General features: G+C 47.7%; 74 protein-coding genes, 2 tRNA genes and 1 other RNA gene. 50 read left to right on the forward strand and 27 right to left on the reverse strand.

The genetic code is table 11. The features are described 5' to 3' along the window. Window positions 1-77: transfer RNA gene (locus tag PY479_RS10880), tRNA-Arg, on the forward strand. Window positions 78-83: 6 nt separating this feature from the next. Continuing rightward, a tRNA-Ser gene (locus tag PY479_RS10885) sits at window positions 84-175 on the forward strand. Between the two features lie 75 nt (window positions 176-250). Here the strand turns inward: PY479_RS10885 and PY479_RS10890 are convergent. The 3 genes from PY479_RS10890 to PY479_RS10900 form a co-directional block, all read right to left on the reverse strand. After that, window positions 251-436 carry a hypothetical protein gene (locus PY479_RS10890; RefSeq protein ID WP_275483771.1) on the reverse strand — a complete coding sequence of 62 codons (186 nt, stop codon included), beginning with the start codon at window positions 434-436 and terminating at the stop codon, window positions 251-253. A gap of 281 nt (window positions 437-717) precedes the next feature. Next, entirely contained in the window at window positions 718-885 is a 168-nt protein-coding gene (locus PY479_RS10895) for a hypothetical protein (RefSeq protein ID WP_212593874.1), read from the reverse strand. Window positions 886-990: 105 nt separating this feature from the next. Next, window positions 991-2235: a dicarboxylate/amino acid:cation symporter gene (locus tag PY479_RS10900; RefSeq protein ID WP_212593873.1), complete on the reverse strand. Its 1245-nt coding sequence runs from the start codon at window positions 2233-2235 to the stop codon at window positions 991-993. A 436-nt stretch (window positions 2236-2671) separates the two neighbouring features. Here PY479_RS10900 and PY479_RS10905 point away from each other — a divergent pair, with 436 nt between their 5' ends. The 4 genes from PY479_RS10905 to PY479_RS10920 all read left to right on the forward strand — a co-directional run bounded on the left by PY479_RS10905 (window position 2672) and on the right by PY479_RS10920 (window position 8551). Then, window positions 2672-5533, forward strand: a complete 2862-nt coding sequence (locus tag PY479_RS10905; RefSeq protein ID WP_275483772.1) for a pitrilysin family protein — start codon at window positions 2672-2674, stop codon at window positions 5531-5533. Window positions 5534-5794: 261 nt separating this feature from the next. Beyond that, on the forward strand, window positions 5795-7387 hold the full coding sequence (gshA, locus tag PY479_RS10910) for a glutamate--cysteine ligase (protein WP_275483773.1): 1593 nt from the start codon (window positions 5795-5797) through the stop codon (window positions 7385-7387). Between the two features lie 29 nt (window positions 7388-7416). Beyond that, entirely contained in the window at window positions 7417-7812 is a 396-nt protein-coding gene (locus PY479_RS10915) for a hypothetical protein (RefSeq protein WP_212593870.1), read from the forward strand. Between the two features lie 91 nt (window positions 7813-7903). Then, a complete protein-coding gene (locus PY479_RS10920) occupies window positions 7904-8551 on the forward strand; it encodes a hypothetical protein (RefSeq protein ID WP_275483774.1) in 648 nt (215 codons plus the stop codon). 9 nt (window positions 8552-8560) lie between these two features. On the opposite strand, the gene PY479_RS10925 is transcribed toward PY479_RS10920, so the two are convergent. From PY479_RS10925 to dauA, 4 genes are all read right to left on the reverse strand, one after another. Beyond that, entirely contained in the window at window positions 8561-9724 is a 1164-nt protein-coding gene (locus PY479_RS10925) for a sensor domain-containing diguanylate cyclase (protein WP_275483775.1), read from the reverse strand. A gap of 30 nt (window positions 9725-9754) precedes the next feature. Continuing rightward, the gene (purK, locus tag PY479_RS10930) at window positions 9755-10837 is read right to left on the reverse strand and encodes a 5-(carboxyamino)imidazole ribonucleotide synthase (RefSeq protein WP_275483776.1); all 1083 of its coding nucleotides are present in this window, start codon (window positions 10835-10837) and stop codon (window positions 9755-9757) included. Beyond that, on the reverse strand, window positions 10837-11328 hold the full coding sequence (purE, locus tag PY479_RS10935; RefSeq protein ID WP_212596624.1) for a 5-(carboxyamino)imidazole ribonucleotide mutase: 492 nt from the start codon (window positions 11326-11328) through the stop codon (window positions 10837-10839). The genes purK and purE overlap by 1 nt, the downstream gene beginning before the upstream one ends. Window positions 11329-11584: 256 nt before the next feature. After that, window positions 11585-13327 carry a C4-dicarboxylic acid transporter DauA gene (dauA, locus tag PY479_RS10940; protein WP_212593867.1) on the reverse strand — a complete coding sequence of 581 codons (1743 nt, stop codon included), beginning with the start codon at window positions 13325-13327 and terminating at the stop codon, window positions 11585-11587. Window positions 13328-13599: 272 nt separating this feature from the next. Here dauA and PY479_RS10945 point away from each other — a divergent pair, with 272 nt between their 5' ends. Further along, the gene (locus PY479_RS10945; RefSeq protein WP_275483777.1) at window positions 13600-16872 is read left to right on the forward strand and encodes a S41 family peptidase; all 3273 of its coding nucleotides are present in this window, start codon (window positions 13600-13602) and stop codon (window positions 16870-16872) included. A 94-nt stretch (window positions 16873-16966) separates the two neighbouring features. Here PY479_RS10945 and PY479_RS10950 read toward each other — a convergent pair whose 3' ends face one another. After that, window positions 16967-17410 carry an OsmC family protein gene (locus PY479_RS10950; protein WP_212593865.1) on the reverse strand — a complete coding sequence of 148 codons (444 nt, stop codon included), beginning with the start codon at window positions 17408-17410 and terminating at the stop codon, window positions 16967-16969. Between the two features lie 277 nt (window positions 17411-17687). On the opposite strand from PY479_RS10950, the gene PY479_RS10955 reads away from it, so the two are divergent. The 3 genes from PY479_RS10955 (at window position 17688) to raiA (ending at window position 21614) form a co-directional block, all read left to right on the forward strand. Beyond that, window positions 17688-19241 (forward strand): S8 family serine peptidase, encoded by a 1554-nt coding sequence (locus tag PY479_RS10955; RefSeq protein WP_275483778.1) that lies wholly within the window; start codon window positions 17688-17690, stop codon window positions 19239-19241. Between the two features lie 310 nt (window positions 19242-19551). Next, window positions 19552-21123 carry a PAS domain-containing methyl-accepting chemotaxis protein gene (locus tag PY479_RS10960; RefSeq protein ID WP_275483779.1) on the forward strand — a complete coding sequence of 524 codons (1572 nt, stop codon included), beginning with the start codon at window positions 19552-19554 and terminating at the stop codon, window positions 21121-21123. A 131-nt stretch (window positions 21124-21254) separates the two neighbouring features. Continuing rightward, on the forward strand, window positions 21255-21614 hold the full coding sequence (raiA, locus tag PY479_RS10965; protein WP_212593862.1) for a ribosome-associated translation inhibitor RaiA: 360 nt from the start codon (window positions 21255-21257) through the stop codon (window positions 21612-21614). Between the two features lie 245 nt (window positions 21615-21859). Here the strand turns inward: raiA and PY479_RS10970 are convergent, their stop codons facing one another. After that, window positions 21860-22438: a TetR/AcrR family transcriptional regulator gene (locus PY479_RS10970; RefSeq protein WP_212593861.1), complete on the reverse strand. Its 579-nt coding sequence runs from the start codon at window positions 22436-22438 to the stop codon at window positions 21860-21862. Window positions 22439-22606: 168 nt separating this feature from the next. On the opposite strand from PY479_RS10970, the gene PY479_RS10975 reads away from it, so the two are divergent. Continuing rightward, on the forward strand, window positions 22607-23650 hold the full coding sequence (locus tag PY479_RS10975; protein WP_275483780.1) for an alkene reductase: 1044 nt from the start codon (window positions 22607-22609) through the stop codon (window positions 23648-23650). On the opposite strand, the gene PY479_RS10980 is transcribed toward PY479_RS10975, so the two are convergent. The 3 genes from PY479_RS10980 to PY479_RS10990 all read right to left on the reverse strand — a co-directional run bounded on the left by PY479_RS10980 (window position 23610) and on the right by PY479_RS10990 (window position 27407). Continuing rightward, the gene (locus tag PY479_RS10980) at window positions 23610-24485 is read right to left on the reverse strand and encodes a transporter substrate-binding domain-containing protein (protein ID WP_275483781.1); all 876 of its coding nucleotides are present in this window, start codon (window positions 24483-24485) and stop codon (window positions 23610-23612) included. The two genes, PY479_RS10975 and PY479_RS10980, sit on opposite strands and share 41 nt — an antisense overlap. A gap of 3 nt (window positions 24486-24488) precedes the next feature. After that, the gene (locus PY479_RS10985) at window positions 24489-26867 is read right to left on the reverse strand and encodes an ATP-binding protein (protein ID WP_212593858.1); all 2379 of its coding nucleotides are present in this window, start codon (window positions 26865-26867) and stop codon (window positions 24489-24491) included. A 123-nt stretch (window positions 26868-26990) separates the two neighbouring features. Further along, entirely contained in the window at window positions 26991-27407 is a 417-nt protein-coding gene (locus tag PY479_RS10990) for a helix-turn-helix domain-containing protein (RefSeq protein ID WP_212593857.1), read from the reverse strand. A 133-nt stretch (window positions 27408-27540) separates the two neighbouring features. Between PY479_RS10990 and PY479_RS10995 the strand changes: the two genes are divergently transcribed. Next, a complete protein-coding gene (locus PY479_RS10995; protein WP_275483782.1) occupies window positions 27541-28389 on the forward strand; it encodes an SDR family oxidoreductase in 849 nt (282 codons plus the stop codon). A gap of 194 nt (window positions 28390-28583) precedes the next feature. Then, window positions 28584-29093, forward strand: coding sequence for a TIGR00645 family protein (locus tag PY479_RS11000; RefSeq protein ID WP_228730321.1), 510 nt, complete (start codon window positions 28584-28586; stop codon window positions 29091-29093). A gap of 35 nt (window positions 29094-29128) precedes the next feature. On the opposite strand, the gene gss is transcribed toward PY479_RS11000, so the two are convergent. The 3 genes from gss to PY479_RS11015 form a co-directional block, all read right to left on the reverse strand. After that, entirely contained in the window at window positions 29129-31027 is a 1899-nt protein-coding gene (gene gss / locus PY479_RS11005; RefSeq protein ID WP_275483783.1) for a bifunctional glutathionylspermidine amidase/synthase, read from the reverse strand. A gap of 176 nt (window positions 31028-31203) precedes the next feature. Then, window positions 31204-31785 carry a YceI family protein gene (locus tag PY479_RS11010; protein ID WP_228730319.1) on the reverse strand — a complete coding sequence of 194 codons (582 nt, stop codon included), beginning with the start codon at window positions 31783-31785 and terminating at the stop codon, window positions 31204-31206. 283 nt (window positions 31786-32068) lie between these two features. Further along, complete coding sequence (locus PY479_RS11015) at window positions 32069-33664, reverse strand: diguanylate cyclase (protein ID WP_275483784.1); 1596 nt, start codon at window positions 33662-33664, stop codon at window positions 32069-32071. Between the two features lie 347 nt (window positions 33665-34011). Here PY479_RS11015 and PY479_RS11020 point away from each other — a divergent pair, with 347 nt between their 5' ends. The 5 genes from PY479_RS11020 to PY479_RS11040 all read left to right on the forward strand — a co-directional run bounded on the left by PY479_RS11020 (window position 34012) and on the right by PY479_RS11040 (window position 38556). Continuing rightward, entirely contained in the window at window positions 34012-34935 is a 924-nt protein-coding gene (locus tag PY479_RS11020; protein WP_275483785.1) for a C-GCAxxG-C-C family (seleno)protein, read from the forward strand. Between the two features lie 9 nt (window positions 34936-34944). Continuing rightward, window positions 34945-35451: a hypothetical protein gene (locus PY479_RS11025; RefSeq protein WP_212593852.1), complete on the forward strand. Its 507-nt coding sequence runs from the start codon at window positions 34945-34947 to the stop codon at window positions 35449-35451. A 122-nt stretch (window positions 35452-35573) separates the two neighbouring features. Beyond that, window positions 35574-36731: a hypothetical protein gene (locus PY479_RS11030; protein ID WP_275483786.1), complete on the forward strand. Its 1158-nt coding sequence runs from the start codon at window positions 35574-35576 to the stop codon at window positions 36729-36731. A gap of 63 nt (window positions 36732-36794) precedes the next feature. Beyond that, window positions 36795-37418, forward strand: coding sequence for a class I SAM-dependent methyltransferase (locus PY479_RS11035; RefSeq protein WP_275483787.1), 624 nt, complete (start codon window positions 36795-36797; stop codon window positions 37416-37418). A 13-nt stretch (window positions 37419-37431) separates the two neighbouring features. Continuing rightward, window positions 37432-38556, forward strand: a complete 1125-nt coding sequence (locus PY479_RS11040; protein ID WP_275483788.1) for an HNH endonuclease — start codon at window positions 37432-37434, stop codon at window positions 38554-38556. 116 nt (window positions 38557-38672) lie between these two features. On the opposite strand, the gene ssrA is transcribed toward PY479_RS11040, so the two are convergent. After that, window positions 38673-39027, reverse strand: a transfer-messenger RNA (tmRNA) gene (ssrA, locus tag PY479_RS11045). Window positions 39028-39133: 106 nt separating this feature from the next. Then, window positions 39134-39616 (reverse strand): SsrA-binding protein SmpB, encoded by a 483-nt coding sequence (gene smpB, locus PY479_RS11050; protein WP_212593827.1) that lies wholly within the window; start codon window positions 39614-39616, stop codon window positions 39134-39136. A 200-nt stretch (window positions 39617-39816) separates the two neighbouring features. Here smpB and PY479_RS11055 point away from each other — a divergent pair, with 200 nt between their 5' ends. Together PY479_RS11055 and PY479_RS11060 are read left to right on the forward strand one after the other, a co-directional pair. Next, a complete protein-coding gene (locus PY479_RS11055; protein ID WP_212593826.1) occupies window positions 39817-40254 on the forward strand; it encodes an SRPBCC family protein in 438 nt (145 codons plus the stop codon). After that, on the forward strand, window positions 40244-40576 hold the full coding sequence (locus tag PY479_RS11060) for an RnfH family protein (protein ID WP_275483805.1): 333 nt from the start codon (window positions 40244-40246) through the stop codon (window positions 40574-40576). Before PY479_RS11055 ends, PY479_RS11060 begins: the two co-directional genes overlap by 11 nt. Before the next feature lie 42 nt (window positions 40577-40618). On the opposite strand, the gene bamE is transcribed toward PY479_RS11060, so the two are convergent. After that, the gene (gene bamE / locus PY479_RS11065; RefSeq protein WP_275483789.1) at window positions 40619-41134 is read right to left on the reverse strand and encodes an outer membrane protein assembly factor BamE; all 516 of its coding nucleotides are present in this window, start codon (window positions 41132-41134) and stop codon (window positions 40619-40621) included. Window positions 41135-41417: 283 nt separating this feature from the next. Here bamE and PY479_RS11070 point away from each other — a divergent pair, with 283 nt between their 5' ends. The 7 genes from PY479_RS11070 (at window position 41418) to PY479_RS11100 (ending at window position 51457) form a co-directional block, all read left to right on the forward strand. Next, entirely contained in the window at window positions 41418-42215 is a 798-nt protein-coding gene (locus tag PY479_RS11070) for an SAM-dependent methyltransferase (RefSeq protein WP_275483790.1), read from the forward strand. 19 nt (window positions 42216-42234) lie between these two features. After that, complete coding sequence (locus tag PY479_RS11075; RefSeq protein ID WP_275483791.1) at window positions 42235-42447, forward strand: hypothetical protein; 213 nt, start codon at window positions 42235-42237, stop codon at window positions 42445-42447. A gap of 37 nt (window positions 42448-42484) precedes the next feature. Further along, window positions 42485-44227: a GGDEF domain-containing protein gene (locus PY479_RS11080; RefSeq protein WP_212593822.1), complete on the forward strand. Its 1743-nt coding sequence runs from the start codon at window positions 42485-42487 to the stop codon at window positions 44225-44227. A 227-nt stretch (window positions 44228-44454) separates the two neighbouring features. Further along, window positions 44455-46227 carry a monovalent cation:proton antiporter-2 (CPA2) family protein gene (locus PY479_RS11085; RefSeq protein WP_212593821.1) on the forward strand — a complete coding sequence of 591 codons (1773 nt, stop codon included), beginning with the start codon at window positions 44455-44457 and terminating at the stop codon, window positions 46225-46227. A gap of 577 nt (window positions 46228-46804) precedes the next feature. Continuing rightward, window positions 46805-48430 carry a malate synthase A gene (aceB, locus tag PY479_RS11090; protein WP_275483792.1) on the forward strand — a complete coding sequence of 542 codons (1626 nt, stop codon included), beginning with the start codon at window positions 46805-46807 and terminating at the stop codon, window positions 48428-48430. 78 nt (window positions 48431-48508) lie between these two features. Next, window positions 48509-49831: an isocitrate lyase gene (gene aceA, locus PY479_RS11095; protein ID WP_212593819.1), complete on the forward strand. Its 1323-nt coding sequence runs from the start codon at window positions 48509-48511 to the stop codon at window positions 49829-49831. A 231-nt stretch (window positions 49832-50062) separates the two neighbouring features. Beyond that, complete coding sequence (locus PY479_RS11100; protein WP_275483806.1) at window positions 50063-51457, forward strand: HDOD domain-containing protein; 1395 nt, start codon at window positions 50063-50065, stop codon at window positions 51455-51457. Here the strand turns inward: PY479_RS11100 and PY479_RS11105 are convergent. From PY479_RS11105 to PY479_RS11115, 3 genes are all read right to left on the reverse strand, one after another. After that, window positions 51444-51932 (reverse strand): nuclear transport factor 2 family protein, encoded by a 489-nt coding sequence (locus PY479_RS11105; RefSeq protein ID WP_212593818.1) that lies wholly within the window; start codon window positions 51930-51932, stop codon window positions 51444-51446. The two genes, PY479_RS11100 and PY479_RS11105, sit on opposite strands and share 14 nt — an antisense overlap. A gap of 225 nt (window positions 51933-52157) precedes the next feature. Next, window positions 52158-52562 (reverse strand): hypothetical protein, encoded by a 405-nt coding sequence (locus PY479_RS11110; RefSeq protein ID WP_212593817.1) that lies wholly within the window; start codon window positions 52560-52562, stop codon window positions 52158-52160. Then, window positions 52522-53265, reverse strand: coding sequence for an AAA family ATPase (locus PY479_RS11115; RefSeq protein WP_212593816.1), 744 nt, complete (start codon window positions 53263-53265; stop codon window positions 52522-52524). The genes PY479_RS11110 and PY479_RS11115 overlap by 41 nt, the downstream gene beginning before the upstream one ends. A 474-nt stretch (window positions 53266-53739) precedes the next feature. Here PY479_RS11115 and PY479_RS11120 point away from each other — a divergent pair, with 474 nt between their 5' ends. The 6 genes from PY479_RS11120 to PY479_RS11145 all read left to right on the forward strand — a co-directional run bounded on the left by PY479_RS11120 (window position 53740) and on the right by PY479_RS11145 (window position 59430). Beyond that, window positions 53740-53949 carry a DUF3820 family protein gene (locus tag PY479_RS11120; protein WP_212593815.1) on the forward strand — a complete coding sequence of 70 codons (210 nt, stop codon included), beginning with the start codon at window positions 53740-53742 and terminating at the stop codon, window positions 53947-53949. A 95-nt stretch (window positions 53950-54044) separates the two neighbouring features. After that, entirely contained in the window at window positions 54045-54347 is a 303-nt protein-coding gene (locus tag PY479_RS11125) for an NrfJ (RefSeq protein ID WP_212593814.1), read from the forward strand. 612 nt (window positions 54348-54959) lie between these two features. Continuing rightward, the gene (locus PY479_RS11130) at window positions 54960-55664 is read left to right on the forward strand and encodes a gluconate 2-dehydrogenase subunit 3 family protein (RefSeq protein WP_275483793.1); all 705 of its coding nucleotides are present in this window, start codon (window positions 54960-54962) and stop codon (window positions 55662-55664) included. A 3-nt stretch (window positions 55665-55667) separates the two neighbouring features. Continuing rightward, window positions 55668-57440: a GMC family oxidoreductase gene (locus tag PY479_RS11135; RefSeq protein WP_275483794.1), complete on the forward strand. Its 1773-nt coding sequence runs from the start codon at window positions 55668-55670 to the stop codon at window positions 57438-57440. A 10-nt stretch (window positions 57441-57450) separates the two neighbouring features. Further along, the gene (locus PY479_RS11140) at window positions 57451-58740 is read left to right on the forward strand and encodes a cytochrome c (RefSeq protein WP_212593811.1); all 1290 of its coding nucleotides are present in this window, start codon (window positions 57451-57453) and stop codon (window positions 58738-58740) included. 156 nt (window positions 58741-58896) lie between these two features. Further along, on the forward strand, window positions 58897-59430 hold the full coding sequence (locus PY479_RS11145) for a GNAT family N-acetyltransferase (RefSeq protein ID WP_212593810.1): 534 nt from the start codon (window positions 58897-58899) through the stop codon (window positions 59428-59430). A gap of 52 nt (window positions 59431-59482) precedes the next feature. On the opposite strand, the gene PY479_RS11150 is transcribed toward PY479_RS11145, so the two are convergent. Both PY479_RS11150 and PY479_RS11155 read right to left on the reverse strand, forming a co-directional pair. Beyond that, window positions 59483-60172 carry a pirin family protein gene (locus PY479_RS11150; RefSeq protein ID WP_212593809.1) on the reverse strand — a complete coding sequence of 230 codons (690 nt, stop codon included), beginning with the start codon at window positions 60170-60172 and terminating at the stop codon, window positions 59483-59485. Between the two features lie 16 nt (window positions 60173-60188). After that, complete coding sequence (locus PY479_RS11155; RefSeq protein ID WP_212593808.1) at window positions 60189-60629, reverse strand: DoxX family protein; 441 nt, start codon at window positions 60627-60629, stop codon at window positions 60189-60191. 148 nt (window positions 60630-60777) lie between these two features. Between PY479_RS11155 and PY479_RS11160 the strand changes: the two genes are divergently transcribed. After that, window positions 60778-61674 carry a LysR substrate-binding domain-containing protein gene (locus PY479_RS11160; RefSeq protein ID WP_212593807.1) on the forward strand — a complete coding sequence of 299 codons (897 nt, stop codon included), beginning with the start codon at window positions 60778-60780 and terminating at the stop codon, window positions 61672-61674. Here PY479_RS11160 and PY479_RS11165 read toward each other — a convergent pair. Together PY479_RS11165 and PY479_RS11170 are read right to left on the reverse strand one after the other, a co-directional pair. After that, the gene (locus PY479_RS11165; protein WP_212593806.1) at window positions 61664-63418 is read right to left on the reverse strand and encodes a bifunctional metallophosphatase/5'-nucleotidase; all 1755 of its coding nucleotides are present in this window, start codon (window positions 63416-63418) and stop codon (window positions 61664-61666) included. The genes PY479_RS11160 and PY479_RS11165 overlap by 11 nt on opposite strands. A gap of 96 nt (window positions 63419-63514) precedes the next feature. Beyond that, complete coding sequence (locus PY479_RS11170) at window positions 63515-64588, reverse strand: CNNM domain-containing protein (protein ID WP_212593805.1); 1074 nt, start codon at window positions 64586-64588, stop codon at window positions 63515-63517. Window positions 64589-64793: 205 nt separating this feature from the next. Between PY479_RS11170 and PY479_RS11175 the strand changes: the two genes are divergently transcribed. The 8 genes from PY479_RS11175 (at window position 64794) to der (ending at window position 73648) form a co-directional block, all read left to right on the forward strand. Next, complete coding sequence (locus tag PY479_RS11175; protein WP_212593804.1) at window positions 64794-65915, forward strand: bifunctional tRNA (adenosine(37)-C2)-methyltransferase TrmG/ribosomal RNA large subunit methyltransferase RlmN; 1122 nt, start codon at window positions 64794-64796, stop codon at window positions 65913-65915. A 32-nt stretch (window positions 65916-65947) separates the two neighbouring features. Beyond that, complete coding sequence (gene pilW, locus PY479_RS11180) at window positions 65948-66733, forward strand: type IV pilus biogenesis/stability protein PilW (RefSeq protein ID WP_212593803.1); 786 nt, start codon at window positions 65948-65950, stop codon at window positions 66731-66733. Then, entirely contained in the window at window positions 66733-67701 is a 969-nt protein-coding gene (locus PY479_RS11185; RefSeq protein WP_275483795.1) for a RodZ domain-containing protein, read from the forward strand. The genes pilW and PY479_RS11185 overlap by 1 nt, the downstream gene beginning before the upstream one ends. 60 nt (window positions 67702-67761) lie before the next feature. Then, window positions 67762-68874 carry a flavodoxin-dependent (E)-4-hydroxy-3-methylbut-2-enyl-diphosphate synthase gene (gene ispG / locus PY479_RS11190; protein WP_275483796.1) on the forward strand — a complete coding sequence of 371 codons (1113 nt, stop codon included), beginning with the start codon at window positions 67762-67764 and terminating at the stop codon, window positions 68872-68874. A 107-nt stretch (window positions 68875-68981) separates the two neighbouring features. After that, entirely contained in the window at window positions 68982-70262 is a 1281-nt protein-coding gene (hisS, locus tag PY479_RS11195; protein ID WP_212593800.1) for a histidine--tRNA ligase, read from the forward strand. 15 nt (window positions 70263-70277) lie between these two features. Beyond that, on the forward strand, window positions 70278-70898 hold the full coding sequence (locus PY479_RS11200) for a tetratricopeptide repeat protein (RefSeq protein WP_212593799.1): 621 nt from the start codon (window positions 70278-70280) through the stop codon (window positions 70896-70898). Window positions 70899-70909: 11 nt separating this feature from the next. Further along, a complete protein-coding gene (bamB, locus tag PY479_RS11205) occupies window positions 70910-72097 on the forward strand; it encodes an outer membrane protein assembly factor BamB (protein WP_275483797.1) in 1188 nt (395 codons plus the stop codon). Window positions 72098-72178: 81 nt separating this feature from the next. Further along, complete coding sequence (gene der / locus PY479_RS11210; protein ID WP_275483798.1) at window positions 72179-73648, forward strand: ribosome biogenesis GTPase Der; 1470 nt, start codon at window positions 72179-72181, stop codon at window positions 73646-73648. A gap of 85 nt (window positions 73649-73733) precedes the next feature. Here der and xseA read toward each other — a convergent pair whose 3' ends face one another. Beyond that, window positions 73734-75074, reverse strand: coding sequence for an exodeoxyribonuclease VII large subunit (gene xseA, locus PY479_RS11215; protein ID WP_275483799.1), 1341 nt, complete (start codon window positions 75072-75074; stop codon window positions 73734-73736). Between the two features lie 127 nt (window positions 75075-75201). On the opposite strand from xseA, the gene guaB reads away from it, so the two are divergent. From guaB to tadA, 3 genes are all read left to right on the forward strand, one after another. After that, entirely contained in the window at window positions 75202-76668 is a 1467-nt protein-coding gene (gene guaB / locus PY479_RS11220) for an IMP dehydrogenase (protein WP_212593795.1), read from the forward strand. A gap of 89 nt (window positions 76669-76757) precedes the next feature. Then, complete coding sequence (gene guaA, locus PY479_RS11225; protein ID WP_275483800.1) at window positions 76758-78335, forward strand: glutamine-hydrolyzing GMP synthase; 1578 nt, start codon at window positions 76758-76760, stop codon at window positions 78333-78335. Between the two features lie 85 nt (window positions 78336-78420). Further along, on the forward strand, window positions 78421-78927 hold the full coding sequence (gene tadA / locus PY479_RS11230; protein WP_275483801.1) for a tRNA adenosine(34) deaminase TadA: 507 nt from the start codon (window positions 78421-78423) through the stop codon (window positions 78925-78927). A gap of 200 nt (window positions 78928-79127) precedes the next feature. Here the strand turns inward: tadA and mltF are convergent, their stop codons facing one another. Further along, window positions 79128-80573 (reverse strand): membrane-bound lytic murein transglycosylase MltF, encoded by a 1446-nt coding sequence (gene mltF / locus PY479_RS11235; protein ID WP_275483802.1) that lies wholly within the window; start codon window positions 80571-80573, stop codon window positions 79128-79130. A gap of 294 nt (window positions 80574-80867) precedes the next feature. Between mltF and purL the strand changes: the two genes are divergently transcribed. The 5 genes from purL (at window position 80868) to ompW (ending at window position 89953) form a co-directional block, all read left to right on the forward strand. After that, entirely contained in the window at window positions 80868-84749 is a 3882-nt protein-coding gene (gene purL / locus PY479_RS11240) for a phosphoribosylformylglycinamidine synthase (RefSeq protein ID WP_275483807.1), read from the forward strand. 1189 nt (window positions 84750-85938) lie between these two features. Further along, a complete protein-coding gene (locus tag PY479_RS11245) occupies window positions 85939-87513 on the forward strand; it encodes a cytochrome ubiquinol oxidase subunit I (RefSeq protein ID WP_212593791.1) in 1575 nt (524 codons plus the stop codon). Window positions 87514-87529: 16 nt separating this feature from the next. After that, window positions 87530-88690, forward strand: coding sequence for a cytochrome d ubiquinol oxidase subunit II (gene cydB, locus PY479_RS11250; RefSeq protein WP_275483803.1), 1161 nt, complete (start codon window positions 87530-87532; stop codon window positions 88688-88690). Window positions 88691-88702: 12 nt separating this feature from the next. Next, window positions 88703-88816: a cytochrome bd-I oxidase subunit CydX gene (cydX, locus tag PY479_RS11255; protein WP_212593789.1), complete on the forward strand. Its 114-nt coding sequence runs from the start codon at window positions 88703-88705 to the stop codon at window positions 88814-88816. 495 nt (window positions 88817-89311) lie between these two features. Continuing rightward, a complete protein-coding gene (gene ompW / locus PY479_RS11260) occupies window positions 89312-89953 on the forward strand; it encodes an outer membrane protein OmpW (RefSeq protein ID WP_275483804.1) in 642 nt (213 codons plus the stop codon). Window positions 89954-90090 lie beyond the last annotated feature (137 nt).

A 90090-nucleotide genomic window follows, 5' to 3' on the forward strand; every position in this document is an offset into this window, starting at 1 on the left:
GCGCATGTAGCTCAGCTGGATAGAGTACCTGGCTACGAACCAGGTGGTCGGAGGTTCGACTCCTTCCATGCGCACCAATTTGCGGAGAGGTGGCCGAGTGGCCGAAGGCGCTCCCCTGCTAAGGGAGTATGGGCTTTATCTCCCATCGAGGGTTCGAATCCCTCCTTCTCCGCCATTTTATTCCTTGAGTGGCACTGGACTGTAGTGTCCACTATTTCCCGACTGTTTGTTAAATCGTTTTTCCATAGGGTCAGGTGTGTATGTCTCCGGCGGATTCATAGCCGAGCGAGCTCTTGCGCATCATCCCATCATGCGTCACTGATTCCGTTGGGTGGATAGCCAGTAACTGAGTTAGCATGGCGATGACATTTCCCTTACTAGTCAAGGTCAAACTCATGTTACTGCATTTCGCTGGAATAGTAATAGCAGCGGTCATGCGGGGTAGCCGGCAGATATGGGTAATGTTTGCAGTGGAAATTTCCCTATCTGCTCTGCCATATAGCAGCCCTCGGATACGGCCAGCCATAATATCAGCGGGGAATTCCCTTCTGACTTCTGTCGGATGCCGGCAGCCTCCCGATCTAGGATGAGCATCCGGCGGTCATTCAGAACGCTTTAGCGTGGATGTCGTTCGCCGTTTAGCCATTTTCAGTCCGCCATTCATACTCCTGCCAGTTAACATCATCTAAGAGTCAAAACGGCGGTATTGTTTACAAGCTAAGCGGTTAGCCAGATGGCTAATGCAAGCATGCAGATGATGATAGCACTAACCCCAATGATCCATACAAAGCCTCGGGCTCCCTGAGATATCGGAATGCCGTTGTAGCGTAAAAATGCCAGCCACAATAAACATAAAATGAGCGGTAAAAAAAGAAAACGCCCCATAGACAAAGGTTCCTTTCAATTGCTTGGCATTATGATAGCAGTGGTTATTTCAGATAAGCAAAAGGCCGCTATAACGCGGCCTTAATAGTATGTTACCTAGCCTTGTTAGGCGGCTTCTGCTTGATTCTCGGCGCGGTAAAACTGCGCTTGGTCAAACTCATTTTCTGACTTGCCGACCACAACAGCCGTCATCATGTCACCAGTGATATTGGTACAAGTGCGGATCATATCTATTACCCTGTCTATTGCAGCGATAAATCCTATCCCTTCCAGTGGTAGACCGATCACACCTAATGTTACGGTTAACATCACCATAGCACTGCCTGGAACGCCGGCAGTACCTACGGACGCGACCGTAGCGGTAATGGCAATCAGCATATAATCCGTCATATCCAATGGAATGCCATAAATCTGAGCGATAAAAATAGAGGCAATGGCCGGGTAGATGCCGCCACAGCCATCCATATTCATGGTGGCACCAAGCGGTAGTACAAAGGCGCTGTAACGTTCCGATACGCCCATCGACTGCGTGCAACGCGTAGTGACAGGCAAAGTGCCATAGCTGGATGCGGTGCTGAAAGCAACCAGCTGGGCAGGCATTGCTTTACGGAAGAATTGCAAGGGGCTGAGGCCTGCAGCAAATTTCACTAAGCCGCCATAGACACAAATGATGTGTAGCAGTGCGGCGATATAAATCGCCAAGATAAATTTAGCTAAAGGCGCTAGCGTTGAAAGACCATATTTACCGACTACCCAGGCCATCAACCCAAAGACACCAATTGGAGTTAATTTAAGTACCAGCCGTGTCAGTTGGAACATCACCTCAGCACCGGAGTGGATGGCGTCTTTGAGTGGTTTTGCTTTTTCGCCCACCATATTGATGGAAATTCCGACCAATGCTGCAAACACTATAATCTGTAAGACCTTACCTTGCGCAAGCGACTGGAATGGATTCAGCGGGATCATATCCAGTAACACTTGTGCGAAGCCTGGCACATTGCGTTCGCGCACCTCAGTAGCCGCCAGATTCATGGTGCCCCCCATATCGATAACACTACCTACGGCCAAACCGATAAGGGAGGCAATTGTGCCGGTGAGCATAAACATGCCCAGGGTTTTGGCACTCAGGCGTTTAAGCCCAACTTCGCTGCCTAATGCAGTGATACTGGAAACGATGGCACAAAATACTAGAGGTGCGACCAGCATGGTGATGGCTTTAATGAACAGATCACCTAGTGGTTTTAATATTGTGGCCTTATCGCCAAGGATCACACCTAACAGTGCGCCCAGGACAAAGCCGGTGATAACTTTTTGCCAAAATGGAATACGTTGATAAGTTTGCCAAATCATGTGAAATCCAGGGTTTATTGGTCGTTATCGACCTGTTGTGATTATGGTGTCGGCCATGAGGAAGTAATATTGAGTCATAGTCGCGAATAGGAATTGTAATCCTTTGCTATTAGCCCCAGATAAAACCTTTTCTTATAGCTTATAGTCATAATAAAATTTGTCTTAATTGTTTTAAAGTTTAAATTGATGTTAACCATAACGGTTGCGACTATTTCGTTGGGGTAACTTTTCGCCGCTTTGTTTTAGCGATGAATCAGTGTTTTAGCGCGGTTAAGCCGTTCTGCTCTCAACCTCCAGCAGTGCAGTTAATCGGGCGAAACTTCCGTTTACAAATTACAGCCTTAAGCTTTATCACCGACACCGGTTAGTCTTAACAAAGGTGTAAATTAACCATTTATAATCCAGACGGGTTCAATGAAATGTTAAGGAGTAACAGATGACACGATGGTTATTGGTAGCAGCAGTATCTGCGGCATTAGCAGGATGCGCCGCAGTGCAGTTGCCGCAACAGGCCGGGGCTACTGCTGCAGCTCAACTGCCAGCTGGCGTGACATTGGTAGAAACCTACACGCCAAAAGCTGGGGAAATCGGTATTCCCTATCGGAAATATCGCTTAGCGAATGGATTGACGGTATTGTTACATGAGGATCATTCTGATCCACTGGTCAAAGTTGATATAACTTATCATGTCGGTTCAGACCGTGAACTGCCGGGAAGAACCGGATTTGCCCATCTGTTTGAACACATGATGTTTCAAGGTTCTGAGCACGTCGCCGATGAGCAGCATTTTAAAGTGGTCACTGAAGCGGGTGGTGAACTGAATGGTACGACCAATAGTGATCGTACTAACTATTTTGAAACTGTTCCCAGCAATCAATTGGAAAAAATGCTGTGGCTCGAATCCGATCGTATGGGGTATTTGCTTCCTGCATTGACGGAGCAAAAATTTGAGGTTCAGCGCGCTACCGTAAAAAACGAGCGAGCACAGCGAATAGATAATCGCCCTTATGGGCGGATGAATGAACGGTTTGAGCAGGCCTTTTATCCGGTGGGACATCCTTACAGTTGGCCAGTGATTGGCTGGCCCGAAGATTTAGATCGTACCACTGCTCAGGATGTAAAAGACTTTTTCCGTCGTTGGTATGGCCCTAACAACGCGACCTTAACCATTGGCGGCGATATCGACGTTAATCAAACACTTACATGGGTCAATAAGTACTTCAGTGACATTCCTCGCGGACCAGACGTTACACCGTTAGCTAAACCCTTGGTCACTTTGGACAAGACCCGTTACGTGTCGATGGAAGATAATATCCATTTGCCGCTGATCCAGATCGGTTTCCCAACGGTATACGCCCGCCATAAAGATGAGGCTCCGCTAGATTTACTGGCCAATATTTTAGGCGGTGGCAAGACATCGATCCTCTATAAAAACCTGGTGAAAGATGGTTATGCCGTACAGGCTGGCGCCAGTCATCCTTGTCAGGAATTATCTTGCAAACTGACAGTTTACGCACTGGCGAATCCAGCTAAAGGCAGCGCCCTGGCTCCCATCGAAAAGCTGATCCGTCAATCTATCGATGAATTTGAGACCCGGGGTGTGACAGATGAGGATTTGCAGAAGGTAAAAATTCAGTTTCGGGCGCACTCTATTTTCTCGTTGCAAAGTGTTTCTGGCAAAGTTTCTTCATTAGCTGCAAACCAGACCTTTACCGGTAATCCCAATCAGATTGGCAACGATCTGGCGCGTTATGATGCCGTAACTAAAGATGATGTTATGCGCGTGTTCCGTGAATACGTCAGAGGTAAACCCTCCGTTGTCATCAGTGTGGTCCCTAAGGGCGGCGAAGCCTTAGTCGCAGCCGCAGATAATTTTACCCCGACCAAGCCCGCTATTGCCGATAAGGCTGTGATGGGCTTGTCCGCCGCCGCGCTACCGGAGCACAGCAGCTTTGATCGCAATGTCATGCCGCTAGCGGCCAAAGCCCCAGTGCTGAAGGTTCCTGAACTTTGGGATGCGAAGTTGACGGATCACATCGCAATCATGGGAACGCAAAGCACTGAAACTCCAACCACCGAACTGATCGTGTACCTGAATGGTGGTCATCGTCTGGAGCCTTTGAATAAATCCGGACTGGCCGCACTCACTGCCGATATGCTTAATGAATCCAGTGCGAAACGTAGTAGTGAAGATCTGGCCCAGGCCCTGGAATTACTGGGATCAAGTGTCAGCTTCAGTGCCAGCGACTACCAGAGCGTGATCCGCGTGACATCACTGACAGAAAATCTGGATAAGACGATAGCCATTGTCAAAGAACGTTTGCTAGAACCAGGGTTCAAAGACACGGACTTCAACCGTGTCAAACAGCAAACGTTACAGACACTGCAGCATATGGCATCGGATCCTAACTATCTGGCCAATGAAGGGTTCTCCAAACTGTTATTTGGTAGTGACAACAGTCTCGGAATCAGTAGCGGCGGCACGTTGCAAACCGTTGCCGGTATCACGTTAGCTGATGTTAAGGCCTTTTATGCCGAGCAATATCGTGCAGGTAATGCCCAGATGGTTACTGTCACCGATTTGCCTGAAGCACAATTGCTGGCAAAACTGCAGCCTTTGACTGCGTGGCAAGGGACGGCCATGTCATTACCTGCAGCAGGCTCATTACCGGAAAGTCATCCAGGTGTGGTTTTCCTGATTGATAAACCCGGGGCCGCACAATCCGTGATCAGCATTGGTAAAAGGGCTTTACCCTATGATGCCACTGGTGATTTCTTTAAAACCTATCTGATGAATTACCCGCTCGGTGGCGCCTTTAACAGCCGTATCAATCTGAATCTTCGTGAGGATAAAGGTTACACCTATGGCGCTCGTAGCTTCTTTGCCGGCGGCAGTGAGCTGGGGTATTTCGAAGCCACCGCCAGCGTGAGAACGGATGTCACCGATAAGGCGCTGGCGGAATTTATGAAAGAAATCAGTCATTACTACGCGAATGGTATGACGCCTGATGAGCAAGCATTTATGCGGGCATCCATCAGCCAAGGGAAAGCTCTGGATTATGAAACGCCCTATCAGAAAGCTGGTTTTATCCGCATGATCCAGAAATACCAGTTGCCGCATGATTTTACCGCAGAGCAGGATAAAATTATTGCACAGATAAGCATAGAACAGCTGAACCAACTGGCTAAACAGTGGCTGGATCCTGCATCAATGCAGATGTTGGTGGTGGGGGATAAGTCTAAAATTGAGGCGGGGTTGCAAGCGTTAGGTTATAAGGTAGTAAACCTGCCCTTGTAATACCGAATTTCAACCCCCATATCTAGAAGATCACCCCCAAAAGGTGGTCAGATAATTAACAGAGCGGTGATGGTTAGTAACTGTCATCGCTCTGTGTCCGAATAAATTGCACTTGCCTGACAGCCCTCTTAGGCCTTATGTTGGGCAGCATCTTACAAGCAGCACCGGAATGTCCGTCGCGACCAGAGCACGATTCTCTGGGGACTCGGGTGTCTCGACTGTAATGGAATTTATGCAGTCGCCGGAAAAGAGATAATCAATTTGAAGCCATTTAGCGAAACATTAGCACAGCTCTCCAATGCTGAAGGCCGCGCAGCCCTGTTGGGGATGCAGCGAGGGATCGAACGGGAAACGTTGCGGATCGATGCTGATAATCAGCTTGCGATGGATCCTCATCCAGCCGCATTGGGCGCCGCCCTGACCAATTCCCGCATTACCACCGATTACAGTGAAGCCTTGCTGGAATTTATTACTCCGGTTTGCGGTGATATTGATGAAATGCTTAAAGGCCTGACAGAAACGCATGCATTTGCGTTACGTCACCTCAATGGCCAGAAGTTGTGGCCCGTGAGTATGCCTTGTTATGTGGGGGATGAGCGAAACATACCCATTGCTTATTATGGCACCTCGAATAACGGCAAAATGAAGCGCCTTTACCGTAAAGGATTGACCTATCGTTATGGTGCGCTGATGCAGATTATTGCAGGGGTGCATTTTAACTTTTCAGTGTCTGATGAGCTGTGGCAGTTGTTATATGAACAGAGTGATAAACATTTGACTCTGTGTGATTTTAAATCAGAACGCTATTTTGGATTGATCCGAAATTACCGCCGTTTAGTTTGGGTTTTGCCCTATCTGTTTGGTGCCTCCCCGGCATTGTGTGGCTCTTTTATTAAGGGACAGCAAACCGAATTGGCATTTGAAAAAATGGGGCAGGGAACGCTGTTCTTACCCTATGCTACATCGTTGCGCATGAGTGATTTGGGCTATACCAATAAAGAACAGGAAAAGCTCTCCATCAGTTATAACTCGTTAACTGAGTATCTGGATGGCATCCGTGCAGCTATTAAAATGCCCTCACAGAAATTTGCCAATATTGGTGTCAAAGTTGATGGCGAATATCGTCAGCTTAACGCCAATATTTTGCAGATCGAAAACGAATTTTATGCACCTATCCGTGCGAAACGGGTAGCGCATGACGGAGAAAAGCCTTCTGAAGCATTAGCGCGTGCGGGTGTTGAATATATTGAAGTCCGAGCACTCGATGTCAATCCTTTCAGTCCGGTTGGCGTTGAAGCATCGCAATTGCGGCTATTGGACCTGTTTTTGTTGTACTGCCTGTTATCACCGTCCCCCGTAACTGATGATGCCGGCGAGAAAGAAGTCGCCGCCAACCTCAAGGCCGTTGTGCTCGAAGGCCGTAAACCCGATTTAATGTTGCAACGTGATGGAAAGGCAATTTCCAGACATCAGTGGTTACAGGCGCTGTTTGCCAAGCTGTCAATGTTAGCAGAGCTGCTCGATGGTAATGACACTCACCAATACCGTGAAGCCCTGGCATTCTGGCAGCAAGCGGTGGAAGATCCTAACAAGACCCTTTCTGGGCGGGTGTTGTCGCGGTTGACTGAAAGTGGTCAATCACATGGCGCTTGGGTGAAAGCCCTGGCTGAACAGTATCGCCAGCAATTGCTTGATTATCCCCTATCGACCGCGTCTATTGCTTCATTTGAGGCGGAAGCTGCCGCTTCAATCGCTAAGCAGCAACAGCAGGAGCAGGAAGATACATTGAATTTCGATGATTTCCTGGCGCAGTATTTCAATACCACAACAGCGAAGGATGTGCAGTTTACGTGAAATTTTGGCCGTTAATATGGGCGTTATCCATGCCGTTTCTGAGTGGATGCGCCTCGTCACCTGATGATGCCACAGCCTGTGGCATCGTTTCGACTTATGCTGAGCCAGTCCCCGCGCAGGAATTTTACCGGTTGGTAGTGACGCATGTTGATGGCAAGCCGGTGATATCGAAACCGAATTACCAGTTATCACCAGGCATGCATACTTTTCGTGTCTCGGAGCTGATTGATGCCCCTGAGCTGAAAGTGCGCTTGGCGGCCAGAGTCCCCAAAGATATCAACGTTAAGGTGCAAGCCGGGCAGCGTTATCAATTGGCGGCAAAATTTAATACCGATCGCCAGTACAGTGGGGATGATACCGGTTACTGGCAGCCGCAGATCCGTTCACAAGAAAGTGCAGAATGCGAACTGCCAACTGATAATTGATTTTCATGGTTGCAATTCGCTGATAATTCAGGTGAAACTAGCATTGATGTTATCTGGGACGTAGCCTAAGTACTTCCCAAAACAATGGGTAATGCTCGTGGTTTGTGACCGTAACACATGTTTTTCTTTCCTGCGGGCCGCGCCTTTGGCGTTGGCTGTCGTTTTATTGTCTGGATGTGCGGCGTCACCGCCTAAAGAGCCGGACAACATCTGCTCCATCTTTAACGAACATCGCTCCTGGTACGATGCCGCAGTGGATGCCCGTGACAAATGGGGCGTACCTGTGCATGTACCGTTGGCAATGATGTATCAGGAAAGCTCATTCAAACACGATGCCGCACCACCGATGGAGTATTTTCTGGGGTTTATTCCGATTGGCCGTGCCAGTGACGCCTATGGCTATGCTCAAGCCAAAACCATGACCTGGGACGACTATGTCCGCGAAACAGGCAACAGCTGGTCCAGTCGCAGTGACTTTGATGATGCGATGGATTTTATGGGATGGTTTATTTCTAAAACCCATAAAATCAATGGCGTTTCAAAGTGGGATGCCAAGAATCTTTACCTCAATTACCACGAAGGTTGGGGTGGTTTTAAGCGCGGAAGCTATCGCAGCAAACGCTGGTTAATCAAGGTATCCGATAAAGTTGAAGCGCGAGCCAAACGTTACGCCATCCAGTACCGCGGGTGCAAAGATGAGTTGGATTCCTCTTGGCTGTGGCGGTTATTTTTCGGTTAAGAGGTGGGCTTATTGACGGTGTTTGTCTATCACTCTGGCCGCTAAATCAATGCTTTCCGCCACGTTACCGTTGAATGGCACTGTGGCATAACTAAAATTAATTCCCGGTTGCTGCATAGCATAATCGTTGCGGATCTGTTGCAGCCATTCTGATAATTGCGCGGGTTCGCCATAGGAAAGTATCGCGAATTTGTCGCCGTTTAAACGACACATCAGTGCTTTGGCTGGCCACTGCTGCCGCAATATATTCGCCAGTTGCCGCAACACTTCGTCACCATGATCATGAGCTTGTTCTTCGTTAATCCGTTTTAACTCATCGATATCCAGTAGGAGCAGGTAGCTTTGTAACTGCTGGCGCAATGGCCACTGTGACGCTTGCTGATCGAAATAACTGCGATTTGCGAGCCCGGTGAGCTGGTCGTAACAGCTGAGCTGATGAATTTGCTGGGATTTCTGATATAAGGCGATGGCATTGGCCGCCTCTTTGGAGAGAATATCAATGACCGTTGAATCATAGTCATTAAAACAATCTGGCTCTGTACTGTCGAGATTGAGCAACCCGTAAAGTTTTCCTTCAACATATATCGGGCTGGAGAGTGTCGCACGGATCAATTGGCCACCAAACAGCTGCCTGGCAATTTGATCATCTGTATTGTCGGTATCATTAATGATAATGACGCGATCACAGCGACCCCCCGTCAGCCGATATTGGAATGTCTGCGGTAACAGCATATTAAGTTGTTGTAACTGTTTAAGTTCTTGGCCGTAAGCAGCAGCAAAATGCAGTTTACGATCGGGCCCTTGGATTACAATCACGGACCCCATCTCTGCACCTTCTACCAGTGCTACCGCCTTACTTAAAAAGGCATTCAGAAAACTCGATTCAGATTCGCACTTTGCCGGTAACGCCAGTAATTCACTGGTAGCGTCGCCCAACTCCTGCAATTGTTGCAACTGCTGCTGCAGGCGATTCATTTGTCCCTGGTAGAGAAAATACCCCAAGGTGCTGGCAAGGATGAAAATAGTACAGACCCCGATCAGTAACAACCAAGGTACCTGCTGACCGCCACTGAAAGCCCAGAACAGTAACGAAATAAGCAGCAAAGACACCACCAGCAACCACCAGAGGAAGCCGGTTTTCACCAAGGGTCTGAAACTGGTAAATGGTGTCAATGCTGCAGTCCTGTTGCATAAAACTTTCGATCAGGCGTTAAAAAACTCCGCCATAATCCAATCTAGTGGTGCCTGATATTGCTGTGGCATCCACAATTTCAATTGATTAATGCTGTCTGCCAAATGTACCCGATTATGTACCGACAGATTAAGGTGCCCAACTTTTCGGCCAGGTCTTACTTCTTTGTTGTACCAGAAAAGTTCTGCGTTGGGCAGACTTAACCAGCGGTCATCTTTATCAATACCGATAAGATTTACCATAACACATTGAAAATTGACCTGTGGCCGATGTAACGGCAAATTACACAGTGCACGCAAATGCAGCTGGAATTGATCAATATGGCAGCCAGCCTGAGTCCAGTGTCCGGAGTTGTGTACTCGCGGCGCCAGTTCATTGACCAGCAACTTATCACCGAGTCGGAAACACTCCATCGCCATCACGCCCACGTAGTTCAGACCATGCATGATAGTGCTGAGCATCTCTTCTGCTTGTGTTTGCAGCGGCGCTAATCTTGATAGCGGTGCAATAGATGCCATCAGAATACCATCCTGATGCAGATTCAGCGTTAACGGATAAAAATAGCATTTTCCATCCTGGCCACGCGCCCCGACTAAAGACACTTCTTCATCGAAGTTGATTGCCTGTTCTGCAATTGCGAGATTGCGCCAGTCAGCAGGGATTTTGCTGTCTTCAGCCTGTTTCAGCCAGTGTTGTCCTCGGCCGTCATAACCGCCGGTGCGGCGTTTAAGCAATACGCGGTCACCGTAACGGCTGTGCAGTGTCGTTTCATCACTTTTATCGTCCACTAGCTCCCATGGGGCAGTGGCAACTTTTAATTCATCCAGCAGGCTTTTCTGTGTGAAACGATCCGCCAAACGACCAAATACCGGGCCGTTGATAAAATTAGCATGAGTGGAAAGCTGCAGGCTGAGGGCTGACTCTGGCCATTGTTCGCGTTCCGCTGTAATGATGTCATCTACCGCCAACGGTAACTTCTCATCGGTCGGCACCATGATATCAATTGGTCTGACATCTAGTGCCAGAGGCTTGCCTGCGTGTGCCAGCATGGCACCGAGCTGCCCATTACCCAGTACCCAAACTTTGGTGCTCATTATTCCTCCCGCGGATCTGGATGTTCCAGAACTGCTTGTGTTTGAGCTTCACGGAAGGCTTCGAGGCGTGTTGCCAATGCATCATCATGGGTTGCCAGGATCTGACACGCTAACAATCCCGCATTGAAGGCCCCAGCGGTACCGATGGCAAGTGTGCCTACGGCGATACCTTTGGGCATCTGTACGATGGACAACAGACTGTCCATGCCGTTTAACGCTTTACTCTGGACTGGGACCCCAAGTACTGGCAAGCGAGTTTTCGACGCCAACATCCCCGGCAAATGGGCTGCACCACCAGCACCACCAATGATGACTTTAAAACCTTTGTCTGCAGCACTGGCTGCGAATGAAATCAGTTTGTCTGGGGTGCGATGAGCACTAACCACTTCAACATGATATGGCACTTTGAGGGCATCCATGATTTCAGCGGCTGCTTCCATGGTGGGCCAATCGCTTTTTGAACCCATAACGACGGCAACGAGGGCTTGCATCATAACTCCTTAAAACAGCAAATTTTGCTCTAATTTATCGGTCTGCTGACAGATGTAGGGTAAAACAGACCCGGTCGCAGCGAAAGCGCCGGGTAAATGTGGCGGCATAATAGCATGATGGGGTTTAATTCGCTGCTTTGCTCACAGAAAATTCCGTTCTGATAACGCAACCAGTGCCACCAGTTCATCGCGCACAGTTGCTTCACCAGATTGAAAAAAAGACCGCATGAGCGGCCTTTTCCGATATGCTTCGCAGTTACGGTATCGCGGGCAGTTCACCATCAAGTAACTCGGTCATTGATGGATAGAACTTCAGTGTCCCTGGGATCGGTTGAACTTTGGCTTTTGCCAGGGTACGAATTGGCTGAAATTGCAGATCGCTGATCAATAAGCGCGTGCCTTCGTACTGACATTTGTGCACCAATTTATTCAGTGCCGCTAGGCCGCCGGCATCCAACATGGAAACCCCTTCCAGGTTTAAGGCAATCACCTTTTTATCCCGGGCCATTGTGGCAAGCTCGGCAAAAATTCGCTCTGCGGCGGCAAAAAACAACGGTCCATTGATCTTAAGTACGGCCCAGTCATCCGGTACGGCGCGTTCCAGGTAACGCTTGTTGCCGGCAATGTCGTACAGGCGGGTCATTTCGGCAATCTCTTTCATGAATAACAAGGCGGCTAACATAATGCCGAAGGAGATAGCGACCACCATGTCGAACAATACTGTCAGCAGTAAACAACTGACAAAAACCAGAATATCGCTACGTGGTGCGGTTTTTATCAGATGAACCGCTTTGGGCGCTTCGCTCATATTCCACGCCACGACCATTAACAGCGCAGCCATCGCCGCCATTGGCAGATAAGAGAGAATGCCAGCTAAAACTACCAGTCCCAGCAACACCACGATGGCGTGGATCATTGCCGATACTGGACTATAGGCACCGGCACGAACGTTGGCTGCGCTGCGGGCGATAGCGGCTGTTGCCGTAATACCGCCAAATAGCGGGGCGATGATATTGCCGATGCCTTGGCCTAACAGCTCGCTGTTAGCACTGTGGCGTTTGCCCGTCATGCCGTCTAACACGACAGCGCACAGTAGCGACTCAATGGCACCGAGCATGGCAATCGCAAAGGCGGACGGTGCCAGCGTGCGGATACTTTCCCAGCTCAATCCCAATGGGGTGCCATCGGGTCCGGGACGTTGCCACGGCCATTCAAATCCAGGTAAGAATGGTGGAATACCATTACCTTGACCGCCATCGGCTAACAGGTAATGGAAGCGGCTGCCAATCGTCTCAACTTGCCAACCAAAATGGCTAAACAATAGCGCCAATAGGCTACCGACGATGATAGCGGGCAGATGCGCAGGTATTGGCAGTTTGAGTTTGGGCCAGGCTAACATGACAAACAGAGTTACCAGCGCAATGCTCAGGCTTGGCAGATGGGTCTGCGGTAACGCTAATGCCAGCGCCTGTAATTTGCCACCGATGTGTTCCGGCATCTCTTCAATGTGTAAGCCCAAGAAGTCTTTGATTTGTAGTATGGCAATAACAATCCCGATCCCGCCGGTAAAACCTAAGGTCACTGATTGCGGAATGTATTGAATCAGTCTGCCAAGACGCAACAGTGCCATAACAATTAAAATGATGCCTGACATCGCGGTTGCCATTAACAAACCGGCCAAACCGTATTGCTGTGCAATCGGGTATAGCAGCACTACAAAGGCTGCCGTTGGTCCAGAGATGGAGTAGCGAGAACCACCGCATAAGGCGATGATAAAACCACCAACAATTGAGGTATACAGACCATATTGTGGCGGAACCCCGCTGGCGATTGCCAGTGCCATAGCCAGGGGAATGGCGATGATCCCTACCGTAACGCCAGCCATCAGGTCCTGCAAAAAATGACGACCATTGTAGCCTTCACGGGTGAGTATTTCGCGCATCGCATAGCCCAGATGCAATGAAAATAGTTGGGTTCGAAAGTTGGTCGAATTGGGCACTGTGCAGACTCCTGCTGGCAATATCTCAAAAAATGAGCGGCATATTCTAGGGACCACCTAAGGCACCTGATGTGATAACTATCACATATAAACTTTATGCACAGAGCTATTGCACTATAGTCTTATCGGCGCTTGCCCGCGTTGGTAAATCTGCAGGCGAGCCGACACATTTGCTAATACTTATTCACAGTTAAGCGGCTGAATGTCTCTTCGCCCTTTGTTAAGTTGGTGACTGATTTACATTATTTTGCATCCAAGGATAAGAGGCCTTCATGAAACTTCGTCAATCCGTTGCCTGTTGTTTGCTGGCGCTTGGCGCGATAACTGGCAGCGCAATCGCGGCAGAAACGTCTGAACTGGGTTATTACCGCGCGCCCGATCTTCATGGCAATACATTGGTATTCACCGCCGAAGGGGATATCTGGACTCAACAATTAGGTGCAGCTCAGGCTAATCGCCTTACCAGTCTTCCCGCTGAAGAATTTAACGGCAAAATCTCCCCAGATGGAAAAATGCTGGCATTTACCGCCAATTATGATGGTACGCAGGAAGTTTACGTTATCCCCATGACAGGCGGTATTGCCAAACGGATAACGTTTGAAAACAGCCGAGTACGACTGCAAGGTTGGACGCAAACTGGCGAAGTTCTGTATGCCACTGATAATGCCGAAGGCCCCTCTAATTTCTGGGTGTTGCGAACGGTCGAGCCTGAAACATTGAAGACTCACGATATTCCATTGGCCGATGCGGTGCAGGGGGGGGTGGATCCGCAAGGCAAGTATGTTTATTTTGTGCGTTTTGGCCTGCAGGTCACCGGGGATAACGCCAAGGTCTATCGTGGCGGTGCTGCCGGAACCTTATGGCGTTATTCACTCGGCCAAAAGCAGGAAGCACAGCGGCTGGCTGCAGAACACCAAGGGTCTATTCGCTCCCCCATGTTCTGGCAGAATCGGGTGTATTTTGTGTCAGATGCCAGTGGCGACGCCAATATCTGGTCGATGGCTAGTGATGGCAGTGATCTGCAACAGCTCACACATTACCAAGACTTTGAAGTGCGATCCCCATCGCTGAATAACGGCAGAATAGTGTTTCAGTTGGGGGCCGATATCCACCTGCTCGACATTGCCACTGCCAGCGATAAAACCTTAACCATTCATCTGGCCTCTGATTTTCCAGAACGCCGCGAACATTGGGTGAATAATCCACTGAAATACGTGGCAGATTTTAATCTGGCCCCCTCGGGGAACAAACTGGTGTTGACTGCCCGTAGTCATGTGGCGATTGCGGGGACTGATGGCTCGCGGCTGGTGCAACTTGCAAATGATGGTAGCTACCGTTTGCGTAATGCGGTGATGAGCAAAGATGGCAAATGGATCTATGCGATTTCCGATGCCAGCGGTGAACAGGAGATATGGCGTTATCCGGCTGACGGCAGTGAAGGTGCTAAACAGCTGACCAAAGACGGTAACAACATGCGCATGAGTCTGGTACTGTCGCCTGATGGTCGTTACCTTGCCAATGATGATTATCAGGGAAATTTATGGCTGTTGGATCTTAAGAACAGTCAAAACCGGATGATCGTGACCAATAATGAAGGTCTGGGGCCATATCAGGATATTGTCTGGTCACCTGACAGTCGTTATTTAGCCATTACCCGCAGCGAAGTTGGAACGCCAAGACCCCAAGTGATGCTGTATCAGCTGGATAATGAAAAATCTGCGATTCTGACCAGTGACAAATATGAGTCATTTTCTCCTGCGTTTAGCCGTGATGGTCAGTGGCTATATTTCCTCTCCAACCGCGAGTTTACTAGTACTCCCAATTCACCTTGGGGCGACCGTAATATGGGGCCAGTATTTGACAAGCGCGCAGACATCTTTGCTCTGGCTCTCGACAAGAATGCCCAATTCCCATTTCGGCAACCAAATGAATTGACCACGGCCAAGGTGGCTGATGACAAGTCAGATGCAGATGTGAAGGTTAACGTGGATTGGCAGGGGCTAGCTCAGCGGTTGTGGCAGGTACCGGTACCCTCCGGTAACTACACTCAATTGCAGATCAGCAATCGCGGACTGTACCTGAAGCAATCCAGTATTGATGGTAAACAGCAGAATGTGGCATTTATCAAATATGATGCGCTATCACCTAAAGTCGACACTTTCGCCAGTGAGGTGCGCGGCTATCAGTTGTCCGAAGATGGTAAAAAGCTGTTTCTGTTTAAAGGTACCGCCGACGGTCAGATGTTGATTGTCGATGCGGGGGAAAAACTCAGTCAGGATTTAGTTCACGCCAAAGTGCAGGTCGCTGGCTGGCAGTTGGCTATCAACCCTCAGTTAGAATGGCGACAGATGTTTGATGATGCCTGGTTGATGCATCGTGAGTCATTTTTTGACAAAAATATGCGTGGAGTGGATTGGCAGGCAACTAAATCCAAGTATCAACCACTGCTCGAACGCGTGACCGATCGTTATGAATTAGCCGATATTTTCACCCAGATGATGGGCGAATTGGACGCCCTGCATTCTCAGGTGCGCGGTGGTGATTTTGCCCATGACCCTAATGCTCCCAACCCGGCGGCATTAGGTGCCCGCTTGATGCAAACCGTGAACGGTGTTGAGGTCAGTCATATCTATCGTAATGATCCAGAACTTCCAGCGCAGGCGGCGCCGTTGGCGCAACCGGGTGTCGATGTCGCAGATGGCGACATCATCACCCATTTTAACGGCCGCAAAGTAAACTCTATCGCGGACCTTACCGCACTGCTGCGTAACCAGGCTGACAAGCAGGTCCTGCTTGAAATTCGGCGTGGTCAGAACAGTCACAAAACGGTGGTTAAGCCGGTGAGTTTACCTGCCGATAATCAATTGCGTTATTTAGATTGGGTCTATCACAATGCGGCAAAAGTCACGACTGCCAGCAACGGTAACATTGGCTACCTGCATTTGTACGCAATGGGCGCATCTGATATCAGTAACTTTGCCAGAGAGTTTTATGCGAACTATGACAAAGCTGGGTTGATTATTGATGTGCGGCGCAATCGCGGTGGCAATATCGACAGTTGGATCATCGAGAAGTTGTTGCGTAAAGCCTGGGCGTTTTGGCAACCAACGCATGGCACCGCAAATCCGAATATGCATCAGAGTTTCCGGGGGCATCTGGTGGTGCTGACCGATCAACTGACATATTCCGATGGTGAGACATTCTCTGCTGGCATTAAAGCCCTGGGAATTGCTCCGTTAATTGGTAAACGCACCGCAGGTGCAGGTGTCTGGTTATCCGGTCGTAATCGACTGACTGATGGCGGCATTTCCCGGGTGGCTGAGTACCCGCAGTATGCGATGGATGGTCGCTGGATTGTTGAGGGCCGAGGTATCAGTCCGGATATTGAGGTAGATAATTTGCCGTGGGCAACCTTTGAGGGCAAAGATGCCCAGTTGCAACGTGCTATTGAATATCTGCAGGATAAACTCAAGACTGCGCCTGTCCCGCCGTTGAAAGGTGTGATGCCTCCTCAAGGAGAAGCATTTCCGGTTCGGCCTGAATAGGGATAAAAAGCCCCGCTACATAGCGGGGCTAATGGTATATCGATTTCAATGTTTGTTGTTATCTGTGAAATAAACAGTTGTCTTATCGTTTAGCTCAAAATTCAATTTCCACTTTGGTATCGCTGGCCAATGAATTGGCAATAAAGCAGTTGGCGTGAGCTTTTTCGTGGATTTTTTCCAGTGTTTCGCGATCCACATCAGCACCCTCAGCAAAGGTGACTTGCGGGCGCAAAAAAATATGGGTGATGGCAATTTTGCCCGATTCCTTTTTGCCAAGTTCTGCCACAGGCTTATCGCAATAAGTCAGTACCGGTAACCGCTTGAGATGCGCGATTGTCAAAAACGTCAGCATATGACAAGAAGAGATGGCTGCGAGCAGACTTTCTTCTGGATTGACTTTAGTTTCATTGCCTTTGTATTCGGCAGCTGCTGAGGCTTCGATACGTTGACCACTACCGTATTGAATCTGATGATCACGAACGAATTCCCCTTCCGGGGCTGGGCTGGTCTCCCATGACACAGTGACATGAAAGCTCATAGTTGACTCCCAAATGTACTCATAAATGTTGGTGCACTATAGCTCAGAAGCGGCATATTTGTCTTGTTTGATTATTTTATATTGATTTTAAAGAGTTTTTTAAATTTATTTTAATTGAATTTTCCTCTGTTGGATGGCGATTTACTTTTCTATTGGAACTATGTTAGGCGGCATTGCTTGCGCGTTTCGTGATTGGCGGTTATAACACCAAAAGAACAATACGCACATATAATTAACGGTTAATTAACATCTTCGACGAGTACTGAAGGAGAACGAGATGCGAGCCTTATATCAATTATTGGCTACTGTCATCGCATTACCCCTGTGTTCTGGTGTTTTCGCGGCGGACAATGGACGTTACATCGTAAAATTTAAAGAGGGTAAAGGCCCCGCGGTAGCCGCGATGCTCAAATCTCAGGGCGCTAAGCTGGAACTAGATTTGGCAAAACACAATGCGGCGGCATTTACCTTGCCCGCACAAGCGCTCGCAGGTTTATCTCATAATCCTAACGTTGAATATGTCGAACCAGATGTTAAGCGTTATCCGATGTCTCAAACGGTGCCTTATGGAATACCTATGGTTCAAGCGGATCAAGTCAGTGATAGCCAGGCTGGCAACATGAAGGTATGTATTATCGATTCCGGGTATGACTATTACCATGAGGACCTCAGTGACAATATGGTCGATGGTATTGGTAGCTCTGAAACTGGCGATTGGCGTACTGACGAACTGCATCATGGCACCCATGTCGCGGGCACCATTGCCGCAGTGAACAATGATCGTGGGGTAATAGGCATTAATCCTAATAAAAACCTCAACCTCTACATTGTGAAAGTGTTTAATGGCGATGGCGTATTCTACTCCTCGGGACTGGTAGCTGCCTTGGATGACTGCGAGGCTGTCGGTGCCAAAGTCATCAATATGAGCCTCGGTGGAAGTTTTAAGAGCCGTTTCGAAGATAGTGCTTTTGCGGCCGCCGAAGCCTCTGGGATTTTGAGTGTTGCGGCTGCCGGTAATGATGGTAACAGTCGCAACTCTTATCCTGCATCCTACAGTTCAGTGATTTCCGTGGCAGCGGTTGATGAAGACAAGCAGCATGCGGATTTTTCCCAATATAACAGCGCGGTTGAGCTGGCTGCACCCGGTGTCAGTGTATTGTCTACTGTACCAACCGGGACAGCCTTAGTCGCTTCTGCAACAGTCGCGGGTCATGATTATGCTGCCTTGGGTATGGACGGTTCACCAACCGGCAATGCGTCAGGATTGCTCATGGATTGTGGTACTGGTGAAAGTCAGTGTGACGCTGCAGGTAAAATCTGTCTGATCCAACGCGGTAATATCACCTTTGCTGAGAAAGTGTTGGCCTGTGAGGCTGGCGGTGGCGTGGGGGCTATCATATACAACAATACCACAGGGATGTTGAATGGTACGCTCAGCGACACGGTGACCTCAATCCCATCGGTTGGCGTTACCGCCGATGCTGGTGCTGCCATGTTAGCGAATGTTGGCGACAGCGCCAACGTTACCATTAGTTACGGAGATTATGCCTACTATGACGGTACCTCCATGGCCACCCCGCATGTCGCTGGTGTGGCTGCCCTGGTTTGGAGCAACTTCCCACAATGTACCAATAAAGAGCTGCGCACTGTATTACAGGTGACCGCCGAGGATTTAGGTACCGCCGGCCGTGACAATTATACCGGGTTTGGTTTAGTGCAGGCGAAAGCTGCCTATGATTACATCGCGACCTATGGGTGTGCCGGTAGCAGCAACAGTGGGGGTGGCAACTCGGGCGGTGGAAAAACCTGTAAAGGTAAAAACTGTCAGTAGCGGTTGTCGTCAAAAAACGCCACAAGCTTGTGGCGTTTTTTTACCCTAGAATGAACCCCGTCACTTTTTAATCATGCGCCACCAAAACGAAGCGGGTTATTTCCCAGAGGGTTGCGACACCTTTCCCATCGGCACCACGCCGCTGCCTGTCATGCGTCAAAAAATCTGCAACGTGCGCGGCATTTCTTCACTATGGCAGTTGTTCTAACTCACATAACTGGTAGTGTGAGCATTTCAAAGTTGGCTAATAAAGCTGTTGGCTTTTTGCCATCTTGCCGCGCATGAAAACAGCTTCGGGAGACATCAGCAGATGCGTATAAATCAACCCGTTACTCAAAAAGAAAAGCAACTTTCCGACACCAGTATTTTGTTATCCACTACTGACCTTAAAGGCACCATTAAGTATGTGAATAAGGACTTCGCGGAGATCAGCGAGTTCTCTGCTGAAGAGTTGCGTGGACAACCTCATAACATCGTTCGTCATCCCGATATGCCGCCAGCCGCTTTTGCAAGCTTATGGACCAAAGTGAAATCTGGCAAGCCATGGATGGGAATCGTTAAAAATCGGACTAAAAGCGGTGGTCACTACTGGGTAAACGCTTATGTTTTACCTGTGTTAGAAAATGGGAAAGTTCATGAATTTCAATCAGTCAGACATAGCGCTAGTCGAGAGCAAATCGCTTCCGCGACAAAAATTTATGAGCAAATTAATGCTGGGAAAAAACCTGCGGAAATGCGACCTGCCAGCTTGGGTTTTGCACGCGGGTTACAGCTTTCGGGATTTATCAGCTTATTAGCCGGTTTTGCCTCCGCGTGGATTTCCCCTTGGATCGGATTATTTACTGCGGTTGCTGTTTGGTTGGTGTTGAGCCAGTGGTTATTGACACCATTCTTAAAATTAGTTGATAAATCTAAAGAAATTATCGATGACCCTTTAGCCAGAGCTGTTTATTGTGGCCGTCAGGATGAACTTGGTCAGTTGTCGTTGGCTATGACTTACCTAGTGGCGGAAACCGGTGGCGTCATCGGGCGCATGGCGGATTCAGCTTTAGCAATCAGTGAAGAGAGTATCAATTTGCAACAAACTCTGCGCGCTAATGCAGACCGTGCCGACGGGCAGAGCGAACAGACGCGTCAGGCCGGTACGGCAATGTCTGAGATGACCGCCAGTTTTAATGAAGTGGGCAGTAACGTGCAAAATGCGAACTCGGAGATGAATGCCAGTTTAGTGGCAACCATGACCGGCCACGACAGTTTGCAGAAGGTGGTGTCCGCCATCGGTCTGGTCAATCAACGCGTGCGGGAGTTCGCCTCTTTGGTGGAATCGATTCAAAAAGACAGCGCCGCAATCAGTGAAGTCCTGGACGTTATTCATTCCATTGCTGATCAAACCAATCTGTTGGCGCTCAATGCCGCGATTGAAGCTGCCAGAGCGGGTGAGGCCGGTCGCGGCTTTGCGGTGGTGGCTGATGAAGTGCGCCACCTGGCAAGTCGCACCAGTGAGTCTACCAGTCATATCGAAAACATTATTAAGCAATTTCAGCAAACCACTCAGATTGCCGGTAATCAGATCAAAGCGGGGCAGAGTGAGGCACAACACTCTGTGGATTTAGCGGAAGAAGCCAATCAGGCATTTGAGGCGCTCAAGCATTCTATCAACCGTTTGGGCGAGATGAGCGAGGCCAATGCCGCAGCGGTACAGCAGCAGACCTTGGTTGCGGAAGAGATCAACCGTTCCATTGTGATGATCAGCGATTTCGCCGGAGAGATTGCGTCTCAAACACAAGATGCTGTAGGCCGAAGTGAGCAAGTCAGTCGGCTGTCAGTTAAAACTCGCCATCTATCTGAGCAGTTTTGGCGGCAGAGCGTGCAACGTAGCTGATAAATAGCTGATTATTTGTCCGAACGGCACATTTTAAGAGCCCACGAGCAATTTTATTCGCCGTGGGCTCTTGTGTTTTCCTGTAAAAGTCCCAAGCTCTATAAATGAGTCAATGGAAAGAGGGAAAGCCTATGAAAATCCAGATTTCAGGTCACCATGTAGATGTAACACCGTCGGTACGTGCCCATGTGGAAGAGAAGTTTTCAAAAATTATCAAACATTTCCCCGGACTAATCGGATTTGATGTGATTATTGCGAAGGAACATGGTCAGCATCAGGTAGATATCCGCACTAATTATGAAGGTGTCGCAGTTGCCGCTTCTGGTGATGATGAAGTGATGTATCCGGCTATTGCCGTGGCTGTGAAAAAATTGGAAACTGCGCTTAAACATAGAAAAGGTCAGTTAAAGGCAGACTTGCATGAAAAGCCTAGCTGCACTACACCGCCAATTGCGCATGAAATCATCCAGGAAATGGATCTCTCCAAATAAAAACTGATGTAATTTCCTGTAGAAAGGCCGCTTGCGGCCTTTCTTCGTTTTGCTCGCTAACTAATCCAACAGTTACTTCCGATCAGTTTAATAAATCTTTGATTTGGGTATTGCTGAAAAACCAGTCGTCAACTGCAACGATATTTTTGCCGACCTAGGATCGAGATACTGGGGCCTGTGCTCGACTTATCTGTGACAATGGCCGACATTGGCGCAGTTTCCGTATCGGATTTAGGGCTAATTAATCAGAAAAATTGTTGGGTAAGCATAGATGCTAGCCGTTTTAAATCCTGTGCATCGGGATGCGTATGGGCATAGGTTCGTAAACCATATATCCCCATCATCAGAAACTGTGCTGATGCTTCTGCACCAGGATGTGGAGGCAGTTCACCCTCGTTAATCGCCTGTTCATAGGCGCTTTGCAGCGTTTGTTGCCATTGCTGTAGGTGTTCAGAGGCTTTGGCATTAATGTCGCTATCTTGCTCACCTATCTCTGTGAGTACCTTAACTAAAAGACAAGCCTGTGACGCATCACAACTGAGACACTCTGCGACAATCTCATCCAAATAGCGTTGCAGTTTTTGTTTAAATGGCCATTGGGTGGCAAATAGCTGCTGTAACTGTGCACTGCGATCCTGATGATATTGGTCAATAGCCGCTAACAGCAAACCGCGCTTATTTTCAAATGCACAGTAGATAGAACCAGGATGGAGCCCAGTGGCTTTGGTCAGGTCCTGCATACTGGTTTTGCTGTAGCCTTTATCCATAAAGGCATACATGGCGTTACGCAGCACTTGTTCTCGATCGAATTCAGCGTTTCTCATGGCATCTCATCCAACTAGATGTAATAAGTTTACCCATTATTGAATGTGTGTTCAAAAATAACTTGCGCCCACGCGGCAGAAACTTTATCTTGAATGTCTATTCAAGAATATTCTCAGCTGTTGACCGTTCGTCGAGGCTGCTAGTTTTTGCCCTTTGAGGAAGTATTCATGTACGACATTTTGTTCGAACCTTATCGTCTGAATGACAAAATTACGCTGAAAAACCGGATATTGATGGCGCCACTCACTCGTTGTATGGCCGGGCCTGGATTGGTGCCTACTGAGGATATGGCCGCTTATTATGCCCGTCGTGCTGATGCGGGCTTAATCGTTAGTGAAGCCACAATCATTCGTCCCGATGGGCAGGGATACCCAAACACTCCCGGGTTATATACCGCTGAACAGATCCAAGGTTGGCGCAAAGTAACTGATGCTGTACATGCAAAAGGTGGCCTGATCTTCGCTCAGTTGTGGCATACCGGGCGCGTCGCGCACACCTACTTTTTTGGCGGGGAGTACACCGTTGCGCCCTCTGCCGTAGCGCTTGATGGCACAGTTCCCAGAATGCGTGAATTGAAGTATGAAACGCCTAAAGCACTGACAGTGGATGAGATCCAACAGTTAGTGAGTGATTACGCCAAAGCAGCTGAAAATGCCATAGAAGCAGGTTTTGACGGTGTGGAAATTCACGGTGCTAATGCGTATCTAATTGATGAGTTTCTGCATTATGACAGTAACCGCCGAGAAGACGAATATGGCGCTAGCCCTGAGAATATGAGTCGCTTCCCATTGCAGGTTACCGATGCAATTATTGCCGCCATTGGGCGTGAACGTACCGGAATTCGGTTGTCTCCCGGTGCTTATGTCAATATGGGCACTGACAGTCGTGACCGTCAGGTATTCGATTACCTGTTACCTCAACTGGAACAACGGCAGTTAGCCTATGTGCATTTGGGGATTTTTGATGACAGCTTGCGATTTGACTACCTGGATGGTCAGGCATCTGCATATTTGCGTCATCATTATCAGCAGACTCTGGTGGGGGTTGGTGGTTACAGCGCTGACAGTGCAAGTCAGGCCATTGCCGAAGGTAAATTCGATTTAATTGCCATCGGTCGTCCGTTTATCGCTAACCCGGATTATGTTGCCAAAGTACGGCAGGGCGAGCCGACTACCGCGTATTCAGACGAGATGCTGGCAACACTGTACTAGCGTACATGGGCGAGACTGGTGCTGCGTGATAATTCGCTGCCGGATTGAGCGGACGGATAATCTCTGGCATCTCCTTGGAATGCAACATAGCTCCGTAATGAGTTAACAGCTGCTCATACACGCCATTATCCATAATGACTTTCAGGCCTTGGTTGAACGCTTTGATCAGGGCCTGACTTTTAGGATTGTTGCGGCCGGAAGAGACACAGAGATCTTTTACAGTTAGCGGTGGCCCGGTAAATTGATAGCTGTCCACCAGATGTAACTGGTAAAAACGATAGCTGGCAACAATTTCATCTTCAACCGTTAAATCCAGTCTTTTGGCTGCCAGCATACGCAGATTAGCCTGCAGATCCTGATGTGGTTCCCGAATAAACTTATCACTGCGAGCATACTCATCGGTATAGCTATAGTCATTTACTATGCCAATGCGTTTACCCTGTAATGAGTTTAGCCCGGTGTATTCAAAGGGATCGCCGGCGCGTTTGATAAAGCGCAAGCGATTTTTAAGATAGGGCTCTGAGAACAGCAATGATTTTTGTCGTTCAGGCGATGACCAAGTTGCAAGCAACAAATCATTCTTCCCGTCATTCACATCCTTCATCGCCCGTGCCCAGGGTTTTATTGTGACTTCTATGCGAATCCCCTGAGTGAGCATTGCCGCCGATACAATATCCAGCGCCAGACCGCTTTTACCCTCATTTTCAACAAATGGCGGCCATACATCATTCGCCACAGTAACGACACTTTCAGGTGCTTCCGTCGGCGTGGCTTTATCGCTAAAGGCCAGCAGCGCGGTAAGTAGTAGCGGAATGATGGCTGTGCGGGTGTTCACTGATCAGTGTTCCTTGTCGTTATCCCGCAATGCAGCAAGATTAGCGGTTGCCATCCCCAGAACACTGTGTGGCGGATACTGCTGAGGTTTATCCGTGATCCCGGCATCCATATCACACAAAATCGTCAGTGCTTCAGTGACATGGTTGACGCTCCAAATATGAAATTTCCCTTTGGCGACAGCATCTACAACGGCCTTTTTGAGCATTAGATTGTTGACGTTACTGACTGGGATAATTACGCCTTGTGTTTGTTTGCGACCTTTAAGCATACAAACATCGAAGAAGCCTTCAATTTTTTCATTAACACCGCCGATAGGCTGTGCTTCACCGAATTGATTCATGGAGCCGGTAATGGCAATGTCTTGTCGCAGTGGTACACCACTGATGGCGGACAGAATCGCACAGCATTCCGCCATTGAAGCACTGTCACCATCCACCCCGGAGTAGGACTGTTCAAAGGTGAGGGACGTGGTTAGCGGAATAGCTTTATCTTTGCCCAAAAGACTGTTGATAAAGGCCGACAAAATCCATACGCCTTTAGAATGAATTTTACCGCCAAGACGGGCTTTATGTTCAATATCGAGTACCTCACCCTTACCAAAGCTGGTACTAGCGGTAATGCGATTGGGCATACCAAATTGATGGTCGCTGGTGGATATGACGGATAAGGCATTGATCTGTCCCACCTCTTTGCCTTTGACATCAATCAGGTTGGTGCCCTGAGTAAAGCCCAGCATCAACTGATCGCGCAGTCTTGAGACACGTTGCTCCTGCTGTGCTAGCGCCTGTTCTACATGGATAGCTCGAATCGCTCTGGCATTGGCCGAACGCGCACAGTAATGACTTTCGCGCAGCAGATTAGCCACATTCGCAGAATGTAATGATAGTTGGGTTTGGTCTTCCGCTTGGCGGGAGCTGTATTCAATGATGCGAGCAATCGCCGAGAGATCGCAATGTAGCAGCTGATTATCATGCACAATCGAAGAGATAAAACGTGCGTACAGGCTTTCCACCTTGGCACTGCGGGGCATGGTGTCTTCAAAATCGGCGGTGACCCGGAACAGTTCACAAAAATCCGGATCATAGTGTTGCAGCAACTGGTAGGTTTGATAGTCACCAAACAACACAATTTTGACGTCTAATGGGATCGGTTCAGGTTCGAGCGATACCGCGCCAGAGAGCGAGACTTCACGTTCCAGCGAATTGAGATCCAATGTCCTTGAACGTAATGCCCGTTTGAGACCGTCCCAGACATAAGGGCGCTCCAATACTTTGATGGCATCCATCAGCAATACGCCGCCATTGGCGCGATGTAAGCTACCGGGACGGATCAGTGAAAAATCAGTAAACACAGTACCGCGGTAGGTAGCGTTTTCGACATAGCCGAACAGTCCGTGATAGGTAGGATTTTCCTCTACCACCACAGGAAACTTGGGTTGCTCTTGCGTCACCAGCAGATTCACTTGATATCGCCGTGGCATTTTCTTTTCCAACGACGCGTAGGCGAGGCCTAACTGGTCTTCACTCTGCTCCAGAAAAATATCCAGATTGCTGAGCATATCCTTCTGCATCGCCGTTAAATAATTGCGGATTTCCGGTATGGCTCGGTAATCATCTTTTAGCGGCTTAAAAAAATGGCTCAGCACTTCACGTGCCACTTGCTCATCGTGATGTTGCTGTTTAGTGCTGAACTCTTCTTCCCACTCGGTCAGCTGGCGCACGATGCCGCGCAGACGGGATTCCAGATGGCGGATATTCTCTTCAAATTTATTGCGTTCTGCTTCTGGGAGTGCGGCATAACTTTCATCGGTGTGTGGTTCTTCACCATCAAGCGCCATCAACTGATAATCGCCATCGGTGCTGATCGTTAACCGGACGTGCTTCTCTTTGGCTTCCGCCGCAAGTTCCGCCAATGTGGCTTCCTGGCGTTGTGTCAGTTGTGTTTTTAGTTTGTCAGCTCGGCGATAATAGACTTCATTATCAAAGGCTAACGGCAAGGCTTTGACCAAGCGTTGCACTGTTTTTTCGACTTCTTTTTTAAACTGTGCTCCCGTGCCGGCAGGCAGCTGTAAGACCATGGGGGTCCGGGGTTCATCAAAATTGGCGACATAACACCAGTCACTCAGTTCGAGTTCCTGTTGCTTATGACGCTTCAGATAGCGCAGCATCATGGTGCGCTTACCAAGGCCGCTGCGGCCTAAGGCAAAGATGTTATAGCCCTTGTCGCGAATCGACATGGCAAATTCGACAGCACTTTGTGCGCGTTCTTGGCCGATAATATCGTCCAGAGGTTCCAGCGCGCGGGTAGAGCGGGTATCTCCCAGCCGACTTAGGTCAGCGCGACGATACAGCTGTTGCGTATTGAGGGAGGTAATGGCCATGAAAGCGTCCTTGTTAATCATCATTCAGGCATGATGTACAGACAATAAAGGTCGATGTACGGCAAAGCAATTACCTATGGTGGATTAGCGTAAGTTTTGTGCGCTTATCCACTACTCGTCAGCTCATGATTGCCAATGTTGTGGGCCATCATTTTGTTGGTTTTGATATTGTTGTTGTGCTTGCAGGATTTGCAGCAGATTTTCTTCTATCCAGTCAGCTAAACCCACTACCTGTTGTGCTATCTGCACTCCGGAGGCTGTTAATTGGTATTCCACGTGTGGCGGGACTACCGGATAAACCGTACGATCCACAAACCCATCACCTTCCAGTTGTTGCAGCGTCTGCGCCAGCATTTTTTCGCTCACCCCCAGAATCTTGCGTTTGAGGGCGCTGAAACGATGTTGTTTGCCATCTAATAGTGCCAGCAACACCAGTACGCCCCAGCGACTGGTAACATGTTTAAGCACGTCGCGTGACGGGCATTTATCTGAAAACAGGTCGCCTCGCAGCATCTTTTTTGCCAAAAATTTATCCGCCATACAATTTGCCATCTATACTTACCTTTTTGTGCGTACTTACTAAAAGTTTGTTAAGGCGATAGTATAGCTCGCAACGGTGTTACATCACCAGTGACATCTGATTTTAGGTAAAACCTTTGTAAGGAGCGAAATTATGTTGGCAGTAACAGGAGCAACCGGACAACTGGGGCGTCTGGTGATTGATGAGTTGTTAAAAGTCGTGCCAGCTGCGCAGATTGTGGCCGCCGTGCGTAATGTAAATAAGGCGGCTGATCTGGCAGCCAAAGGTGTCCAAGTTCGCCATGCAGACTATGATGCTCCGGAGACCTTGCTCAGCGCGTTCGCTGGCGTTGATAAGTTGTTGCTGATCTCATCCAGCGAAATTGGTAAACGAGCACCGCAGCATAAAGCCGCTATCGATGCGGCAAAAGCCGCGGGGGTGAGTCTATTGGCTTACACTAGTCTGCTACACGCTGACACTTCGCCATTGATGCTTGCTGAGGAACATCTGTTCACCGAGGCATACATTAAACAGAGCGGTATTCCGGCGGTCATTTTACGTAACGGTTGGTACAACGAAAATTATACCGTTAGTGTGGCGTCAGCTATAGAACATGGGGCGGTTTTTGGATGTGCCAATGATGGCAAATTAGCCACTGCCAGTCGCGCAGATTTTGCTGCAGCGGCCGCCAAGGTGCTAACTCAACCAGAGCAAGCCGGTAAAGTATATGAACTCGCAGGTGACGAGGCGTTCACCCTGAGCCAATTTGCCGATTACATCAGTGCTGCCAGTGGTAAAACGGTGGTCTATAACAATCTATCAGAATCCGAGTTCATCGCCTTATTGGAGCAGGTCGGTTTACCCGCACCCGTTGCTGTCATGTTGGCGAACTCAGAATCCGGTGCTGCCATAGGTGGATTATTTGATAACAGCAAGCAATTGTCCGCTTTAATTGGCCGCCCAACGACGACAATTCAACAAAGTATCAATGAAGCGCTATAGCCATTCATCGAGAAGTTAATATTGCAAAAAGGAGCCATTTGATGGCTCCTTTTCCATTTTATCCGCTGCGAATTTCAGCAATCAGAGTCATTATAATTTCATAACAAAAACCGAGAGTTGCTGAAATTCTTAAAATCGGTAATGATTTTACTTATCAGTTTATTGGCGCTGTATTTTCAGGGAGTGTTACCTCAATGTCTAAGCTCGAAACCGTACTTGAGCATCTATTATTTCGGTCACGGTGGTTATTGGCACCGTTCTTTTTTGGGTTGATGCTGGCGGTAGTGGCGCTGTTGGTGAAATTTTTTAAAGAGTTGTACCACTTATTAGTCGGTATTATCAGTGCAACACCGGAAGAGTCAATCGTCAGTATCCTGACACTGGTGGACAGCGCGTTGTTGGCCAGCCTGTTGTTGATTATCGCCTTCAGCGGTTACGAAAATTTTGTATCGAAAATGTCGGTGGATGATCATGAAGACCGGCCGGCATGGATGGGTAAAGTGGGATTTTCCGATCTCAAGTTAAAACTGATCGGGGCAATTGTCGCAATTTCTGCCGTAGAACTGCTCAAGGCTTTTGTCGCCGCCGGAGATCTTAGTAGTAGTGTGTTAGGTTGGAAAGTCGGCATTCACCTGACATTTGTGGTGTCCGGTGTATTATTTGCGGTCACCGATGCGATTGCTGACCGTCAGAAAAAGCACTGACGATCAGCCGGCAATTTCATTACAAGTTTGGTTGTTTACAACTCATCATCAGGCACTATCCGCAGTGGCAATAAGTCACTGTCGGTAGTGATAATCAGCGAATCGTCGACTCTCACGCAACTACCGCCATAACTACCTCCGACCGCAAAGGTACACACCTGTACCCGGTAGCCATCGATTTTTGGCAGGCGCCATAACTCCTGATAAATCTGTTGCTGGTGGGCAAAGCGGCCTTCGGTTTGTCCCAGTTGCTGCTCGTGCTTGTCTACCAGACTGATGTTATCGCCACAGCGACCAGCAATCGGTTTTATCACGTACCCATGCTGTTTAAGCTCATCTGTCAGCTCAAAAGCACTGTCTAGCAGGTAACGATGATGTGGAAACAAGCTCCACAACACTGGCAGGATTGCCTTGTTACTGGGGATCAGCGTCCATAGTGGCTCAAATACTTGTACCGTGGGGCGTAGCAGTACATCGACCAGTCGAACCGGTGTATTGGGTGTCCCGGTACGGATAGGTGGGGCGCGGTCATCGTCTTCACACTCAGCGCGGATTTGCTCCAGGGCGGTTTCCCAAGCCCAGGTTTTCCAGACACAGTTAATGGCTTCACCATCTTTATCGACCACTTCTCCGGCGTCGTTCCAATGCAGTTGCTGCAGGCCGCGTACAATCTTGCTGCTGATCCCCGCTTGGGTCATCGCCCGCTGCATAAACAGCGCATGATAGTTTTCCTCTTTGTCATCATCCTGCAAGATGTGAACTGTGCCACTGGCATCACTGTGACGCCAGGCTTCAACCAAGGCAGACAAGAGATCTTCGGCCGCATCATAGCCGTCAACATCACCGGCTTGTTTTCCCCATAATCCCTGAATGAGTCCCGCTTCAGTGTGACAGGAAGCCGAATCGGCATTGTATTCGTAAACCTTGAGTCCCTTGTGGGTTATACAGAAGTCAAAACGGCCATTAATCATCTGGTGGCGCCGTGTTTGCCAGGAACGTCTCAAGCGCGGCCACAGTACTTTGGGAATGTTGAAGTTGGACAGCAGTTCATCATCTCGTAGCACCCGCTCAGTGGCGTGTAAATACATCAGATGCAGCTCGTTGGTCGCGCGGATAAGCTCCCGTTCTGCAGTTTCCGACATCCGGAAATAACGGCATTGCTCAGCTGTTTTATCAGTGAGAAAGTGTCCGCCCATCGCATGCACAAACGCCAATTGCAGTGGGTCGTGCTCATCTAGCCAAGGGCCCGTGAACTGTCCTTTGTCGGTGACTTTTCGGCTATTGAGATCGAATAATTTTGGGTTGGTCCAGTGTGCCGGTTCTGCATAAGTCGTCTCTTCGGTCTGGATCATCCAACCAAGAATGCGAGTGTCGCAGAAACCTTCAATGATGCGATAGCCGCCATCAGTGGTCTGTGCCAACTGTAATTCGCGGCACCATTGTTGCCCCGCAGGCAATTTACAATGTTCCAGATTCTGTTCGGCAATCCGCACTTTATCGGATAACACCTCAGTTATCACTGCGACATGTCCGGTGACGTCAAATTCACCACCCGCAGCCCAGATCAGTAGCGCGCCAGCTTCTGGCATTCTCTTACTGCCATTGGCAAAAGCCTGCAGCGGCAACAGTGCATCATCCTCTACGCGGCGCAGGTGTCTTAAGGCAAAAATATCATAGGCCATCGGCACATCGGTAAACACCAACCCGCGGTTGAGATACAACCAGCGTCGGGCAAATTCCACACATTGCCATTTATGTCCCATATATTCGTTGCCGATGTAACTGCGATATGCCGCATGATTGCGAAACTGCTCTGGATCGGCGGTGGCATAATCGCTGGAGTAAATGGCCACACCTCCAGGTGCGTGACCTAGCACTGTTCCGAACGGCTCAGGCGGAAACTGTAATTTGTGCAAACTGGTATTCCTTTGCATGATGAATCTCTGATGGCAGCAGCATAGCGCTATTGGAAAAATGGCGGAATAGTGGAAGTAAATGTTTTGCTGGGTCAGCGCTTGGTAGCGGCTTAAAGGCGGATATTGAAAATAGCAAAAGAACACCGCCCACAGAGACGAGGTGGGCGGCGTTCTTAAAACTTGTTAGTGCCGGATTACAGAGTGCTGGCTTCTGTGCTGATGTGAATGGTCACTTCATCGCTGACATATGGTACGTATTGGCCCATACCGAATTCAGAACGTTTGATGACGGTAGTCGCATCAAAACCTACAGTAGGTTTTTTCTTCATTGGATGCTCACCTTCTTTATTCAATTTGGCGTGCAACACCACTTCTTTAGTGATGCCTTTTATTGTCAGCTTACCGGTAACGTCATATTCATTCGCGGCAGTTTTCACAACTTTAGTGCTGTCAAACGTGGCTTCTGGATGTCCTTCTGCATCGAAGTAATCTTTGGCTAAAAATTCTTTAGTCAACGCAGGTACACGAGTGTCCACAGTCTTAACCGGGATTTTTACACTGACTTTAGACTTGGCCGCATCGGCGTCGTCGAAGTTCAGGGTACCAGTGACATCATTGAAACTGGCGGTTGGGTTAGAAAAGCCAAAGTGGTTCCAAGACACAATGACACTTGTGTGGGTTGGATCGAGTTGAAATGTTTCGGCCATTGCACCGGCACTCAAGCCTGTTAAGCTGGCAAAAGCAATTCCCAGTGTAACTTTTTTCAAAAGACGCATATCTTTCCTCTCTGAGACAGTATTCCGGCAGCTTGGTAGCCGGGTTTATCGAGTAGAAATTCAGGAAAACCAGTACTGCACAACTGCCTGTAATTCCTTGTTCTGTGATCATGTTACGTTCTAAAATTTTTAAAACAACGGCGAAAATTCGCATAAATCATTCGAATAAATGAAATAAATGTGACGCCGCAAGCGAGGCCCTAAGCAATAAAGGCTGGTGTCGCCAATATCATTTTAGTGCTGCAACCCTCCTAGACGAGATAGCCTTGCGGCTTGAGTTTCGTCAGGCTATCTCATAACGATTGCGACCATTTTCTTTGGCGATATACAACGCGGCATCAGCCCAGGCAAACAAGGTTTCGCATTCAATAATTTCGTCAGCAGGTTTTGCAGCAATACCAATTGAGATCGTGATGACGTTTGTATTGGCTGATGTCTGATGGGGGATGCCTAAAGCTTCTACGGCGTGACAGAGGTGGTTTGCCACTGTCACCGCCTCTTCTTTACTGGTATTTTCCAAGACTAATACGAATTCTTCTCCGCCATAGCGGCAAACCAGATCCGTCGCTCTATGGGTGCTCTCCTGTAAGGTGGTTGCCACTTGTTGTAGTACTTTATCGCCTAAGGCGTGTCCGTAAAAATCGTTGTATCGCTTGAAGTAATCCACATCAACCACCAGCATTGCGAGTGGTTGTTTACGATTGGCTCCAGAGCTGTGCAGTGCTGTCAGATATTCATCCAGATAACGGCGATTTGCCAGTCCGGTTAATGCATCGGTATTACTAAGATTTTGCAGTTGCTGATTTTTTTGCGTCAGTTTGCGTTGTTGCCTTTCAACCAGATCAAACATCCGATCAATTAATCTGCCTAACTTATGAATTTCGTTGTGTCCTGTCAGATTGGTTCTGGCGGTGTAATCGTTAGTGAAATTAACGTAGCTAATTGTTTTTAAAAGGTTGCGAATGGGATTTACCAGTTTGCGACTGATGAATAAATAAAGCAGAAATAAGGTAAAGATCGAAACAACTATGCCAGCAATAAGTGCTGGATTGAACAGTTCTTCATCATAGAGCCTTGGACTTTGAGGCACTTTGATGGCTAACAGCAACTGATTGTCTATGCCCAGAATTCCGAGATAGAGGCTCTTATCATGTAGTTTCACCTGAACATCATCTGTTTGCAGGTTAGCGCTAATATCGTTCGCAATATTGCCAACTTTTTCCGGTGGAATAATGAATATATTGTCATGGGCCGACGGTAACATTTCGCTGATAAACTGTTGATCAATGTAATGCCAAAGTACTAGCGTTCCAGCATTAGGCCCTATCTCATTAGAAGGTGCCAGACTTTGGCTGATGACGACAGCCGGAGCGTTATTGATGGTAATAAAATTGGTTTTTGTAATGGGCTTTAACTGATTTGCGACTATTTCATTCGGGTGGATGAGCAGGCTCTTAGCCATTAACGACGGTTGGGTTAACATTTTTACATCTAGTAATTGCCCGTCATTATCAATACTCATTCCAGCTAATAGCTGGCCGCTATTGTTGTAAAAATAGAGCCCATTGATAGATAACTTTTGCAGAGACCTTTGGATCATAAAGCTTTGCTGAAACCATTGTCGGTCGCCTGATTGAGCGTTTTGATAGACCTCGTCCCAGACGCCGTTGTCATAAGCAAAATTCTGTAATTTCCGCAGTTGTGCATTGATTGCGGCCTTAATTTGCAGCAAATCCAGTTTATCGTTATAGCGAGCGAGTTCACCGAGCTGTGGAATTGTCCACAGATAGCGAATCGTCACCTGCGCAGAAAGAATGGCAAAACATGCCAAAGCAGCAGCAAATAATATTTGCGACCTTAAGCTGGATCTTTTCATCATTTATTCAGTCTTTTGGTTTGTAACTTCCTGTTACGCAGCCATTACCCTGTTGGGCCAAGTATAGAAGTATTACAGAAAATGCGTTTCCAATCATCTCAGTATATGACGACAGTGCCCAACCGCTCATGAACATATTTTGTGTGGCCGGCTGACGGATAACTTATTGTTATATGAAAATAATCTTAAAAAGATTATTTGCATAAATTGACAATAAGTAGTCATTGATCACATTCACATAACAATTATCTGTCTAATCTGGCATACACCATTAAGTAGTTGATTTTATTAATTTTAATTATCTGCAATTTGCATTTGTGCAATTTGCAAAATAACAAATGTGGGGTGAAATGATGAATATAAATCGACGTCAGGCAATGGGACAGATTATTGGCTTGGTTAGTGTCGCTGCGGGTGGGGGGATCATGGCAAATGCCATGGCGGCAGACACTTGTGCGGGTGATAACGCGATTGGCATAGGTAGTGATGGCAGTAGCGATTTGGCTGCAAATTTACTGACCTACGTTAAGGTTGATCCACTCGCAGTAGCAAAACGTGCATACGAAGATTATGGCAAAGGCGGCTGCATGTACGGTGTTTTTGACGCCATAGTGAAGGAGCTCGCCGCTCAAGGTCATGAAGATGCCTGCAAATTTGCGGCAATACCTACCAATATTACCGTTTATGGCGGTGGTGGTGTCAGTGGCTGGGGATCACTGTGTGGGTGTGTTAACGCGGCAGCCATGGCGGTAAACATGCTTGCCGGTGTTGACCGGACTAAAGTGATCCGCTCGGTCTACCACTATTATGAAAGCACTTCGATGCCTCGGGGCGACAGTGAATTTCTAACCGCTATCGGCGCGCCCACGCGTACAACTAACGCTGGCGAACCTTTGACTGCCGAGCTTATTGGTCAATCAGTAGCTAAATCCATTTTGTGCCATACATCAGTCACTTTATGGTCAAAGCAAAGCAAATTTGGTACGAGTCATGCGGCTAAACTTGAACGTTGTGCACAGGTAACAGCTGAGGTTGCCTATATCACCGCGGATTACCTCAATAAAGCATTAGATGGCACCTTGGATGTTGCTACCGTTGCCGATAGCAATAGTGATTGTGGCGCATGTCACAGTAGTACCAAGAGAGAGCCAGACACTTATTTCGCCACCGATGTTAACTCTCAAATGGAATGCCAGAGCTGTCATAGCGAACATGATGTCTCCGCTGGGCTGACCAGTGCTCATGCAGATTATACCTGTAGTGATTGTCATTAGGAGGCGGTGATGAAATACCATAACCTGTTATTAATCTCTGCAGCCCTGACATTTGGTGGTTGTGGTGGCTCTGATGACAACACTGCTACCACACCAACAACACCGACAACACCAGAACCCAGTTACGTGTCAGTGAACGATGCGACCAGCCTTAATATCAATGTTGAGAGTATTGATGCAGCTACCAAAGCCGTGACTTTTTCTCTCAGTACTGATTCCGCAGAGCCAGTGACTGATGCGGGTGCCAACTATGTGGTGATGTACCTGAATATTCCGGGAGAGCAGGTGTCTGCGTTTGCGTTTCCTTGGCATAAGGCGGTACGTTTTGAGTGTAACGCTAGTGTAGATGCTTGTTCCGGCACCATTACCGCGCTAGAGACTCCAGGGGAATATATATTTACCCCCGGCAGTCTGGAAAAGCTTGGCGACACCATCGGCCAATTAAAGTTGGCAATCAATATCAGCGGTACGCTTGCCCAAGTACAAACGCAACTCTTAGATATTCCATCCTCTTAAACTTTGTTAGCTAAAGCAGTAATTGCCCGGCCACTCGCCGGGCTTTTTTGTAGTGAGAAAGCAGAACCCGCGCGCTATAGTCAGAGTAGCGCGTTTAAAAGGATGAAAAAAGGACATAGGGCATGGAACGTCGCTTATCGCGTTGGTTACTATTTATAGTCGCTTGTATCGGTATTACCGTTTTAGTTTTTCAAATAGATAACCGATGGCTTAACCGTTCGTTGGCCGGTTATATAACGAGACTAGAAGTAGAACTACACTATGTGTGTTTCCGGCAGAAATGGTCGAGTTGTTCATTAATTTTAAAGAAGGCTGAGCCATATCATTTGGATAGCTCAACCTTGTTATCATCAGATCATACTCTGTCAACGCGCCTCGTTGAATTTCATAGTGGAATATGTTCCGGCAATGCGAATAAGGGCAAGCGACCAAAGCAGCAAAATATTTATCATTGGACCGATAATGTCGGTACTGAACATTTCTCCGATCGTCGTGATGCAATGTCTGCGGCGCAGACTAATTATCAATCACCGACCTATAACTTTGATCTCAGCATTCATGCATTATCTAGCGGTATAAAGCCTTTTTTCAAAGACCGTTTATCAGCGTATTTACGTCAGGTCGATGGCATTTACCGAACGCTTTTACCTCCAGAAGAACTACTTCCGGTACGAGTGGACGTTACGCTTATACAAAGTAAGGCTGTCTATGATGACATTTTTATGCGTTATTATACGCTTAACGTTAATTCTCAAGGCTTTTACAGCCATCGAGATAACCTCGCAGTCGTTTGGTATCGCACCGATACACAAGGCTTTGCCACTGCAGTTCATGAATCGGTACATGTCATGAATGCCGCACAATTTGGCATTACGCCTCGTTGGTTTAATGAAGGAATGGCTGAATATTTTGAGAATATGGATTTAGACGGTTTTAACGTAACAATTCAACCAGGAGACTGGTCGTTAGTTCGTCATTCACCAATGCAACTTATTAATTTGTTTAATGCTACAGATGGGGATTGGGCGCAAAATCAGACCTTGTTCTATCAATACAGTCACGCACTAATGTATTTTTTGATGTCGCAATCAGAAGGCAAAAATGCGCTAAAAGATCTTTTCTCTGCGGTTGTACATTTTCGATGTAAGCCAATTGATATGGTGCAGACCTTGAACGCGAGTTATCCAGGAGGGCTTGCGGCACTTGAACAGCAATGGCGTCGTTGGTTGGCGTCTCGCCCTAAAAACGTTGTAGTAAGTTGGACGGGCATTTATTTGTAACCTTTAACCTGAACGTAATTGTGAGATTAATTGGCAGTTACTAATTCAGAAAACGAGATTGGAATGAGTAATGATATTTATCAGCACAATGCAGACTCATTTTTTATGCAGTATGAGTCTGTAACTTCTGAGCAAGTTCATGCCTTTTGGCTACCAGAACTTGATAAACGCACAATTGGTACAGCTTTGGATGTTGGTGCAGGTTCAGGGCGAGATGCAAAATTCTTAGCTGCAAAAGGATGGAGAGTCATTGCTGTTGAACCGGCGAATTCTTTGCGAGAGCTAGCAATAAAATCCGAACATTTGTCTGACATATATAAAAGCCAGACTTATCTTCCAATAGATTGGATTGCGGATACATTACCAAACTTATCATTAATAAAAGCATTGAACTTAAAGTATGATTTAATTCTACTTTCTGCTGTGTTGATGCATTTGAATCAACATGAACAACAGCAAGCATTAAATAATTTGAGCTACCTGCTGAATATTGGTGGAATACTCGTCATGACATTGCGTGTGGGAGAATTTAGCGACGGTCGTATTGCTTATCCCATTGAAGTTGAGAAATTAATTGCACATGCAGAGATGCAGCACTTAAAACTTCTTACTAAATCACAATTAGTTACAGATCAACTTGGTCGTAGTAACGTGACTTGGCAGACTATTGTACTTACCAAGGAATAGGGATAGCGAGACTATGTCGTTTGAATATTATCTTAATAAATTCCAACAGCTAAATACGATGCGTATTAACGGACATAACAAACCGCACAAGGTATGTATGCTTTTGGCAGTAATGTCGTTAATTGAAGAAGAACTCATTACTGAAAACAGAATTGAGCTTAATGAGTTACTTAAAAAGCGCTTCAGTGTTTATTTTGATCGATTGAAGATAACCGGTGATGTTGATAGCCCTGAAAATCCATTCTTTCATTTACGAACTGAGGGCTTTTGGCATCTTCGAACCCATGATGGTTACCAATTAGACGATCTGAGCCGTTACAGTAAAAATAAAATTGCTTATGCAACATTGGACGAAGAGTTGTTCGACTATTTTAGATCTTCAGTAAGTTGCATCGATCTGCGTTTGGCACTTTCGCAAAATCTTACGCAGTTATATGAACTTTATAAACGGTGGTTTGAATCCCTTGGTAAAAGTCAGAAAACCATAAAAAATTATTGGGGGGCAGTTAAAAATACACTTTCAAAGATTGCTAATAATGCCGGACTAAGTAGTCAACCGTTAACTGAAATTTCTTCCCTATATCAATACCAACACATTGTGACACCTTTGAGAGAGCTTGCGGAATTTAAACAGTTAGATAAGAAAGGCAATGCTATGTATAGCAATGCGTTAAAATCCTATGCCAGTTTTTTATCCGATTTAAGTCAAGTGGACGTCACCGATGACGTTGAGCAGATTTGGCATGACCCTACATTGAAACCTACAGAAAAAACGACATTAGTTAGCGCCAGAATGGGCCAAGGGAAGTTTAGAGAGCGCTTATTTAATCTTTGGCACGGATGTGCAGTGACCAATTACCGAATGCCTGCACTACTTGTCGCTAGCCATATTAAACCTTGGCGTTCATCCAATAATAATGAACGACTAGATCCTTTTAACGGTTTGCTTCTTGTGGCTAATTTGGATAAGGCTTTTGACAAGGGGCTGATAACCTTTGAAAATAGTGGCGAAATCATCATTTCATCACAGTTAGAAAGACCGGAGATGCTTGGTATCAAGGCAGATATGAAATTGCGGAATAGTGGATTCAATCTTGACTATATGCATTATCATCGAGAACAAGTTTACCAAGGCTAATAGTGATATTAACTAATACAACTAATAATATGTAACACATTTAGGTAGCAAAAAAGTGTCAGCTCCAGATAAAGAAAAAGGACTGAAACCGTAATGGAATCAGTCCTTTAGGAAGGTGGTGGAGGCGGCGGGACTTGAACCCGCGTCCGGAACACCTACATTCAGGGCCCTACATGCTTAGTCTCTCTTTTATTTAACCGGTTAAACTCCGAAAGACAGGATTTCAAACGGTGAGTTTGGTACTGTTTCGCGGTTCACCCCCAAACAAGGTTCCCTCGCTAGCACGATGTAAGGTGACCATCAAATCCACTGCCCATGTGCGAGACCTGTGGTAGATGGCTAGCGGCATTAAGCGGCTAGAGCGTAGTTATCGTCGTTTGCAACTATAACTTTGCGGCTTTTAACGAGGCCAACCGCCCCTCGGCATGCTCCCGGAGTTTCGCGAATCCCGTCGAATCCAGAATCGCCCCCAAGATATTATCAATTGTAACCTTTATTGGGATTGTTCACCAAGTTTTCAAGGATAAGGCTACAACTGTTTGCTGGTTATTCGAGCAACTTACGGATAAACCATACATTATTTTTTCATCATTCGGGCTTTTTCAATAGCCCAGTCACGCTGTTTAATGTCTTCGCGTTTGTCATGGGCTTTCTTACCTTTACCCAGACCGATTTCCACTTTTACCCAGGCACCTTTGCGCCAATACATGGAGATGGGCACGATAGCGTAACCTTGCCGTTCTACTTGCCCTGCCAGTCTGTCGAGTTCTCGACGATTAAGTAACAGCTTACGTGGGCGTGTTGGGTCACAGATAACGTGAGTAGATGCAGTATTCAGCGGGGTGATTGTACAGTTGTGCAGGAAGGCTTCACCATTTTTCATCTGCACAAAGCTTTCTGACAGATTGATTTTTCCGGCACGGATTGCTTTTACTTCCCACCCCATAAGCGAAAGACCCGCTTCGATCTTTTCGTCGAAACGGAATTCAAAGGTGGCGCGTTTGTTGCGGGCGATGGTCGCCGGCTGTGCGCCTTTGCTTTTTGCGTTCTTCTTAGCCATAGGCCCGCTATTATACGCAGCCACTGCTAATTTGGAATTGGCCAAATGCATTATTTTAAAGCGATTCAAATACTCCGTTAGCTGTATGTGTATTTTTTATGCGGCAAGCTCCACATCGTTTTTAGTAAAGGTGCGTTTTATCTCTGGCGTGTTAAAATCCAGGGCTGATTTTCTCGCCTATGTGGAGACTGAAAAAACGGATGTCGCACGTTTCTCGAAATATTCTGGTACGTTACAGCGCCCAGCAGATGTATGATTTGGTGAATGATGTTGAGTCATATAAGGAGTTTTTGCCGGGCTGTGTCGGTGGTAAGGTGCTGGAGTTTGATGGCAAAACTATGGTGGCGTCAGTGGATATCAGCAAGGCTGGGATCAGTAAAACATTTACCACTCGAAACCAGGTGGTTGCCGGTAAAAGCATTGAATTGCGTTTGGAAAATGGCCCTTTTAAGCACCTGTATGGTAGCTGGAAATTTACAGCACTGGCTGAAGATGCTTGTAAAGTGGAGTTCGAGTTGGAGTTCGAGTTTTCCAACAGCATCGTGGGCATGGCATTTGGCCGGGTGTTTAGAGAGTTGGTTGCATCGATGGTGACGGCTTTTACTTCCAGAGCGAAGGAGGTGTATGGTGGCAAATGACGCTGCATTTACCGTTGAGGTAATTTATGCATTGCCTGATCAGCAGAAAGTCATTGCTGTGTCGGTACTTCCAGGTACAACCTTTTTAGATGCGGTTAACAAAAGCCGCATTTGCGAGTTTTTTCCTGAGATAGATTTGGCAAATATTAAACTGGGATGTTTTAGTCATCAGATGAAGCCTGATGATGAGCTGCAGCCAGGGCTGCGAGTGGAAATATATCGGCCACTGATTGCAGATCCAAAAGATGTCCGGCGCAAAAGAGCTGAAAAGGCCAAAGAAGAAGGTCGTATTAACAAGACCACCGGTGCGAAAATCAGCTAAGTGTAAAAAAAGCGCCTAATGGCGCTTTTTTTAACTCAAACATTACTTCCGATTATTCGGCGTACTTTGTTCGGTTTTTGTCTCATTAGTTTTAGCAGGATTATTTTCTTCCACTAATGGCTTCGCTTCTGGTCGCTGAGCCGGGACCTGTGGCAGCATATCTGGGCTGTGGTTTTCGAGCAGCGTTGTTTCATCCAAAGGCGTATTGAAGTCTTTACTTATCTCGTAATCGCCGGTTACTGAGGCCAGCTTGTCGCCGTTGAAATGGGCGATGAGTTCTTTATGTACCACGCTGGCGTCGCGACCACTTTTGTAATGGTAGACATAATACCAAGTGTTATCAGCAAAGCTGTCACGCAATACCGGACGACCAAGAACATACTCAACCTGAGCTTTGGTCATATCGACACGCAATTTTTCAACCTGTTGTGGTTCCATGTAGTTACCCTGTGGAATATCGGGCTTGTACACTAACCAGTCCATTACGCTGCAGGCGTTGAGTGATAATGAGAGCGCAGCCGCGCCTAAAAGGGTAAGACTTTGGTTTTTAATCGACATCTGGATTGCTGCTTCCTGAAAAACTGCGGGCCATAATAACCAAGCCCCAATATTAAACACAAGGATTATCGTTGTTCTGTCGCAAGTTGGACAGATGGATTTTGTATTAGTTCTATTGTGATCATTTTTTACAAGTCAGTGACTTGTTGAATGAAGATTCTCTTACAAATCTTTGTAAGTGTTATGGCTATCCCTATCTATTATTGCAAACGCCTGCAATAGTCACCAGAATGGTGAAAATCTTGTAAAAATGCCAGAAAGACAAGGAAATGTTAAAACGTTGATGAAAAAGGGAAGTCTAGTTTGCGTGGGCACTGGTCTGCAATTGGCTGGGCAGGTGACCGTTATTGGGAAAAGCTATATTGAAAGCGCTCAGCAGGTGTTTTCATTAATGCCCGATGCCTATGGGCAACGCTGGTTAGAAAGTCTAAACCCCAATATTACAGATCTACAGCAGTTCTATGCCAAAAAGGGTGAAATTAAAAACCGCCGTATCACCTATGAACAGATGACAGACGCGATAATGTCTTCCGTTCGTGCCGGGAAAAGGGTGGTGGGAGTATTTTATGGGCATCCGGGGGTGTTTGCTTGTGTTCCTCATATGGCCATCAGTCGGGCAAAAAATGAGGGGTATAGTGCCTCAATGGAACCGGGTATATCTGCAGAAGATTGTTTATGGGCAGATTTAGGCATTGACCCAGGAAATTATGGCTGTCAAAGTCTTGAAGCAAGTCAGCTTATGTTTTTTGAACATCATCTGGACAATTCCGGTTATGTTTTACTGTGGCAAATCGCACTAGCGGGTGAACACACACTTACCGGTTTTGCGACAACCCAAGCGCGGCTTAAGGTATTGGTCGATTTGTTAAGGCAATGGTATCCCGATGACCATCAAGTTTGTTTATATGAAGCGACTAACTTGCCGATTGGAAATTGCCGAGCCGAATGGATTGATTTAAAGGATTTGCCCGAAGCATCACTCAATGCCATTACCACACTGGTTATCCCGCCATCGCGGGCATTGCAGTATAATCTCCGGGTTCTTAAGCAGTTGGGGTTAACGCCGAAAGATTTAGGTTAGTCACACATAAGGAGGTGTTATGGAAGCGCTACAGAATTTTTTAACGAAGATGGGTGAAGACGCGTGTTTTCGTCAAGCGTATTATGCGAACCCCAATGCGGTGTTGGCTCAAAGTGGCCTCCAGGGCATCTATGCGGACGCAGTGATGAATCAAGATAGTTCAGCATTAAAGGCTTTAGTCGGTGATGATACGATCCCGTTTCTGTTAGTGAATCATGGTAATAAACTATAGACCGCGATTAGGTTTAGTTTTCTGTCTTTTACTGCTCATGGGGGGCGGTAGGCTGTCGGCCGCGCCGATCGATAACATCGATATCGAGCTCGGAAAATTAGAGCAGATACAAAAAACTGACGTCACTGCTGCACAAAAGCAAATTGATTTATTGACGCCGCGTATTGGCTCCTTTACCTCAGAACAAGCCACTCGATTATTAATTTCCTCCGCCATCAGCAAGATTTTCAGCGGTAAGTTTGATGATGCACTGGCATATCTTGATAAAGCAGAAGCCAAGATAAGTGCTCCCCGATATTTAAGTCAGATATACAATTATCGTGCTGTTTGTCTCATTGGCTTGCGGCGGTATCGGGATGCGTTGATCGTGATGGGGCGCAATTTAGCATTACTTGAAAAAGTCGACGATCCGGTTGAAAAACGTGATTCCTATTTCCGCATTGCAAATTTGTATGATGAGTTAGGCGCATACGATGAAATGGGGTTGTATGCTTCTCGCATTTTGGACCTTGCTGAAGAGCAAAAAGATACCAAGGCACGTTGTTATGGGATCTTTTTACTGGCGATGTCTCAAAGCGGAAGGGGCTTGTTGAAGCAAGCTAATGAGAGCTTACAGGAGGGACTGGGCTACTGCACCCAACACGGCTACTCATTAATTGTCCCCATGATTAACAAAGGTCTCGCTGATACCGCCAGTATGCTCGGCGACAATCATACTGCCCAAAAATATTTCCGCATTTCATTGGCGCAGTATCAAAAGTTTAATTTCGCGACTGAAATTATCAGTACCAGTGCTTTATTGGCAAAGGTTGATTTAGCGCTCGGAGATAAAAAGGAAGCGGAATTCATGGCGCTCAACGTGCTGGAAGCTAAAGACGACAGCAGTAATATGGAAGCCAGAAGTGAAGCGCTAAAGGTGCTCGCGGACGTGGCGGCTGGCAAGTCGGAGTTTGAAAAGGCATTCGCATATCAGCAACAATATCTGGATATCAGCGGCAAGTTGTTTGACGAAAATCGCGTAAAAGCGTTGGCCTATCAAGCTGCTCACTTCAGTGCTAATGAACGAGAACAAGAACTTAAGTTATTAAATAAAGAACGTGAACTGCTGCTTACTCGTGAAATGCTACGGGAAAAGGAGCACAACAATATGGTCATGTTCGTGAGTTTACTTAGCGTTGTCATGGTCATGTTGGCTGGTTTTGCCTATTGGGGCTGGCAACAGAAACAGCGTTATATGAGGCTGTCACGTCACGACCTTCTGACGGGGATATATAACCGAGCTGCAGCTCAATCCATGGGCGATATCAGTTTTGTTCAGGCAATGAGCCAGAACCGGGATTTCAGTGTTCTGGTGTTAGCACTGGATAATTTCAAAGTGATAAACGACAGTTTTGGCTTTGGTACCGGTGATTGGATGCTCTGTCGGATTGCGGAAACTTTGTCACCATTACTGCCTCGGAAATCTATTTTTGCACGTAACGGTGGGCAGCAGTTTCTTGTGATTTTGCCTGATGCCACTGCAAAAGATGCGCTATCCCTGGCCGACAAACTCCGTCTGGCAATTGCCGACATCTCCAGCAATCGCAGTGGTCATCAATTTACTGCAACTGCGAGTGTCGGCGTCAGTTGCCGAACTGAAGATGACCTCAGTTTGGAGCCGTTGATTAACCGTGCCCATCACGCGATGAACGTTGCCAAAGACACTGGAGGTAACACCGTTGGTGGCGCCCCAGAAACCCAACCTGACTTGCTGAATATGACTGAGGCGTTCAGTAACTGAACCAAATGCATTAAACCTTAATTAAGCATTTATTATCCGCTGGCAATGCGCTTATACTGAAGCTCTCCAAAGGCCTTTACTGAAATTGCAGCTTTGGCCACGTTAATCACATATCTTAGTGCTCGTCACCTGGTGCCAAATATTTCTGTATTTGCGTGCGACCTGTTGTTAGCGATTGCTGTTGATCCGCTGTCTCACCCCATACTTTGCTGTCATAAGGAATCCTGATGGAACAGGACAACATATTAATCTCGACCCTACTTTTTCTGTTGGCGGGTGTTGTATTAGTACCGCTTGGCAAGCGTTTTGGGGTCGGCCCCATTTTGTCTTATCTGGCCGCAGGCGTGATCTTAGGCCCCGCAGGCATTGGCGTGGTGTCAGAGCCACAGTCAGTGTTACATTTCGCTGAATTTGGGGTGGTGTTAATGCTGTTTATGATGGGGTTACAGCTTAGCCCGGGAAAACTGTGGGAACTTCGCAGCGCCATTTTTGGCCTTGGCAGTGGACAGTTATTATTGTCCTGGGCCGCAGTCGCTATTTTTTCCGCATATGTAGGGCTTTCATGGCCTGCAGCGATTATCATCGGCGCGGCATTATCTTTGTCCTCGACAGCATTCGCAGTACAACTGATGACCGATCAGCGCTTACTGACCACGCCTGTTGGTCGTGATGCGTTTGGCGTCCTGTTGATGCAGGATTTGGCTGTTATTCCCATGTTGCTGCTGACAGCATACCTTGCCCCCAATGCTGCTGATGCCGGACATCGTGCCGTACCTTGGTATTGGACCTGTGTAGCACTATTAGGTTTTCTGCTTATGGGCAAGTACTTATTGCCTCGGTTGCTGCAACTGGTTGCTGCGAGCGGTGTTCGCGAAGTGCTGACTGCTTTTTCATTGTTATTGGTGATGGGAAGTGCTGCCTTGATGGCGTGGCTAGGTTTGTCATCGGGCATGGGCGCATTCCTTGCGGGGGTTCTGCTGGCCAACTCCAGTTATCGCCATCAGCTGGAAACCGATATAGATCCATTTAAAGGATTGCTCTTGGGACTGTTCTTTATGGCGGTCGGCATGAGTATGGATCTCAGCCTACTGCTAAAAGAACCGTTGTTGTTGTTAGGTATATTGCTGGCAATGCTGGCGATTAAGACATTAGTGTTGGTTCTACTTGGCAAGCTGCGTCGCCATGCTTGGCGCAGTAGCGTGGCATTAGGTTTGATTCTTGCTGAAGGTGGTGAATTTGCATTTGTGTTGTTATCTCAAGCGCATCTGTCAGGACTATTATCCCAGGAGTTAAGCCAGGCCCTGGTATTGGTGATCGGGCTGTCGATGGCGGTGACTCCCTACTTGCTCCGTGCGTTTCGTGCCACGGGCAAGCCTGCCGAAGATCATAATCGCTTGGCGGATGTTATTGATCCTGGTGAAAGTGAGGTCGTCATCGCCGGATTTGGCCGAATGGGGCAAATTACCGGCCGTATATTGGCATCCACAGGCATCCCGTTTGTGGCATTAGATAAAGATGCACGTCATGTGGATGTGGTAAGGCAATTCGGCAGTGAGGTGTATTTTGGTGACGCTAAAAGATTGGATATGCTGCTTTCTGCCGGACTCACCAAAGCCAGAGTAATACTGATCACTGTTGATTCAGTCGATGATTCGCTAGAGATAGTCAATCAAGTACAGACTCATTTCCCGCATGTCACTATTGTGGCTCGTGCCCGTGACCGTAACCATGCCTATCGATTGATGAATATGGGTGTGACTCGGGTATTTCGTGAAACCTTTGGCTCTGCGCTAAGTGCCAGTGAGAGTGTGCTACAAACTCTGGGTATGTCCCAGGTTCAAGCCTCTGAACGGGTACGTATATTTGCGGAGCATGATAAAGCGCAAGTCGTTGCCGGTGCAGAACATAAGGATGATTTGAAAGCGTTGATCCGCATATCCAATGAAGGTAAAGCGGAATTAGAGTCCCTGATGCGTGCTGACCGTGATAAGGGGATTTAAGGATCTCGGTGCTTTTTAACGATTTTTTAAAAAAATTTTTGTACTTACCAAATTCGTCAACTTTGTTGACGATCTAATCACAGTATTCACGGCATAACTCTTTTGCATTAACCTGATCAAGTTGACGTCAACGTCAATTTAAAACGTTTGTTTTAATGCTGTAGTCGCTGAATTTAATATAACATAATGTTTTCAATATGATTTTATGCCTTCCTTGGTGGTCAATTTATGATGGCATCTTTTCATTAAACTCTTCGATATCGGTAATTTAGTCGTAAATTATAAGTTACTATTGTAATTTAATTACGTTGTATATTACAAATAACTAAAACTGGTAAAGAAGTCTGACAAATTTCACCATCTTTTTTGCATTACATAAATAATTAAAAATAAAACCATATAAAACAATGTCATTAATGCCTTTTCTTATTTTGGTCATACCAATTTTTTTGATGGATATCATATTTATCTATGACTTTTTGGCTATTGCATTGTCTATTTTTTATCGCTAGGTTTTGGTCTTAAAAGAACATATGAAAGTTTTATAGCTGAAATTTTTCAAACCTGGAGGCTGCCAATGCAACAGACTGCTGAACGCCCATCCACTGCTGCGAGTAGTAGCTTGGAGATTAAAGCAAACCCTATTACTGGTCAGGAACGGGTATTAACCGAAGGAGCATGTGCATTACTACAGGCACTTTGTCAGGAATTTGCTGCGGAAGTTGATACTTTGCTGGCGCGGCGAAAGCAGCGTCAGCAAAGTATCGACGCTGGTGCGTTGCCGGACTTTTTACCGGATACACAATCGATAAGAGATAGTGACTGGAAAATTAGAGGCATCCCGAAAGATCTGCTCGACCGGCGCGTGGAAATTACCGGTCCGGTCGACCGCAAGATGATCATTAATGCGTTAAATGCCGGCGTAAAAGTCTTCATGGCGGACTTTGAAGATTCGTTGGCCCCAAGTTGGGAAAAACTTATTCAGGGGCAGGTGAATCTTCAGGATGCGGTACGCGGAGAGATCGAATATACCGCACCGGAAACCGGTAAGCATTATCAGTTATGTGATGATCCTGCGGTGCTGGTGGCACGTGTAAGAGGACTTCATCTTCCAGAAGAACATGTGTTGTTTAATGGTAAACCAATCCCCGGTTGTCTGTTTGACTTCAGCATGTACTTCTTCCACAACTACCGTCAGCTGTTGGCAAAGGGCAGTGGTCCATACTTCTATATCCCCAAGCTGGAAAGTCACCTGGAAGCGCGTTGGTGGGCCAAGGTGTTTGCTTTTGTAGAAGAGCGTTTGTGTCTGCAGCCGGGCACGATCAAATGCACCTGTTTGATTGAAACTTTACCAGCAGTGTTTGAGATGGATGAAATTCTCTATGAACTTCGCTCTAACATTGTCGCTCTGAACTGCGGTCGTTGGGACTATATCTTCAGCTATATCAAAACACTTAAAAATCATGCCGATCGCGTGTTGCCAGATCGGCAACAGGTGGGGATGGATAAACCATTTCTCAGCGCCTATTCCCGATTATTGATCAAAACCTGCCATAAGCGTGGGGCACTGGCAATGGGCGGAATGGCTGCCTTTATTCCGGCAAAAGATCCTGAGGTCAACGCTAAAGTATTGGAACGAGTACGTGCCGATAAGGAATTGGAAGCGCGCAATGGCCATGACGGTACCTGGATTGCTCATCCTGGCTTAGCGCAGATTGCACTGGAAATTTTTGATGATTACATCGGCAAGGAAAGACCCAACCAGCTGCATATCACCCGTGATGTTGACGCTCCGATACTCGCGGCAGAATTGTTGGCACCTTGTGATGGCAGTCGCACTGAAGAGGGGATGCGTCTGAACATTCGTATTGCATTGCAGTACATCGAAGCCTGGATCGGTGGCAATGGTTGTGTACCTATCTATGGTCTGATGGAAGATGCCGCTACCGCAGAAATTAGCCGCACGTCCATTTGGCAATGGATCCGTCACGGTAAGTCTTTGAGCAATGGCAAACTGGTGACCAAAGAGTTGTTCTGCAACATGCTCACAGAAGAGCTGGCCGCTGTGAAAAAAGAAGTGGGAGAACAGCGGTTTACCCACGGCCGTTTTATCCAGGCGGCTTCCTTGTTGGAAGAAATCACCACTGCTGATGAGTTGGTGGATTTCTTAACACTACCGGGTTACCGGTTACTAACAGCATAACCTGTATCAATTGACTGGGCTCAGCCCGTAACTTCAAACATCGGTTGGGGCCGATGCAAACTTGTGAGGAGTGTAAAGATGACTGAGGCAAGCCAAATGAATCGTCAAGCGCAAATTGATGCCTTGAAGCAGGATTGGGCCAAGAATCCACGTTGGAAAGGCGTATGCAGACCTTATACCGCCGAGGAAGTGGTGGCATTACGTGGTTCAGTCGTGCCAGAAAATACCATGGCTAAAATGGGGGCCGCGAAGCTCTGGTCGCTGGTGAATGGCAGTGCCCGAAAAGGGTACGTCAACTCCCTTGGGGCTTTGACTGGGGGGCAGGCCGTACAGCAGGCTAAGGCAGGAATTGAAGCCATTTATCTGTCAGGATGGCAGGTAGCGGCAGATGCTAACCTCGCAAGCACTATGTATCCTGACCAGTCTCTGTATCCAGCAAACTCGGTACCTGCGGTTGTCTCCAGGATCAATAATGCGTTTCGCCGGGCAGATCAGATCCAGTGGAGTCAAGGGGGCAATCCTGGTGAACAAGGATTTACCGATTATTTTTTACCGATTATAGCCGATGCTGAAGCCGGTTTCGGTGGCGTGCTCAACGCCTATGAACTGATGAAGTCGATGATTGAAGCGGGGGCTGCCGGGGTCCATTTTGAGGACCAGCTTGCTTCAGTTAAAAAATGCGGTCATATGGGCGGTAAGGTGTTGGTGCCGACGCAGGAAGCGGTACAGAAGCTGGTGGCGGCAAGACTGGCCGCAGATGTGGCGGGAGTGGAAACCTTAGTCATTGCCCGTACAGATGCCAATGCGGCGGATCTGCTGACCTCTGATTGTGATCCATATGATAGTGACTTTATCACTGGTGAGCGTACCTCCGAAGGGTTTTACCGGGTGCGCGCGGGACTTGAGCAGGCGATTGCTCGCGGTTTGGCATATTGCCCTTACGCTGACTTGGTATGGTGTGAAACGGCGAAGCCAGATCTTGAGGAGGCGCGTCGCTTTGCTGAGGCAATTCATGCCAAGTTCCCCGGCAAGCTGTTAGCCTACAACTGCTCACCGTCCTTTAACTGGAAGAAAAACTTGGATGATGCCACCATCGCACGTTTCCAGCAGGCCTTGTCGGATATGGGCTATAAATATCAGTTCATTACGTTGGCGGGGATCCATAATATGTGGTTCAACATGTTCGATCTGGCATACGAATATGCCCGTGGCGAAGGTATGAAACACTACGTGGAAAAAGTTCAACAGCCTGAATTTGCCGCCGCTGAAAAAGGCTACACCTTTGTGGCACATCAACAGGAAGTGGGTACCGGTTACTTTGATAAAGTCACCAATGTTATCCAGGGCGGTAGCTCTTCGGTAACGGCGCTCACCGGATCAACAGAGGAAGCGCAGTTCTGAGTCCTTTATCGTGTATGCCGAGCGGCGCTTTTGCGCCGCTTTTTTGTTCATACCCGCTGAAATTTCAGGAAAATTTCTGTTACTTGAATGTAAATTGCTGCAGCGTGAGTTATGTTTATACAACAATAAACCGGTATTGAATTTGCCGGATAATCTTTCCCTGAAGGTAATGCGTTGAAAACAAATCCACAAGGCGCGGATTTTTGGGTGCGTCGTATCAGTGAGCAGGAGATGCCTGCTCTTGGTTCCATGATCCGCACACTTGAGCAGCTTGCGAAAGATGATGTGTCCTCGATGGGGGTCTTGGGGCGCAGTATTATGCACGATAATGCCCTGACTTCGCGGGTGCTGCGGGTGGCTAATAGTGCTATTTACAACAAAGGCATCAGTCAGGTGACGACGGTAAGTCGTGCTGCTGTTGTGCTCGGCTTTGATGTGATCCGCAATATCTGCATAACGGCGAAATTGCTGACCAGCTTGCTGGAAAGCAAGAATATGTCAGAGTCTGTTTATCATCGATTACTTAAGTTAATGGCCAATTCCTTTCAGTCTGCCATGTTGACCAAGATGATGTTGGCTGAGCATGATGAGGAACTGCAGGAAGAAGCATTTATCGCAGCCTTGTTATACCAACTCGGTGAAAGTGCATTCTGGAGTGCTGCTGGTCAGCAGGCAGATGAACTGGATAGTTTGTTAAACAAGTGCAGTGACAATATGTGTCGTTTAACGACCACTCGTGAATACTTGGGCATTTCCTTTAATCAGCTGACGCAGGGGCTCGCCAGAAACTGGGGGCTAGGCGAACTGTTGATGAAGTCACTGGTAAATCCTGATGCGCGCACGCCAGAAGTTCGTACTATTTTTCTTGCCAATAAACTCAGCGATGCGATGGCGGGCGGTGAAGACTCCTCTGCCGAGTTGCAACGGCGTCTGCAACAAGGTGCCGAACTGATGCAACTAACTCCCGGTGAGTTTAAAAAGCGCTTGCAGTATTGTCTGGAAGATACCCAGCGTTTAACAACTGACTATGGTGCCAAAGTGCTGATGGAATATTTGCCGAAGAATGGCGTATTAAACGAGCTGGCGTCCCCTCCGCAATATCAGATACGAGAGCCCAATATCAGTGGGTTATTGGAGAAACTCAGACAGCTGACATCCTTAGCTCAGGACAAAGCCGATTTTAATCAGGTAATCCAAATCGCGTTGCTAGGGATGCTAGATGGGATTGGATTGGATCGTTGCGCGGTGTTGCTGTTATCACCCAACCGGAAAAGGTTACAGCCAAGAATTGCCCTCGGTGATGATGCGGAGTTGATGAAACAACATTTTGCACTGGAAATTAATGAAGAAACCCAGCTGCTTAAATATTGTCTGGAGCGACAATTACCGTGCTGGTCAGGTAAAAACGCTCCAGAGTTTCCGCCAGCAGGCAGCCTGTTGCAACGCACGTTGCCAGAGCTGGGCTTCCTGATGGCGCCTTTGCGGGTCGAAAATAAAATTATTGGCATTTTTTATGGGGATCGCGCCAATAGTAACCGTGACATAACCCAAGCAGAATTCGACAGTTTTACTCATGTTGCCCAATTAGCGAATCTCTGTTTCTCGCTGGCATTCAGGAGCCTTTAGCTGCTGTTTTTTTACGAAAGACCTTAATTTGATCGGTGATCCTCGGGGCTAATTCATTTGGGATCGGGAAACTGAGATGGTATTGCAGAATTTTCCAGCCATCTTCGGTCAGAACCATAGTGCCGGTGCCCCGGCATAAACCGTAATTCGTGTTATCCAGAATTTCGTCAAAGACAACGACATCGCCGTGGCGAACCATTGTTCGGGACTGGGTTTTGTAGCTCCATCCCTTACTGGTTCTGGCATAACGTTCAAAATCTTGCATACTCCAATGCTCAGAGATATCTGTACCAACAAATCCGGCATCGTCAGTAAATAACTCAAAATAGCTGTCCCAATCTGCGGCAGCAGCACTTCGGTGCAGCTGATCAAGCACCGCGTCTGCTTTTATCGTCTGCGGATTGTGGGAAACTTGATTCAAATTGGTGGGTTCATCCGCATATACCAGCGAGAGCGGCGAACAAAAAACTAGCATTAAGGCACCAGGCAAAAGTGCGGATGTTAAATTTCTTATACTCAACATAATGTTTACCTGAGATTTTTTTACATTAGTTTAGGCTGCTTGATAGGCGGATGCCAGCGCTTAATAGGCCGGTGAACGGTAAAATTGATAAAAAAAAGCTGACAGCATAAAGACAAAAATATGCAGCTGTCAGCAACTGGTAGGAGTTTTAGTATGAACTCAGGAAGAACAAGGGAGTTAGTCAACCATAAACTGCTGATACAACAACTTACGCTGTTGCGGGCTCAGATTATCGAAGTAACTGGTTAAAAATCTCAACATCCGAGATTTCGATACATCTGCTTCCACAGACAAATCCGTCAATTGCTCGATGGTTGGGCTACCCAAGGTAAAAGTCGCCCGCTTCAGCGGACAAGAATTCTGGGATGGCAGAAATTCATTGTCCTGACCAGCAAAATGACGGTGCAAAGTGATGATGTTGTCACGTTCGACAACATCATGTCGTTGCTCGTAACGGCGCTCTTTGCCGAGCGCATAAAGGATGGCGTCCTCAATAAATTCGTCTATGGATGGACGCAAATTCTGTACGCTTGCCGCACGATTACATTGCGTAGCGTTTTTCTTCAGATCTGCCAGACCCATACTGCGCCCCCATAGCGTTGACTTTAAGGTTCATGAATTTTTTGCGAAGTTCTGCCGCGCTGTTGACCTGCAGCACTTCACAGGCAATACCACGAATTTCATCCGCAGCTTTACCTTTAGGTTCAATTTCCAACACGGAACGACCTGATTCTTCACTATCATCGTAGATATTGCGGCTGAAGGTGACATTGTCCAGCACGTTGATGTCATAAGTGCGGCAAACCTCTTTCGCTTCATCAATACGTCCAGCCTGACTTGGCAGGTTAGGGCATTGAGTAATCACAAAGGATGCCTGCATCTTGGGGTTAATCATCATACAGGTAGCCACTACATCATCCATATGGCTGACGGTCTTGAGGTCACGACGTTTCGGGCGTAATGGCATCAACACATGCGATGCAACAGACATGGTGGCACGCAGGGCCAGATTATCTTGTCCACCACAATCGACAATTACTACGTCGTAATGTTGCTCGAGGCTAAGGAGATCATTACGAATTTTTCCGTATAACTGCACACAGTTAATACTGGTTAATTCTGGGTGTTGGTTGCGTGCTTGGATCCAGTCAGAGGTGGTACGTTGGGGATCGCAGTCCACCATAATGACCGCAGCGCCACATTCTTTTGCTAAAAACACCGCAAGGTTCTGTGCGACGCAACTTTTACCACTGCCACCTTTTTCTCCACCAACCAGAATGATCATAATCCGTTCCTCACCTGTAGTTGCGGAACTTACGAGACAACCCTGTAAGTAGCGCGACCGGCATATTAATTGACTTGTTAAATCTAATGTTAAATGTAAAGTTTTTTCAGTCAAGTATATGATTTATAGATAAATTATCATAAAGTTTGTCGTCATTATTTTGGCGTTATACTATGGTGCGCCGTAAATATGACACACGGCTAAAAAGCTGCAACATCCGACTAAAAAAATAATACAATCAATATGTTGAGTAGTTTGACACTGTCATAAACTCGCTATGATTTGTTACGGTGCTGCAATAGTTATATAAAAGCCGTATTTTTTAATTCATTTGGAACTAAAAAATTAGTTTATATATAAAAAAATATTATAAATAGGTTGGGATTTATTGGCTAAGTTATTGATGATTAAGATCACATGCCGTGCGGTATTGAGATCATGATCATTTTTGAAGCATGTTCTCAAGGATAAATAATGGATCAGCAATTACTGTTAGAAGCAATCAATCAGACGATGCCTTTTGGTAAGTATGCCGGTCGCAAACTGCTGGAGTTACCTGAGCCTTATCTGGTGTGGTTTCATTCTCGCGGTTTTCCCCCCGGAAAGCTGGGTCAGCAATTGGCCCTGATATACGAAGTGAAACTCAATGGCTTGGAAGGGATGTTAAGGCCATTGCTAAAATGAGACGATGCGATAAAAGTGTGACACCTATTAGTGATTTATGAAGTAAGCCGTGATTTAATGGCATTCGGTTTTATTGACAACAGGAATTGATTCACATGGTAAAACTGGCAAAAATCCTGGCAGCTGCGGCAATGGTTTTCGGTATTGCAACCTCAGCATGGGCCATGGGCAAAGTGCATGAAGGTACTATTCTGGATACGATGGACAGCGGTGGCTATACCTACGTTCAAGTGAAAGAAGGTGACACCACTTTCTGGGCTGCCGGTCCTCAGGTTAAAGTGGAAAAAGGCGACAAAGTGCAGATGGTCGAACAGATGTGGATGAGCAACTTCACTAGTAAAACGCTGAAACGTACTTTTGACAAACTGATGTTTGTTGGTGAGATCGCCAAGAAATAGTTTTTGTTCACCACAAAAATTCCAACACACCCGGCAATAACGCTTCCACGATTGTCGGGTGTTTTTTATTTAACGATTAAAACAGTAAATTAAGTTCCCTATCACGAATTGGTGGGCGCTGTTTCAACGTTGGGTGCTGTTTTTTTATCCTTCAAAAATGCCATCATCCTTCGACGAATTAACTGCAATTATGCTATATCACTGGTTATTCGTTTTAGGAAATACACTGATAACATATTTTCATGTTGCAATGGATTGAACTATCGGCATGTTGCAACAGATAATACGCGGGCACTGCAGAACATCAATAAATAAGATGATATGAAATTTCAATTTTTGAACTATGTCGCTTTTTTTGATGGTACAGCGGAAGCTTCTTTTCCTATGACTCTGGATTTTTCGAAAAGATAAACTTCTTAATGATTCATCAGTGGTGCATAGCAGCATTGGCCCGGCTTGGTCAGACAAACGTTTTTTCGCTGCTCTGTAATTAGGATGCATGCCGTAACTATCGACTGATCCATATGGATTTCGCCTAACGACTGCCGACAGAGCGTTTGCCTGAAGTGTACAGGCAAATGTGACGTCGTATCAGGGCACACAGGAGTTCCTATGGATCCAAATTTAACAGATGATTCCCGCCGCCGTTTCGTAAAAGGCGCAATGTGGGTGATCTCCGCTTCAGCACTCGGCACAGGTGTAATGCTATCGGCAAATGCCAATGCCGCTCCCGAACTTGCGCAATATAAGCCAGTATTTTTTAGTGACGCCGAATGGCGCTTTGTGCTGGCAGCATGTGATCGACTTATTCCTGTAGATGATAATGGCCCGGGGGCATTACAGGCCAATGTTCCGGTGTTTATTGATCGGCAGATGCAAGGTGATTTCGGGCAAGCGAAAGATTGGTATATGAAGGGGCCATTTTTTGAAGCGCCTGCCGAACTTGGATACCAATCACCGCTGACACCCGCGCAAACTTACCAGAAAGGTATTGCCGCAACAGATAGCTATTGTCAGAAGACACTGGGAAAATCCTTTGCCGAGCTGTCAGCTGAGCAACAGGATAATCTGTTAACACAACTACAGCTGGGGCAGATTGACCTGGCGGATGTTAGTGCTAAACAGTTTTTTGAGTTCCTCCTACAAAACACCAAAGAAGGCTATTTTGCCGACCCTATGCATGGAGGCAATAAAGAGATGGCGGCGTGGAAGATGATTGGCTTCCCAGGTGCCCGAGCTTCCTATCTAGAATGGGTGGATTTGCATAACGTTCCCTATCCAATGGGGCCCGTTAGTCTGAATGGTGATAGGGGGTAATTTATGGCTCAGCAACAGAAAGCTGTCGATGTTGTATTGGTTGGGCTGGGCTGGACCAATGCGATCATGGGCATGGAGCTGGCACAAGAAGGCCTGAATGTGTTGGCATTGGAGCGTGGCGAAGACCGTGATACCGTACCCGATTTCGCGTATCCGAAAATGGCAGATGAACTGACTTACGGAGTACGTTACAAGTTGATGGTGAAGCCAGCTAAAAGTACCATCACTGTGCGCCATAGTCTGACGGAAACCGCAGTTCCCTATCGGCATCTCGGTTCATTTTTGCCGGGTGATGGTGTCGGCGGGGCCGGTACTCACTGGAACGGTCATACCTGGCGTCCAATGCCAGAAGAGCTGCGTCTACGCAGTTATGTGGAAGAAACCTTCGGCAAAAATATTATGCCAAAGGACATGACTATCCAGGATTACGGGGTCAGTTATGAAGAGCTGGAACCGCACTTTGATTTCTTCGATAAAGTGTTGGGGGTTTCCGGAAAAGCGGGCAATATCAATGGCAAAATTCAGGCAGGTGGTAACCCATTTGAAGGACCTCGAAGCAATGAATATCCATTACCACCGCTGAAACGAACCCTTAACGATGATCTGTTTACCGAAGCGGCCAAAGCGCAGGGATTACATCCCTTCCCGTTGCCCTCATCTAATGCTTCTGAGGCTTACACCAATCCTTATGGTATGCAGTTAGGCCCTTGTAACTTCTGTGGTTTCTGTGAACGATATGGATGTATCAACTATTCCAAAGCATCACCTCAAACCTCGATTCTTGGCGCGCTAAAGCAGCATAAGAATTTTGCTTATCGCACTGGCTGTGAAGTGATCAAGGTGAATCTTGCCGATGATAAAAAGACTGCCATCGGTGTGACATATATTGATGGCAATGGTGAAGAGGTGTTCCAGCCCGCGAAAATTGTGGTGGTGGGGACATTTGCGTATAACAACGTGAGACTCTTGTTGTTGTCAGGTATTGGTCAGCCTTACGACCCGGTATCTAATACTGGCACAGTGGGTCGTAACTACGCTTACCAGATGATGGGCGGAGCAACATTGTTTTTTAAAGACAAGGTGTTTAACCCCTTCATCGGTGCCGGCAGTAATGCCACAACGGTAGATGATTTTGCTATCAACCAGATCGATTTCGCTAAAGAAGGCTTTATTGGTGGCTCCTATTTGCTGGCGGCGCAAACCAATGGCCAACCAATACGTAATCTGCCATTGCCTCCGGGCTCACCTAGTTGGGGGGCTGGCTGGAAAAAAGCCGCCAAGGATTACTATGGTCACTCGATGACCATTAGTTCACATGGTTCCAACATGTCCTACCGGGATTGTTATTTGAGCTTGGATCCCAACTACAAGGACGATCATGGCTTGCCATTGCTGCGTTTGACCTTTGATTGGAAAGAAAACGATCTGCGCATGACCCAGTTTATGAAGAATAAAGTAGGGGCACTGGCCAAAGGACTTAATCCTGACTTTTTAAAAATGTCATTTAAGGACATAGGTACGCATTATGATGTGCGGCCCTATCAATCTACCCATAACGTGGGTGGGGCGATTATGGGAACTGATCCCAAAACGAGTGTGCTTAATCGTTATCAACAAAGCTGGGACGTTCATAACGTCTTTGTTCTGGGGTCAAGTTCATTCCCACAGAATCTGCAGTACAACCCGACAATGTTAGTGGGAGCATTGGCGTACTGGTCAGCCAAAGCAATCCGTGAACAGTACCTGAAACATCCCGGCCCATTGGTTCAAGCATAAGGAGCAGCAGATGAAACGCAATCTGATCATGATGCTGTTGCCGTTGGCCTTGTTAGCGACAACTGAAGCACAAGCTTTTGATAAAGCCACCATCGACAAGGGTGAATATCTTTCCCGCGCAGGGGATTGTATCGCTTGTCACTCTATTCCCGGGGGCAAGCCATTTGCTGGAGGTTTAGCAATTGACAGTCCGTTTGGGAAAATCTATTCCACTAACATTACGCCAAGTAAGACTGCGGGAATTGGCAATTACACGCTAGCTCAATTTGATGCAGCGTTGAGACACGGTAAACGAGCTGATGGCAGTAACTTGTATCCGGCAATGCCCTATCCGGACTATGCCATGTTGACTGCCGATGATGTTAAAGCGTTGTACGCCTATTTTATGGACGGCGTTACTGCGGTTGATCAAAAAGCCCCTGAAACCGCGTTAAGTTTCCCGTTTAACCAGCGCTGGGGCATTAGCTTCTGGAACTGGATGTTTGCAAACGATAAGGCCTATCAGGCTAAAACCAGCAAGTCTGATAGCTTCAATCGTGGTGCCTATCTGGTACAAGGATTAGGTCACTGTGGCAGCTGTCATAGTCCACGAGGCATAGCTTTTCAGGAAAAAGGCTATGATGAATCCGATAATAGCTTCCTCAGTGGCGGCAAAATTGGCATCTGGACAGCCCCAAGTCTGAGAGGTGGCGATAAAGGGGCATTGGCAAATTGGAGTAAAGCCGAAATTGTCGACTATCTCGCCAATGGCCGCAATGATACTACTGCCGTAGCCGGTGAAATGACTTCAGTGATTGAACACAGTCTCAGTTATTTGAGTCAGGATGACCTGGCGGCAATTGCCGACTATCTCAAGTCATTGCCTGGAGATGGTAACTCGCTAGCGATGACTGCCGCTGCTACCAAGAAAACCAGTGACGAACTTGATAGTGCCAAAGTGGGCATTAACTCTGGCGCACGTTTGTATCTCGACAGTTGTGGTGCTTGCCATTTTACGCAGGGACAAGGCGCTGCCAGGGTATTTCCAAAGCTGGATGGCAATGCCTTGGTTAATGCCAAAGATCCAAGTGGGTTAATCCATGTGGTGCTGGCTGGTGCACGTTTACCGTCTACCAAAGGGGCTCCAGAAGCATTGGCTATGCCAGCGTTTGGTTGGCGGCTTAACGATGATGAAGTGGCACAGTTGCTCACCTTTGTGCGTCATGCCTGGAATAACCAGGCTCCGGCAGTCACCGCGGCGGATGTCGCCAAAGTACGACAGACGATTCCGCAAACCGTCATGAATGCTACCCGGCCATAAACGCGTAATCCGTTAAGAAAGCCGCCATAGAGGCGGCTTTCTTTTCGCGGTTTCGCAACGAAAACATTATGACTCAACGACTGAAAACTGCTTGCGTTTGTTGAGGTTACCAGCAAGAATCAAGGCGATTTTAGCCTTTATTGAGGTTTTCGCTGGATGGCAGCGACCCTGGTTCTTTATTCTCATGCACAACACCGGCATTTTGCCGCTGAAGTGTCACTCGTTTATCATCAATCCGTACAATCTCTTGCGGGTGGTTTTTATTCCACGGCGCAGTGTAACGCCTGGTCCCGTGCCCCGCGTTCGGAAAAGTACTGGCAGTTGCGTTTACGCCATAGCACCGCTTGGCTGGCGCTCGATAGCGGCGATCATTGTATTGGTTTTGTGCAGGTGGAACGCCAGTATGGGGAAGCGGGTTACATCAGTTGTTTATATGTTTTACCGAGCTGGCAGCGCCGAGGAATAGCGGCACAGCTGATCACTACGGTAAAGCTGTGGGCGCTTCAGCAAGCATTACCAAGACTCAGTACTCACGCCTCAATGCAATCTAAAACCGTGTTTGAGCGGCAGGGATTTCGCAGCCACCATCGTTGCTATCAAGAAAAATCTGGCCAGCAGCTCACGAGTTTTTTAATGTACTGTCCGCTAGTAGAAAAGTTAGCAGATAATAAGGTAGCCACGTCTACATAAAAAACCGGCCTGCGCCGGTTTTTACGTCGTTATCCCATGACACTGGGAGGACTTAGGGTAGGTCAAATACCAGTGCTTCCACATCATTGTTGGCGTTCACTGTCAGCAGCTGTTCATCAGTGATACTGATGCCATCACTTGTGCTAAGCTTGCTACCATTCAGTTCCAGCTCGCCGCCAATCAGATGCAGGTACAAAGTTCGTGTGCTTGTCAGCGGCAAGGTCAGTTGTTCGCTGGCTGCCAATATCAGACGATACACGGTGACATCTTGTTTTATCTGCAACGTGCCATCGCGACCATCTGGGGTAACAACCGCCGTAAGCGCTTCAGTCTGTGCAAAGGCTTTCTGCTGATATCCAGGGACACCGCCAGTGATTGCTGGCTGGATCCAGATCTGTAGAAAGTGCAGAGGTTCCGTTGCCGAAGGATTGAACTCACTGTGATAGATGCCACTGCCGGCCGACATCAACTGAAACTCTCCTGCGGGCAAGTCTTTCACATGGCCGTAGCTGTCTTTGTGGGCAATCGTACCAGAGATAACGTAGCTGATGATCTCCATGTCGCGGTGCCCGTGAGTGGCGAACCCCTGTCCGGGGGTGACCCTATCATCGTTAATCACCCTAAGGGCGGACACTCCCATATAACGTGGGTCGTAGTAATTACCGAATGAGAAGGTGTGGCGGCTCTTGAGCCAGCCAAAGTCGGCCTGACCCCGTTCAGCGGCTTTTCTTACAGTAATCATCAGTAATTCCTCCCAGTTAAAGTTTACGGGCGATAATATTGTCCAGCGATACCTTACCCGCACCAGACACGACCAGGGATAGGGCAATCGCCGCTAATGTCAACGCGTATTCATAGCCGTTATTCGCCATAAACAAACCGTTGTGAATATGTACGGTAAACAGTGCTACCAGCATGGTGAATGCTACTACAGCCGCGGCTGGACGTAACAGCAGCCCTAATAACAGGAACAGACCGCCGAAGAACTCACCGGAACCGGCCAGCAATGCCATCAGGTAACCGGGCGTCAGACCGATGGATGCCATCCATTGACCCGTACCTTCCAAACCATACCCACCAAACATGCCGAACAGCTTTTGACTACCATGAGCCATCAGTGTCAGACCGACAGGCACACGCATAATCAGTGGTGCATAACCAGCATTGTTGCTAACGAGCGTTGCGATAAGTTTTTTCATGATGTTTTCCTCAGTAAATTTGAATCTTGTTTAAATCTGGCTTAGGGAGATTCCCTGTCGTTGAAAGCAAGTCTAGCCAGGTCATTACGGCTTGAAAATCGGAACATTTTGAAGTTAAATTTTAAAAAAATTGAATATTGGAAATTTCATGAATCCTGTGATCAGTCTGGATGCACTTAAGGTGTTGGATGCCATAGATAAAAAGGGCAGTTTCGCAGCGGCTGCCGAGTCGCTTTTTCGGGTACCATCAGCATTAACTTATACGGTACAAAAGCTAGAGCAGGATCTCGGCAGCAGATTATTTGAACGTAAGGGCACACGTGCCCAGCTTACCGATGTGGGGCTGTTGGTGTTGACGCAGGGGCGAGAAATTCTGGCAGCCGCTGCACGTCTGGAAGATGCGGTGCGACAGTTGGAGACGGGCTGGGAAACTGCCGTATCGCTGGCACTGGACAGTATTTTGCCGGACGAGCCCGTGATGAAATCTATCGCAGAGTTCACTCACCTCGGCAAGCAAGTCACAATCAGTCTGTCTAAAGAGGCGTTGGGCGGTGGCTGGGATGCGTTATATTCCGGACGTGCCGATATTGCGATTGGCGTTTCTGGTGAATTACCTCGGGGGCAATATGAACTGCAGCAGTTGGGGGAAGTGGAGTTTGTGTTTGCCATAGCGCCAACGCATCCCTTGGCGCAACACGATGCAGAAATTCCGTCGGAGGCATTATTGCAGTTTCCCTCTATCGTCGTAGCCGATAGCTCGCAGTCATTGTTACAGCGCTCCAGCGGTATTTTTGCCAGTCGGCAGCAGATCCGCGTGTCATCTATGGCTGATAAAGTCCGCTTGCAGCAGCAGGGAACTGGTGTCGGCTTTTTACCGCTGCATCTGATCCGTCAACAATTAGACGAAGGCACCCTGGTTGTGCGCAAGGTCGCAGTGCCCAGACCGCCACTACCTATGTACATGGCCTGGCGAAAAGGGGAATGTGGCAAGGCACTTAACTGGTTTGTGGAACACTTGTGCCGACAGCAGTGGTTTACTTACTGATGCCTGAGCTATCGGCCAACCCGGTAAGATGGCTGGTGTAATACACCATCGGCTGCATTTGGGTATCAAACGCCGGAGTCTGTTGCAATAATCGAATGAAGGCACTGGGTAAGGTCACTTCTGGCAGTGCCTGTTGCCAACGGGCTTCCAGCAGTGCGTCATACCCCTCTTTACCACTGGCGGTGTAGCTGGTGGACACCCCGATATAAAAGTCGTCCCGTTGCAGCGCTTGCCAACCACCGAGATGATCTTGCAATTCTAAGCGAAACAGGCGCTGACCGAGTGCCAGTCGGCCATCATAGAAATATCGTAGGCCGTAGGTATAAGGAAAACTGCCAGCACCAGTACCCATGACACTGTTATTCGTTGCCGCGTTGATTGCTGACTCCAAGACTCGGAACAACGCATCACCGGCAATCTCATATTTCACCAATGGCAATTCAAACGGCAGTAATCTGCCCATCACATCCGCCAGCGTGACCTGTCCCTGCACCAGTGATTGGCGCACGCCTCCGGCGTTATGTAAGGCGAAGTTTACTCGCGGATCCTGAGCTTTTGCCGCCAGAAACATACTCTGGCTGACCCAGGGGGCGATTTCACTCCCGTGAGGCAGGTTGTGACTTGGCAGCCGGGTGTGTAGCAAGGTTTTAGGAACGAAAGCCAATACCTGCTGTTCCATATTGCTGATCGCCGGGCGAAATTCACTGTCGATGACTTGGCTTATCCGTTCGTCCTGCTCATCCCATAAAATGCCTGAATGGTTTGCCAACAGCTCTTGTGCTTCCCGATAATCACTTTCCAAGGCAGCCGTTTCACCGCTGAGCAGAAAATGCCTATCGAGCATAAAGTGGCTGGAGCCTTGTATTTTTGTAACCCGACCTCGGTCATCAAATTCGATATCGGCAATCCCTAAGGTTTCTGCATGTTTCCCGGCATGGACAATGGGGATGCCGTTGATTGATTCCGCATAGGGCAAACAGGGTAGGCCCAAATCGGTAAATTCCCCCATCAGCGTGTGAGTGTGGCCACCGATAATTAGGCTGATATCGGGAACTTCTGTGGCAAGTTGTCGATCCTGATCTATGCCAAGATGACTTAGCAGCAGGATATGAGCCACACCTTGCTGTTTCAGGTAACTCACCGTAGCCTTGGTGGTCGCAATAGCATCAAGAAACACTGTGTCTGGATCCGGTCTTGCTACTTTATTCATCTGATCCAGCGTAATACCGATAATGGCGAGTTTTTGATCATAAAAATCGCGTAACAGATAGCGACCAATTCCTACGTCGTTGTCCCAGGGATAGAGATTATTTAACCCCTGAAAACTGCCTATTTTCTCAGGTCGCTCGTGGCTGATATCCATATTGGCAGCCATCACAGGAAACGAAACCGTACGGATAAAATCTGCCAGCACCGCATTACCATCATCAATATCATGATTGCCAATCGTCATGGCATTCGGCCGCAGTAATTCCAGCAGTCGGGCGTTCGCCCGGCCTTTGAATTCGCTGTAAAACAACGTGCCGTGGAAACTGTCGCCTGCATGCAGAAACAGCATCTCTCGCTGTTGTGCCTGGGCTTGCTGCCGTAGTTTTGTCACTTGCGCGGCAATGCGACTGTAGCCGCCACTGTGGCTGGCTAGCGTAAACTGTCCGTGCTGCAGTTGTACTTTGAACTGCACCAGACTGGGATCGAAATGGGAGTGGGTATCGTTGATATGGGTGAGCGTTAAACGGTAAGTCATAACATCCTCTGTAATTAAACAGAGATTGTACACCTGAAGTGTTACAGCACAAGGGACGTTTTTGTGACGCCCCGAGAGTGTGCTGTCGATGACCAATCAGTGATGCGGTTCTTCTTGCTCACTATCATCTTCAGACAAGCGAATGCCTTTTTCCAGCATGCGCTTCTCCCATAACTGGCGTGCTAACTGCTGCATATCGATGGCAGGATCGTTAAGGTCAACAATTTCCAACCCAAGTAGTGACTCGATAATATCTTCCAGCGACACCAAACCGCGGGTGCTGCCATATTCATCGACTACCATGGCAATTTGAGTATTGCGTTTAATCATCAGCTCAAACAGCGGCAAAATGCGCGCGGAATCTGGTATTACCAACAGTACCCGCTTTACCGCCGCAATGGGGGCTTCTGGGGTATAGCGCTCTGCCAACAGCACGTCTGTGCGGTTGATATAGCCAATAATATTGTCATGATCATGCTCATAAATAGGAATGCGGCTAAAAGGCTTGTTCAGGTAATCCCGTACGAAGATACGCTGACGAGTCTCCGCGGGAAGCGTAAACATCACGGTTCTTGGCGTCATGATGGCGCTGGCCGGCATTTCTTTCGCTTTCATCATCTGCGTCAGAATTTTACTTTCCTGACGGTCAAGCTCTCCGGATTCGACACCAATCTTTGCCATGGCACTAATTTCCTGACGAATGTACTGGCCGGAATCACCTTTGCCAAAGAGCTTAGTGACTTTATTGGAGGCCCAGATCAAGGGCAGACAGAGTCGTTCCATCCACAATAGAATAATGGATACAGTGGGAGCCAGACTGCGCCAATAGTTAGCCCCTATTGTTTTAGGGATGATCTCCGACAAAAACAAAATAAGAAATGTCAGAACCCCAGAAAACACCCCCACCATGTCATCGCCAAACACATGTGCGGCCTGTGCGCCCGCGACAGCCGCACCGACGGTATGGGCAATAGTGTTCAACGTTAAAATTGCCACCAAAGGGGATTCCACGGCCTTTTTTTGTTGCTCAAGCCGCTTGGCTGCCAGCGGTGCAGAGCTGCGCAGACTGGCAATATAGCTGGGTGTTACCGACAGCAGCACTGCTTCAAAGACACTACAGAGAAAAGAAATTGTGATAGCAATTAATACAGTGATAGTAAGTGCAAACATAGCAAAACTGCCGACTCATCCGGCGTCATTGGTCAAACAATGGAATTTGGCTGGTAAGCTAACCATAGTAGACTTTAACGGAACTTAAATCTTCGCAGTTCACAACTACGAGACACCTGGTTATTTAGCGCCTTCTCTGGCTAAAATTGGCTATGGTCTGTATAATTCGCCGCCCTGTTACAGGTATTGGTGTGAGGTGAGTCAAATGAACGAAAAAAAGATCAATTTGCTGGATCTTGATCGTAAAGGCATGCGAGCGTTATTCGCAGAATTGGGCGAAAAACCTTTCCGTGCTGATCAAGTAATGCAGTGGGTATACCACTACGGCATTGATGATTTTGAGCAGATGACCAATATCAATAAAAACCTGCGCACCAAACTCAGTGAAAAGTGTGAAATCTCAGCACCGCAGATATCCACTTATCAGAAATCTTCCGATGGCACCATCAAGTTTGCGATCAACGTGGGTGAAGGGCAGGAAGTCGAAACCGTCTATATTCCCGAAGATGATCGCGCTACTTTGTGTGTGTCATCTCAAGTAGGTTGTGCATTGGAATGCACCTTCTGCTCCACCGCACAGCAGGGATTTAACCGTAACCTGACCGTCGCGGAAATTGTCGGTCAGATCTGGCGAGTTTCACGCTTTCTGGGGTTGAAATATGAAACTGGTGATCGTCCGATCTCCAACGTTGTCATGATGGGAATGGGTGAGCCTTTGCTCAATATGGCAAATCTGGTCCCTGCGCTGGATATTATGCTCGACGATTTTGGCTTCGGACTCTCTAAACGGCGAGTCACAGTATCAACCTCTGGCGTAGTGCCGGCATTGGATAAGCTGGGCGATGTGCTGGATGTGGCATTGGCAGTAAGTATTCACGCGCCTAATGACGAGTTACGTAACGAATTAGTGCCCATTAACAAAAAGTACCCACTGAAAGAGTTTCTGGCGGGTATCAGTCGTTATATTGGGAAATCCAATGCCAATCGTGGCCGTGTCACTGTGGAATATGTCATGCTCGATCATATTAATGACAGCACTGAACAAGCGCACGAACTGGCCGAATTGATGAAAGATACCCCCTGCAAAGTTAACCTGATCCCATTTAACCCTTATCCTGGTTCGCCATATGGTCGTTCTTCCAATTCCAGAATCGATCGATTTGCCAAAGTGTTGATGGAATATGGTCTGACGGTCATCGTCCGAAAAACTCGCGGGGATGACATTGATGCGGCGTGTGGCCAGTTAGCTGGCGACATTCGTGACCGTACAAAACGTTTGGCAAAAAAACGAATGCAACAAAACCAAATATCAGTCACAATGAGTTAACGCATTGTTTGTCAACATTAAAGGGTTTGCCAATGAAGCACGAATTGTGGGGCTTGGCGATGCTGGCAGCCATCTGTTCGACGCTGCCGGGATGTGTGACTGAGAAAACTTATGCCGGAACTGATATTCCGGTAGTTGAACACAAATTTGATAAAAACGCCGCCGCGCTGGAGCGGGTTCAGTTAGGGCTAACCTACTTAAAAAAAGGCAATACTGAACAGGCGAAATTCAATCTTGATAAAGCGATGGGATACGCCCCTGATTTAGAAGAGGTAAACGTCGCTTTGGCCTATTACTATCAAACCGTCGGCGAAAAGCAGAAAGCCGAAGATACCTACGAGCGTGCGATTAATGCCAGCAATGCTACTGGCGATGCCGCAAACAACTTCGGTGTGTTTCTCTGTCAAAATGGCAAATATGCTAAATCAGAGAAAATGTTTCTGCGCGCCGTCCATAACCCCAAATACAATCGCATCGCTTCGAGTTATGAAAACTTAGGGATTTGCCAGCGCAAGGCGGGTGAAATAGAAAAAGCAAGACAGTATTTTGAGATGGCGTTAAAGTATGAGCCAAACAGGCAGGTGTCATTGCTGGAACTGACCGAAATGGAATTGGGGCAGGGTAATTACCAGGCAGCCAAGGTTCAGATGGATCGTTATCATCGGGTAGCGATGGATTCAGCGCTTAGTTTGGCACTCGCGATTAAAATTGCGCGTGGGTTACATGATAGTGAAGCCGCCAAAAGTTATGGCGTGTTGTTGTTGGCGAAATTTCCAACCTCTCCCCAGGCAAAAGAATACCGGGCAAGTATGCACTGATGACTGATATTAAAAATGATGTCGACAAGGAAGATGACAAGACAATTCCGACCGAGCATGAGGAAACGCTTGGCACCATACTGAAACATGCACGTGAGGAAAAACAGTTAAGTCAGCAGGATGCTGCGGCTAAATTGCACCTTCGTGTATCCATTGTGGCCGATATTGAGAACGATGAGTTTGGCAATATCGCTTCCAGCACTTATGTGCGGGGATACGTGCGTAACTATGCCCGTTTCCTGGAGATCGACGCACCGCGTATTGAAGCGTGCTTGACGCGTCAGGTGCCCATGGTCGCGGCGCCAGTGATGCAGAGTTTTTCCCGTAAGACAACCCAGAAAAACTGGGACAAGTGGTTGATGGTCCTCACCTATCTTATCGTGATAGTGTCTCTGGCATTGCTAGTCTTGTGGTGGTTGCAAAAGCCTGCGGCCGTGACTGAAAATTTTTCAAAACCCACCGTAGAAGAACTGCAATCAGAGCCTTCATCCGTTGCGGATAGCAGTACATCTGAAGCTGACAACAACAGCGGACCCAAGGCGGAAGATACGCCAATTGAAGTGCCTGGTGCGGTAGTCTCTGACGCTAGTCAGTCGCAGGAACCAGCGCCGCAGAATGAGGCAATGCCTGATGCAGCAGTGACCGCGGCAACGAGTGATGTTACTGCGCCCGCTACAACTGTGCCACAAGCGGTCGCCAGTGATGAATCCTTGTCAGCGGTTACCAGTGCCCAATTGGCAATCAGCCTTAAAGGGGACTGCTGGATTAAGGCGTTGGATGCTGACGGTAAGACACTGGTTGATGGTTTAAAATCTGCGGGTCACAATATTGCCGTTAGTGGTAAACCGCCTATCAGCTTGGTATTAGGTGCGCCGCAAAGTGTCAGCGTCAGTTATAATGGCACCGCGGTGGATCTGACACCGTTCCCTGAAGGTAGAGTTGCCCGACTCACGCTTCCCAAAGCCTGAAACAGTCAAGAATAGATGCTGGCCGTGTGACGGTCAGATTAAGAGATAGAGCAGAATACGATGTACACCGAATCTCCAATCAAACGCCGTCCTTCAACGCGTATTTATGTGGGTAACGTGCCTATCGGTGATGGTGCCCCCATTGCCGTGCAGTCAATGACGAATACTCGTACCACTGATGTCGAAGCTACACTCAAGCAGATCCATGCACTGGAACGCGTTGGCGCCGATATTGTGCGAGTTTCTGTTCCGACAATGGATGCGGCGGAAGCATTCAAGCTGATCAAACAGCAAGTCAATGTACCGCTCGTTGCTGACATCCATTTTGATTATCGCATTGCGCTGAAAGTGGCCGAATACGGTGCGGATTGTTTACGTATCAATCCTGGAAATATCGGAAATGAAGAACGTATTCGCCAGGTTGTCGAAACGGCCCGCGATAAAAATATTCCGATCCGCATCGGAGTTAATGGCGGTAGTCTCGAAAAAGACTTGATGGACAAGTATGGTGAACCGACTCCGGAAGCTCTGGTGGAGTCAGCCATGCGTCATGTCGACATCCTCGACAGACTTAACTTTGACCAGTTCAAGGTATCAGTGAAAGCATCCGATGTATTTTTGGCAGTTGCCTCGTATCGTTTGTTAGCACAGCAGATCAAGCAACCATTGCATTTAGGCATTACCGAAGCGGGCGGCGCCCGTTCAGGTGCGGTAAAATCCGCGGTTGGATTAGGTATGCTGCTGGCGGAAGGTATTGGCGATACCATTCGTGTATCACTGGCGGCCGATCCGGTAGAAGAGATCAAAGTGGGATTTGATATTCTCAAATCTTTGCGGATCCGTTCTCGTGGCATCAATTTTATTGCCTGTCCGTCATGCTCACGCCAAGAATTTGATGTGATTGGTACTGTCAATGCACTGGAGCAACGTCTGGAAGATGTGACCACCGCCATGGATGTATCCATCATCGGCTGTGTGGTAAACGGTCCCGGCGAAGCGCTGGTGTCCAACCTCGGTTTGGCCGGGGGACACAATAAAAGCGGTTTGTATGAAGACGGTGTGCGCCAGAAAGAACGTCTCGACAACGATGACCTGATAGATACGCTGGAAGCACGTATTCGCGCTAAAGCCGCGATGATCGCGCAGCGTATTGATGTGAAATCCGAGGAATAATTTCGCAGTGTGAGCCACGCGTCATCCGGCGGTTTGGCGTTACTTCGCGAACCGCTTATAATGCTGGCATTTTTTAACTTTCCGGCCTGGAACAAACGAGTCTAACAGTGGCAAAACAGATCCAAGCGATTCGTGGCATGAATGATATTCTGCCCGACCAGAGTCCCGTATGGCAAAAAGTTGAGGCGGTATTGCGCGCCTCTGTTGCGTCATTCGGCTACAGTGAAATCCGCACTCCCATCGTAGAAAACACCGATCTTTTCAAACGGTCTATTGGTGAAGTGACCGATATCGTCGAAAAAGAGATGTATACCTTTGCCGATCGCAATGGTGACAGTTTGACCCTGCGCCCCGAAGGTACCGCGTCTACCGTGCGTGCAGGTAATGAACATGGCTTGTTATATAACCAGGAACAACGCCTGTGGTATATCGGCCCAATGTTCCGTCACGAAAGACCGCAAAAGGGACGTTATCGTCAGTTCCACCAATTTGGGGTGGAAGTTTATGGTATCGCCAGTGCTGAAATCGACGCAGAAGTCTTGATGTTGTCGGCTTCGTTGTGGGATAAGCTGGGTATGCGCCAGCATGTTTCGTTAGAGCTCAATACTCTCGGTGATAACGAAGAACGTGTTGCTTATCGCGATGCATTAGTGGCTTTCCTTGAACAACATAAAGCAGTGTTGGACGAAGACAGCCAACGCCGCATGTACAGCAATCCGCTACGGGTACTGGATAGCAAAGATCCCGAAGTTCAGGCATTGTTGGCGGACGCCCCAGTGTTGATGGATTATCTCGGTGAAGAATCCAAAGCACATTTTTCACGATTGTGTGAACTACTCGAAGCGGTTGGCATCCAATACAAAGTTAATCCCCGGCTGGTACGTGGTCTCGATTATTATAACCGTACCGTGTTTGAATGGGTGACAGATAGCCTAGGCGCTCAAGGTACTGTATTAGCAGGCGGGCGCTATGACGGCCTGGTGGGACAGTTGGGTGGTAAAGATACGCCGGCGGTGGGTTTTGCAATGGGCCTGGAGCGCATTGTGTTATTGCTGGAAACCCTCGGCCTGACGGCAGATGTTGCTTCACCTGTGGACGTTTATGTCACAGCCATGGGCGACGAATGTGTCCCTGAAGCGATCAAGATAGCTCAGGAACTGCGTCAAGCGCTGCCAACACTGCGAGTCATGAGCCACTGTGGTGGTGGTAACTTTAAAAAACAGATTAAACGAGCTGATAAGAGTGGCGCGGCTTACGCGTTGATTATCGGTGAAAGTGAATTGGCGGATAACAAGGTAGCCGTTAAACCGTTACGTGAAGATAGCGAACAACAGTTGGTTGAGCGCACTTCATTGGCTGCTTATCTGACGGAACAACTCAAAAAATAATAAGGGGTAGTGCGGGTGGAAATTTACAGCACAGAAGAACAACAGGTCGAAGCAATTAAAAAGTTTTGGAAGGATTACGGCACTTCGATTTTGGCTGGTGCAGTGATAGGACTGGGTGCACTTTATGGCTGGAATTACTATTCCAGTTACCAGATTAAGAAAGCCGAAGCCGCTTCTGAAGCTTTCAACACTGCCTTATCAACTAGCAAAGATGCTGCCAGCACACTGGCTGCGGCCGCTCAATTTGACAAAGCTCATTCACAGCCTGGCTATTCCGCATTGATGCAGCTAATCGTCGCTAAAACTGCGGCTGAATCCGGTGATTTGGACAAGGCTTCTTCCGCGTTACAAGAAGTGTTAGCCGCTAAACCAACACCAGTAGTTGCTGCGATTGCTAGCTTACGTCTGGCTCGTGTTCAGGCTGAACAGGGACAATTAGATGCTGCTTTGACAACCTTAAATAATGTGTCAGATGATGCCTTCGCTGCAGAAAAATCTGAACTTGAAGGTGACTTCTATGTGCGCAAGGGCGATGCCGCCAAGGCGCGCAGTGCATATCAAGCAGCGATTGAAAAAGGTGGCGCTGCCTCCAGTCCTGCGTTGCAAATGAAACTCGATAATCTTAATCAGGCATAAGGAACCACCGGATGATGTCATGGTGTAAAACTCTTATTGCCTGTGGTTTGGTCGTAGGTGCTCTTGCAGGTTGTGCGTCCAGTGACGTAGATGAAGCGCCTGTTAGTCCATTACCGGATATCACGCCAACAGTGCATCCTGATGTGGTATGGGATGACTCTGTCGGTGATGGCGTAGGTGATTACTACTCCAGACTCCACCCCGCAATTCGTTACGGCAAAATTTTTGTTGCTTCCAGAGATGGCAAAGTTGCCGCTTTTGATGAAAAAAGTGGTGATGAGCTATGGAAAGTAGACTTTAATGATCTGTTTGGCGACGGGCCGTTGAAAGAAACCAAGGGTGCTCGTTTGGCTGCAGGCATTACCGTTGCCCAAAATAAAGTATTTGTGGGTGGTGAAAGCGGTTTACTGGTTGCCTTGGATGTTGAAACCGGTAAGCCTATCTGGCATAGCCTTGCGAGTGGTGAGTTACTGTCAGCCCCTACCGTGGCTGAAGATACCGTAGTGGTTAATTGCTCTACCGGTGCTTTAGATGCGTTCAACGTTGATACTGGTGCCAAGCTTTGGACCTACGAGTCTACTTTGCCCAACTTAACATTACGTGGCACTGGTTCAGCTGCATATGCCGAAGGTGGTTTCTTTGTTGGTACTGCCGATGGCAAAGTCGCTGTCGTGGTAAAAGCCAGTGGTCAGGCCGCGTGGGAACAGCCCATCTATGTGCCAAAAGGCGGTAATGAATTCAGTCGTATGGCTGATGTTGACATGACCCCTTTGCTGATTGGCAGCAATATCTATGCCGTGAGTTATAACGGTAACTTAGTGAGTATGGAACTGCGCAGTGGCCGTGTGGTTTGGAGCCGTAAGTACTCCAGTTTCCATGAACTCGCCGAGAGTGGTGTCGATCTGTACCTGGTTGATGACCACAGTAACGTCTATGCTGTTGATCGTCGTAATGGTTTGGAGTTGTGGAGCAATAGTGAGTTGGCTAATCGCCAGTTGACGTCTCCAGCAGTTTATCGTGGGTATGTGGTTGTGGGTGATTTTGAAGGTTATCTGCACTTTATCGATCGTGAATCTGGTAAGATTGTAGGCCGTGTTAAAGTGGACGGATCTGGATTGTTCAGCCAACCTCAAGTTGCTGATGATAAAATTTATGTGCAGACCCGAGATGGCAAGGTAGCTGCCATTTCTCTCCCGTAACAGGTACAATATCGTTTTACGAAGCCTCCGGGAGCCAACCCGGGGGCTTTTTGTTGTTTAAGAATTTGTAAGAGGAAAAACATGATTCCTGTCGTGGCCCTAGTGGGGCGACCCAATGTGGGAAAATCGACTCTGTTCAACCGGCTTACCCGTACCCGCGATGCGCTGGTGGCGGATTTCCCGGGGCTGACCAGGGATCGTAAGTATGGTCGGGCGTTTTTGTCCGGACACGAGTTTATTGTCGTCGATACTGGTGGTATTGACGGTAGCGAAGAAGGCATTGAAACCAAAATGGCCGAACAGTCGCTGGCCGCGATCGCCGAGGCTGATGTCGTGTTATTTATGACTGATGCCCGAGCCGGTCTGACTGCTGCCGATGAAGCCATCGCTCGTTATTTGCGTTCTCGTGAAAAGATGACTTTTCTGGTCGCTAACAAGGTTGATGGTATCGATGGCGATTCTGCTGTTGCTGAGTTTTGGGCGTTAGGTCTGGGTGAAATCTATCAGATTGCCGCGTCACAAGGCCGTGGTGTTTCCAGCCTGATTGACAATGCATTGGCCCCATTTGCTAAAGCGATGGCTGATGATGAAGGCGAAGACGAGAGTGACGAACCGCGTAAACCGGTACGGCAATATACCGAAGAAGAGGCGGAAGCGGAGCAGACACGTCTGCAAGAGTTGCCCATCAAATTGGCCATTATCGGTAAGCCTAACGTGGGCAAGTCGACACTGACCAACCGTATTTTGGGCGAAGAGCGGGTCGTCGTCTACGATCAGCCCGGCACCACGCGCGATTCTATCTATATTCCGATGGAACGCGATGGCCGGGAATATGTGCTGATCGATACTGCCGGTGTGCGCCGTCGTGCGAAGGTGCATGACGTTGTTGAAAAATTCTCTGTCATCAAGACCCTGAAAGCGGTAGAAGATGCCAACGTTGTGTTGTTGGTTATTGATGCCCGTGAGGGGATTGCCGAGCAGGATCTGGGGCTGTTAGGCTTCGCCATTAATGCTGGCCGTGCATTAGTCATTGCCGTCAACAAGTGGGACGGCATCGATACCGACATTAAAGAGCGGGTAAAAACCGAATTGGATCGTCGTTTAGGTTTTATTGATTTTGCGCGGATCCACTTTATTTCGGCGTTGCATGGCACTGGCGTCGGCCATTTGTTCGAGTCCATAGAAGAAGCTTATCAAAGTGCGACCCGCCGCGTTGGTACGTCGATGCTGACCAAGATCATGCAGATGGCACAGGATGATCATCAGCCACCATTGGTGAATGGTCGCCGTGTAAAACTGAAGTATGCTCATGCCGGGGGGTATAACCCACCAATCGTTGTGATCCATGGTAACCAGGTTTCGCGTTTACCAGATTCCTATAAGCGTTACATGATGAATTACTATCGGCGCACGCTGAATATTGTTGGTACTCCGATCCAGTTACGCTTTCAGGAAGGGGAAAACCCGTTCGAAGGTAGAACCGAGAAATTGACCTTAAGTCAGCAACGTCGTCGAAAACGGATGATGACGCATCTAAAGAATCGCGAATAATGCATGAAAAAGCCGGAGATATCTCCGGCTTTGTTGTTTTCTTGATGCCATCATAAGTACAGCTGAGCGTTATGCCACTGCGATGCTAGGAATGCACTTTATTGACGGTTGATATCACTTCGCCATGTTGCACCAGGGTGCGCAGAGTGTCTCCGGGCTGCAGTTGCGTTGCATTGGTGACGATTTCACCAGCAGCATTCCGACTGATACTGTAGCCGCGACTAAGCGTCGCCAATGGACTGACGTTTTCTAGCGCATGAGCACCATGGCTGAGCCGCTGTTGTGCCTGCTGTAGTCTAAGTTGGGTTTGCTTGTGCAGTTGCTGCGTCAGATATTCCAAGCGTTTGCTTGCTAACGCCAAGCGGTGTCGAGGATGCTGAGCGTTGAGTCGGCCACTGAGTGTCAGCTGTTGTTGGTGTTTATGCTGCAGTAACTCTCTTAATGCCGAAGTCAGCCGCAGTTGCTGTTCATCAAAGCGCTGTGCCAGCTGCTGCAGCTGGCGTAACGGGTCTTGGCGTTGCAAGCGGTGATCCAGCAGTTGTAGTCGCTGACGTATCAATAATTGCCAGTGTTGCCAACCTTGTAACAACCGTGCTTTAGCGGTACGCAGTTTCTGCTGCTTCTCTGTCGCATCACGGGACAGCATCTCGGCGGCGGCCGACGGTGTCGGTGCTCGCAGATCTGCCACATAGTCACTGATACTGATATCCACTTCATGCCCGACCGCAGAAATTACTGGCAATTCACTGCTATAGATGGCGTAGGCCAGAGCTTCGTTGTTAAAGCCCCACAGATCTTCCAGACTGCCGCCACCACGAGTGAGCAGCAGCACGTCCACCTCTTGCCGCATATTGGCCAACGCTAAGGCACGGATCAGCTGCAGAGGCGCTTGGTCGCCCTGTACGGCGGCAGGATAGATAACCACCTCAATGGAAGGATCTCGTCGTGACAGCACCTTGAGCACGTCGCGGATGGCTGCGCCGGTAGGGGACGTAATCACACCGATGCGCTGAATACTGCTTGGTAATGGCCGTTTACTCTCCGCAGCAAATAAGCCAGCGGCCGCCAGTTTCATTTTTAGGGCTTCAAATTGCTGCGCCAGCAGTCCATCGCCTGCCGGCAGCATGGTCTCAATGATTAATTGATAATCACCTCGAGGTTCATACACACTGATGTTGGCGCGTACTAGTACCTGTTGGCCGTTAATGGGGCGGAAGGTAACTTGCTGATTGCGTCCGCGAAACATGGCGCAGCGGATCTGGGAATGGCTGTCTTTCAGCGTGAGATACCAATGGCCGGAGGACGGATTTGAAAAATTAGAGATTTCGCCACTGAGCCAGATACGGCCAAATTGTCCTTCCAACAGTTGTCTCACTTCGCCATTCAGACGGGAGACGGTGTATACCTGATTAGCCGATTCCGACATCAATCACTTTCCTGACAGAATTTTTAGTTATTTTCCCATTTACCCATGAAAGCTTGCAAGGTATAATGCCGCCGCAATATTTCACCTCTATTTTGATTTGTATCCTACCGCAAGGGGAGATGTTGCAATGTTACGTTTAATCAAAGAAGCGCTTACCTTTGACGATGTGTTATTGGTGCCAGCGCACTCCACCGTTCTCCCTAATACCGCAAGCCTGAAAACCCGGTTGACCCAAAAGATTGAGCTCAATATTCCATTGCTGTCTGCAGCGATGGACACTGTGACAGAAGCCCGTCTGGCCATCGCTATTGCTCAGGAAGGCGGTATTGGGTTTATCCACAAAAATATGAGCATTGAAGCTCAGGCCGAAGAAGTTCGTAAAGTTAAAAGTTATGAAGCGGGTGTTGTGGCTCAGCCGGTCACCGTTACCCCCTCTACCACAATTGCTGAGCTGCATGTGCTGACTGAGCGCAACGGCTTTGCCGGATATCCGGTAGTAACTGATGCCAACGAACTGGTAGGTATTATCACTGGTCGTGACGTTCGGTTTGTGACTGATCACAGTAAGACGGTGCAGGAAGTGATGACACCTAAAGAACGTCTGGTCACTGTTAAAGAAGGCACCAAGCACGATCAAGTGCAGAAATTGATGCACTCTAGCCGTATTGAAAAAGTCTTGGTAGTGGATGATGACTTCAAACTTAAAGGTCTGATCACTGTTAAGGACTTCAAGAAAGCGGAACGTAAACCGAACGCCTGTAAAGATGAGTTTGGTCGTCTGCGTGTAGGTGGCGCTGTTGGCGCTGGTGCCGGAAATGAAGATCGCATTGATGCACTGGTTAAAGCTGGTATCGACGTGCTGCTGATCGACTCGTCACATGGACATTCAGAAGGTGTGTTGCAGCGTATCCGTGATGCTAGAGCTAAATATCCTGAATTACAGATTGTGGGTGGTAACGTTGCAACTGCTGAGGGCGCGTTGGCGTTGGTAGAAGCGGGTGTCGACGCAGTTAAAGTGGGTATTGGCCCTGGTTCCATTTGTACCACTCGTATCGTAACTGGTGTGGGTGTACCACAAATTACTGCGGTATCTGATGCGGTGGAAGCAGTTAAGCACCTAGGCATTCCCGTCATCGCAGACGGCGGTATCCGTTATTCTGGCGACTTGGCAAAAGCGTTGGCTGCCGGTGCTTCCTGCATTATGGCCGGTTCAATGTTTGCCGGTACTGATGAAGCACCTGGTGAAGTAGAACTATATCAAGGCCGTGCCTATAAATCATACCGCGGCATGGGTTCCTTGGGCGCGATGTCTAAAGGGTCATCTGACCGTTATTTCCAGAGTGATAACGCCGCAGATAAGCTGGTACCGGAAGGTATCGAAGGCCGTGTACCTTACAAAGGCAAAATTAAAGAACTTATCCATCAGCATATGGGCGGGTTACGTTCCTGCATGGGACTGACCGGTTGTGCCACAATTCAAGAACTGAATGAAAAAGCACAGTTCGTGAAGGTCACTTCTGCCGGTATGGGGGAATCCCATGTGCATGATGTCACGATTACCAAAGAGGCTCCGAACTACAACGTTCGTGGCTGATAATAATCACGGGGCGGCGACAGTCGCCCTTGCTTTTTAGTTGATGCCGCCAGCAATGGTGGCAATTGCACCAGAAATAAAGGTTTTCAATGAGCAATATTCATGAGCACAAAATACTGATCCTGGATTTTGGCTCTCAGTACACCCAGTTGATTGCCCGTCGAATTCGAGAAATCGGCGTGTATTGCGAACTGTGGGCCTGGGATGTCAGCGAGCAACAGATCCGCGATTTTGCCCCGAATGGCATCATCCTGTCTGGCGGTCCAGAAAGTGTTACCGAAGCAGATTCACCACGTGCACCCGAGTATGTGTTTAACGCCGGGGTTCCGGTATTAGGCATCTGCTATGGTATGCAGACCATGAGTGAGCAGTTGGGCGGTAAAGTGATTAAGGGGGTAGGTGAAGGTGAATTCGGCTATGCCCAAGTGGAAATGTTGCAACCTTCTGCGCTGTTCCATGATATTCAGGATGCGGTGAATGCTGAAGGTAAGCCGTTACTGGATGTATGGATGAGCCATGGTGATAAAGTATCGGCCATCCCTGAAGGTTTTGAAGCGGTTGCCAGCACTGACACCTGTCCATTTGCAGCAATGGCTAATGAAGCCAAGCGTTTCTATGGCGTGCAGTTCCACCCGGAAGTCACTCATACTCGTCAAGGCTTGCGTATTCTGGAGCACTTCGTGCTGGAGATCAGCGGCTGTGATAATAAATGGCAGCCTGCCTCCATCATTGAAGACGCTGTCGCACGGATTAAAGCACAAGTCGGTGATGACGAAGTGATCTTGGGCTTGTCTGGCGGCGTTGATTCATCGGTTACCGCGATGTTGCTGCACCGCGCCATTGGTGACAAGCTGACTTGTGTGTTTGTTGATAATGGTTTGTTGCGCCTGAATGAAGCACAACAAGTGCTGGAGATGTTTGGCGATCATTTTGGCCTGAATATTGTGCATGTTGATGGTGAAAACCGTTTCCTGGACGCTCTAAAAGGGGTCAACGATCCAGAAGCCAAGCGTAAAATCATTGGCCGCGTGTTCGTAGAAATCTTTGATGAAGAAGCCTCTAAGCGCGTGAATGCCAAATGGCTAGCGCAAGGCACTATCTACCCTGATGTGATTGAGTCTGCGGGAAGTGCTACTGGAAAAGCCCATGTGATTAAATCGCATCATAACGTGGGTGGTTTGCCTGAAGATATGGCGCTGGGGTTGGTAGAACCGTTGCGTGAACTGTTCAAAGATGAAGTCCGCCGGATCGGTTTGGAGCTGGGCTTACCTTATGACATGCTGTTCCGTCATCCATTCCCTGGACCAGGCCTTGGTGTTCGCGTGTTAGGTGAAGTGAAGAAAGAGTACTGTGACTTGCTACGCCGTGCCGATGCCATCTTCATTGAAGAGCTGCATAAAGCTGACTTGTATCAGAAAGTCAGCCAGGCATTCACCGTGTTCCTGCCGGTGCGGAGTGTCGGGGTGATGGGCGATGGCCGTAAATATGACTGGGTGGTGTCACTGCGTGCAGTAGAAACCATCGACTTTATGACCGCACATTGGGCGCACCTGCCATATGATTTTCTGGGGCGCGTTTCTAACCGCATCATTAATGAGATCGACGGCATTTCCCGTGTGGTTTACGATATCTCCGGTAAGCCGCCAGCCACTATCGAGTGGGAATAATGACCGGTAATAATACTACCGACGAATTTTCAAAGGGCGCTACGGCGCTCTTTGTTTTGTGTAATTCGGGTTGAATGAGTTAGCTATGACAGAACAGCAGGATAACTATTGGATGCAGCAGGCGCTGACGCTGGCAAAGGAGGCTGAAGCCGCTGGAGAAGTGCCGGTAGGTGCGGTGCTGGTATGGCATAATCAGCTGATTGCCAGTGGCCGCAATCAGCCCATCGGCAGTCATGATCCTTGCGGACACGCCGAAATTATCTGTTTACGTCAGGCTGGACAGGTTTTGCAAAACTATCGCTTACTTAACACCACCTTGTACGTCACTTTGGAGCCTTGCGCCATGTGTGCTGGGGCTATGGTGCATAGTCGGGTAGCGCGTGTAGTCTTCGGTGCCCCCGATCCTAAAACCGGTGCTGCCGGATCGGTAATTGACCTGTTACAACATCCGATTTTCAACCATCAGGTACAGGTGAGTGGCGGAGTACTCGCGACGGAATGCGGTGAGTTACTCAGCAGTTTTTTTCGCCGTCGTCGCCAGGAAAAGAAACAGCTAAAATTGGACAACTGTGGTGATGGTGGTGGTGATTAATATAATAAAAGCCAGAAAATAATCTTTCTCTGGCAAAGATACGTTTGCGGTGGATTTTCTTGATAAGGCGCCGTCTATGGGCGGCATTGCGGGTGATGGAACCTGCTTTCATTGGCTGTCTCGGCAAAAAAATTCGTTACCACGTTATCAGGTTAATGCCTTTGCCGCCAGTAACATTTATGCTTAGAATTCACAATTCGTTAACGTGGTTGAATGACGGCTTCAGCATCTGGGTCCGTCGCAGATATCGCCTGTGACTGTGTGGTATCGCTATTATCATTATCTGCCAATGCCTGTTGACTCTGCTGGTTATCCAACCAAACCAAGGTATCGTAATAACGACGAATATTGTCGACGTATTGCACTGCTTCACTGCCTCTGGCATATCCATATTTAGTTTGCTGGTAGTATTTGCGTTTTTGCAGCAGCGGCAGTACCTGCTTTACGTCTTTCCAGGCACTGGGATTTTTTCCCATCTTTTCGGTGAGCACTCTGGCATCTTCTACGTGACCAAAGCCAACGTTATAGGACGCCAGTGCAAACCACATCCGTTCTTCGTCTGGAATAGAGGCAGGCAGGGTATCCAGTATCGACGCCAGATATTCTGCTCCACCACGAATACTCTGCTGAGGATCCAGACGATCTTCAATTCCTAACTGTTCCGCCGTAGGAATGGTCAGCATCATCATACCGCGTACACCAGTTGGAGAGCGTGCCTGCGGATTCCAGTGAGACTCCTGATAACTTGTTGCCGCGAGTTTGCGCCAGTCTAATTCACCCGCGTAACTTTTAAACCATTGTTCAAATTGTGGTAGTCGACCTTTTACCGCTCGGATAAAAGCTCTGGTGTCCACATAATCGAACCGCTTTACGTGGCCGAAATATTTTTCCACCAGATGATCCAGCGTGCCATCGCGTTTCTCTTGATGCCAGAAACGCAAAAGTTCACTCATCAAGGTATCGCTATGGTTATGTGCCAGAAGCCAGACGATTGGCTGCTGCTCTTTGAGTGTCATACCGGCGCGCAGTTCCGGCATAAAGCGACGATTGATTTCCAGACTGCTGGAGTTTGCTACCGTGTATTGCAGATCGCCACTGGCGATCATCGACAACAACTCTTCGCTATCTTTGTCATTCGCTTCATGCCATTGCAGTGAGGGATATTCCGGTTTGAGATCTTTTAGCGTTTCGACAAACGAAGAATCTGCCGCAATTTCTAGGGGGCTGTTGAGGTCCGCTAAATCTGTAGGTACCGGTGTACCTTCTCGATATACCAATATTTGATTTACATGATATAACGGTGGACTTAAGCGAAATAGCGACCGGCGGCTTTCTGTATCGGCAAGTCCGGCTGCAATCAGGTCAATCTTTCCAGTATCCAGCGCCTGATAGAGTTCCTGAATATTGCCGTAGGGCACCATCTCCAATGGCTTATTCAGAAAATCAGCGAAACGCGTTGCTAATTCATAGTCGAAACCACTGTCGCCGCGGGTTGACTCAACGTAGATTTGTGGACCGTATAGCGTACCTACCCGCAGAGTCTCAAACTGACCCGGTGGCGTGGGTGGTGGCGTTTCAGTTAATGGCAGCTTCTGACAACCTGCCAGCAACAGAATCACGGTGAAAACAGCAGTTAATTTTTTCATGAGTATCGGCTAATTGAGTTTCCGATGAGTGTTATCCCATCAAGTTGCCGCAAATTTATCCGCTTGATAATTTACGTCTACAATTCAGCCTGTTGCCTCAACTGTTGTACCAGTTATCTGTGTCCTTAAGGGCGTTGTTTGGTGTGCTGAACGCTATGTTCCTCTTATTGAATAAGTTTATACCATATATGGCGGTGAATTGCGCAAACTGCAAGGTGATTTACCCTCGGTATTTCCCTATAATATCGCCACTTCTGACCCAGTAATCCTATCTATATAAGGTGATAAGACGTGATGGAAATCATCCGCGGAGCCCCGGCACTCTCAGCTTTCCGAGTGCAAAAATTGTTGCAAGCCTGCAGTGCCAATGGGTTGCCTGTTAAGGATATCTACGCTGAATTTGTGCATTTGGCTGATGTGACAGCGCCTTTAACTGATGAAGCCAAAAGCCAGCTGGAAAAAATTCTCACCTATGGTCCGGCGATTGAATCTCATGAACCACAGGGGCAATTGCTGTTTGTTACTCCGCGTCCTGGCACTATCTCTCCCTGGTCTTCCAAGGCCACTGATATTGCACAAAACTGTGGTTTGAAAGCAATTAAACGCCTAGAGCGCGGCATTGCGTACTATGTTCAGGCAGAAGAGCTTGATGCTCCTCAGCTCAAACAGCTGAAGTCACTGTTGCATGATCGCATGATGGAAGTGGTTCTGGATAACTTTGAAGTGGCCGCTTACCTGTTCCAGAAAGCCGAACCTAAGCCAGTTGTCAGCGTGAATATTCTCGCCGAAGGGCGTCGAGCGCTGGAAATTGCTAACCGTCAGTTAGGCTTAGCGCTCGCCGAAGATGAAATTGATTATCTGGTTGAGAACTTCGTCAAACTGGGGCGTAACCCCAACGATATCGAATTGATGATGTTCGCGCAGGCGAACTCAGAACACTGCCGCCACAAAATCTTTAATGCAGACTGGACCATTGACGGTGAAGTACAGCCCAAGTCGTTATTCAAGATGATTAAGAACACCTATGAAACGACGGGCGACTATGTGTTATCTGCTTATAAAGATAATGCTGCAGTGATGACCGGTTGTGATGCCGGACGGTTCTTCCCAGATAGCGATGGTGTTTATCGTTATCACGCCGAACCTGTCCATATTTTGATGAAGGTAGAAACCCATAACCATCCGACCGCCATTAGTCCTTATCCGGGCGCTGCCACCGGTTCTGGCGGTGAAATACGCGATGAAGGCGCTACTGGTCGCGGTTCAAAACCTAAGGCAGGTTTGACCGGCTTCAGTGTTTCTAACCTGAAAATCCCTGGGTTTGTACAACCGTGGGAAGGGGATTATGGCAAGCCGGAACGTATTGTTAGCGCATTCGATATTATGATGGATGGCCCATTAGGCGGTGCCGCATTTAATAACGAGTTCGGTCGCCCGGCACTCTTGGGGTATTTCCGTACCTATGAACAGCAGGTGAGCAGCCACAACGGTGTCGAAGTCCGTGGCTATCACAAGCCCATTATGTTGGCCGGTGGACTGGGTAATATCCGTGAAGAACACGTACAGAAGGGCGAAATATCGCTCGGAGCCAAGCTGATTGTTTTGGGCGGCCCGGCGATGAATATCGGTCTGGGTGGTGGCGCGGCTTCTTCCATGGCATCAGGACAATCCAGCGAAGACCTGGATTTTGCCTCTGTGCAGCGTGACAACCCGGAAATGGAACGTCGTTGTCAGGAAGTGATCGATCGCTGTTGGCAACTAGGTGACGATAACCCAATCCAGTTTATTCATGACGTGGGTGCCGGTGGTTTGTCTAACGCTTTCCCTGAACTGGTGAGCGATGCCGGTCGTGGTGGCAAATTTGAACTGCGCAATGTGCCATCTGATGAACCGGGTATGAGTCCATTAGAGATTTGGTGTAACGAATCACAGGAACGTTATGTGCTGTCGGTTGCGGCTGAAAAGCTTGAAACCTTTACAGCTATCTGCGAACGTGAACGTGCCCCATTTGCCGTTGTTGGTGAAGCAACAGCAGAAGAACATCTGAGCCTACACGACACCCATTTCGACAATAAGCCGATTGATCTGCCATTGGAAGTATTGCTGGGCAAGCCGCCAAAAATGAGCCGTGACGTCAGCAGTTTGCAGGCAACTGGTAAGCCGCTGGATAAGCGTCAAATTCAGTTGGCAGACGCGGTTAAACGTATACTGAGTTTACCGACCGTCGCCGACAAAACTTTCCTGATCACCATCGGCGATCGCACCGTTACCGGCTTGGTCAATCGGGACCAGATGGTTGGCCCTTGGCAGGTGCCAGTGGCCGATTGCGCGGTCACTGCGGCAACGTACGACACTTACGCTGGTGAAGCAATGTCGATGGGTGAACGTACACCGCTGGCGTTATTGGACTTTGCCGCCTCTGCGCGTATGGCGGTGGCGGAATCGCTGCTCAATATTGCAGGTGCCGATATTGGTGATTTGAAACGCATTAAGCTCTCCGCTAACTGGATGGCGGCCGCTGGCCACCCCGGCGAAGATGCCGGTTTGTATGCCGCAGTAAAAGCAGTGGGGGAAGAACTGTGTCCAGAGTTGGAACTGACGATTCCTGTCGGTAAAGACTCCATGTCGATGAAAACTGCGTGGCAAGACAGTGAAGGCAACAAAGCCGTTATCGCCCCATTGTCATTGATCATCACGGCTTTTGCCGCCGTGCGTGATATTCGCAATACGGTTACACCTGAGTTACGTAGCGATAAAGGGGAAACTGCTTTATTGCTGGTGGACGTTGCCAACGGTCAGCAGCGTCTTGGGGGGTCCTGTTTAGCACAGGTATATGGCGAATTAGGTGATAAGGCGCCCGACGTAGACAGTGCCGCCGTGCTGAAAGGGTTCTTCAACGTGACGCAGACACTGGTCGCTGAACATAAACTCATGGCCTACCACGATCGGAGTGACGGCGGATTGTTTGTTACCCTGACTGAGATGGCCTTTGCCGGGCATACCGGTCTGAATGTGGATGTAAGTGCATTGCCCGGCGGTGATATTGCCCGCTTGTTCAACGAAGAACTTGGTGCTGTGATTCAGGTCGCCGCCGCAGAGGTTGCCGAAATTACTGCTGCCTATCAGGCCGCGGGTGTGAATTGTTTGCCCATCGCTTCGATGAATCAAGACGATGTCGTGCGTATTAGTGATGGTTCGCGTGAACTGTTCAGTGCCAGTCGTACCGAGCTCCGTAAACTCTGGTCTGAAACCACATATCGCATGCAGGCACTGCGTGATAACCCAGAATGTGCCAGTGAAGAATTTGCGCTAAAACAAGATGCTACCGATCCAGGTCTTACCGTGAAGTTGGGCTTCGATCCGCAGGAAGATGTGGCTGCGCCGTATATTCTCAAAGGGGTGGCACCCAAAATGGCTATTCTGCGCGAGCAGGGCGTTAATTCGCAGATTGAAATGGCCGCAGCATTTGACCGTGCCGGTTTTGAAAGTATCGATGTGCACATGTCGGATGTTCTTTCAGGACGCATCCAATTGGGGCAATTCCAAGGGCTGGTAGCCTGTGGTGGCTTCTCTTATGGTGACGTATTAGGTGCCGGAGAAGGTTGGGCTAAGTCAATTCTGTTTAATGCCCGTGCCCGAGAGGAATTCAGCCAGTTCTTTGCTCGTAACGACAGTTTTGCGTTGGGTGTGTGTAATGGCTGTCAGATGCTCTCTAACCTTAAGGAAATTATTCCAGGTGCCGAGCATTGGCCGCGTTTTGTTCGTAATCGTTCTGAACGGTTTGAGGCGCGTTTCAGTCTGGTGGAAATTCAACAGAGTCCATCGCTGTTTTTCAATGGTATGGTCGGTTCCAGAATGCCCATTGCAGTCTCTCATGGTGAAGGTCGAGCGGAGTTTGTCTCTAATACAGCGCAACAGCAAGCGGAACAAAGTGGTACTGTGGCGTTGCGTTATGTGACTGGAAAAGGTGAGATAGCGACACTATATCCGCAAAACCCAAACGGCTCTCCAGAAGGGTTGGCAGGCATTTCATCCAAAGATGGTCGGGTAACTATCATGATGCCGCATCCAGAACGTGTATTCCGTACGGTTGCAAACTCATGGCACCCAGATAACTGGGGCGAAGATAGTCCTTGGATGAGGATGTTCCGCAATGCCAGAGTGAATGTTGGTTAAAGCGAGTTATATAAATTTTTTCTGATGGAAAAAGGCGGGTAAATTTAACACCCGCCTTTTTTATCTATGTTGTTATATGGTTAAATTCAATAATTTTCATATGGTTATGTTGTCATTTTTACTTTCGAACCCACTGAAGTGAGTAAAATCAGTGGCTTGACCAGATGTTTACGATTCTTTCCGAACCTGCCTTTTTTGGGCTCTTCCTAATTTATTCGCGCGCTTGTTTAAATAGCCGGTGAGGTTATGTACTGCTCTTTAAGTGCTAATATCTGCATTAAATTTAATGATATCGCGTTCTATTATTATTACTGTAATTAAATAAATTTAAATCGAATAAAAACAATAAGATAGTTTATATTTAAAAAATTTTAGCAACATGCATTTTGCGAAAACTTACCGCTAATTGTCTCCATCAATGTAACTGCGACTGCCAACCTCTACGCAGCGCGCAGCAGAATTCGGCGTAATGGGATGCACTCCTGAAGAAAATTACTGAATGATTTGGTGTGATAAAAATAAAAAATACTATTAGATTAAGTAATCAATAAAAATCTAATAATAATTAAATATAATTTTTTATTTATTAAAAATGTATATAAAACAATAATATAAGTGATATTTATGTTCTGGCGTTATTTTTTAAACTTAGAAAAATATTAAGATATAAAAGTTAAAATGTATTTAAATTGGGTTTTTTGTATAACTTACTAACTTAGCGGTGAAAAATAATAAAAAATGAAGTTTGTCAGTTGCTCCTAGCATGTAAAAGACAATGTGTCAATGATACGTTATGGCTAGTGTGTGGCTTGCCTCAAAACCCGCTTAAATCCGAGGGTTTGATTGATTTGAGTCAAAATCAAGTGGTATAAAATGATGGCGAATTTTGGCGAGCGCATTTATCCAAATCACTGATATTTAATGTTTTGTTTGTATCAAGTATGATGTGGATTTTGAAGTTATACACAAAATTCTAATGAAATGTGATTCGCGTCACGTTAAGGCAGTGAAAACCTGATTTACAAGGTTAGTGTTGCTGAATAGCCGTTCGGGAATCATTTGGATGGTTTATCTGATGGAGCAGCATCAGATAGAAATTTACAAAATTACTAACGCTATCCTACTCACCGTCGGGTCGTTTTAATGGGGATTGAAACGGGTTGATGGATTACCATGTAAGGAGTCACAAATGATAGTTGGAGAGGTTGTTGAGCTATCGCGCTTCCAGTTTGCGCTGACAGCCATGTATCACTTCTTGTTTGTTCCCCTCACTCTGGGTATGACCTTCATGCTAGCTATTATGGAATCACTTTATGTGATGACAAATAAGCAAGTGTACAAGGACATGACCAAGTTTTGGGGTAAGTTGTTCGGTATCAACTTCGCATTGGGGGTCGCTACCGGTTTGACTATGGAGTTCCAGTTCGGGACTAACTGGTCATATTATTCTCATTACGTTGGGGATATTTTCGGTGCACCACTGGCCATCGAAGGCCTGATGGCATTCTTCCTTGAATCTACTTTCGTCGGTATGTTCTTCTTCGGTTGGGATCGCATGTCGAAGCGACAGCATCTGGCAGCTACCTGGTTGACTGCATTAGGTACCAACCTGTCTGCTTTGTGGATTCTTGTGGCAAATGGTTGGATGCAGAACCCAGTCGGTTCAGTGTTTAACTACGAAACCATGCGAATGGAAATGACCAGTTTCACTGAACTGCTGTTTAACCCAGTAGCCCAGGTGAAATTCGTACATACAGTCGCTTCAGGCTATGTTGCAGGTTCTATGTTTGTATTGGCCATCAGCGCCTACTACATCCTGAAAAAACGTGACCTGCCATTTGCGCGTCGTTCATTCGCAGTAGCCGCTAGTTTCGGTATGGCTTCTATCCTGTCAGTAATTGTGTTGGGCGATGAGTCCGGCTACCGCATGGGTGAAGTTCAGCGAGTAAAATTAGCTGCTGTTGAAGCTGAATGGCATACCGAACCCGCACCTGCTTCTTTCACTGCTTTCGGTTACCCGAATCAGAAAGAGATGGAAACCGACTTCGCTATCAAGATCCCTTATGCAATGGGCATTATCGCAACCCGCTCTCTTGATGAACAGGTTACCGGTATTCACGATCTGGTTAAAGAACACGAAGCCCGTATCCGTAATGGTATGACTGCATATGCATTACTGGAAAAATTACGTAAAGCTAAGAAAGATCCAAGCATAGTGGTTGATCCTGCTGATAAAGCCGCATTCGAAGAGAAAAAAGTCGATTTAGGTTATGGCCTGCTATTGAAGCCTTACACAGATAAAATCGTCGATGCTACTGATGAACAGATCAAAGCTGCTGCTAAGGATTCTATCCCTAATGTAGCCCCCTTGTTCTATAGCTTCCGTGTGATGGTTGCGTTGGGCTTCGTGATGTTGCTGGTGTATGCCGCTTCATTCTGGCAAAGCACTCGTCATAAGATCGAAGAAAAGCCTTGGGTACTTAAAGCGGCTTTCTATAGTTTGCCGTTGCCTTGGATTGCGATTGAATGTGGGTGGTTTGTGGCTGAGTATGGTCGCCAACCTTGGACAATCTCCGAAGTGCTGCCAACTTACATGTCTGCGTCCTCTCTGAGCGCGGGTGATCTGTGGTTCAGTATCATTACCGCTACGCTGATTTACACAGTGTTGTTGGTGGTTGAACTGTATCTGATGATCAAATTTGCTCGCCGTGGCCCCAGCAGTCTGAAGACAGGCCGTTATCACTTTGAAAAATTGGAAGCCTGAGCAGAGGGATTAGACCATGTTTGATTATGAAATATTAAGATTTATCTGGTGGGCCCTGGTCGGTGTACTGCTGATAGGCTTCGCTGTAACAGACGGGTTTGATATGGGTGTTGGTGCACTGTTGCCTTTCGTGGGCAAGGACGACACTGAACGCCGCGTAATGATCAATACTGTAGCGCCGCATTGGGATGGCAACCAGGTTTGGTTGATCACTGCCGGTGGAGCACTGTTTGCCTCATGGCCAATGGTTTACGCAGTATCATTCTCAGGTTTTTATGTTGCGATGATCCTGGTATTGGCTGCCTTGTGGTTACGCCCAGTTGGCTTTGACTATCGTTCAAAAATTCAGGATCCAAAATGGCGTAAAACTTGGGACTGGTGTCTGTTCATCGGTGGTTTCATCCCCCCATTGGTGATCGGTGTCGCCTTCGGTAACCTGCTGCAGGGCGTGCCATTCCATTTTGATGAATATCTGCGTGCCTACTATGGCACTAGTGACAGCAACTGGATTCTTAACCTGCTGTATCTGCTGAATCCGTACGGCCTGTTGGCCGGATTGATCAGTGCCGCAATGTTCATGAATCAGGGCGCTTGCTGGCTGCAAATGAAGACTGAAGGTGAATTGCGTGCCCGTGTTGCGGGTGTGGCTCAGATCCTGTCTCTGGTAGTCCTGGTGCTGTTTGCGGTAGCTGGTGTGTGGTTAGCTTACGGTATTGACGGTTATGTCCTGAAATCAGCCTTAGATACTCATGCTGCCTCAGATCCAACGACTAAACAGGTTGCCGTGGAAGCTGGCGCTTGGCTGACTAACTACAGCAAGTACCCATTGACTGTTATCTTCCCCATCATTGGTCTGGTATCACCACTGTTAGTGGTTGTCACTAGCCGTATGGGACGTTCAGGATTTGCCTTCTTGTTTAGTTCATTGACCATTGCTGGGGTGATCTTGACCTGTGGCGTGTCTATGTTCCCATTCGTGATGCCATCATCACTGGATCCTAACGTCAGTCTGACCATGTGGGATGCTACTGCAAGCCATCTGACTCTGACAGTCATGACCTGGGTGGCCATTATTTTTGTTCCAACTGTGCTCGCATACACTTTGTACACTTATTACAAAATGTATGGTCGTATCGGCCGTCAGCACATTGAAACAAACAGTACTTCACTTTACTAAGGAGCGACAGTTATGTGGTATTTCACTTGGGTACTCGGTCTGTTGCTGGCTTGTTCCTTTGGTATTATCAATGCGCTCTGGTTGGAAACTACAGAGAACATGGATAGAGAAGAAGCAGACAAGTAATCGGCTCGTTCTCCGTTAATTAAAAAGCCTCTGAAGCGATTCAGGGGCTTTTTGTTATCTGGTCACCGGGGGGTCTGTAGCAGCCTCTTTATTTACACATTATTTGCTGGTGTGGAACGTGAGCAAATAAGATGCCTTTGGGTAAATTTATAAAACACTAATAAAATTATAAAAATCAGCATATATACCTGATTGGACCAGTTGTTATCACTAATCTAACTATCAGATTTTAATTTTTTAGCTAAATTTAATTTTGCACAAAATCCGTACTGTTGAATTGTGTGAAATGTTAACGAGTGCACACTTTAAAGGTGTATAAAATATGCAATAAAACAATAATGTGAGCTATTAATCAATGATATAGATCTGTTTGATGTCATGGAATTAGAATTGATTTAGATCAATGTTGTTAGGTGTTGATGGTGGCAGGGTAGACGTTGCAGTTACAAGAAATATGAAAATTGATGCGGTATCAAGTCGCTATGGAGTGAATGAATGAAAAAGAATATCCTGTCAGGATTGATAGTTGCTGCACTGTTTTCTGCTGCTGCACCGGCAATGGCTCATCAGGCTGGGGACATTATTGTTCGAGCTGGTGCCGCGGTGGTAGCTCCAAACGAATCTAGTGATGATGTATTGACCTTTGGGGAGTTTAAGGTAGACAACGACACTCAGTTAGGACTGAATTTCAGTTATATGCTGACTGATAATTGGGGCGTTGAATTACTGGCTGCTACTCCCTTTAGCCATGACGTAAAATTGAAAGGCCTTGGTAAGATTGCCGACACCAAGCAGTTACCACCCACATTAGTGGCTCAGTACTATTTTGGTAATGCGCAGTCTAAGTTGCGTCCCTATGTTGGGGCGGGCGTAAACTACACCATGTTCTTTGATAACGACTTTACTGCTGGGGCTAAAGAGTTGGGTCTGGATAATCTAAGTCTGAGCAATTCTTGGGGATTGGCGGCTCAGGTAGGTTTGGATTACCAGATAAACAAAGATTGGTTAGTTAACGCGTCGATTTGGTACGCCAAAATTAATACTGACGTGAAATTCACATTAGCGGATACCAACTACAAAGTTAGTACTAATATTGATCCTTGGGTTTACATGATCAGTGTTGGTTATTCGTTCTAGATTGCGTTGTTGGGGGTGAGTAAAAAAGGCGCCAATTGGCGCCTTTTTTATTATCAATGTTATGTCCCGTCCTGAAATACGTTGACATAAAGAGGACTTCTTTATGGCGACATCAACTAACTCAAGCCGTAAGCGCA

The organism is Shewanella sp. A32, from assembly GCF_029167175.1.
In the GTDB taxonomy this organism is placed as follows: Bacteria; Pseudomonadota; Gammaproteobacteria; order Enterobacterales; family Shewanellaceae; genus Shewanella; species Shewanella yunxiaonensis.

Bases quoted from the DNA above. Each gene is read 5' to 3' on its own strand.
- bamB (WP_275483797.1), top strand. From the start codon at position 70,910: ATGATGTCATGGTGTAAAACTCTTATTGCCTGTGGTTTGGTCGTAGGT.
- PY479_RS10945 (WP_275483777.1), top strand. From the start codon at position 13,600: ATGAAACTTCGTCAATCCGTTGCCTGTTGTTTGCTGGCGCTTGGCGCG.
- aceB (WP_275483792.1), top strand. From the start codon at position 46,805: ATGCAACAGACTGCTGAACGCCCATCCACTGCTGCGAGTAGTAGCTTG.
- PY479_RS11135 (WP_275483794.1), top strand. From the start codon at position 55,668: ATGGCTCAGCAACAGAAAGCTGTCGATGTTGTATTGGTTGGGCTGGGC.
- PY479_RS10970 (WP_212593861.1), bottom strand. From the start codon at position 22,438: ATGAGAAACGCTGAATTCGATCGAGAACAAGTGCTGCGTAACGCCATG.
- purK (WP_275483776.1), bottom strand. From the start codon at position 10,837: ATGAGCACCAAAGTTTGGGTACTGGGTAATGGGCAGCTCGGTGCCATG.
- pilW (WP_212593803.1), top strand. From the start codon at position 65,948: ATGAAGCACGAATTGTGGGGCTTGGCGATGCTGGCAGCCATCTGTTCG.
- PY479_RS11165 (WP_212593806.1), bottom strand. From the start codon at position 63,418: ATGACTTACCGTTTAACGCTCACCCATATCAACGATACCCACTCCCAT.
- PY479_RS11055 (WP_212593826.1), top strand. From the start codon at position 39,817: ATGTCGCACGTTTCTCGAAATATTCTGGTACGTTACAGCGCCCAGCAG.
- aceA (WP_212593819.1), top strand. From the start codon at position 48,509: ATGACTGAGGCAAGCCAAATGAATCGTCAAGCGCAAATTGATGCCTTG.
- PY479_RS10890 (WP_275483771.1), bottom strand. From the start codon at position 436: ATGACCGCTGCTATTACTATTCCAGCGAAATGCAGTAACATGAGTTTG.
- raiA (WP_212593862.1), top strand. From the start codon at position 21,255: ATGAAAATCCAGATTTCAGGTCACCATGTAGATGTAACACCGTCGGTA.
- PY479_RS11015 (WP_275483784.1), bottom strand. From the start codon at position 33,664: ATGATGAAAAGATCCAGCTTAAGGTCGCAAATATTATTTGCTGCTGCT.
- PY479_RS11010 (WP_228730319.1), bottom strand. From the start codon at position 31,785: ATGCGTCTTTTGAAAAAAGTTACACTGGGAATTGCTTTTGCCAGCTTA.
- PY479_RS11140 (WP_212593811.1), top strand. From the start codon at position 57,451: ATGAAACGCAATCTGATCATGATGCTGTTGCCGTTGGCCTTGTTAGCG.
- PY479_RS11070 (WP_275483790.1), top strand. From the start codon at position 41,418: ATGAAAAAGGGAAGTCTAGTTTGCGTGGGCACTGGTCTGCAATTGGCT.
- PY479_RS11075 (WP_275483791.1), top strand. From the start codon at position 42,235: ATGGAAGCGCTACAGAATTTTTTAACGAAGATGGGTGAAGACGCGTGT.
- PY479_RS10960 (WP_275483779.1), top strand. From the start codon at position 19,552: ATGCGTATAAATCAACCCGTTACTCAAAAAGAAAAGCAACTTTCCGAC.
- PY479_RS11000 (WP_228730321.1), top strand. From the start codon at position 28,584: ATGTCTAAGCTCGAAACCGTACTTGAGCATCTATTATTTCGGTCACGG.
- cydB (WP_275483803.1), top strand. From the start codon at position 87,530: ATGTTTGATTATGAAATATTAAGATTTATCTGGTGGGCCCTGGTCGGT.
- PY479_RS11145 (WP_212593810.1), top strand. From the start codon at position 58,897: ATGGCAGCGACCCTGGTTCTTTATTCTCATGCACAACACCGGCATTTT.
- smpB (WP_212593827.1), bottom strand. From the start codon at position 39,616: ATGGCTAAGAAGAACGCAAAAAGCAAAGGCGCACAGCCGGCGACCATC.
- PY479_RS10955 (WP_275483778.1), top strand. From the start codon at position 17,688: ATGCGAGCCTTATATCAATTATTGGCTACTGTCATCGCATTACCCCTG.
- PY479_RS11160 (WP_212593807.1), top strand. From the start codon at position 60,778: ATGAATCCTGTGATCAGTCTGGATGCACTTAAGGTGTTGGATGCCATA.
- gss (WP_275483783.1), bottom strand. From the start codon at position 31,027: ATGCAAAGGAATACCAGTTTGCACAAATTACAGTTTCCGCCTGAGCCG.
- PY479_RS11105 (WP_212593818.1), bottom strand. From the start codon at position 51,932: ATGCTAGTTTTTTGTTCGCCGCTCTCGCTGGTATATGCGGATGAACCC.
- PY479_RS11185 (WP_275483795.1), top strand. From the start codon at position 66,733: ATGACTGATATTAAAAATGATGTCGACAAGGAAGATGACAAGACAATT.
- guaB (WP_212593795.1), top strand. From the start codon at position 75,202: ATGTTACGTTTAATCAAAGAAGCGCTTACCTTTGACGATGTGTTATTG.
- guaA (WP_275483800.1), top strand. From the start codon at position 76,758: ATGAGCAATATTCATGAGCACAAAATACTGATCCTGGATTTTGGCTCT.
- mltF (WP_275483802.1), bottom strand. From the start codon at position 80,573: ATGAAAAAATTAACTGCTGTTTTCACCGTGATTCTGTTGCTGGCAGGT.
- PY479_RS11040 (WP_275483788.1), top strand. From the start codon at position 37,432: ATGTCGTTTGAATATTATCTTAATAAATTCCAACAGCTAAATACGATG.
- xseA (WP_275483799.1), bottom strand. From the start codon at position 75,074: ATGTCGGAATCGGCTAATCAGGTATACACCGTCTCCCGTCTGAATGGC.
- PY479_RS10975 (WP_275483780.1), top strand. From the start codon at position 22,607: ATGTACGACATTTTGTTCGAACCTTATCGTCTGAATGACAAAATTACG.
- PY479_RS11080 (WP_212593822.1), top strand. From the start codon at position 42,485: ATGGGGGGCGGTAGGCTGTCGGCCGCGCCGATCGATAACATCGATATC.
- PY479_RS11175 (WP_212593804.1), top strand. From the start codon at position 64,794: ATGAACGAAAAAAAGATCAATTTGCTGGATCTTGATCGTAAAGGCATG.
- PY479_RS10990 (WP_212593857.1), bottom strand. From the start codon at position 27,407: ATGGCGGATAAATTTTTGGCAAAAAAGATGCTGCGAGGCGACCTGTTT.
- PY479_RS11170 (WP_212593805.1), bottom strand. From the start codon at position 64,588: ATGTTTGCACTTACTATCACTGTATTAATTGCTATCACAATTTCTTTT.
- PY479_RS11130 (WP_275483793.1), top strand. From the start codon at position 54,960: ATGGATCCAAATTTAACAGATGATTCCCGCCGCCGTTTCGTAAAAGGC.
- ispG (WP_275483796.1), top strand. From the start codon at position 67,762: ATGTACACCGAATCTCCAATCAAACGCCGTCCTTCAACGCGTATTTAT.
- bamE (WP_275483789.1), bottom strand. From the start codon at position 41,134: ATGTCGATTAAAAACCAAAGTCTTACCCTTTTAGGCGCGGCTGCGCTC.
- cydX (WP_212593789.1), top strand. From the start codon at position 88,703: ATGTGGTATTTCACTTGGGTACTCGGTCTGTTGCTGGCTTGTTCCTTT.
- PY479_RS11035 (WP_275483787.1), top strand. From the start codon at position 36,795: ATGAGTAATGATATTTATCAGCACAATGCAGACTCATTTTTTATGCAG.
- der (WP_275483798.1), top strand. From the start codon at position 72,179: ATGATTCCTGTCGTGGCCCTAGTGGGGCGACCCAATGTGGGAAAATCG.
- PY479_RS11125 (WP_212593814.1), top strand. From the start codon at position 54,045: ATGGTAAAACTGGCAAAAATCCTGGCAGCTGCGGCAATGGTTTTCGGT.
- PY479_RS11150 (WP_212593809.1), bottom strand. From the start codon at position 60,172: ATGATTACTGTAAGAAAAGCCGCTGAACGGGGTCAGGCCGACTTTGGC.
- purE (WP_212596624.1), bottom strand. From the start codon at position 11,328: ATGCAAGCCCTCGTTGCCGTCGTTATGGGTTCAAAAAGCGATTGGCCC.
- PY479_RS10950 (WP_212593865.1), bottom strand. From the start codon at position 17,410: ATGAGCTTTCATGTCACTGTGTCATGGGAGACCAGCCCAGCCCCGGAA.
- PY479_RS10985 (WP_212593858.1), bottom strand. From the start codon at position 26,867: ATGGCCATTACCTCCCTCAATACGCAACAGCTGTATCGTCGCGCTGAC.
- PY479_RS11025 (WP_212593852.1), top strand. From the start codon at position 34,945: ATGAAATACCATAACCTGTTATTAATCTCTGCAGCCCTGACATTTGGT.
- PY479_RS10920 (WP_275483774.1), top strand. From the start codon at position 7,904: ATGCTCGTGGTTTGTGACCGTAACACATGTTTTTCTTTCCTGCGGGCC.
- PY479_RS10915 (WP_212593870.1), top strand. From the start codon at position 7,417: ATGCCGTTTCTGAGTGGATGCGCCTCGTCACCTGATGATGCCACAGCC.
- PY479_RS10995 (WP_275483782.1), top strand. From the start codon at position 27,541: ATGTTGGCAGTAACAGGAGCAACCGGACAACTGGGGCGTCTGGTGATT.
- PY479_RS10895 (WP_212593874.1), bottom strand. From the start codon at position 885: ATGGGGCGTTTTCTTTTTTTACCGCTCATTTTATGTTTATTGTGGCTG.
- PY479_RS11120 (WP_212593815.1), top strand. From the start codon at position 53,740: ATGGATCAGCAATTACTGTTAGAAGCAATCAATCAGACGATGCCTTTT.
- PY479_RS11245 (WP_212593791.1), top strand. From the start codon at position 85,939: ATGATAGTTGGAGAGGTTGTTGAGCTATCGCGCTTCCAGTTTGCGCTG.
- PY479_RS11110 (WP_212593817.1), bottom strand. From the start codon at position 52,562: ATGGGTCTGGCAGATCTGAAGAAAAACGCTACGCAATGTAATCGTGCG.
- PY479_RS10900 (WP_212593873.1), bottom strand. From the start codon at position 2,235: ATGATTTGGCAAACTTATCAACGTATTCCATTTTGGCAAAAAGTTATC.
- PY479_RS11030 (WP_275483786.1), top strand. From the start codon at position 35,574: ATGGAACGTCGCTTATCGCGTTGGTTACTATTTATAGTCGCTTGTATC.
- PY479_RS11085 (WP_212593821.1), top strand. From the start codon at position 44,455: ATGGAACAGGACAACATATTAATCTCGACCCTACTTTTTCTGTTGGCG.
- ompW (WP_275483804.1), top strand. From the start codon at position 89,312: ATGAAAAAGAATATCCTGTCAGGATTGATAGTTGCTGCACTGTTTTCT.
- PY479_RS11155 (WP_212593808.1), bottom strand. From the start codon at position 60,629: ATGAAAAAACTTATCGCAACGCTCGTTAGCAACAATGCTGGTTATGCA.
- PY479_RS11115 (WP_212593816.1), bottom strand. From the start codon at position 53,265: ATGATCATTCTGGTTGGTGGAGAAAAAGGTGGCAGTGGTAAAAGTTGC.
- PY479_RS10905 (WP_275483772.1), top strand. From the start codon at position 2,672: ATGACACGATGGTTATTGGTAGCAGCAGTATCTGCGGCATTAGCAGGA.
- purL (WP_275483807.1), top strand. From the start codon at position 80,868: ATGGAAATCATCCGCGGAGCCCCGGCACTCTCAGCTTTCCGAGTGCAA.
- PY479_RS11100 (WP_275483806.1), top strand. From the start codon at position 50,063: ATGCCTGCTCTTGGTTCCATGATCCGCACACTTGAGCAGCTTGCGAAA.
- tadA (WP_275483801.1), top strand. From the start codon at position 78,421: ATGACAGAACAGCAGGATAACTATTGGATGCAGCAGGCGCTGACGCTG.
- PY479_RS11020 (WP_275483785.1), top strand. From the start codon at position 34,012: ATGATGAATATAAATCGACGTCAGGCAATGGGACAGATTATTGGCTTG.